This window comes from Effusibacillus consociatus (assembly GCF_042652925.1).
In the GTDB taxonomy this organism is placed as follows: domain Bacteria; phylum Bacillota; class Bacilli; order Tumebacillales; family Effusibacillaceae; genus Effusibacillus; species Effusibacillus consociatus.
In genome coordinates, this window is record NZ_JBHSHC010000052.1 from 1 (window position 1) to 102,208 (window position 102,208).

The window sequence follows — 102,208 nt, forward strand, 5'->3', positions numbered from 1 at the left end:
GGTGAAACAATAAATGGCCCTAGTCAAGAGACTAGAGCCTGTAAGGAAATTTTAATTCCGAGAGTCTTAGCTATCACAAAGGGGGTGGGATCATGAACCGGCTGTTGACCGTTTTTTCAAATCCGGTGTTAGTAAAAGAGTTTCGTCAACGATGGAGAACTCCGAAAACGCCTCTGATTATCACTTTGTATTTGCTGATTATGAGCGGTTTTATATTCTTCGTCATGTACGAAGAGTTTTATCGTGACGGATATATTCAGCTTGGACAGACCAAAAGTTTAATTATGGCCCTATCGGCTCTGCAAATGGGATTAATTGCTTTTGTGGCACCGGGATTAAGCTGGCACAGTGAGCGGGGAACGGGAAGGCAGACACTGAATATTCTGCTGACAACCCAGCTCTCTCCGACCTCCATAGTGGTCAGCAAATTGATGACTTCCGTTGCTTTTATCGTTTTGCTTATCGTTTCCACCATGCCCTTTATATGCAATGGTGCTGCTGTACGGCGGTGTATCTCCTCTCCAACTGCTGGGTGCATTTGGTTTTTTCATTCTTACTGTTTTAATCTGCGGCTCATTCGGAGTGCTATGCTCCGTTTGGTTTAAGAGAACCAGTGTGAGTACCGTTATATCCTATGGCAGTGTATTTGGCTTTCTGGCAGCTCCGCCTTTTGTTTCCCAAGTTTTTCAAAGCTATTTTTGGAACGGTTCCCGTTTTCCCAACCATCCTTTCTTGGATAACAATCCTTATATTAATAGTGTCCCTGTGATTGCCGAAGGAATGAGCCCGTTTTTAATGCTGGTGCGATTATTCGAGGATCGGGGCATTTATACAACGCACACGTCAGTAGAACTTTGGATTACCAATCCCTGGCCAATTTTCTTCACGGTGATTCCTTTACTAATCCTGCTGTTTATCGCTCTCAGTGTGTATTTGCTGCATCCGGTACGGCCCAAGCCAAAATGGTGGAAACAAATCCAACTGAAAAGAAGAAGTGTGGAGGGCTAAATAGGCCCTCTTTTTTATGGTGGGACATGTAACTGAACACTCGGTATGTTATAATGGTTTCAAAAAACGGACACAATCGAACCAAAATTCGTAACAGGCAGGAGGGGGCTCTGTGTCAGAGTTTCAGGAGAAACTGGCGGCTTGGCAAGAAAAAGTAAAGAAAGCGGTTACAAAATTTCCGGAGCGAAAAGAACGTTTTGCCACTTCAAGCGACATTGAGGTACAGCGTCTTTATACGCCAAAAGGGCAGGAACAGCAAGAATACTTGGAAAAGCTGGGATTTCCGGGCGAATATCCGTATACACGGGGCATTCAACCGACCATGTATCGCGGCCGTTACTGGACCATGCGCCAGTATGCGGGATTCGGTTCGGCAGAAGAAACAAACGAGCGGTTCCGTTATCTGCTCAAACAAGGTCAGACCGGTTTGTCCACCGCATTCGACCTGCCGACTCAGATTGGGTATGACGCGGATGATTCAATGGCTCGCGGCGAAGTCGGAAAAGTGGGGGTCTCCATCTCCTCCTTGCAGGATATGGAAACTTTGTTCAAGGGGATTCCGCTTGATAAAGTAAGTACGTCGATGACAATCAATGCACCCGCTTCCGTATTGTTGGCGATGTATATTGCAGTTGGGGAAAAGCAGGGTGTTTCTTCCGATAAACTTACAGGTACCATTCAGAACGATATTTTGAAAGAGTACGTGGCGCGAGGAACCTATATTTACCCGCCCAAGCCTTCCATGCGGCTGATTACAAACATATTCGAGTACTGCGCTGACAAAGTTCCGAACTGGAATACAATCTCGATCTCCGGGTATCACATTCGGGAAGCCGGTTCCACAGCAGTACAGGAAGTGGCTTTTACGCTGTCAAATGCAATTGCCTATGTACAGGCAGCCATAGATGCAGGGCTTCCGGTTGACAAATTTGCACCGCGACTCTCTTTTTTCTTTAACGCACATAATAATTTCTTTGAAGAGATTGCGAAATTCCGGGCGGCAAGACGGATTTGGGCGAAAATCATCCGCAACCGCTTCAAGGCGGAAGATCCGAAGTCCTGGCAGCTCCGGTTTCATACGCAAACAGGCGGTTCTACGCTAACGGCGCAACAACCTGACAATAATATTGTACGGGTAACGATCCAAGCGCTTTCGGCAGTTTTAGGAGGTACCCAAAGCTTGCATACCAACTCGCGGGATGAGGCGTTGGCACTTCCAACAGAGGATTCTGCCCGAATTGCTTTGCGAACCCAACAAATCATTGCATATGAGAGTGGCGTGGCAGATACGGCAGATCCACTTGGAGGATCTTATTATATCGAATCGTTAACCGATGAAATTGAGAAACGTGTCTGGGAATATATTGAAAAAATCGATGAAATGGGCGGCGCGGTGGCAGCAATCGAGCAGGGCTATATGCAGCGCGAAATCCAAAATTCGTCCTATCAGACTCAAATGGCAATCGAGTCAGGCAAAGAAACCGTGGTTGGCATGAATAAGTTTAAATTGGAAAATGAACCCCAGCCGGAACTTCTTCGAGTCAATCCGGAATTAGGGCGGATCCAGGCAGAGCGTTTGGCGAAGCTTCGGTCGGAACGCAACAATGAGGAAGTACAAAAACGTCTGCAGGCATTGAAGCAGGCCGCAGAAGGACAGGATAATCTGATGCCTTATATCCTGGATGCGGTGAGAGCGTATGCAACAACGGGCGAAATCTGTAATGTGATGCGATCCGTATTTGGAGAATATCGACCATCTTTATTCTAAAATTTTTCGGGGTGTTTCACCGACTGAATGCTCGTTCAGAATGCGGAGAATTTCCGCTTTGAAAAAGGGGAGAATTCAAATGGAACATAAGATTCGAGTGCTGGTGGCAAAACCGGGACTTGACGGGCACGACCGCGGCGCTTTAGTGATTGCCCAGGGGCTGCGTGATGCGGGGATGGAAGTGATTTATACCGGCTTGCGGCAGACGCCTGAACAGATTGTGGCTGCTGCCATCCAGGAAGATGTGGACTGCATCGGGTTGTCATCGCTCTCGGGTGCCCATATGGAATTGTTTCCGGAGGTTGTACGTCTGTTAAAGGCCGAGGGGATTGAGGATATTTTGGTGATCGGTGGCGGAGTGATCCCGGATGAAGATATTCCGGGACTGCTGCAGGCGGGGATCGCAGCAATCTTTACACCGGGGACTCCGATTCAGGAAACGGCCGATTTTATCCGAAAGAATGTGAAGCGGGGTTCTGCCTCATGACAGCACCTTTAAAAATTGACCATCTCGGAATCGCTGTCGACAGCATAGAACGGACACTCCCTCTATACGAGGGGCCAATCGGTCTCCGCATCGTGCATGAAGAAATTATTGAGGACCAAAAGGTGCGGGCTGTGTTTTTGCAGGTCGGCGAGAGTACGGTAGAGCTGCTGGAACCGACAGCACCGGATAGTCCAATTGCTGTTTTTCTTCAGAAAAAAGGGCTCGGCATTCATCACGTGGCTTATGCTGTAGATGATATCGAGGCAAAGCTTGCGGAAGCGAAAGCGGCCGGGATTCGATTGATTGACGAGAAACCGCGTCCGGGCGGGCATGGAAAACTAATCGCTTTTCTGCACCCGAAGGATACATTCGGTGTGTTGACTGAGTACTGCCAGCGTATTGAATAGTTGTTTATCAGAGTTTATTTGGAGGTCATGCGAGTGGAAAGCAAAATCAGAGACATGCAAGAACGGCGCCGAAAAGTTGAGCTGGGCGGCGGGGACAGGCGAATCGCTCAACAGCATGACAAAGGAAAGCTGACTGCAAGAGAACGGATTGAGATTCTTCTGGATGAAGGAACCTTTCGGGAGCTGAACCCGTTTATCGAGCATCGGGCTTCCCATTTCGGCATGGATGAAGTGGAAGCACCCGGTGAAGGTGTTGTAACCGGTTGGGGGAAGATCAATGGCCGGCTTGTTTATGTATTTGCCCAGGATTTCACCGTATTCGGCGGCGCTCTGGGCGAGATGCACGCAAAGAAAATTGCAACCATTATGGATTTGGCTGCAAAGAACGGCGCCCCCATCATTGGGCTGAATGACTCGGGCGGTGCAAGGATACAGGAAGGTGTAATCTCACTCGATGGGTACGGGCATATTTTCTATCGAAATGCGATCTATTCGGGGGTAGTTCCGCAAATTTCCGTGATCATGGGTCCTTGTGCAGGGGGCGCGGTGTATTCGCCTGCGATTACCGATTTCATCTTTATGGTGGAGAAAACTTCGCAAATGTTTATTACGGGTCCCAAGGTCATCGAAACGGTGACGGGCGAGAAAATTTCGTCGGAGGACTTGGGCGGGGCGAAAGTACAGTCCAGCGTATCAGGTGTGGCCCATTTTACCGGGGCGTCTGAAGAGGATGTTTTGAATGAAGTTCGCCGTCTGCTGTCATTCCTGCCGGAGAACAATATGGAGGATCCGCCGAGAGTGGCACCACCTGAAGATGACGGATGGATCGAAGATTTGCTGGAAGCGGTCCCGGTTGATGGAACCAAGGTGTATGATGTACGGGATGTCATTCATCTGATCGTTGATGACGGGGATTTTATGGAGGTACAAGCCACGTTCGCAAAAAATGCGGTGGTAGGATTTGCCCGGATTGACGGTCAGTCAGTTGGCATTATTGCGAACCAGCCGAAATATATGGCGGGCGGTTTAGACATTGATTCCTCCGATAAAATTGCACGTTTCATTCGTTTCTGCGATGCGTTCAATATCCCGCTGATTACATTTGAGGACGTTACCGGCTTTATTCCCGGCGTTAAGCAGGAGCATGGCGGAATTATCCGTCACGGGGCGAAGATCCTCTATGCGTATTCGGAAGCAACGGTCCCGAAGATCACGGTCATTCTTCGCAAGGCGTACGGCGGAGCTTACGTGGCAATGAACTCGAAGGCAATCGGTGCCGATCTGGTTTACGCGTGGCCTACCGGTGAAGTCGCAGTCATGGGGCCGGAAGGAGCAGCCAATATTATCTTTGCAAAAGAAATAGCCGAAAGTGAAGACCCGGTTGCCACACGAGCAGCTAAAATTGCCGAGTACAAAGAAAAATTTGCGAATCCGTACGTGGCGGCTGCAGCCGGCATGATCGATGATGTGATTGATCCTAGGGAGACGCGCTTAAAATTGAAAGAGGCGCTTGAGCTGTTACGCAACAAGAGGGATACAAGACCGCCTAAAAAGCATGGAAACATACCGCTATAGGAGGAAAAACCGTGGCACTTCGAGAAGATGAAGCAATGAATGTAGAAGAGGTCCAGGAATTGGACGAAGGTTCGATCTTTGCAGATTGGTTTTGGCGACCTTTAAAGCGCCATGAAACCAAGTTCTTGGAATCAAGAGGAGAACGGACCGGTTGGCGGGAATCGGGACGCAGATTGCAGATCGCAGCCCGTGTATCTTCCCACCTTGACAGCAAACAGGCCCGGTTGGCCTATCTGTACGATCGGGAAGGCGAGCGGGGACACTCGTATCGGGAGGCTGCGAATCAAATGAAGGGGCGGACAAAATGGTAGCTGTAAATCGGGATCGGCTGATTCAGGAATTTATCGAATTGGTGCAAATCGACAGCCATTCGCGGGATGAGCGCCGAATGGCGGATACGTTGATTGCCAAGCTTAAGCCATACGGGTTTGAAATCCACGAGGATGACACCGGAGCAAAAGTGGGCGGAAACACAGGCAACCTGATTTGCCGTCTCCAAGGGGATCAAAGGAAACCGACAATCCTGTTTACCTGTCATATGGATACCGTACAGCCGGGAAAAGGAATCAAACCTCAGGTCTTGGAAGACCGGATTACCTCAGACGGCACAACGGTTCTTGGTGCCGATGACAAAGCAGGTGTTGCCGGGCTCCTGGAAATGGTTCGGGTTTTGGACGAACAGAAACTTCCGCACGGAAATCTGATTCTACTGTTTACCATGGGAGAAGAAATAGGGTTGTTAGGATCCCGGCATTTGAACGGCGACCTGATAAAAGACGCTGATTTTGGTTTCGCGTTCGACAGTAACGGATCTGTTGGACAGATCGTGACACAAGGCCCTTCCCAAGCAAAAGTCGAAGTCGTGATTCACGGACGAACCGCACATGCGGGTGTGAACCCGGAGGCGGGCATTTCCGCAATTAAGGTTGCAAGCACTGCAATTTCTCGCATGAAGCTTGGTCGTATCGATCAGGAAACAACAGCAAATATAGGGATGTTTAACGGTGGGGTTGCCACTAATATTGTACCCGAACGGGCTGAAATTGTGGCAGAAGCGCGCAGTTTGGCGCAAAGAAAGCTGGATGCCCAATTGGAACATATGAAGTCAACTTTCGAACAGACTGCACAAGAAGCAGGGGGACGGGCGGAAGTTGAGATTACCCGGATGTATCCCGCATTTCAATTCGAGGATGAGGATGAGGTTGTCCAGATTGCAAAACGTGCCGCGAAAGCGTTGGGCTTTGAACCGTCTACCGTTTCGTCCGGTGGTGGCAGCGATGCGAACGTACTGAACGGTCTGGGTGTCCCGACAGTGAATCTTGCAATCGGGTATGAAAAGATACATACGGTTGACGAATTTATCCGATTGGATGATCTTGAGCAGGCAGCCAGATTGATGGTTGCAATTACTCAGGAAATGTAACGGGATCATCAGGAAAAATCATAAGGAAAACTAAAATGGGTTTGGCGGACTCGTACGCATCGCGATTAACCGAATCAGACACTCACGAAGTCCCGTATACCAAACCCATGTTACTACTTTATGAATGATATTTCTCAACAATACCCTTTTTTGAGCGTCAGTACACGTTTGTACCTTTCCATTCTGTTGTCTATGGCATTTGTTATTGTAGAGAACGGTATGGGGAGGTCTTTTTATGGCAAAATCGGGTGAAATTCGCCAATTTAAATCCTATTCCGAATGTATGGAGAACTGTAAACGTTTTTGCGGCGGAGGCGCAAATTGCGAGAAAAAATGTCGTCAGTTTTGCGGTCAGTTGTTTCCGCAAGAAAAAAAATCGATGAAAAAGAAAAAAAAATAAACGCATTAAGTTATCAATCTACCTCCATCACAGGAGGTTTTTTATTTGGAACCCTGAAATTCCACTGATTTCTCAGTCTATTCATCTATTCAATTTTTACAAGGAACGAATAGTATAAAGCAACAATGAGGGAAAGGAGGAAAAAAGCATGTATGATGGTTTCAGCGGCTGGTGCGGTGGTTATTCGTTTGGTGGAATGACTGGAGCAGGCCGTTTCTTGTTGACACTTAGCCCCGGTACTCGAGTAACCTTGCAGTATGATGATCAACCCCCCGCATTCGGAGTTTTCCAAGGGTTCCAGGCCGGAACTGTATTGCTCACAAACTTCAATGGGTTCCCAGGACTCGTACGCATCGCGATTAACCGAATCAACGCAGTGAGTGTATTTTAACGCAACCCGATTTGAGCCAGACCGTTTCAATTTGAGCCCATAAGGGGACAGCCATCCTCTTATGGGCTTCTTTCAATCGTACGAAAGCGGGGAGATATGATGAGAAAAGTTTTTCCCAGGTTAAGGGCAATCGCAGAACAAGAACGTTCCGTTTCCTTTTTTCGAAGAGGCGTGAAAATGAATTTGTCACATTCAGACAGAATCGGGAAGACAACGGATCAATGGCATATTCAGCAAGAGGACCTGGTTTTGACATTTAACACCCTTGACGACGCTTTGCTCTGGATTGGATTCAGTACACACAGGTCTGAAATAGAAATCCTGGAACCATATCACGACGAAACTGATGAACTTCCGGAAATATAACCTGCAAGCTGCATGTCAGATTCAATGACAGCCGATGGACAGGCTGGTACTTTTAGCCCGTACCAATCGGCCTCGATTTTGTATATACTTAAAATAAGAAAAGCTTCACCAGCTGTTTGGATGGCCGTAACGGAAGGTGGGTGAGGGCAGTTCTTCTTGATGAATCTGCTGGTTTTGGTAGATCGTAAGACCCATGCTGTTGATTTCGTGTACACCGCGATTGAGTAATTCCGGAAATAGTTCCTCACTGCATTCGGTCAAGAATTGGTCTTTGGATTGATCGCTTGTCAAATATACCGAGCCATCGACAGTTGCAGTCCCTCGATTGTAGTGAACAAACAGATTTCCGATCTGTCCCTCATCGAGGAAAATTCCGAACTCTTCGAATTGTTCGCTGCCTGACATTGGTTTTACAATTACATTACTCATAAAAAACCTCCTTTCTCGCTTATTAATCAGTATGACCCGAACCACCAATTCCATGAAAAGTAGGGATGCAACGTGAACATCCTCGCCCTGGATCCTGGACATTTGACTGGTTTAATGTACATTCGCTGGGAAGGGAGGAAAAGACCGGTTGTGGTCCTTGAACGCGGGTTTTTCCGGGAAAAGGAGCTTCGATTCGTACTTGATCGAATCTTCCGCCATAACCCGCCTGATCGAATTTTGATTGAAAGGACTCACGCGCATCCCGTAGAAGGTCGAACGATTCGCTGGATGGAAGACCGGAGAAACATTCCGTATACGATTCATCCTCATCTGATGCATGCCATTCTGTTTGGAAGGCTTCTGGGCAACCGGGATGAAGAAGGACAGCGTATACGCATGGATGTAGCGAAGGAGTATGGAATCCGTGGGGTACTTTCCTTGCATGAACTGGATGCCTTGCTATTGATTCATTTCTTTCTCTATGAGGCTGAAAAACGGCATGCTGACATTGAGGATCCCATGTGGTTTTATGACGTAATCCGCAAACAGCAGCAAAGCATATAAGATCTGAAAGAGGCTGAATCCTATACGATTCGGCCTCTGGCATTTTGTGCATACTATTCCTGATTGTGTTTATGACTAGGAGGAATATGCGGATGGCCGATGTGAACGAAAAACGGCTTGTGGATCGATTTCTGCAAATGGTGCAAATTGATTCTCCCTCGTCACACGAGCGGGAAATGGCTGACTATCTGAAGAAAGAGCTTGCATCATTGGGATTTGAGGTGGCAGAGGACGATGCAGGCCGAGACCTGCTTCAAACGCTGGGAGACATGAGAGGAGCGGAAACGATCCGTTTTGCCGGCAATTTGATTGCTCGAAAAAAGGGCACCGTCCAGGAGGCGTCCCCCGTTCTATTTGCCGCTCACATGGATACGGTGGTTTCGAATAAAGGGGTTAAGGCCAGTATTCAGGATGGAGTGATTCGTACCGATGGGAGGACGATTCTGGGGGCGGATGACAAAGCCGGAATTGCGGCGCTTCTGGAAGTCGCCCAAATCATACAGGAGAACCGATTGCCCCATGGAGATTTGGAATTTGTGTTTACAATTGCGGAGGAAACAGGGTTAAATGGTGCCCGGCTGTTGGACAAGAAGAATCTTCGGGCAAAATTCGGGTTTGTCATGGATTCCGGAGGCCCGCCGAATGTAGTGATCGGTGCCTCCCCAACTGAGATCGATTTTTCAATCAAGATTTACGGAAAAGCGGCACACTCCGGAGTGAATCCCGAAGATGGCGTCAGCGCCATTGCTGCTGCCGGGCACGGTCTGTCTAAGGTCCAAATGGGACGCATTGATGAAGAGACAACTGTTAATATCGGTGTAATAAAAGGCGGCGAGAAGACAAACATTGTTTGTGATTATGTGGAACTTTGGGGTGAGGTGCGAAGCCGCAACAAAGAAAAGCTCTCATGGGAGATTGCGAAGATCCAGACGGCGTTTGCAATGGCATGTGAAAAAGTGGGTGCCCGTTTTGAAATGGAAGAACAACAGATCTATTCGGGCTTTCAATTAACCGAGAGTGACGAGGTGGTGCAAATCGCATTTGAAGGTGCCCGCAAGGCCGGGATGAACCCTCAGCTAGCCCCGAGAGGCGGGGGAAGTGATACAAATATTTTTAATGCGGCAGGCATTCCTTGTGTGAATTTAGGGGTAGGGGCATCTAAAGACCATACCGTCGAAGAATCGGTTTCGGTAAAAGATTTGGTTCAGGCTTCCCAGTTGGTGCTGGGTATAGTGGAAACGGTTGTTGAACGTGCAGGCGCGGAGGTTCACAGATGATTCGCATTGAGCAGGGAGAAGTTCTTCGGATCATTTCGAAACGTTCCGGAATTCAGGAATTGGCAGTATTGGTGGGAGGCAACGAAGAGCGGGCGATCCAATATACGGATCTGTCCATCCCTGTTGTTCCCGGCGATTCGGTTTGGCTGAATACTACCGCTGTCCGTTTGGAATTAGGAACCGGAGGATACCATTTTGTACTGCCTTGTGAGGGTCACGAGAGCCCGGGTACCGGACATATTATGAAATTGCGCTATACGCCCGGACAAATCCGGGTACATAGCTGCGAGGAACCAAGTCATCCCGCATATGAATCAATTCGGGATAAGGATTCAGTTGAAAATATGATTGTGATTTCGGCAGAGCTTCATTCCATGCTTCCAGCAATCGCGGCAACTATTTCATTTGCTGCTGCGGGTGCTTCCCTAGGCTACCGGAAGCCACGGGTGGCTTATGTGATGACAGACGGTGGTGCATTACCGATTGCGTTTTCTCGAGCGGTGGCGGAATTGAAAGAAAAGGGATTAATCTGTGGTACGGTGACAGTCGGTCATGCGTATGGCGGAGATCTTGAAGCGGTGAATCTGTATTCCGGTCTTCTGGCCGCGAAGCATGTGCTGGAGGCAGATATTGCGATCGTGACGATGGGGCCGGGTATTGTGGGAACGGGAACTCGGTTCGGACATACAGGAATTGAACAGGGCCAGGTGGTGAACGCGGTTGCAAGCCTCGGCGGCTATTCGATTGCTTGTCCGCGCATCTCTTTTACGGACTCCCGTAGGAGGCACCAGGGGATCAGCCATCATTCACTAACCGCGTTAGGACGAGTAGCTCTGGCAAAAGCCGTTGTCCCCATTCCGGTGCTCGCCCGCGACCAAATGGAAACGATCAGGAAGCAGCTTTGGGAACATGACCTTGTCTCGAAACATACGATCAAAATCCGAGACGGTTCGATCATCAACCAGGCATCCGCCTGTTATGATTTGAAGCTATCAACAATGGGGCGAACTCTTCCAGAAGAACAGCCTTTTTTTAAGGCTGCGGCTGCCGCGGGAATCCTTGCAGCAGAATTCATTAATTCCGGTTTCGAGACTGGGGGCGACACTGCATTTCCAGATATGCTTGCAACGTAACTTTGCTGTCGGAGAATTTACGCAGGGCAGCCCGAACTTGCCACGCCTTGCCGACAATACGCAGACTGGAAGCAGTCAGATAGGTTTTCACACGGGTCACTCCTAAAGATCTCCCATCAAAGTGACGTGAAGCTCTGCTGCTTATTCCGAGTACTTTGATGGGGACCCAAGTTAAAATAACTTAAGAATTCATAGCGTTTTTTGATAGTTGTGTGTTACTACTGTATTCAGAGATTGGACAAGTATTCCCGTATGGAGAGGGGCGTTATGCATGGACGATAAGCATTTGCAAGAACCCACGGTTTCCACCAAAAAGATTTTTGAAGGCAAAATCATTTCGCTTCAAATCGATACCGTTACATTACCGAACGGAAAACAAGCGACACGCGAGATCGTCCGCCACCCGGGGGCGGTTGCCATTCTTGCAATTACAAACGAAAACCGGGTGATTCTGGTACGGCAATTTCGTAAAGCTTGTGGCCGGTCACTCGTCGAAATTCCGGCAGGCAAACTAGAGCCGGGCGAGGATCCGGCAGAGTGTGCGAAACGGGAACTGTTGGAAGAAACGGGGTATCGGGCGGAGAATTGGCGCCATTTGCACTCCATGTTCACATCGCCGGGATTTGCAGACGAACTGATTCATTTGTACGTGGCGACCGGATTAACCATGGGAGAGCAGCAGTTGGATGCGGATGAATTTCTTGATTTGATGAAGGCGGATCGGGCCGAAGTGGAACGGCTTCTCGCAACAGATGAGATTGCGGATGCGAAGACGATTACCGCCCTGTATTGGTGGATGAAAGAACTGGCCAAGGCGGGCAAAGAATGAATTCGTATTTTCTCGATTTACATATTCATATTGGCCGAACATTGGACAACCAAGCGGTAAAGATTACCGCCTCCCGGGATCTTCGTTTTTTTGAAATCGCAAAAGAAGCGGCTGAGCGGAAAGGGATCGATATTGTCGGGATTATAGACGCAGTGTCCCCGCCTGTGCTGCAGGAGATTCGGGATTTGATTGCAAGCGGCGACTTGGTATCGCTTCCAGGTGGGGGGCTTTCCTATCGGGAGAAAACCACCGTTTTGCTGGGAGCAGAGGTGGAAACCAGCGGCCCACACGGGGGGGCTGCCCATTTTGGCATATGGATGCCGGATGTGGAAACGATGCAGGAATTCTCAAACTGGTTAGCGGGAAGAGTAACCAATCCGGTTCTTTCCTCACAAAGGGCCCGCTGCACGTCGTGGGAACTGCAGGATATTGCGGCTGAGCTTGGTGGGATGTTTATTATCAACCATGCGTTTACACCTCATAAAAGTGTTTACGGGAACTGTGTGGAGAAGGCGAGCGAGATGCTAGACCTGAATAAGGTGACCGCACTTGAACTGGGCCTCTCAGCCGACTCGGATCTGGCGGATCTTTTTTCTGTACACGACGATTTAACTTACTTATCGAATTCGGATGCCCATTCGCTTGCCAAAATCGGCCGCGAGTACAATCGAATCGCAAGCCGGGGAACCAGCTTTTCGGATGTAAAAAAAGCTCTTCTGCGGCAAGAGGGGCATCGTGTACTTGCGAATTACGGGTTGGCTCCCCAATTGGGAAAATATCACCGCACGTACTGCCTGGACTGCAATGAAGTTGTCCAGGCTGATCCGCCCGCTTTCCTCTGTCCGATGTGCGGGGGAGGGCATGTTGTCCGGGGGGTCATCGATCGGATTTATGCAATTGCAGACCGTATCGAACCGAAACATCCGCCCCATCGGCCGGTCTATCAATACCAGATACCTTTAGAGTTCATCCCTGGTGTGGGGAAGAAAGTCATGGAACGGCTGCTGGCGGCTTTTCAAACGGAAATGAACATCTTGCATGAAGCGACTGTAGAGGAACTTGCAGAAGTAGTCGGAGATCGGATTGCAAAGGATATCATCAGTGCCAGAAACGGAACTTTAAAGGTGGAAGTAGGCGGGGGCGGGAGATACGGGAAAGTCGTTCAGTAAAAGTGATAGGACGGAAGACACAAAAATTTCAGTGGATGAGCCCAAAATGCATGTGCTATCATAGGAGTTATAATTTTTCTGATTTTTTATTCTGATTTTTGAGTGAAGAGAAGGGGAGAAGACCATGCTTAAGCAGGTACAACGCGCGTACAACTTTAACGCCGGCCCATCGGCGCTTCCGTTGCCAGTATTGCAGAAAGCCCAGGAAGAACTGGTCGATTTTCGCGGTTCCGGCATGTCTGTCATGGAACTCAGCCATCGCAGTGCGCTCTATGAAGAAGTTCATAACGAAGCCATTCGATTGCTGAAGGAACTGTATAAAATTCCGGAAGGGTATCATGTTCTCTTCCTGCAGGGCGGAGCCAGCCTGCAATTCAGCATGGTGCCCATGAATTTCCTGCAGGCGGGGAAATCAGCGGGATATGTCATGACTGGGGCTTGGTCGGAAAAAGCTTTTGCAGAAGCAAAGCTGATCGGTGAAGTTTTCGAAGCGGCAAGCACGAAACAAGAAAACTACAAACGGATTCCCCAGTTCGATGAACTGAACTACGACAAAGATATTTCTTACCTGCACATTACATCAAACAACACAATCTTCGGAACCCAGTGGTCGCAATTCCCGGACACGGGAGACGTTCCGTTGATCGCCGATATGTCCAGCGATATTCTTTGCAAACCGGTCGATGTTGAAAAATTTGCCTTGATCTATGCGGGAGCCCAGAAGAATCTCGGTCCTTCCGGTGTCACAGTTGTAATTCTGCGGCCTGATATGCTTGAGCGGGCTGCCAAAAATCTTCCAACCATGCTGCGCTACGACATTCATGTGAAAAACAATTCTCTCTACAATACGCCGCCCACATTCGGGATCTACATGCTGGGAGAAGTCTTGAAATGGGTGAAGGATCAGGGCGGAGTTGAAGGAATCGAGCAAAGAAATCGGGAAAAAGCCGCACTGATCTATGATGCGATTGATGCAAGCAATGACTTCTATCGCGGCCATGCGGAGAAAGACAGCCGTTCACTGATGAACATTACGTTCACATTGCAGTCTGATGAACTTGAAAAGAAGTTCTTGTCTGAGGCCAAAAAGGCCGGTTTTGTTGGCTTAAACGGTCACCGTTCGGTCGGCGGCTGCCGTGCTTCAACGTACAATGCCGTTCCGGTCGAAGCTTGTCAGGCATTGCGCGACTTCATGATTCAATTCCAAAAGGAAAACTCTTAAGGGAATAGGGGCTGTTCGGCCCCTTTTGCTATTCTTATAGATTCTGGTGATAACTTGTGCTTGTCCTGCATATAGTCGTAGGGATAGCAGGACAAGGAGGTTGCCCTTATATGGTTCGGAGTCTGAAAGTCGCTGCGGGACGTTATGTTCAAGAGCATTCCAAATTATTTGTTTATACCATTGTTCTATTCATTGTAGGAGTCTTATTTGGGGCAATTGTGGTAAATGCACTGGCGGACGGTCAAAAAGCGGATCTGTTCAACTACTTAAAAGGGTTTTTTGGATTGGTAAACGATCAGCGATTACCGGATTCAGCTTATGTAACGTGGCACTCAATCGCGACCAATCTAAAAATGCTGGGACTTATATGGATTTTGGGCCTTTCGATTATCGGCCTTCCTCTGATTGTGGTCCTGATGTTTCTTAAGGGCTTTACCATCGGTTTTACGGTCGGGTTTCTGGTCGATAACTTTGCGAGCAAAGGATTGCTATTTGCGATCTTGGCCGTTCTTCCTCAGAATTTACTGATCGTACCGTCCCTGATTATTGCAGGGGTTGCCGGGATTGCATTTTCTCTTATGCTTGTACGTTCCCGGTTTACGCAAAATATGCCGCTCTACCAGAAGTTCCTGTCGTACACGATCTTGATGTTGATCTTGGGTGTCTGTCTGGTGCTTGCGTCGTTTGTAGAAGGGTATGTCAGTCCGCTCTTAATGAAAATGATTACCCCTCATCTGTAGAAAGTGGAAATCGGCCCGCCTTCAGGCTATACTTGTCTTATTATCTGGCAGGAGACGAGTTGACATGAGCGAAACATCCAAATTCACCGTGCGAAATGAACCGTTCACTTGCATCTGGTGCGGGGTTGAGGTACAACCCCTTGCGGGAGGGTGCAGAAACCATTGTCCGGAATGTTTTTACTCCCTGCATCTGGACATCAATCCGGGCGATCGTGCTTCCGAATGTAAAGGGATTCTGGAACCGGTTGATGTGGAATCCCACAGTAAGAAAGGATATATGATCGTGCACCGCTGCAAAAAATGCGGCCAGATAACCCGCAACAAAGCAGCGCTGGAAGATCCTGTCCAACCGGACAGCCTGGACCGTTTGCTGGAACTGATGAGAAATGCCTAGGCGTTTGACACCCCTTTGTGCTTTTTCATATAATAGAGATAAGAAATTTAGCCAAGAGAAACTTCTACGCAGCAACTGTCTCAGGAGGGGTTCTTCGGATGCAAGAAAGACTTAACCAAATAAAGGAGCAGCTGCATTCGAAGTCATTTAAACTTACTCCGCAACGTGAAGCGACTTTGAAAGTCCTTCTGGAAAATGAAGAAGCCCATTTAAGTGCGGAAGAAATTTTTATGCTCGTCAAGCAAAAAGCTCCTGATATTGGCCTTGCTACCGTTTATCGAACATTGGATTTATTGAGTGACCTTAAGATTATCGAGAAATTGAACTTCGGCGACGGGATGGCCCGGTATGAATTCCGGTCGGAAGAGCATCCCCATCACCATCATCATTTGATTTGTTTGAAATGCAATCGATTCTATGAGATTGAGGATTTGCTGGACTCGTTGGAAGAAAAAGTCGAACGGGAACACAAATTCAAAGTGGTGGACCACCGCGTGAGTTTTCTCGGATACTGCGAAAACTGCCGTGAGGATTCATAAAAAATCGCCTTCGATAGTGAAATCGGGGCTTTTTTATAAATAAAAGGGAATTCCTTGATAAGTTAAGGAATTCCCTTTTATTTTTAACCGCTCCGACTACTTTTCCGCTTGAAAAGCCATCAACAGAACCGGGCTTCCGGCTTTTTGAGATAGCTCCTGTTCAAGCGCCTGCAATTCCCTCACTTGTTCTTCCGAAAGTTGGGCCGGAGGATACTTATCCATATATGTGTTCGGCTGTTCAGTCATTTTCACACCTCCTGGGAATATCATTTTTCTATCCGGTGCTTCATATGCATCTGTAGGGGGTGTTGTATGGTTATTTCATTGCGTAAACTTGCGAGATGGGTACAGATGGTGCTGCTGATCTGTCTTTTCTCGTTTGTGTTGTTTAAAATGATGGAGGTTGTGCATGTGTGGATTCAACCTACCGATAAATACCGTGAACCAAAAGGAGAATCACTAAAAGTCAACTCGGATTTCCATTTCGATCAATGGAGGGATGACTGGGCGGCTGAAGTTATCCACCGGCTAAAGGTTTTTTATTTCATCGGAGAATAATAGAAGAACGTACCAAGAACCCTCAGAAGGAAATCGCCCCTGGATGTAGAATTATACTATCGCAAGACAAGAAGGGGAGTTTAACCGATGGACAAGTTAATCGAGCGTTTTATTCACTACCTGGCCGTAGAACGGGGGCTCTCGCAAAATACACTGGAGTCTTACCAGAGGGACTTGATCGCATATACGGAATTTTTAAAGCACAGCGGTGTAGCGGATATCAACCAAACACGCCGCGCCAACATTATTGCCTATTTAGCCCAATTGCAAAAATTAGGCCGGGCCACCTCCACGATCTCCCGGAATTTGGCGAGCACCCGAGCTTTTTACAATTTTTTGCTGCGAGACGGGTTAATTGATGGTGATCCAACATCCAACCTGGAATCCCCCAAGATTGAAAAGCGTTTGCCGCAAGTTCTGTCCGTAAAGGATGTGGAGGCATTGCTTGATTCACCGGATCTGACAACAGGAACCGGCATCCGGGACAAAGCGATGCTGGAACTGCTTTACGCTTCGGGAATTCGGGTCACGGAATTAGTGTCTCTGAATGTTGAAGATATCAACCTAAACATGGGATTTTTAAAGTGTTACGGGAAAGGGGCAAAGGAGCGGATTATTCCCCTTGGGGCGATCGCGCTCAAAATGTTGAATGAGTATTTGAATCGTTCCCGAAACAAATTGGTTCGTGATCCGTCGGAGGTCTCCCTGTTTGTGAATCACCACGGACAGCGCCTGACCCGTCAGGGATTTTGGAAGATTATCAAGAAATACGCGAAGGCTGCCAATATTAAGAAAGAAATTACACCACACACTTTGCGTCATTCGTTTGCCACTCATTTATTGGAAAATGGGGCGGATCTGCGCTCCGTTCAAGAGATGCTGGGACATGCGGACATTTCGACTACCCAAATCTACACTCATATTACGAAGTCAAGGCTAAAGGAAGTGTATGCAAAAACACATCCGCGTGCTTAGCTTCCGTTCCGGTCATTTTTTTCCTCCTTGTATCGTATATTGTGAGGGACAGGGATTGGGGGAGGAGACGCGCAATGGGAGTGCTAGCTTTTTTGGCGGGGCTTGTGTTTGCTGCCACAATACTTGTTCTCCTGACAACTTTTAAACAGTTAGGGAACGAGGAGAGCCTTGGTCAAGCGCAGGAAGACGCTCGAAACGAGACGTATTCCGGGCCCATGGTATAAAGAAGCATTACCAACAAAACACACATTAAGGGGATACCTCAAGGGTACCCCTTTTTGCTTCATTTCGTGATGGAGTTCCATGAATTGGGGGAAACAACAAGTGTCGATAGAACTGACAACCAAGTCCTTAAAACAAGACAGGCAAGAGCTTGCAGATGAAAGCAGAGCAGTCTTTATTTGGAGTATCAGCGTATGGTTAACTGTGATGAACACCACGATGTTTAATGTGGCTTTGCCGAGTGTGCTGGTCGATTTCAGCCTTTCAAAGGCGGCAGCTTCCTGGATTGTATCGGGGTATTCGATTGCATTCGCGATTTCTACGATTACCTATAGCCGCTTATCTGATTTTATCCCCTTGCGGAGACTTATCAATATAGGGATCACTATTTTCGGAATTGCTTCGGTTATAGGATTTCTTGCGGGCAGCTATGAGTGGCTGCTGACTGCCCGCTTATTGCAAGCGGCTGGTGCAGGTGCGGTTCCGGCTCTTGGTATGGTGATGGCAAGCAGGTATATTCCGGTGACCAGAAGAGGCAAGGCGATGTCGATGATCGCATCCGCCGCTTCATTAGGATTCGGTTTAGGGCCGATCATTGGCGGTGTGATTACCGAGTACTTAGGATGGTCGTATTTATTCGTAGTGACCGGATTGATTTTACTGTTATTGCCTTTTTATCAAAATCTGTTTCCCGCAGAGAAAGCGCAAAAGGGAAGGTTTGATGCGGTTGGTGCAATTCTGACCGCAGTAGGTGTAACCTCACTCTTGTTGTTCTTGTCGACATTTTATTATTCCTTGCTGATTTTTGGCTTCGCGGTTCTCTGGAGCCTGCGGAAACATATCCAGCGTATGGAGAGGCCTTTTATTCAGCCTGAGCTGCTTCGAAACAGACCGTATGTAATGCTGCTGATTATCGGTTTTTCGGCATTCTTTACCCATTTTTCGTTGTTGTTTTTAATGCCCATTATGCTGCAGGAGCTATTCGGCAAGGATCCCAGCATCATTGGGATGATTATTTTTCCGGGAGCGATTCTTTCTGCTGCTGCGGCACAATGGATCGGCAGACTGATCGATCGTTTTGGCAATAAACAGATCATCCGATCGGGTCACTGTCTGTTGGGATTTTCTACGGTCGTATTTGCCGTTTTATCCGGCTTTTCACCTTACGTAACTCTCTTTGGTTATATTTTCACAAGTGTCGGTTTTTCGGCTTTAACATCCAGCCTCGCCAATGAAATTTCTCGAATTTTACCGGAAAAACAGATTGGTGCAGGTATGGGGATGGTCCAACTGATTCAATTTTTTGGCGGGGCGTTTGGAGTGGCAATTGTCGCATTCCTCATGTTGTGGCTGAAAGGGGTAAGCCCTGAAGCAGTCTATCGAAACCTGTATAGTGGGCTAACGGGTTTGCTGGTGGTGTCGTTCGTTATTTTTGCACTTTATTTGAGAAAACGAACCTAGCGACCGTTTTGAAATTTCGTTGCAAGATCGTATTCCACTCATTACAATTGTTTGGGTGCCCCTTTTTTCCCAATACGCAATTGCAGCATTTGCTGGAAGGGGAGACCGATTGGCCCGCCAATCCGGCAAATGCCTCCGCATTGCTTCTCATGCAGATGGAAGACATAAATTGGGCAGGATTTTACATATGGAAGAAAGAACAAGTTAAGCAAAATATAGATTGGGGTGAGATCTAATTGTCGAATCGTTTCAATCGAGTCATTCTGATTGTGCTGGACAGCTGCGGGATCGGGGAAATGACGGATGCCGCCGAATATGGGGATCTCGGATCCAACACGATCGCCAATATCGCAAAAGCTGTTGGCGGCTTGAATATTCCCACCCTGGCAAAAATGGGACTGGGACGCATTCATCCGATCCACGGGGTTCCTACTGAACCCGTTACCGGTGTGTACGGAAAAATGGCTGAGCAATCGGCCGGAAAAGATACAACGAACGGTCATTGGGAAATGGTCGGGGTCAGGCTGGAACATCCCCTTCCCACCTATCCTGAGGGGTTTCCGAGAGAAATAATGGAAGAGTTTGAACAAAAGATTGGCCGCAAAACGATCGGCAACAAACCTGCCTCCGGAACTGAAATCCTGAAGGAACTTGGCGATGAACACATGCGAACCGGATACCCGATTGTATATACGTCGGCAGACAGCGTGTTTCAAATTGCCGCCCATGAGGAAGTCATTCCTTTGGAAGAGCTCTACAAATATTGTGAGACAGCCCGCAAAATGCTGGTGGGACCGCACGGAGTAGGACGCGTCATCGCACGACCGTTCGTAGGGTCCAACGGTCAATACACTCGCACGGCCAACCGCCGGGATTATTCCCTCCTGTTTGGACGGACCGTCTTAAATGAGCTGCAGGATGCCGGCTACAATGTGATCGGAATCGGGAAGATTGAGGATATTTATGGAGGATCCGGGATCACGGGCGGCGAACATACGGAAGATAATATGGATGGCGTGGATAAGACACTCGCTTTCATGAAAGAGGTAAAGAGCGGGTTAATCTTTACGAACCTTGTGGATTTCGACGCAAAATACGGACACCGCAATGATCCGCAAGGATTTGCGAAAGCGATCGAGCAATTTGACGGACGGCTGCCCGAGATTCTGTCGGCCATGCGGGAGGATGACTTGTTAGTGCTCACCGCTGACCACGGGTGTGATCCGACGACTCCCGGCACCGACCACAGCCGGGAGTTTGTGCCGATTTTGTTATATTACTCCGGTTTGCAAACCGCAGTCGATATCGGAATACGTGATACATTTGCTGACTTGGGTGCGACAATCGCCGAGAATTTCGGGGTGCCGAATCCGGGGATTGGCACGAGCTTTTTTGACAGAATCAAGCGGTAGGAGGAGATTCAATGGCAGGGTTGCTGAAGAAAATCGAAGAAGCGGCTAAGGCGATTCAGGCAAAGATCAGGATCAAGCCGACAATCGGGTTGGTGCTTGGTTCAGGACTGGGCGTTTTGGCCGAAGAAGTGAAAGAAGCAGAGAAGGTTCCTTACGGAGAAATCCCCCATTTTCCAGTCTCAACTGTTGAGGGACATGCCGGTCGGTTTGTATTTGGAGAATTTGCCGGTCAAAAAGTGGCCGTCATGCAGGGGCGGTTTCATTTTTACGAAGGATATTCGCTGGAACAAGTAACTTTCCCAATTCGAGTAATGAAACAGCTTGGAATCAATACAATTCTTGTAACGAACGCAGCGGGAGGTATTAACCCGGATTGGGAAGCCGGGGATCTCATGCTGATCAAGGATCATATCAATTGTACCGGGCAGAACCCACTGATTGGACATAATGAACCGGATTTGGGCCCTCGTTTTCCCGATATGTCCAACGCGTATGACCGGGAGCTTCGGGCATTGGCAAAACAAGTGGCGGATCGTCAGGGAATTCGTCTCAGGGAAGGTGTCTATGCAGGACTGACCGGTCCAAGCTATGAAACGCCCGCTGAAATTCGGATGCTGCGAGGATTTGGCGGCGATGCGGTTGGAATGTCCACCGTGCCGGAAGTGATTGTGGCCAAACATATGGGAATGCGGGTTCTTGGGATCTCATGCATTTCCAATATGGCGGCCGGAATCCTTGATCAGCCGCTCAGCCACGATGAAGTGATGGAAACCGCGGAGAAGGTCAAAAATACTTTCAGCACCCTCGTGCGTGAGATTGTACGAGAACTTTAATGGGAGTGATCTCTTTTGTCATTTGTTCAAAAGATCCAGGAGACAGCGTCCTACATACGTTCCAGAACCGCTTTGGCCCCCCGTGTCGGATTAATACTCGGTTCAGGATTAGGCGTATTGGCAGACGAAATCCAGAATGCAACCGTAATCGATTTTGAGGAGATCCCCAATTTTCCGGTTTCCACAGTGGAAGGCCATGCGGGGAAACTTGTGATCGGGACGCTGGAAGGCTGTCCGGTGGTGGCGATGAAAGGGCGGTTTCATTTTTACGAAGGCTATTCGCAAAAAGAGATCACCTTCCCGGTGTATGTAATGAAGGAGCTTGGCTGTGACACATTGGTTGTGACCAATGCCTGCGGCGGCATGAACCGGAATTTCCAACCGGGTGACTTAATGCTGATCACAGACCACATTAATTTCACAGGCGGCAATCCGTTGATCGGTGCAAACGATCCGAGACTGGGTGCACGTTTCCCTGACATGTCCCAGGCATATAACAAAGAGCTTATTGCAACGGCCGAAAAAGTGGCTGAAAAGAACGGAATTCAGGTGCAAAAGGGTGTGTATGTAGCCATCTCAGGTCCAGCCTATTGCACCCCATCGGAATTGATTATGCTTCGAAACTTTGGGGCCGATGCGGTCGGCATGTCTACAGTACCGGAAGTGATTGCCGCCAATCATACCGGTTTGAAAGTACTTGGCATATCCTGCGTAACCGATCTGGCCATTGGAGAAGAATTGGAGCCTTTGACACACGAACAGGTGGTAGAAGTTGCAAACCGTACGCGTCCAAAATTTATTTCGCTTGTAAAAGGTTTTTTGTCCGAGGTGCGTAGCTGATGCGCATGTATGATCTAATCCGCAAAAAGCGGGACGGGGAAACGCTGACAAAAGAAGAGATCGAATTTATTATCCGGGGCTATACGGACGAATCGATTCCCGATTATCAGATGGCGGCGCTTGCGATGGCGATTTATTTTCGGGGGATGGATCCACGAGAAACGGCTGACCTCACACTGGCCATGGCTGCATCGGGGGACATGGTGAACTTGTCCGCTGTGGAAGGGGTTAAGGTTGATAAACATTCCACCGGCGGGGTGGGGGATACCACCACACTCGTGCTGGCTCCGCTTGTTGCCGCTGCGGGAGTTCCGGTTGCAAAAATGTCGGGTCGCGGTTTGGGACACACCGGTGGAACGATTGATAAACTGGAGTCAATTCCTGGATTCTCGGTCGAATTGACGGAAGAACAATTTGTAAATCATGTAAATATGATTAAAATTGCGTTGATCGGACAGACTGGGGACATCGCACCGGCTGATAAGAAACTGTACGCTTTGCGGGACGTAACCGCGACAGTCGATACCATCCCGTTAATCGCAAGCTCGATCATGAGCAAGAAATTGGCTGCCGGCGCCGATGCCATCGTGCTGGATGTGAAAACCGGAGAAGGTGCCTTCATGAAGACCCAAGAGGGCTCTTTCTCATTGGCGAAGGCGATGGTTGATATCGGAAACCAACTGGGACGCAAAACAGTCGCCGTTATTTCTGACATGAACCAACCTCTCGGATATGCGGTTGGAAACGCGTTGGAAGTCAAAGAGGCAATCGAAACGTTAAAGGGTGCGGGTCCGGCTGATTTGGAAGAACTTTGTCTGGAGCTGGGGTCTCAGATGCTGATTCTAGCAGGGAAAACGCCCACGGCCGATGAAGCGAAGAATCTGTTGAAGGAACTTATTCATGCAGGAGCGGGCTTGGAAACGTTTAAACGGTTCGTGGAAGCTCAAGGAGGAGATCCGACAGTCATCGACAATCCGGATCTGCTTCCGAAAGCGCAGATGCAGGTTTCTTTTCTTGCGGAGGAAGACGGATTCGTTTCGTATATTGACGCTGAGAAGGTCGGCACATCTGCAATGATGCTCGGAGCGGGCCGTGAACGCAAGGATTCGGTTATTGATTTGGCTGTCGGAATTGTGCTGAACAAAAAAGTCGGCGATCCGGTGAAAAAAGGAGAAGCATTGGCGGTTCTTCATGTGAATAACCAATCGAGACTTGAGGAAGTCAAGGCATTGCTTCGGGAGGCATTCGAAATCAGTCCAACCCCTGTTCCCAAGCCGCTTCTGGTGTGCGGAATCGTGACAGGGGAAAAAATCGACCGGTTTTAGTATGTAAACGGAAGTAGTAAAAGCCCTTATTGGAGTCCTTCCAAATAAGGGCTTCTTTTTTAAGCCAACACGTCACGCCGACGGAATAAAAGGTGTCCGATCCCGTACATCACAACCGACCAGGTGAACAACACCAACAAACTCTGAAACAGTGTGACCGAAATGCCAAACTGACGGGATAACTCGCCCGACCATGCGAGCGGCAGATTGAAGCAGATGGTGATCAATCCTTTCATCCATTCGTTTCCGCGACCGACATTCATCAGGACAATTCCAATGATGACCACCCCCATGGAAAGTCCGGTGCTGACAGCCGCAGAACGAACCAAAACGGAACAGAAGAATCCGAGCGTCCCCATAGCAATGGAGGCCAGAATGGTTAACAGCATGCCGCCAATTGCAAATTCCTGCATCGAGATCACAGAAACGTTTGTAACGTCAATTACAGGTGCCGTTTGCACAGTCCCGTTGAGCATCTTCTCAACATAATCGGTTTTCACCCCGACTGCGACAGGTTCCATAGAGAATTTCGAACCGAACAGCAGGAGGCATACGCCAGTCAAGACAGCAAAAAATAATGCATTCACAAAAGAGGTTGCGGTTACTGCAGTGACATATTTTCCAAACAAGATTTTTCCTCTGGAAACGGGTCTTGTCAGGAGCAGTTTGATCGTCCCGCCCGTTTGTTCCCCCGAGACGATATCCGTCACAAGCAATACGGAAAGAAGAGGCAGAAAGACTTGCGGTCCAATTTGCAGAAAATCTTTACTGGCCGACCACCCGTCGTTAGTGAAATAAGGGAGTTCCGAATCGACAAAACTTGCAAATTGATGTTGGAGTCTATATTCGGCCAATTTGATCTGCAATTCGTAATGTCCTTTGCAGCCCGCTGCTCATGATGGATGTCATGGCCGCAAATGGAGATCCTGCCGGCGGACGGTTTAGCAAGTCCGACAAGCATCCGAATGGTGGTTGTTTTGCCCGCCCCGTTGGGACCCAACAGACCAAAAATTTCTCCCTCCCGAATTTCAAAGGTGATATTGTCAACCAAGGTTTGTGCTCCAATACGTTTGCTGAGGTTTTCGACTTTCAAAACGGTATCCATTCTTCTCCTCCTGCTTTTACCAGTTTCAAACATATAGACGTCCGCAATGAAAAAAAGTCACTCCCCATCAAAACTTTTTATCGCTTCTTTGCTTTACCTATTCGACGCGAATTCGCATTAGCGCATGTTCTTGCGGGACTTTCGCAGTTTGAATACGCTTAAATTGTGAATATTTTGTTAAGAGAGAAAGGGGAAACAGCATGTCCGATTTTTTGCCGATCCGTCACTTGGAGTATGTTGAGTTTTATGTGGGGAACGCCAAGCAGACCGCTTATTTTTTCACATATGCCATGGGGTTTAAGCCGGTTGCCTACAGCGGACTGGAAACAGGAATTCGTGACCGCGTATCGTATGTAGTAGAGCAAGGGGATATTCGGATTGTCATTAGCGGGGCATTAACTGAGACGCATCCGATTGCGGAATTTGTGCGTACACACGGAGACGGGGTTAAAGATATCGCCATGCGGGTTGATTCTGTCGATGCAGCCTTCCAAACAGCCGTTTCACGCGGGGCAGTGCCGGTCATGGAGCCGACAACCGTCAGCGACGAATATGGAGAATACCGCAAAGCATCGATTCAAACTTACGGTGACACCATTCACAGTTTTATTGAGAAGGACAACTACAAAGGGTTGTTTGCACCCGGTTATGGGCCCTATACCGGTCAATTCCAAGCCACGTCCACAGGTTTGGTTGCCGTTGACCATATTGTCGGCAATGTGGAACTGGGGAAAATGGAAGAGTGGGTTGCATACTATCAGGACGTGCTGGGATTTACCCAATTTATATCGTTTGATGACAAAGATATTTCCACGGAATATTCGGCGTTGATGTCAAAAGTAATGGCCAATGGAACCGGACGTATAAAGTTTCCTATTAACGAGCCGGCCCAGGGGAAAAAGAAATCCCAGATTCAAGAGTATCTGGATTTCTATCAAGGGCCGGGCGTGCAGCATATGGCACTTCTAACCCATGATATCTTGCATACGGTGCAGGAGTTGCGGAACCGTGGAGTAGAGTTTTTGACGGTGCCCGATTCCTACTATGAAGAGCTTCGCTCGCGGGTTGGAGCAATCGATGAAGAACTGGATGAGATCAAGCGTCTCAATATTCTTGTCGACCGTGACGATGAAGGGTATCTGCTGCAGATATTCAGCAAACCGGTTGTCGATCGTCCCACTTTCTTCTTCGAGATCATTCAGCGCAAAGGGGCGAAAGGGTTCGGAAAAGGCAACTTCAAGGCTCTATTTGAAGCGATTGAGAGAGAACAGGAGAGAAGAGGGAACCTCTGATGAAACTCGTCACTTACGAAAATCCGGTTACTTCGAAACCACGTCTCGGCTGGCTGATCAACGAGCGGATCTATGATGTGGAAGCTGCCGCTGCTGCATTCGATCATCAATTGCCCTCGTCGATGCTTGAATTTCTGGAGATGGAAGAGGATGGACGGAAAGCGGCAAAAGAAGTTTATTATCGGGTGTGTGAGCAGACACCGTCCTCTTTTCTATCCTTTGATGAAAACGCTGTAAAATTGCTGGCACCAATTCCGCATCCGAGAAGTTTCCGCGATTTCTACGCATTTGAGCAGCATGTAAAAACGGCCCGCAGCAAGCGCGGGCTGGACATGATTCCGGAATGGTACGAGATCCCGGTGTTTTATTTCTCAAACCATCAAGCGATCTGCGGGCCGGACTCTGTGATTTTCAAGCCGACTAAGACAGAACGGCTCGATTTTGAACTTGAGGTGGCCTGTGTAATCGGCCGTAAGGGTACCCATATTGCCGTTGATCAGGCAGAATCGTATATTGCAGGCTTTACGATCTTAAACGACTGGAGTGCCCGTGACCTGCAACAGCAGGAAATGAAGGTGGGGCTTGGTCCGGCAAAAGGGAAGGATTTCGCAACATCGGTCGGGCCCTGGTTGGTTACGCCGGATGAGCTGGCAGATAAAAAAGCGGGAAACGGATATGATTTGACAATGGTGGCCCGAATTAACGGACAAGAAGTATCGCGCGGAAATCTGAAAGACCTGTACTGGTCGTTCAGCCAGATGATCGCCAGAGCATCAGAAGACGTCACTTTATACCCGGGGGATTTGATCGGTTCGGGGACAGTTGGGACGGGATGCATTTTGGAACTGGGGTCGGAAAATGTCCCCTGGCTGCAGCCGGGAGATATTGTGGAGTTGGAAGTTGAAAGACTGGGTGTTTTACGGAATATCATTCAGTAGGGGGAGAATTCGATGCCTTTTTACAATCGTATGGGGGAGATTCCTCATAAACGACATACCCAATTCCGGAAACCGGATGGCAGCTTGTATGCGGAGCAATTGATGGGCACAAAGGGATTCTCGGGGATCCAGTCGCTTTTGTATCATCATCGTCCGCCAACCGCGGTAAAGGAAATTCTCGGAGTGCAGCCTTTCCAACCTTGTCTTGAGGAACGAGGACCGTTACGGCATCGCCATTTTAAGACGCAAGCGGCTGTTTCTTCCGGTGATCCGATTGAATCGCGGGTACATCTCCTCGTGAACGAGGATGTTGCGATTGGGGTATCCACTCCCACGGAGCAGATGAACTATTTTTACCGAAACGGGGAAGGCGATGAACTTCTGTTTGTCCACGAAGGGAATGGACGATTGGAGAGCGTGTTCGGAACGATTGCTTACAGACCGGGGGACTATCTTTTAATTCCTATTGGAACCACATATCGGATTGTACCTGACGACAATGGATCACGATTTCTGGTCATCGAAACCCGTTCGGGGATTGTACCGCCAAAACGCTATCGAAACGAACACGGGCAATTATTGGAGCATTCTCCTTATTGCGAGCGGGATATTCGAGTTCCTGAGCAGTTGGAAACTTTTGATCAGCAAGGGGATTATGAGGTAAGGGTTCGGGCACACGGACAGATTACTTCCTATTTGTACAACTATCATCCGTTTGATGTGGTTGGGTGGGACGGCTACTTATACCCTTATGCGTTAAATATTGAGGATTTTGAGCCGATTACCGGACGAATTCATCAGCCGCCGCCGGTTCATCAAACATTTGAGGGGCATAACTTTGTTGTCTGTTCGTTTGTGCCGAGGAAATATGATTATCATCCGTTGGCGATCCCTACTCCCTATAATCACAGCAATGTGGACAGCGATGAATTGATCTATTATGTAGACGGGAACTTTATGAGTCGAAAAGGAATCGAGACAGGCTCCATTACACTGCATCCGGCCGGCATTCCCCACGGACCGCATCCCGGAACGGTGGAAGCAAGCATTGGGAAAGAAGAAACTCACGAGTTGGCGGTAATGGTGGATACGTTCCGTCCGCTCTATGCAACAAAGACGGCAGCCGGGATAGAAGATGAAAGCTATATGAACTCATGGAGGCTCTTATGAGACTGGATCCGAAAGATCTATCCGACCTTGAAGTGTATAAACTGTTGATTGGTCTGGTCACGCCAAGACCGATTGCATTTGTCACAACACTGAGTGAAACAGGAACAGTGAATGCAGCTCCTTTCAGTTTCTTTAACGTGGTGTGTGACGATCCTCCCATGCTTTCGATTGCGGTAGGTCGAAAAGATGGAGGGGAGTGCAAAGACACGTCGCGCAATATTCGAAATTCTGGGGAATTTGTGATTCATGTTACAGAAGAAAAGCTGATCGAACAGATCAACCATTGCTCGTGTCCGTATCCCCCCAACATATCGGAAGTGGAACGGGCGGGGCTGCACACAATTCCAAGCGAAAAAATAAAAGTGCCCCGGGTTGGGGAGTGCAGCGTTGCCATGGAGTGTAAACTGCACCAGATACTTGAACTGGGAAACGGACCGGCTTACGACCTCATTATCGGAGAAGTAGTCTGTTTCCATGTTGATGACCGTATGATCGAAAATGGTCGGATCAAGGTTGAGGAGTTAAGTCCGGTCGCACGATTAGCGGGAACGGAGTATACAAAGCTCGGGGATCGGTTCTCCCTTGACCGTCCGAAGTATACGGGGGATCGATCCGTGTAAAAACCAGCACCCAAAAGTGCTGGTTTTCTTGTACAATGCGCGATGTGATTTTGTATACATATATTGATCAAGGGATATTATTCAACTCAGCTTCATCTAAGGGGGGATGGTTTCAGAAGATCAATCAATTTTCAATTCGAGTCGTCACAAAGTATAGTGGGGAGATGAAACAACCGCTATGTATTCGTCTGCTAAGGAACTTCGAGAAAAAATATTAGAACTGACACGTCAATACTATCAAATGAATTGGGGGGAACGTTCATTTCACCCCGGGGAAGACTATATTCCTGTTAGTGGAAAAGTGTTTGACGCAGAGGAGATTTGTTATCTCATCGATGCTTCTCTTGATTTTTGGTTAACAACGGGCCGATATGCTTCAGAGTTTGAACACCAATTTGCCCGTTTTATGGGTACACGTTACGCTATTTTAACCAACTCCGGTTCCAGCGCCAATTTGCTTGCTGTTTCCGCATTAACCTCCCCTCAACTGGGGGAACGGCGTTTGCAGCCTGGTGATGAGGTAATTACTGTAGCGTCAGGATTTCCAACTACCGTTAATCCAATTATTCAAAATGGGTTAATTCCGGTGTTTCTCGATGTGCACATTCCAACTTACAACATTGACACAAGCTTGTTGGAAACAGCGATCAGCAAATCTACCAAAGCGATTATGATCGGACATACCCTGGGAAACCCCTTTAATTTAGATGAAATCAAGCGTGTAGCTCAAAAACATCATTTATGGTTGATTGAGGATGCTTGTGATTCGGTCGGGGCTGAATATCGGGGAAAGAAAGTAGGAAGTTTTGGGGATTTGGCGACAGTGAGTTTTTATCCGGCTCATCACATTACCACCGGTGAAGGCGGAGCGGTTCTTACCTCAAATCCGCTTTTGAAGAAAATCGTGGAATCGTTTCGCGATTGGGGACGTGATTGTTGGTGCGCTCCCGGAAAAGACAATACATGCGGCAAAAGATTTGATTGGAAGCTGGGCGATCTTCCGCGTGGATATGATCATAAATACACGTACAGCCATATCGGATATAATCTGAAACCTACTGATATGCAAGCTGCGGTAGGTCTGGCGCAACTCCAGAAACTTCCCGGATTTATCGCCAAGCGTCGGGAGAATTTTGCTTTTTTGCGGGAAACTCTGAAAGAGAAAGAAGAGGTTCTGATTTTGCCGGAGGCGACTCCGCACAGCGAGCCGAGTTGGTTTGGTTTTCCGATTACGGTTCGTGCAGAGTGTCCGGTAACACGAAATCAACTTGTACAAATGTTGGAACGACATAAGATTGGGACGCGTCTTCTTTTTGGTGGCAATTTGTTGAGACAACCTGCCTATCGCGGGATCAATCACCGAGTTGTCGGGAAACTGTCAAATACCGACCAGATTATGAACCAAACCTTCTGGATTGGCGTATACCCGGGATTGACTCGGGATATGCTTGAGTATGCGGCAACCGTTCTGGAGAAAGCGGTCGGAATGAAAGGTTAAAAGAGCCCCGGCCCTGTCAGGTGCCGGGGTCTTGTTGCCATTCGCTTATCAACATATTTTGTTTGAATTCTTCACGATCCAAAAACGGATACATGTCTTCCAGAGGCTTTGATACAATCCGGCCATCCGGCTTTCGTTCGGAGGAAAGTTTGGGACTGAACCGATAGTTGGGAGTCAGGTGGACTTCACAGACGAAAGGTCCTGGCGTGTTCAGGATCTTTTGTATTTTGTCCCGCATGTTGCGTTGGTTGTCGATTGTGTCTGCTGGTAATCCATAGGCGGCCGCTATTTTTGTAATATCAGGAAAACTGACTCCGGAGTGTTGATCGCATCCCACATATCGGCCTGCGAAGAAAGATTCTTGTGTTTGCTTAATGGACAGGTAACCGCGGTTGTTAAGAACAAATAGTTTGATCGGCAATTGGTGATGGGCAACGGTCTGAAGTTCCTGAATGTTCATCTGCAAACTGCCGTCGCCTGCCAAACAAATCACATCTTTTTTGTTATTGGCAAAGCATGCCCCTATGGCGGCCGGCAAATCGTAGCCCATTGAGGCACATCCCGAGTTCCAGAAGAATCGCTGTCCCTTTTTGACAATGCCTGCCTGGAATAATGCGACGCAAGCCGTTCCGTCACCAGCGACTGCAACCGCATGATGCGGCAATGATTCACTTAACAGTTCCATAAAGTAATAGGGATTGACCCACTGTTTTTGCTCATGATATTCGGACAAAACGACCGGATAACGAAATTTTCGTTCCGTGCACCATTCGAGCCACATTTTCCAACAGGGGAGCTGTTCCTTCTCGAGCTGGACTTTCATCTCTCGAAGAAAATCTTTTGCGTCGGCATGGATCGCAAGATCCGGGACGATTGTGGGTTTTTGCAATTCGGCGGCGTCGATGTCAACAATGATTTTTTTTGCGGCTCTTGCGAATGCCTCCCAATTGTAACTGATCTGCCGGATATTGTTTCGCGAACCGACAGCAAGCAGAAGATCGGAATTCTGAAGCGCAAAATTGCCGGCACGACTGCCGATTGTGCCAATTCTGCCGATAAATAACGGATGCTCCGTCGGAATCAAATCAAAACCGTTAAATGAAGATACGACGGGAATTTTCATTTGGTTTACAAGATCCAGAAAAAGTTCTTGGGCGCCGGCAATACGGATTCCGTGGCCGGCAAGAAACACCGGACGCTTCGCATTTTGCAACAGTTTGATCGTTTCGCTTGCCTGCAGACGGACTGTTTCTGATGTGAAATTCACAGCATCTTCTTTTGGATCATATTCAATGAGCTTCTGTTCATCCACCATCGCTCCTTGAACGTCCAGAGGAATATCGAGCCAAACCGGACCCGGACGGCCGTGGGTTGCGATATATACAGCTTTGTCCAGAAGTTTTTTTATCTCTGTTGGATTTTTGATCATGCAGCTAAATTTGGTAAAAGGCTTCACAATATCGGCAATATTCAGTTCTTGGTCGCCAAGCTGCCGCAACCTGATTTCCCTGCAACGTTCAATGGTTGTTTCTTGCTTCACCTGTCCGGATAAATAAAGCACTGGCACAGAATCCACCCATTGCCCAAAAACGCCTGTCAGTGCATTCGTGCCTCCAGGTCCGCTTGTCACAATCACAACCGCAGGTTTTCCTGCAGTGCGGGCATATCCTTCAGCTGCAATAGCGGATGCCTGTTCATGATGATTGCATACATATCGGAGATGTTTGCATTTTCCAATCGAATCATTAAGATGCATCGCCCCTCCGCCTGTAATCATAAAAACATCTTTCACACCATATTCAACCAAACGTTTGGCGATATAATCAGATACTTTGATCATAATCCCTCTCCTTGCAATTTACTTATCGACCAGCAAGAGATCTCTGTTGATGACATGCAAGTTGGATGAATACCAGTTGAAGAGTTGATGGATCGCTTCCTCAATCGGCGTGAATTTCATTGCTTCAATTTCTCGGCACAAACGGGTATTGTCACCGCTGTATTCCATTCCCAGACCGGGCTGTTGAACAAGAATCGGTAACTCCTTGCCCGATATTGCGAGTATGATTTCAGCAATTGTGCCGAGTTCAATCGATTCGTTTGGAGTGACATTATAGGCGGCGTGGCTCGGCTTGTTGTGAATAAAGTATTCAAGCACTTGCATCAGATCGTTGACATAGAGATAATCAAATCTTCGATTTTGTTTGATTGTGATTGGCAAATTAAAATGCGTCTTGCATATGGCATTGGAAATGAACCTGATCGCATAGTCCTCAAATTTTCCAAACACCCCGAACAGACGCAGTTCAACAATATCTTCCAATAATTCAATATGTTTGGCACAGACATATTTTGCAAATCCATGTTCATCCGCCGGAACGTGCCGGTCAAAACAGCTTTCACTCATTTTGGGAGTGTAATGTCTCATATCATAAACAGATCCGGAACTTAAAAAAATCATCTTACTGTAAAATTCACGGTTGCGAATCAGATTAAAAAACATTCTTGTATTGTGATAGAAAATATCATTCAAATTTTTAGCATTCCGATGGGCCGGCTTCACGGCAGAATGAATGATGATATCGATTTTGTTTGTTGCAAAAAAGTGTCTGACCTTTTTTTCGTCAATTAAATCCAACTCTTGACGGCTTGGAGCCGTAATCGTATATTTTTTCGATAAAAATTCAAGTATATTCCTCCCGATAAACCCGCTGCCCCCTGTAAGAACAATGTTCATATGTCACCCCTTTATGCCGAAGATCCGTTATATTATAATGCCTATTTTCAATCAGACGTGTCACTTTAACCCGCTTTGTTCCATATTCTTGTATCAACTGTTGCTGTCGGCACAAAATTGAAGAATTTGGAAGAAGGGGGACATCATGAATCCGTTAGAACGAAAGATGGTCCAAGTGTTAAGGGATCTCAAAGAGAATCACCATGTCACAGGGGTTAAGGCTGAATTTGAGGCGGAAGGAACGCGCCTGGAAGAAGCATTGCGTTTAAAAGAAGTTGTCACAAAAGCAGGGCTTGACTTAACGATCAAAATTGGAGGATGCGAAGCCCTGAAAGATATGTATGATGCGAGGGCGATCGGAGTGGCTCAGATTGTCGCTCCGATGATTGAGTCCCCTTATGCGTTAAAAAAGTATTTTTCGGCCATCAAATTGGCGTTTCCCAAAGATGAGAGGGATGGAGTTTCGTTTTTAATCAATATTGAAACCATTTACGGATACAACAATTTGGATGCGATGCTTGCGTGTCAGGAAATTGAGGAACTGGACGGAATAGTCTTGGGGCGGGTCGATATGACAGGTTCATTGGGATTACCCCGGGAAGATGTAAATTCGCCCAAAATGCTTGAAATTGCTGAAACCCTTTTTACAAAAGCGAAGGAGAAATCGTTAGAATGCGTGATTGGCGGCGGAGTTTCGGCCGAAACAATTGATTTTATCCATCAATTGCCGGCTGGGTTAGTCGACCGGTATGAAACGCGAAAAGTGCTTTTCAAGTGTCCGGAAGCACTGGGGAAACAGGGTCCTCAAGGCATTTTGAAAGCGGTTGGATTTGAACTGATGTGGCTGAAAAATAAACGTGATTTTTATGGAATGATTTTTGAGGAAGACAGGCTTCGCATTGAAATGCTCCAATCCCGTTACGACAGATTAATTCAGGAAGCGGGAGGAATCTATGAGTAATGGCCGCACCGCTCTTGTAACAGGCGCTTCCCGGGGCATCGGCCAGGCCATTGTAAATCTCTTCAGGCAGAAGGGTATTAGGGTCTTAGCACCCTCTAGAAGTGAATTGAACTTATTGTCAAATGATTCTATCGACCAATACCTTTCGTTGGTCAACGAACCGATCGATATTCTTGTCAATAATGCAGGCATTAACCCGCTTGCAAGTTGTCTGGATCTTCTTGATTCCGATCTCCAGGATACTTTTCAAATCAATTTGATTGGACCCATGCGGTTAGTTCGCGGGATCGTCCCGTCCATGAGGCGTCGGAATTATGGACGTATTGTGAATATCAGTTCCATTTGGAGTTCTGTATCGAAACCGGGGAGAGTGGTCTATTCAGCCAGTAAATCAGGATTAAACGGACTGACGCGAACCCTTGCGGTTGAATTGGCGAAATACAACATTTTGGTGAATGCGGTAGCTCCGGGGTTTGTCAATACAGAGCTGACGAGACAAAACAATTCGGATTCGGAAATACGATCCATTGCCGAAACCATTCCCGTCGGGCGATTGGCAGATCCTGCTGAAATAGCGGAAGTTGTGGGGTTTTTATGCTCTGACAAAAACAGCTATATTACAGGCCAAATCCTATTTGTGGATGGGGGATACACATGTCTTTAGGCGAATTGTCTTTATCCTCCAAAATTCGAGATTACAAGGTGTATTTTACGGAAACCACCGATTTTCTTTTGAAGTTACAGGATCTTCCAAACTGTGTCTATGTTGCGGACAGCCGCGTATGGGATCATCATGCGGATGGATGTTTGAGCCAATTAAAGAGCAGGGATGTAATCGTGCTTTCGATTGATGAAGAACGAAAGAATCTGGAAACGGTACAAGATTTATATGAGCAAATCATCCAGCGGTCTCCGAGAAGAAGTACGACGATTGTTTCCATTGGAGGCGGGATTACCCAGGATATTACAGGCTTTGCGGCATCTACCGTCTACCGCGGAGTCAATTGGGTGTTTGTTCCGACGACATTGCTGGCTCAGGCGGACAGCTGTATAGGCAGTAAAACATCCTTGAATTTTAAGCATTATAAAAATTGGATTGGAACCTTTTATCCACCTTCTGAGGTTTATATTTATTCACCTTTTTTGAAGACGCTGGATCCGCTGGATTTCTTCAGCGGGCTCGGAGAAGTGGCCAAGCTTCATCTTATGGGGGGAGAACAACGTACGAAAGAATTGATTGCCCAACTTCCCGCGATCCTGCAGCAAGATGATAAAGCACTGTTAGAAGCTGTTCATCAATCACTCCTGATTAAGCAAAGTTACGTTGAAGGGGACGAGTTTGATACCGGAAGGCGCAATTTGTTGAATTTTGGACATTGTTTCGGGCATGCAATCGAATCTGCAACCGATTTTGCCGTAAGCCATGGCCAAGCGGTTGTCCTTGGAATGCTGCTGGCCAATGTGGTTTCCAAAAAAAGGGGAATTCTTTCGTCGCGGCAGGAACGATTTTTGGCGGAAAATGCCCTTCTTCCGATTCTGAAGGTCAATGTGCAGGATCTCATGCTGGATCAAAACAAAATCATTGAAGCAATGAAACAGGATAAAAAGCGTAAGGGGGCCGAATTGGCTCTTGTCATGATTACAGACTCATATGAACTGCTGAAAGTCGATGATTTGATCGAGGCGGAAGTTTCCGAAGCCCTTTCCCAATTTTTTGAAACCGTTCGATAACCAGGGTCAAGGGGGGGTTCTTTATTTGCGATACAACAAATCAATGGACTATGAGGATATGATAGAACTGCATTCCAATCCTGTCGTAAGGGAAATGAAGGCGATGGTCGATCAATTCCGGGAGCTCGATTTCAGTCATCGAGCATATGGATGATCGGAAAAAAGAAGAGGCAGTGCGGGAAATGGCCCGTGTACTGAAGCCGGGCGGAATTATGGGATTAACCTTCGATTATGGAGAGGGGATTGGGGTATCGGCCAGCTATAATCCGGAGAGTCCGGATGAGCTCCATAGTCCCATTGACCGGCTCGAGCGCATTCAACGATTGCTCATTGAACCGTCAGGGTTGCGAGTATATGGCAACCAGGAACTTTATGAAAAAAGACCGTTTGAAGTGGATGAGGATGTAATTCGCGAGTATGAATTGTACAACATTCGGGCCGCCAAGGAGTTTGATATAAACCAATACTTTAAACTGCTGGATTACAAAACCTGTTTTGTGACTCCTTATGCCAATTACACGGCATTTTCTCTGTTTTTAAAGAAACCGTATGGATGATGGAGGATTCCCATGAATGGTTTAAAAGAAAAAAAGATCATGGTTACCGGCGGAGCAGGTTTTTTGGGTTCGCATGTGGTGGAACGCCTGATGAAAAGCGACTGTGCCGATATTGTGGTTCCGAGAAGCACACAGCATGATTTACGGAACCAGGCAGTTGCTTTCTCGCTCGTGCGAAACGTCAAACCGGATATCATTATTCATTTGGCCGCTTCGGTTGGAGGGATTGAAGCGAATCGCCGCAATCCGGGAAAGTTCTTTTATGAAAATTTGTCCATGGGAATCCATTTGATGGAGGCGGCACGTCTCGCCAATGTCGAAAAATTCGTGGCATGCGGCACGATTTGTTCCTATCCGAAATTTGCCCCCGTTCCGTTTAAGGAAGAAGATTTATGGCAGGGGTATCCGGAAGAAACCAACGCTCCATACGGATTGGCCAAGAAAATGCTGCTGGTGCAGTCACAGGCGTATCGCCGGCAATATGGCTTCAATTCGATTTTTCTGCTGCCTGTCAATCTCTATGGACCAAGAGATAATTTCGATCCTGAAACCTCCCATGTCATCCCGGCACTGATTAGGAAATGTCTGGAAGCGAAAGAGCAGGGAAAGGACCATATCGTGGTGTGGGGAACCGGGAAAGCCACCAGGGAATTTTTGTATGTGGAAGATGCGGCGGACGCCATTATTCTGGCAGCAGAACGATATAATGGTGAGGAGCCGGTGAATATCGGAACCGGACGAGAGATTTCAATCAAATCGCTGACAGAACTTATTGTGGAGAAAATCGGTTTTCAAGGTGAAATCAGATGGGATCCCAGCAAGCCGGACGGTCAGCCCAGACGATGTCTCAATGTTGAAAAGGCAAAACAATATTTTGGATTCAAAGCAAAAGTTGAACTGTCTGAAGGACTGCAACAAACCGTGGACTGGTATCGGGAAAACAGGAAGGGGTGAAGATTGTTGGATCTTAGTGTTGCTTATGACGAACAGCAGATTGTGACTCTGCGCAAAGTGCACGAAATCATCAAGGGGATTGATCTTACTCAATCTGTTGCGATATACGGGTCAGCCGAACATACGGACAAATTGATCCGATACACTCCTATTCTTCAAAAGAATCTCAAATATTTCATCATCAAAGATGAATGGACAGGCGACCATAACTCCAGGATCAACCTGCAGCCGGCCGTCAAAGTCCTTGAAGACCCACCCGACATGATCGTGGTTTCCGCTTTCGAAGAACAGGAACAGATCGCCCAATCCATACGAAAAGATTTGTCATATGCCGGACCTGTGATTTTCTTATATGACAAACAAACAGATTGCAAACCTTTTTATTCTGACGTATTCAGAATTCTTACCCCTCCCCCCCTTGATGAGCGTTTGCTGAAATATGTTTCCGACTTGAACGAATATTTCAGACTGGCCGGTGACCCTGACATCCCCTTCGTCTTTACTCCGATCCTGGGGGAGGATGTTCCGGAAACCCCGATTCCGGACCACCATTATTTCTATCAAGATACATGGTGCGCCCGAAAAGTTTTCGAGAATCAACCTGAGTATCATGTGGATGTTGGATCTTCTGCCTTACTGGTGGGGATTTTATCTCAATTCACGAGAGTATGCAGCATTGATATCCGCCCCTTGCCAGTGGAATTGAAGGGACTGGAATGCCGGAAAGGATCCATTTTGGAACTTCCTTTTGGGGACCGGGAAATCAAGTCGATTTCCTCGCTGTGTGTGGTTGAGCACGTTGGATTGGGGAGATATGGAGATGAGATAGACCCTTTGGGAAGCGAAAAAGCCATTTATGAATTGAAAAGGGTTCTTGCTCCAGAGGGGAATCTGTACCTGTCGGTGCCAATCGGAATTGAACGGATTGTTTTTAATGCGGAGCGGATTTTTGATTTGAAGAAATTTCTGGCCCTGTTTTCCGATTTTCGTCTGGTGGAAGCCGCATTTATTTACGGAAACAAATTGATTTCTCTGGAAGAGTGGGAACAGATGTCTTCGAAACAGGAGACTGTCGGTTTATTTCATTTTCGCAGGAATCGGCCATGAAGAAAATTCTCTTGCATAACATTTATGAACAGATGAACCGGAATAATGAGATCTTTCGGCTTGATTCTCCGAATAACAGAGATGACTGTCTGTCCCCTCTTTATCATTTAAAATCCGAACTGGGCAATCACGGGTTCCAACTGGATACAATCGACCAGGGCGATGTCATGGAATGTGATTACCTGCTGTTTTTTGACATTCCTTCATTTTTTCTGGATCTTGAGTCCAACTATTTCTTGCGTTATTTGACGAAGGAAAACTTCAAGCGGAAAATGCTTTTGTTTCTATGGGAACCCCCCACTACGCATGCAAACAATTGGATTGCAGAAAATTACCGCCACTTTGGGACGATCTTCACCTGGTACGACGACATTGTTGACCATCAGAAGTATGTAAAAATTCAACATCCGCAACCGGACCGGCGATATCTTGGAAAACCGTTTCAGGAGAAAAAATTGTGCACGATGATCTGCAGCCGCAAATCTTCCGAGCATCCGCTTGAACTCTACTCGGAACGGGAGCGGGCGATTCGCTATTTTGAACAGTATCATCCGGAGGAGTTTGATCTGTACGGGTTTGGTTGGGATTCAGGGCAGTTCCCGTCTTACCGCGGAGTGGTTGAAGAAAAAGGCAAAGTCCTGTCTCAATACAAGTTTGCGATCTGCTATGAGAATATGGGCGGGGCCAACGGATATATAACCGAAAAAATATTTGATTGTTTTCGCAGCGGGTGCGTCCCGGTGTATCTGGGGGCTGTTAACATTGGCAAATACATTCCGCCGGATACGTTTATTGATCTTCGGCAATTTCAATCTTATGAAGAGCTTTATCAGCGTCTCCAACAAGTATCGGACGAGCAGTATGCTGCTTATCTCAGAAATATTGATAAATTTCTGAGCGGTGATATGTATGCGGAACATTTTTCGATCCAGGCATTTTGTCGAACGGTAATTAATAGAATTCTTGAATTGAATGCAAATTCTTGCACATAAAAACATCCGGCCTGACGGGGCGGATGTTTTTTGCAGTTATACTTGTCCTTGGAAAAATTCGACGAAGGTAACGGTACAGCCGGCTGTTTGCGCTGCGTATTGAAGCCGCGCATATTTGGCAAAACGTGAAGGTGTGAAGCTTCTGGCATCGTTTTGCGGCACCAGGAAAGTGCCGGTGTCGTTGGTGAAGTTGACATTATCCGGGCTAATCTGCAGTTGGACAACGAGTCCGGTTGCGCAAGAGTTCGACACACCAAGTGAAAACTGGGACAATGTGAGCACGTTTCTTGTCGTGGACGGGGTCAAAGAGGTACTTGCGGTTGTAACTGCCGTGGTAGTTGCATCCTGCACAGCCCGGTCAACAAGAGTTTGGTTCGCCAGCAAGCAGGCGGCCGTAAGGTTCGTAACGGTTGAGATCATACAGGCGGCCGTAAGGTTCGTAACGGTTGAGATCAAACAGGCGGCTGTGAGGTTCGTAACAGTTGCGATCAAACAGGCGGCCGTAAGGTTCGACGTAACAGCATTCGTTACCAAACAGGCGGCTGTAAGATTCGTAACGGTTGAGATCATACAGGCGGCTGTCTGATTGGAAACTTGAGACAACAAATCTCCAGCACGTTCGGAAAACACTCTCAATTCAATATCCCCCCTTTATTCTATCAGTACTATCTAATGTCAATAGTTCTACTTTTGCAAGGGCTTCAGCATAATCAATCAAGAATATGCGTACACCTAATTTTTCTTCCCTGTGACCATTTTTGTAACAAGCCGGTTAGAGCTTTACATATAAATAAGGCAGACAAGAACGGAGGGATTCCGGGTGAACTGCCAATTATCCCTTGTGAGTCTGATCGAAAAACCGATCGATAACGACTCTCTCTCAATGTTTCTGGAACAATACCGACCTTTGGTTGATGAAGTCATCACAGTCTCTTTCACTTCCGAACTTTCGCTATCCGATGCACTGAACAGGGGATTGGAGCAAGCAAGCGGGATTTGGATTCTGCGGCTGGATCCGGATGAGGAGATTGCTGACGAAGAGAAATATAAGATTCAAATGTTGGTCAATCGAATGGATCAGGAATCATTTCATGTCCCGTGCACGAGGCATCAGGCAGATCCATATGATGTGCCTTTTGAATTGCGGCTGTTCAGAAATCGTGATCACTATCGGTATCAAGGAAGCACCGTTGTCCGATTGCCGCTTGAATTGGAAAAAATGGCAACCTTGACGGATCTGAAGCTGATTCGAAAAGAAGAGCAGGAACCGAACACACCTCCCCTAATTTTGGAAGGTTTAAAAAGAGAATCCGACTCGATGTCAACAGACCCTTTCTATTCGTTTCACCTGTCTGCCTGGTTGGCGAAAAGCGGAGCGATGGAAGAAGCGGAGTCAATCTGGCGGCAGCTGATCCTGCGCAGCCAACTGCCGAAGCGATATGACGCGCTGGTTTATAAATGGAGATCGCGACATTTGCATGAAAAGGGACAACAAGCAGAAGCCTTGGATTGTTTGGCCGAAGGACTAAAGAAACATTCCCGGTACATTGATTTACACTTTTTAAAAGCAAAGATCCTGTTTCGAAAGGCAGAATATGAAGCGGCAAGAGAAATCTTTGGGCATTGCATTCGAATGAACAGCCAGCCGGGAGAGTATGCGGAGGAACCCGGAATCGGAGATTATCAGGCTTGGTTTGCCCTGGCCAATGTCAGTGAGGAAACAGGAGACATTCAAGAGGCCATTCGCCATTATGAAAAAGCTTATGAAGCAAACAGACGGTTTACCAAACCTCTCTATCGGATCGCCCATCTGGTTCATCGTCATCGAGGGGGTCACGAAATACAAGATGTGCTGGAGAAATGGTTATCTCCAAATAACGGCGAGCATCTCCAACTGTTAGGGGACATTTTTTATGCGGAAGGATTATATCGGAAGGCGCAAGAGTATTCGGAAAAGGCTTGTCATCAATTTCCGCAAAGAGATGAAACTATTTTTTTGTTGGCCAATTGCCACTTGATGAATGGGGACCCGGAAAACGCTGTTTTTTATTTGACGAAAATTCCGGAACAAAGCTCCCTGTACCTTTCCGCACTGAGAAGGGCATGCCAGGCAAGTTGGACGCTTGAAGACTGGCTGCAGGCAGAAGAATATCTGGTTCGAATGGAAAAGCGTGACCCTTCCGAGTCGGCTGCCCTGTACCGGTCGATTCATCAAGTTTTGTCAGGCGGAAACGGAGAGTTACCCGCTTGGTCCCTGCCGAATTACCAACCGATGGAACATGCAAGCGAAATCGTAACCTGTTTTCTCTTTTTAAAGAAAGATCAGTTGGTGGACCGGTTAGTTCCTTTGCTGGAACAACACAGCCGTTTTTATTCCTCCGTCGGAAAGCTGTTTTATTTGCATAAACGTTTTGGACTAGCGGATCATTTTTTGACTCTCGCTCTCAAACATCACGGTGCCAGTGAAGAGTTGGTTGCCTTATTGGCGGAAAGCAAACGGGAACAGAAGCGGGATCATGAAGCGGCCACGTTGCTGCAGAGCTGTCTGGGAAAAACAGTTTTTTCCGCTCCGAATTACCTTCACTATTCAGCAATTCTCATCGAGTGGGCTCGTGAAGCGGCTGCGCTTGGAAAACGGCGTTATCCGGCAGATGAGAAAATGAAAGACTTTTATAACCGGGTGAAGGAGTTACCGCACTGATGGAACAGGAAGCACTCTTAAGTTTATGCATGATCGTCAAAGATGAGGAAGAAATGCTCTCTCGCTGCCTGAATAGTGTGCAAGGGGTGGTGGAAGAGATTATTGTAGTCGACACCGGTTCAACTGATCGAACGGTTGAAATCGCGAAATCAATGGGAGCCAAAGTTTACAATTACCGATGGGATCATGATTTTTCCAGGGCAAGAAATGTCTCTCTCGAAAAGGCGCGGGGGAAGTGGATTTTGTTTCTGGATGCCGATGAAGAGATTCATCCTGACGACCGGGGATTTGTCCGTACTCTTTTAACAAATACGGAGGCGTCAGGTTTCTTCATGGTCATTGAAAACAAAATGGACCATGAGACAGAGAGAGCCTTGGCACTCCGTTTGTTCCGCAGCGATCCCCAGCATTATTTTGTCGGTTCCTTTCATGAACAGATCGCTTCCTCGATCCTCAGCGCAAATCCGCATGCGCAGTTTCACCGGTCGGGCCTTCGAATCGTACATCACGGCTACACTTCGGAAGTCATGAAGAAGAAGAAAAAGGAAGAACGAAACCTTGAGATGGCTCTCGCCGAGGTAAGCCGCCGTCCCTATGACGGGTATCTCAGATATTGCGCCGCACAAGCGTACCTTGGCAGAGCAAACCCCGACAGGCAAAGCCTGGAGGAAGCGGTAAAGCACCTGTTGATCTCGAAGGAAAAAAGCCATCCGGATGCCATGTGGACCCCCCGCATCTATAAACTGTTAATGATCGGCCTCGATGGTCTGGGAAAGAAAGAGGAAGCTTATTCGATTTTGTTGGAAGGAATCACAAAATATCCGCATTATCAGGACCTGTATTACCTTCAGGGAAAATGGTTAGAGCGGGAAGGCAAGTGGGACCGTGCGATCGGAGCCTATCAGCAATGTCTGCAAATCGAAAAAGAAACCAATACGTTCGCTGTCCATCAAGAGATTGAGAACAGTCAACTGCACTTTGCACTGGCAAGAGTTTATGAGCAAAAGGGCAATCATGTCAAAGCGATAGAAGAGTATATGAATACTATTGTTGCCAATCGTCAATGGAAAGAACCCTATGTGCGGATCGGGTCATTGATGTTAAAAACTGTGGCTGTGGAGAAGGTGCAGAAGCTTTTTGAGCAGTGGATTCCTCCCGATTCAACGGAAAACCTGCTCTTTTTGAAGGACGTTTTTTCTCAATTGGGTGAAACGCAGTCGGTCCTTGCCTATCTGGATCGGATATTGGCGTTGGAGCCTGCAAGGATCGATCTGTTGTTTCTCTCGGCCGGTTACTTCATGCAGTTGAGCAATTATGAGGAAGCTGTGAATCGTCTGCAAAAGATTCCGCGGGATTCCGCGCTTTACCGGGAATCAAGATTGATGCTGGCGTCTGCTTATTGGTTTCTGGGGGAACAGGACAAAGCAAAAAAAGTCCTGCGAATCGATGGGGACGCATCGCTGTACAGGGAATTGGCGGAAGTTTTTCTGCAGGAAGCGGCTTATACCCTGGAAGAAGGAACACAAAAAAGTCATGATCAAAAATTAATCGGCCAATTGGCAAAGATCCGGGAGGTGATGAAGTTTGGCAAGGAATAAGCCTCTGTTAACCCTTTGCATGGTGGTGAAAAATGAAGAATTGTTATTGCCGCGCTGCCTTCAGAGCGTGCAGGGGCTGGTGGATGAAATCATTGTGGTGGATACCGGTTCAACAGACAGGACGAAAGAGATTGCCCGGCAGGCGGGCGCCATTGTTGTTGACGAACCGTGGCAGAACGATTTTTCAAAACCTCTCAACCGGGCTTTGCGGGAAGCGAAAGGAGAGTGGATCCTGCGGCTGGACGGAGATGAGGAATTATATCAGGAGGATAAGGCAAAACTTCGCAAGCTTTTAAAAAACCGGGATACAGAAGCCTATATCCTGCAGATTGTGAATCTTGTGAATGACAGAAATCTGGTGGAAGAAGAAATTTCCTCTTTTGTCCGTCTGTTCCGCAACCGTCCGATGTATAGGTTCGAGGGAGTCATTCATGAACAGATTGTCCCGTCCATTTTGTCCGCTCATCCGAAAGCGGTGATCCGGCATGCTCCGGTTCGGATCAAACATTACGGATACTTGAAAGAAATATCGGATCCGAAGAAGAAAGAGGAACGGAATCGGGAATTGACCCTTAAGGCGATTCGGCAGGATCCGGAAAATGGGTATCTGCGGTATTATATGGGGATTGAATACCGGCGGCAGAACAATCGGGAAGAAGCGGTTTTGCAGTTTGCGGAAGCGATGAAATATCTCGATCTCGCAATGCCCTGGGCTCCCCGGTGTGTGCAAGCTTATGCGATCACATTGATGGAAATGCGAAGATGGAACGAAGCGAAGTCGATTCTGGAGAAGGGAATCGGCTGGTATCCTGACTATACAGACCTTGTTTACCTGCGCGGGGTGGTTCACTTTGAGCAGGGGGAGAATCTTGATGCTGTTGCCGCTTTTTCGAAATGCATCCGCATGGGAGATCCGCCGGAAACGAAATATGTAGTGATGAAGGGAATGGGCGGCTACAAATCCTACTATGCCCTCGGACAGGTTTATGAGAAGATCGGAAACATTCAGCAATCGCTCGAAGCTTACGAGAAATCTTACAAAATGTTTCCCCAACATATCCAGCCCCTCTATCATATCACCGGTCATCTGCTGCAGCTTCAACCAATTCACGCCATCCAGCAATACCTGGAAGCAATCATGCCTTTTCCCAATCGGGAGAAATATCCTGTTATAGCGGATATTTTCCTCAGCTTGCGGCAGTATGAGGCAACTGAGAAATATATCAAAGAGCTGCAAGAGGATGATCCCAGCTTCCAGTTTCGCTATCTTTTGGGCGGTTGTTACCGGAAGCGCGGACAATACAGGGAAGCGATTCAGGTTTTGCAGCAAGTTCCGGTCACAAGCCCTTTCTATGTTGAGGCCCAGTTACAGTTATGCGCCGCTAATATGTATCTGAATGAACGGGATCAGGCGGCAGAGATCATGCACAACTTAAACGCGGATGAAAAGCTGTATGGACGGCTTGCCCTTTTATTTTTGGAAGACGCAAAGGATGTCATCGATCAGGGGATTCGCCTCTTTCCGAATGTTCCATTCTTGCAGAAAGAAAAGGAGAAGATTGAGGAGGCGATCCGAAATGTTGGGGGATAATGGTCAAACAATCAGTGTGGTCATGATCGCCAGAGACGAAGAACATAATATCGCCAGGGCTTTGAACAGTGTCAAGGAAGCTGTAGACGAGTTGATTGTGGTTGATACGGGGTCTGTTGATAAAACGGCGGAAATCGCCAAGTCGCTGGGAGCTAGGGTGACATTTTTCCCTTGGCGGGATGACTTCAGCGCGGCAAAAAATTTTGCGATTGAACAGGCAAGCGGAGATTGGTTGCTGTTATTGGACGCGGATGATGAAATCCACCCGGAAGACTGTCACAAGATTCGGGAACTGCTGCAAGAACCGGATGTCGATTGCTTCTATTTCGACACTCTGAGTTTTTATGGCGAAGTGAAAGGGTTGTATATTCGGATGCCGCAACCAAGGCTCATCCGAAATCGCCCGCAGTTCCGATTCTCCGGGAGAATCCATGAAACATTGAATTTACGGGGAGCCGTAACGGCTTTCAGAGAAATCCGAGTAAATCATTACGGTTATTTAAACAAGGAAATCGAGAGTAAACAGAAGATCAGACGGAATCGAATGCTCTTGGAACAAGAATTGGATGACCATCCGACTGCCCTGAATTATTTCTATCTTGCAACGGAAGATCTCCGTGCCGGTGACCATGACCAAGCGTTGAAACACTTCGAGAAATCGCAAGAATTATATGAGGCAGCCGGGTTGAAACCGCCGTCGGAAATGCTGAAGAAAAAAATCATTGCACTGCAGGAACTGGGAAGGTTCTTGCAAGTCCATACGGAAATTGAGTCGGCTCGGGAGATGTATCCGGATTATACGGACCTGATTTTTTTGAAAGGGGAATGTTTGGAACGGCAGGGCAATCTCCCGCAAGCGATTGAAACCTATCAGGGATGCATTGAACAGGGAGAAACCCCGTATGTGTACAGTTCGCTTTCCGGTGTTGGAACTTACACCGCTTATTATCGCATCGGGTACCTCCACTCGCGAATTGGAAACAACGAAGCGGCGATAAAGGCGTATCTTGAATCATTAAGGTGCAATACAGCTTATGTGCCGGCTGTTCATGCTTTGGCCGAAGTGCTGGTGAAGGATCGCTCCCGGGCGGAAGTAATCTCCTTTCTTCGTGAGCGTTTTGACATGAACGTTCCGGTGGCGAACCGGTATTTTGCGGAAGCATTCGTTAACGCAGGCGAATATCAGCTTGCTCTGCATTATGTCGACCAATTTGAAAAAACAGGTTCTCCGGCGGATGATGAAATCGTTCTTTTGCGAGCCAGTTGCTTGATGTTTTCCGGTGGTTACGAACAGGCCATACGTCTCTTTGATTCGATTCCTCCTGACAGCCCCAAATTTTTGCGGGCATCTTTTTTCAAGTGCATCCATTGCTGGTTGAAACAAAACTTTGACCGGGCTGAAACAATTCTGAAAGGGCTTTTGCGGGAAAACCGATTTCCAGCTTACGAACTCGAGGTTTGTTTGACGGTCAATGAGATCTTAGTAGCAGGAGAAGTGGAGCTGCCGAAAAAGCTCTTTTCGGAAATCGATCATCTTGGGGAAAATGCGATCATTAGTCTGCTGGAACTCTTTGTATTGCTTGATAAAATCGACTGGGTGGCCAAGATCAGGATCCATTTTCCCGACCGGTTGCAGCAAACGGGACGGCTTGTGGAATTTATCAATCTCCTGCACAAACAGCAAAAGATTTCGGAAGCGGCACTCTGGTTGGAAAAAATAGGGGAAGAGGAACGCTCCAATCTTGAGATTGCATGTCTGCACGGTGAAATTTATCTGGCATCAGGATCCTATCATGAGGCCCAACGATGGTTTCAGCAAGTGCTGGCTCAATCTTCTTGCCATTTACGGGCGATGATTGGGATGTCCCAAATCTCGTATGGCTATTATCTTGAATCTCTGAAGAGAATCAAGCAAAACCGCATCAGTCTTTGCATGATTGTAAAAAATGAGGAGAAATATCTGGCAGGGGCTTTGCAGAGTGTACAGGGGATCGTGGAGGAAATGATTGTTGTGGATACGGGGTCGGAAGATGGAACCGTCAAGATCGCACAAGAGATGGGAGCTCAAGTGCTCCATTTCGCATGGAACGGGAATTTTGCTGATGCCAGAAACTTTGCGCTTGAAAAAGCGTCCTGCGAATGGATATTGATGTTGGATGCGGATGAACGGCTGGATCCGGAGGGGAAGGGGCGATTGTCGGATTTGGTTTCGAATCCGGAAATTGACGGATATTTTTTGACGGTGAAAAGCGGGATCGACGAGTCTTATACAGTTGTTGACCGACGGCTTTCCTTTTTCAGAAACAAGCGGGAGTACCGATTTGAGGGAGCGATTCATGAACAAATTCCGCCCGGAAAGTTTTGGGTTGCCGGAAAACGGCTGGAAATCGCTGATGTGGTAATCCGTCACGAAGGGTATCTGGACAGCGTGATGCGGGAGAAACACAAGCTGCAAAGGAACCTGGCGATCATTCAAAAACAGCTTCAATCAGAACCTGAAAACCCTTTTTACCATTACTGTCTCGCGGTTGAGCTGATGCAGCAGGAGCAATACGGGAAAGCGGCTGAACATCTCGATTTTTCATTGCAGCAATGGACGGCTGCACAGCCGCAAACTCCCGATGCGATTTGCAAGATCGCCCAATGTTATTTGATGGAGAAACAGTATAAAAAATCGGAACGGTGGCTGCGAAAGGGAATTGAACTGTTTCCGGATTTTCCCGATCTGCACTATTTTCTTGGAATCTGTTTTCTTGCGCAAGGCAATTGGCTGGAATCGGCTGAGAGTTTGCAAACTTGCCTTCAGTTGGGCAGTACTCCTCCACACTACAACAGTTTTGAGGGAGTGACCTCTTTCCATGTCTATCATGGTTTGGCGATTGGCAGGTTTCAAATCGTCAAAGAAGTGCTGGAACTGGGGCTGCTCCGTTTTCCGGAATCGATATTTTTACAAGAAAAGATGAGTCAACTCAAACAAGCGGGAATGTTATGACACAAGAGCGGGAGAGTGACCGGATTGACTCGTTTAAAAATCCTTTTTGTGAATATGTTGTATGATTACGGGGATCCCCGGCGGGGCTACGGATTGGAACTGATTGCCTATGATACGCTGCATCGGATGGGACATCAGTTGGTTCCTTTTCATTATGATGTGTTAATGGCGGAATATGGCCGGGAGAAAATGAATGAAATGCTGCTTCAGACCGCAATCAAGGAAAAACCTGATTGTATGTTTGTCAGTCTTTCCGAGAATCAACTGGATCCGGAAGTCATCCATCAGATCAGCTTTAACACGGATACCATAACGTTTAACTGGTGTGCTGACGACCATTGGCGATTGGGTTATACCCTGGCGTGGGCCCCACATTTCAACTGGATGGTGACAACCAGCGCTGCGGCAGTCCCTGTTTATCATCAGGCCGGGTATTCGAACGTGATCAAATCCCAGTGGGGCTGCAATCCCGCGATTCATCAAAAGTTGAACCTGCCCAAAATCTATGATGTGACCTTTATTGGAATGCCTCACGGCAATCGTGTGGAAATGCTGCAAGCATTGGTCGATGCGGGATTCAATGTTCATGTTTGGGGAGCCGGATGGGCGACGGGACGGGTATCGATCGGTGAAATGGTCCGAATCTTTAATCAGACGAAGATCAATTTGAATTTCAGCAAGGCTTCAGTGGCAGATATTCTGCAAATCAAAGCCAGAGATTTTGAGGTTCCCGGATGTGGCGGATTGTTAATGACGGGGTATAACGATGAATTATCTGAATATTATGAGTTCGGAAAAGAAGTGGTCACGTATCGGGATCAATCGGAATTGATCGAGAAAATCCGGTATTACCTTACGCACGAAGAAGAACGGGACCGGATCGCGGAAGCCGGTTACAACAGGGCTGTTCGGGATCATTCGTACAACAGGCGGTTTGATCAGATCTTTCGGGAAATGGGGTTGTATGGGTCCGACCGGGGGGGATTGGGGTGAAACATCCTTTTCTGTCGGTTTGCATTCCCAATTACAACAGGGCAGCATCCTTAGGGGAAACTTTGAACAGTATCCTTAGCCAAACCTATCAGGATTATGAAATTGTGGTTGTCGATAATCACTCTGAAGACAATATGGAAGAGGTGATCGGAACATTTCAGGATCAACGGATCCGGTTTGTCCGTAATGAATGGAATATCGGGGCGGCGAAGAATCTTAACCGCTGCGTGTTGGAGTCGCGAGGAAACTATATCAAAATCCTTAATTCGGGAGATGTTTTTACAGGTACCGATGCTCTGGAAAAAATGGTGGAAGCCACCCGCAATTATCCTGATGCCGCCATCATTGCATGCGGATACAGGCATCCCGACGGGTCAACTCCCTTTTCGCTTCCCTTTGACTTGCTGCGGCGTAAAGGTTTCAGTACGGTAAGGGAAGTGATGAACATCCATATGTTTGGATTGCCAAGCGTTTGGATGATCAAAAAAGATACATTTCCTTATACGGGCTTGTTCATTGATTCACCGATTTGTCATGCTGATCTGGTTATGAAAATGGCCTATTATTTTGATTTGTACGCGATTTCGGAACCTTTGGTCGAACATCGGGGCGAGGCCGGAGGCGGGTCTTCCTCTATGGGTGAAACGATGAACAGATGGGAATTCATGCGGTTTCGGGTGCTCGAACAATTGCCGTTTTATTCCCGGCTGTCAAGTGAACAGAAGGCTGTGTTAAGTTCCTTTCTCCAAATCAAATTGATGAGCCGGATTCGGACTTTTATTATCGGCGAAGCTTACCATCACGCACTTCAGAGCGCGCTCGACATACTGAAGGCGGATCCTCATCTTCCATTCTTTTACGGAGAGGATCGGGAAAAAGTGCTGGAACTGCTGCTGGATCAATTGGTGCATCGCAGGAAACCCAACGAAATCATCGATTTCATGGGTACCCAACAATTCAGCAGACCCTATGCCGATTTGTTTCAGTATGGTTTCGGCCTGAATTATCAATTATATCGCCTGGACCAGAAACTGAAAGAAACTTCCAAAAAAATAGCGGTCGTCGGTACAGGATATTTGACAAAAGTCATATTGCAATGTTTTCCGGAGCTTAAAAACCGCATTGCATCTATCGTGGACACTGGCACCGATCTGCAGTTGCTGGAAGGGATACCTGTTACAAAAGATGCAACACTTAATTTTCACGATACTTTTGTGATTATCGCTTCTGACGATTATGTGCGGTTTCACAGATATGAACTGATCAGAAACGGACTGATTGAAGGAGAACATTTTCTGCCGGCGTTGGAAGATCTCTGAAGCTATCAACTTCTCTGAGGAGACGGATTGAGATGGAAAACCCAATGATTTCCGTTTGTATACCGACATATAACAGGGCAATGCATATCGGGGATACACTGAACAGCATTCTGAAACAAACCTTCGGGGACTTTGAAATCATCGTGATCGACAATCATTCGGATGACGATACGGAAGAAATCATCACTTCATTTCAGGATAACCGGATCCGGTTTCTGCGCAACGACTGGAATGTGGGAGCGGCGAGGAATGCGAATCGCTGCATGATGGAGTTCAAGGGGAAATATATCAAGTTTCTGCATTCCGATGATGTATTTATTGCCGACGATGCTTTGCAAAAGATGTACCACGCCGCTTCGAAACACCCCCAGGCAGCCTTGATTACCTGCGGATACCGGTTTGGCGAATCCCATGTGTTGACCGTACCGTTTGACCTATTGCGGCCGAAAGGTTTCAGCACTGTCCGACAGGCGATGAATATCCATTCTTTCGGATTGCCGAGCGAATGGATGATCCGCGGGGATGCCCTGTCATATACCGGATTGTCCATCGATTCCCCGATTGGCGATGTGGATTTGGTTATGAAACTGGTTTATTATTTCGATTCCTGCGCAGTCTCCGACTTATTGGTCGAACATCGCTTCTACGGAGACAATGATACGGGGGCCGCGGCCAAGATGAACGGCTGGGAATTCATGCGGTTTCGCGCTTTGCGGGAATTGCCTTTTTCAGATCAGTTGTCGGGCGGGATGAAGGCGATTTTAAGTTCATTTCTCCATATGTCACTAATGAGCAAAATAAAGGATGCCATCCTAAACGAAAACTATCATCTGGCGATCCAGGGAATCCTGGACCTGCTGAAGACCGACCCCCACCTTCACGAGTTTAAGGGGGAAGACCGGGAACGGGTGCTGCAATTGCTTCTTGATCGATTGATTTACCGGAAGACGCCTGGAGAAATCATCGATTATATGGGCAGGCAGCATTTCAGCAAACCTTATCGCGATTTCTTTGAATACGGGCTGGCTTTTAACTACCAAATCTATCAGTTGGCAGACAAGCTCAAGCTGAGCGGAAAAAAGATTTGCGTCATCGGCACGGGCAGATTAATGGAAATGTTTCTGAAAGCATTTCCGGGGCTTAAAGATAGGATTGATTCGATTGTCGAGTTCAGCCATCTGTTGACACTCGATTTCAGCAAGAACTTTTTCATTCTGGCTTCAGACTCCGCTTTGTGCACTCACAGGTATGAAATGATCAGGGCGGGATTGATCGAAGGAGAACATTTTCTGCCTATTCTTGAATTAATATAATCTCCGTCTCCAGAGGAGAAAGAATGGATTTTGAGTGTCGCCCTAAAGGAGGTGGAACAGATTGAACGATATTATTACCGTGTCAAAACATATCAATGCCCAGTGCCATTCCATTCAGGAGGCTGTTCAAAGAGCCGCTCCGGGCTCAACAATCATTGTATATCCGGGTGTGTATCATGAAATGATCAGAATCGACAAACATGTGGAGATCATTGGTGATGGTCCTGTGGATGAAATCATTCTCGCGATTTCAGATTCGAATTGCATTATGATGCAAACCGATTATGCTGTCATCCGGGGATTCACAATACGTCAGGAAAGCGGCGGAGACAAAGCGGCTGTTGCCATTCCTTGCGGACAGCTTGTGCTTGAGAATTGCGACATCAGTGCAAAGGCCGGCGCTGGCATAAGCATTTCCGGCAATGCGAATCCTCTTATTCACCGCTGCCGGATTCACGAAGGGCAAGAAGCAGGAATTTATGTGTATGACAACGGACGGGGAATTTTGGAGGAATGTCAAATATTCGGCCATGAACACCCGAATGTGGAAATTGCCGGCGGGGGAAATCCAATCTTTCGGCGCTGTCGGATCTTCCATGGAAAAAATGCCGGTATTTATGCATATGAAGACGGGCTGGGGACCTTCCAGGAATGTGAGATATTCGGGCATGTCCTTGCGGAAGCAGCCATCTCCCGGGGAGCCAACCCGGTTTTTAAGAACTGCAGAATTCACAGCGGAAACGATGCGGGGGTGTTTGTCGTTGACAACGCGCAGGGAACACTTGAAGACTGCGATATATTCGGCCATCGTGTTTGCGGTGTCGTGATCAAACAAAACGGCAGAGCGCTGTTCCGGCGCTGCCGGATTCGGGATGGTGAGGGTATCGGCGTCTGGGTGAGTGAAAATGGGTTTGGGACACTGGAGGATTGTGATATCTCCGGACACAGAGGTCTTGGCATAACGGTCAGAGACAAAGAGAGTCGATTAACGATACACAGGTGCCGGATTGAAGACAAGGTGGATATTGTTTCATCTGATTCGCCTCAGACGGAAAGCGCTTTGACTCAGAATAAAGATGAGCTCGAAACTCTCTTGAATGAACTGGAGCACTATATCGGTTTGGAGAATGTCAAACAGTCGATTCATGACCTGATCGATTATCTTCAGTATGTCCGGGATCGTAAACGTCTGGGAGTGAAAACATCTGATACGATCTCACTTCACAGTATTTTTTTAGGAAATCCGGGAACAGGGAAAACGACCATCGCCAGGTTGCTTGGAAGAATTTTTAAAGCTATGGGATTGCTTGAAATGGGGCATGTCGTGGAAGTGGATCGCCCGGCCCTGATTGCTGAATATGTTGGACAAACCGCCATCAAAACAGAAAAAATCATTCATGAGGCGATGGGCGGAGTGTTGTTTATTGATGAAGCCTACACGCTGGCAAAACACCTTACCTCCAATGATTACGGTCAAGAAGCGATTGATGTGATCCTGAAAAGAATGGAAGACTCCGGCGGTCAGTTTGTCGTTATTGCTGCAGGGTATCCTGAAGAAATGCAGGCCTTTATCGAATCAAACCCAGGTTTAAAAGACCGCTTTAAAAATTATTTTTGTTTCCAGGACTACACTCCTGATGAAATGATCAGAATTGCCCAGATGATGGCCCAAAAAGAAGAGTATACCTTCAGCCCGCAAGCGGAAGAGTTGTTAAGGGAAGAATTTATCTGTTTGTACAGAAAGAGAGACAAATTTTTCGGAAATGCCCGTTTGGTTCGTAAATATATTGAAAACATCAAGATTCACCATGCCAAACGGTGTTCGAAATTACTCAAAGAACAACGGACTCGAGAAGTTATGACAACGATTCTGGCGGAAGATGTTGAAGGGATTCTCACATCAGTTCCTTCCAAAACAGTCTCAATCCCAATTAATGAGAAACGTTTATCAGAACTGCTCGAGCAACTTAACAGGATGATCGGCCTGGAATCTGTAAAAAAGAGTGTATCAGAACTTGTTAAGCTGGTTCGGTATTATAAGGAGGAGGAGAGAGATGTTACGGGAAAGTTTTCCCCGCACCTGCTGTTCTTAGGAAATCCGGGAACAGGAAAAACAACTGTTGCACGCTTGCTCAGCGAAATTTATGCAGCTCTTGGCGTACTGCCAAAAGGCCATCTGGTTGAAACTTCACGAGAAGAATTGATTGGTGCTTGGATGGGCCATACCGAAGAAAAAATGAAAAAGGTGATTGATGAGGCAATCGGTGGAGTCCTGTTTATAGACGAAGCCTATACATTAAAACCCGCCTTCAATCATGATTATGGGCAATTAGCCATCGATATCCTCTTAAAGCGGATGGAGGATGAACGAGGAAAATTGGTAGTGATTGCTGCTGGCTATCCGGAAAAGATGGAGCAATTTATAGAAAGCAATCCCGGATTACGATCGCGTTTCAGTCGTGAAATCATATTTGAAGACTATGATCCTGATGAACTGATGAGTATTACCGAATTGATGCTAATTGAGCAGGGGTATCGACTGGCTGAAGATGTTTTGGAACAGTTGCTGAAGTATTATCAGGATGCATATCAAAACCGTGGATCAAATTTTGGCAATGGCCGTCTTGTGCGAAACATCGTGGAAGAAGCGGTTAAAAATGCTACACTGAGGTTGGCTGAACTTCCTCCGGGAGGTCGCAGGCATGAAAATGCTTATGTAATCCATAGAAGCGATATAGGGTTTCTGAAGAATGATTAACAAAACAAAACAAAGCAAAAACACCTCCGTCGGTTTTTTGGGTTCGGAGGTCAAGTTTTTTTTGACGATTGCTCTTGAGCTTGGAAAAAAATATCAATTTTCGCTGTGTTTCCTTTTTCAATCGATCGAAAAGAGACCCGTGTGAATTTGGAAAAGCGAAGCGGGACAAATACATGATTTTTGCCGGGTTCAATTGTTATGGGGAACGTATCAAGAAAGAAATCCGAATTGTTGGGACTGATTTCGATTTGTGCCTCAATCTTTGTATTCTTACTGCGATTCGCCACCATATATGTGACTGTTGTTTTCAAAGAAGTATTCTGTGACGGTATAGATTGAAATTCATCTCCGGCGATCAGTCCTTTGAATTTCAACTCCGTAAAAGTGAGACAGGGAATTCCACCCTGAATTTTCAAATTGTCTGCACGGAGCGTGTCGCTGTTAATTTTGGAAGCCTTAATTTTTCCAGTTTTTATGATCTTGGTTTTTATTTGCCACGGTATTTTAGGTGACTTTATTTTACCCAACTTTATTTTGCGGACGTTTTTTGTACGCAATCTTTTAACTTGCAGTGGATTGGATTTTTTGCTCTTTATTACCGCAGCCTGTCTGAGATTTGGAAGGGACATAAACGTTTTTGCGGGATGATAGAGCCATCGTTTTTTTTTCATTAGTATCACCACATCTTTTTGGCATCCACCTAGAGTATATGTTCTTCGGGAACAGAAAGTGCTTTTACCGTTTTAGTTTATGTGTCAACTGCACAGTTTGCGAAAGAGGATGGAAAGAATTCCGGAAGGGGGCTGGCTTTGCGAGAAAATGCACGAAATTGTACTGAATTCGATGGCAGAATGAAGTGGCCAAACCTGACATGCTCATGATATTCTTAAATGAGTATATATTCATATTTTTAAGTAAAATTACGTCGATTGAGCATGGAGGATTCCCTCACCCGATGACATTTCAGAAAGTAAACATTAGTTCAGAAGATGATGTTTATTTTGCGTTAAGCACCGTTCGTCGCCTGATGAAGCAGCTGAGGTTTTCTGATCTGGAGCAGCAAAAGGTTTTCGTCAGTGTTTCGGAGTTGACCCGAAATATTTTGGACCATGCCGGAAGGAAGGGCATTTTTTATTGCGAAATCTTCGATCATGGGTTACGTATTGAGGTACTTGATCAAGGTCCCGGGATTTCAAATATAGACGATGTTTTGGATGGGAAAAAGACACCATCTTCACGTGGATTGGGATTGGGGTTATCCGGTGTCAAGAGATTAATGGATGAATTCTATATCGAGACTTCGACGGGAGGAACTAAAGTTGTGGCGGTCAAACGGGGAAGAAAATAATGACACATCAATGGACAGTACGTTAAGCCGTTTGGCTTCAATAGGACAAATAGCGGCTGGAATAGCACACGAAGTTCGAAATCCATTGACGACGGTTAAGGGATTTCTGCAATTGATGGAAGAGGAATCACCGCATATGTATTTGGAAATTGCGAGCTCGGAATTGGATCGGGCAATTTCCACGCTGCAAAATTTGTTGCAGGTTTCCAAGCCGGATTTGCAAGATGAGCCCTATGTGCCTATTAATCTTTGCATAGAATTGGAGTCTTTACTTTACTTGTTCCAGGACCAAATCTATCGCGTACGAATTGAAAGAAACTTTCGCAATACGGACGAGATTGTCTACGGGAAGAAAAATCAGCTGAAGAAAGCATTTTTTAATCTCTTGAAAAATGCTTTCGAAGCGATTCCGGACAAAGGAACCATCACAATCGAACATTACAGAATGGGGAACTGTGTGTATATCCGCATTCGTGACACCGGGGTCGGTATACCTGCAGAGAAGCTTGAACTGTTGGGAACCCCTTTTTTTACCACCAAGGATGAAGGCACGGGCATGGGGTTAACTCAAGTGTTTTCAACGATCTACCAACATGGAGCGAAAATCGATGTAGACAGCACGGTTAGGGCAGGAACCACATTTACGATTCAATTTCCGACTGACGTTACACATCAAATGGGAGTGATTGATTTGGATCTGCAGTATGAAAACGGTCAGAGCTTTAAAGAATTTTTTGAACAGAATCGGAGTCGATTTTATGAAGTATTGTTTTCCGATACCAAAACAGTTATGGACCAAGTTGAAGATGCTGCTTACAGACAAAATATTCGCGAGGTTTGTGATAATATGGCCGACCTTATTAATGAAGACCGGTATCATGAATTGATTATGCTGGCTAGAGAACGGGGAAAAATTGGCGCAAAAAATGATGTTCCTTTAGTCGTAAAACTGGAATTGATTCAGGGCTTCCGGAAAGTGTACTGGGACTTTTTATATAACTACTATAAAAATTCAGAGCTCGATGCAGAAGGCTTTTTTCAAATTGGGATCAAAACAAATTTTATCTTTGACAATTATGTTTCTCATTATTTCTCGAGCTATATGGAATTCAAAGATGAATTGCTTCGTGCCCACCGGGAGATGGTTGATGAATTGTCTGTACCGATTATTCCATTATCATCTTCAATGGCGGTGCTGCCTATTGTTGGGACATTCGATACATACAGGGCGAAAAAAGTTCAGGAACAGACACTCACTCAGATCGCCAGCCTTAAAATACAAAGAATTATTATCGATTTATCAGGTGTTGCATTTATGGATACGGCGGTTGTCGGACATCTGTTTCGAATTGTAGAAGGGATTGGTTTGCTGGGCTGTAAAGCTATTATCACGGGTATACGTCCGGAAATTGCGAATACCATGATTGAATTGGGCATTTCATTTACTGAAAAGGTAGACACCAAAGCAACTCTGCAGCAAGCCTTGGAGGACTACCAGTTGGTTCGATAATAGGGAAAATTGGAAAAAGGGGCAAATAGCCCCTTTTTATTTTGTGCATACTACCTAAACAGGGTGCAATTATCGAAGGAGGTATTCACTGTATGTGGGGTAGGATAATGAAACGAACAGTCTTGGCGGGGCTTGCAGCATGTGTTGTGGCAGGTGCGGCTCTGCTGCCTGTAACCTCAGCAAGGGCTGCCGATATGAAACCGGATGATGGCAAAGGACAAGTTCAAATTGCCAAACAAGCCGCATCAGCGATCGTGATGGATGCCGCAACAGGTCAGGTGCTTTTTGAAAAAAACAGCCATGAGAAATTACCGCCTGCCAGCATCACCAAAATCATGACGATGTTGCTGGTTATGGAAGCGCTTGAGTCAGGCAAAGTGAAATTATCCGATAAGATCCGAACAAGTGAGCGAGCGGCTTCGATGGGAGGATCCCAGATTTTCCTTGAACCGGGTGAAGAAATGACACTTGAAGATATGATGAAAGGAATTGCTCTCGGCTCAGCTAATGATGCTTCCGTTGCAGTGGCTGAACACTTGGCAGGTTCGGAGGAAGAATTTGTCCGCCTGATGAATCAGCGTGCTCAGGAGTTGGGCTTGAAGAATACCCATTTCTCCAACTGCAATGGATTGCCGGTGGAAAACCATTATACGTCTGCGTACGATATCGCGGTCATGTCCAGAGAACTGTTGAAACACGAACCCGTGCTCAAGTGGACGGCCATGTATCAGGATTATTTGCGAAAAGACACAGAGAGGCCATTTTGGTTGGTCAATACGAACAAGCTGGTTCGTTTCTACCAGGGCGTTGACGGATTGAAGACCGGATTCACCAACGAATCAAAATACTGTCTTTCCGCAACGGCAAAGCGCGGTGAATTCCGTGTGATTGCAGTCGTAATGGGTGAGCCGACAAGCCCGCAAAGGAACGCCGACATTGCAGGAATGTTTGATTGGGCGTTCGCCAACTTCTACAGTGAACCGATCTACAAAAAAGGACAGGTGGTGCAACTGGGGCGTATTGACAAAGGATATCCTGCCGTAATTCCGATGATTGCAGGTGATACGGTCGGCATCCTGATGAAAAAGGGAGAAAAGAAAGATTCGTTTACTCAAAAAGTTGAATTCCTTCCGGTTCGGGCACCGCTGAAAAAGGGAGACGTTGTCGGCCATGTGGTGGTTTATAAAAACGGGCTGGAAATTGGAAGAACTGAAATTCTTGCAGCGCAAGATGTGGATAAGGCCGGCGTTGCTTCCATGTTTAAGCGGACTATGGCAAGCTGGTTGCGGCTGGGGTCATCATAAAGAAAACGAAGGGACTCGTGAATTGCGAGTCCCTTTTTCGAGCTAAACAACGGTTTTCTCACGCAAATTATTCTCTACTGCCTTTTGCATTCGTTGGAATGTTTCGGTGGCAGACATGTAATTTCCTTGCCGCTTGTATATATCGGACAACAAAGTGAACGCACGGGTGAGTTCGGCCACGCGATGCTGTTTTTGACACAGGTAGATCAACTGTTCGCAATTGTAGATGCCTTCGGTGTACTGTTCCCGTTTGAGACAGATGTTCGACAGAATCCGATACACTTGAATTAATGTTTCATAGTCGTTGTCGCCAAATGCCAGAGCTTTTTCGCAGTGGGCCTTTGCCAGATCATATCGGTCAAGTCGATAGAAAATTTTTGCGATCACAGAGTGGATGTGTGCGATCACTTCCATCACTTCGACATCCGCTTGTTCCAGACAATCCTCAAGCAAACGGAGCGCATCATCGGAACGGCCATTTTCATCCATGATCTGGGCAAGAGTGATCTTCATATAAGTTGTTTCTGAACGCATGTTCAAGGTCTTATAGATTGCAATTGCGTCATGCGCAAATTCTTCCGCTTTCTTGAAAAGGCCCAGATCCCGGTACACCTCGCAGAAAGTACGGGATAAAGTAGCGAGTTTGGGCATGTCGTTAGACCGTTCCAGGAAAGTTTGAACCCTGCGCAGAGTGTCCAGTGCATCCGCATTGTCGCCTAATTTGTTCTGTGATTGGGCAAGCAGAAGCATCACATCCGAAATCCGGTCAACATCAATTTGACTCTGCCGAAGTCCAATTGTGACAGCTTTATTCCAGTGAAAATTGGCCAGAACGAGATTGCCTCTCTCGTATTCAACCGTACCCATCGCACGTAATGCTGTTACTGCATACCCCGGTTCGTCTTTGCTCATCGAATCATGAACGATCTCTTCGTAAAGTTCGAGAGCTTTCTCAATTTCACCTTGCTTTTGCAGACAATAGGCGAGATCCAGTTTGATTAGGGAAGTTTCGAGATGAGGAATGGGTTCGCTAAGGAGTTCTCCAAGAAGCTGGGAAGCCGATTCAAAATTGTCCGCCTCCATTAACATGCGGGCATATTTTAATGTACCGTTTTTTGCGATTTTCGCTTGAATGTCTTCAAGAAAATATTGAATGGTGACGCCAAGGCGTTCCGCCAGCTCACCTAACAATTTATGCGAAGGACTTGCTTTATCCGCTTCAATCTGACTGATCATGCTGGGAGTAACCAAACCATCGCCCAGTTCACTTTGGGTCATCTTCTTGCTGCGACGAAGTTCTTTGATTTTTTGTCCTAATGTTTTATGCATGCGATACGATCCCCCTGTTTCCTTTACCCCATATTATTGTACTATTCATTGTTGATAAGGGGAATAGTGATTGTGAAAAAGACCCGAAAAATCATAAAGAAGATGACACCGGAGGGGGTTACTATGCAAAAGTTTGTGATTGTCGGTGGAGATGCGGCTGGGATGAGCGCAGCGATGCAAATTGTCAGGCGGCTGCCGGACGCTTCAGTGGTGGCTTTAGAGATGGGGGATACATTTTCGTATGCACAATGCGGGCTTCCTTATTATATAGGCGGCGATATTCCCGAAACAGATAATTTAATCGCAAGATCGGCAGAAACCTTTCGCAACAAATACGGAATTGATGCCCGCACCTATCACAAGGTAACGAAAATTCATCCATCGGAAAAAACAGTCGATTTCATAAATATGCAATCCGGTGAGGCAGGAACAGTCCCCTATGACCGGTTGCTGATTGCTACAGGCGCTCGTCCTGTCGTTCCCGAGTGGGAAGGAATTGATTTGCAAGGGGTATTTGTGCTGAAAACAATTCGGGATGCGGAACGGATTCGAGAATACGTAAGGAACGGTGAAGTCAACAAATGTGTGATTATCGGCGGCGGACCCATAGGCATTGAAATGGCGGAAGCGTTGTCTGCTTCGGAGAAGAAAGTAACGATCCTCGATCGGAATCCACAGTTGGCGACAGCTTGGAATTCAGAAATTGCAGAGATTGCAAAGCAGCATATGGAAGAAAATGGGGTGCTCGTGAAACCGGAACAAAACGTGAAAGGAATCGTTGGGCAGAATGGGAAAGCCGCAGCGGTTGAAACAGAATCTGAAACCCTCGAAGCAGATCTTGTCTTGCTTGCGGTCGGAGTGGCGCCAAACAGCGAACTGGCAAAAGACGCGGGAGTTCAATTGGGGGTTCGCAATGCAATTCAGGTGAATGCAAGGATGGAAACAAATTTGCCCGGAATATATGCAGCCGGTGATGTGGCGGTTCATTACCATCGGGTGAAGAAAAAGGATGATTATATTCCGTTGGGTACAACCGCGAATAAGCAAGGACGGATTGCAGGCATTAACATGTCCGGTGAACAGGCAGCGTTTGCCGGGATTGTTGGATCGGCTGTAATGAAAGTGTTTGAGCTGGGGTTGGCCCGGACGGGGTTATCCAGAAAAGAAGCGGAAGACTTGGGGATGGAGGTTGAGGTGGTAACGATCAACACGAAGGATCATGCCGGATATTATCCGAATGCGGAGGATCTGTCGATCCAACTGATCGTGGAGAAATCTGCAGGGCAGCTGGTAGGCGGGCAAGCGGCTGGCAAATCGGGGGCTGACAAGCGGGTGGATGTATTGGCGACCGCTTTGTATCATGAGCTGACAGTCCATGAACTATTGGATCTGGACCTCACATACGCCCCGCCTTTTAACGGGGTATGGGATCCCATTCAACAGGCGGCCCGCCGCTTTTGACTAATTTAATCGAATTACCACTAGTTTTGTCGACATGCAGGAAAATTTTCTCTGTGACTCGAATACCCTTGGTAGATTAGGAGTTGCAGGGGGAGTAAAACGATGAGCATACATGTTGGAACAGATCAAATTGGAACTACCCTGGTAGTCCGCCTGGCTGGTGAACTGGATCATCACACGGCTGAAGTGGTTCGAGATCGTGTCGAGTCAGAACTGGAAAAAGGAGAATACAAGAACCTGATTATTTCGATGGAACAATTGTCCTTTATGGATAGTTCAGGATTAGGCGTCATCTTGGGACGTTACAAGCGAATTTCGCAGCTGGGAGGAAAAATGTCCCTTTGCTCCGTAAATGATTCCATCCGGAAAATATTTGAACTGTCAGGAATCCCCCAAATATTGCCAATCCACGATACCGAAACCCGTGCGTTAACAGAAATGGGGGAGGCATAACCATGGCTCGCAATTATATGAAACTGGAGTTTGCCAGCTTGTCGCAAAATGAGTCATTTGCCAGGGTATCGGTGGCGGCGTTTGTCTCGCAACTCAATCCTGACATGGAAGAATTAACCGAGATTAAGACAGTCGTATCGGAAGCCGTTACAAACGCCATCATTCATGGGTACGACGGAAGAGATGGGATTGTTACCGTAACTTGCTCGCTGGAAGGCCAGCGGATTGAAATTGTGATCGAAGATGAAGGTCAAGGAATTCCCGATATTGAGCAGGCTCGCGAACCGCTTTATACTTCGAAGCCTGAATTGGAGCGTTCCGGCATGGGATTCACCATCATGGAGAACTTTATGGATGAGATTGAGGTAACTTCCGAGCTTGGCAAGGGAACACGCGTCCGGCTGGTGAAAAGTATCAAGAGTGCGCAAGTGCTCGGACATTGAGGGGCTTGTCTATGGAACGAAATCGAACCCCTTCACAAGCCAAATTAACCGATGAACAAGTGAAAGAGCTTATCAGGAACAGCCAGGCAGGAGATGACCATGCTCGGGAACAGCTCGTAATCGCCAATCAACGATTGGTGTGGTCTGTGGTTCAGCGATTTTTAAATCGCGGATATGAGCCGGAGGATCTGTTTCAAATCGGATGTATCGGCTTAATGAAAGCAATTGACAAATTCGACCTGAGTTATGATGTCCGGTTTTCTACATACGCGGTTCCGATGATTATCGGGGAGATTCAGAGGTTTCTGCGTGATGACTCGACTGTCAAAATCTCCCGATCCCTAAAGGAAACCGCCCGTCAAATTCGAAAAGTGCGCGATGAATTATCCAAAAAAATGGGACGGCAGCCGCATATTAACGAGGTGGCGGAAGCGATGGGAATGGAACCGGCGGAGGTTGTGTTCGCTCAGGAAGCTTTGCGGCAGCCTGCCTCCATCCACGAAACCGTCTTCGAAAATGACGGGGATCCGATTTATCTGATGGATCAAATTGCGGATGACTCACAAGATCGTTGGTTTGATAAACTTTCACTGCATGACGCTTTATCAAAGCTGCCTGAAAGAGAGCGATTAATTGTTTTTCTGCGCTTTTTCAGGGACAAAACACAGGCGGAAGTTGCGGACGTCTTGGGAATATCCCAAGTTCAGGTGTCTCGCCTTGAAAAGCGGATTTTACAAACGATAAAAGATCAATTGGGATAAAATTTCTTTTCCTGCCGCATACTTTTACTAATTGCACTGCATGTGGGAGGAGCGCATGAACCGGAATTTGTTCAAAGGACGTATCGTTCGTCTGTTACTGGCCGGCATTCTTATCTGTACCGGTGCCGGATGGGGATACTATCACTTCGTGATGACACCCCAATACGACTCGGTGACCAATGCAACCAGGCTCTAGAAGAATGCCTTTAGCGGAACTTTTCTGCTAAAGGCATTTTCATGTTATTGGGGGCAGTTTCCAACAGGAAACTGGCATAGGAGGCAAGCCATGGAGGGATTCTAAAGAAACACGAAGAGTCTTGCGAGGAGGTTCATCAATGATTGCAAGTGGTCCCAAAAATCAGGAAGCGTATAAGAAATTTGCCAAAGAACGCACACCTCAACGACCTTTATACAAAAATGTGGTGCGGGCGTTCCTTGCGGGGGGCACGATCTGTCTAATCGGTCAAGCAATCCAGACATTTTACACTACTTACTTCAACTTTACAGAACGATCTGCCAGCAATCCGACAGTCGCTACTTTAATATTCATTTCGGTGCTCTTAACCGGGCTCGGGGTTTACGATCGGATCGGTCAATGGGCGGGAGCCGGCTCTGCAGTTCCGGTCACGGGATTTGCGAATGCAATGGCCTCTTCGGCACTCGAGTATAAAAGTGAAGGATATGTCTTGGGAGTCGCGGGAAACATGTTTAAACTGGCCGGACCAGTGATTGTATACGGGACAGTGGCAGCGTTTGTAGTTGCGTTAATTCGGTTTGTTATTGAGAGGCTGTAAAGGGGGCTGCCAACGATGGGGAAATTGGGAAAACAATCATGGAAATTTGAGAATCAACCGCGTTTGTTGGCTTCGGCCGCAGTAGGCGGACCTAAGGAAGGGCAAGGTCCGCTGCGGAATGATTTTGACGTGATACATGACGATTCCTATGTGGGACAAAAGAACTGGGAAAAAGCAGAGGAGCAATTGCTGCAAGAATCCATTCAGTTGGCAGTGAAAAAGGGAGGAATCCAGCAGAGCCAAGTCGATCTGATTCTCGCGGGGGACCTGATTAATCAAATCACGATTTCCAGCTTTTCTGCCCGAACGATTGGAACTCCTTATCTCGGCATATTCGGTGCATGTTCGACTTCCATGGAAGGTCTGGCGCTAGCCGCTCAATTGGTGGATTCAGGGTTTGCCGACTATGCTGTAGCCGCTACTTCAAGCCATAACTCAACAGCGGAACGTCAGTTTCGTTATCCGACCGAATACGGGGGCCAGAAGCCCAGTTCAGCCCACTGCACGGTAACGGGCGCAGGAGCCGCCCTGGTCGGAAAGGGATTGCAGGGACCTCTCATTACATATGCCACGATCGGAAAAGTGGTGGACATGGGAATCAAAAATCCTTGGGAAATGGGTCCAGCTATGGCACCGGCGGCAGTTGACACGATTGTGGCTCATTTTCAGGATACCGGGAGAACTCCGGATGATTATGATCTGATCGTTACGGGAGATTTGGCCAGGGTCGGGCATCCGATTGCCCAGGAACTGCTTGAGACACAAGGGTATCGCATGAAGGACAAATTTTCGGATTGCGGAATCCTGATTTTTGATCCCGATCAGTCCGAAGTTTTCTCCGGAGGCAGCGGTTGTGCATGTTGTGCCGCTGTTACTTACGGACACCTGATGAAAAGGATGTCGAAAGGGGAGTTAAACCGAATTTTGGTGATTGCAACGGGGGCACTGTTATCCCCTTTGTCGGTGCAGCAAGGAGAGACGATTCCGTGCATAGCGCATGCGGTTGCGATTGAAGCAGGGGGTGTTGACAAATGACCTTCTTATGGGCGTTCGTGATTGGCGGCTTGATATGCGTAATTGGGCAACTGCTTATGGATTTAACAACTCTTACACCTGCACATGTGATGGTGATCCTGGTCTGTGCGGGCGCTGTGCTGGATGGTTTGGGTCTTTATGAGCCGCTGATAAAATTTGCAGGGGCGGGGGCGTCCGTACCCATAACCAGCTTCGGGAATGCATTGGTCCACGGAGCGATGCAGGAAGCGGAAATGCACGGGATTATCGGAATCATCACCGGGATCTTTGAAGTAACGAGCGCGGGGATTTCCGCGGCCATTATTTTCGGATTTCTCGCCAGCTTAGTGTTTCGGCCAAAAGGATAATCCGTAAGGAGTGATCGGTATGGCTTCCAATCAATCTGCAAGAAAGCGGAAGGTCATTCTCATTACAGACGGAGATAAAGTGGCCCGCAAGACTGTGGAAGAGGCAGCCCGGCAGGTGGGGGCACGAGTCATTTCACGATCCGCCGGCAACCCGACCCCTTTAACGGGACATGAGATAGTTGATCTCGTTCACCAGGCAAAGCATGACCCTGTTATTGTAATGTTTGACGATAATGGGAATGGGGACGAGGGTTACGGGGAGAAAGCCCTGAGGGAGTTTGTATGCGATCCGTCTATCGAAGTGATTGGAGCTATCGCGGTTGCTTCAAATACCGAATTCGTTGATGGTACACGAGTGGACTTTTCCTTTGATTTGGAAGGGAACATCGTAAGCGATGGAGTCGATAAGAACGGGGTTCCGTTAGGGCTTCGGGAACCCATCATAATGGGAGATACCGTAGATGTATTGACCGAGTGCAACGTGCCGATTGTAGTTGGAATCGGGGATATCGGCAAAATGTACGGCCACGATGCGTTTTATAAAGGAGCCCCGATTACAACCTCGGCAATACTGGAAATCCTGAAACGGAGTGGTTATGATGCCTCAAGCGCAGAAGAATACAGACATTCCTCCGAGTGAACAACATCTTCCGTTAGATAAACAAATAGAGGGCAACCTCGAGTTTTTTAAAAAGGTGCTTTTACATGTGGCCGTTGTTCCCGTTGAATATCCGAGCGTTTTTTGATATATTTATCAGGTCACCAATTCAATACATCAACAAAAGGCCGAGCATTGTCCATCCGTAGGACTCTGACCGCCAGCCGAACTGATATAAAATGGCAATCACAGTTATAGACACTTCTATATTCCCTCTGGTGAAAAAAGCATGCTATAATGTCAGTCAATGGTTCATTGACTGACTTTTTGATTTTTAGGGAGAGGAGCTCATCTCATGTATCTTCATGGAACGAGCCGCATCAATGAAAAAGGCCACCTGGAAATCGGTGGATGCGATACAGTTGAGTTGGCCAAACAATTCGGAACCCCCTTGTATGTATATGACGAGACTTTGATCCGCAATATTTGCAGAGCTTACAAACAAGCGTTTGAGGAGAGCGGTTTGCGCTATCAGGTTGGCTACGCCTCCAAGGCATTCTGCACGTTAGCCATGTGCAGATTGGCTGTGGAAGAAGGATTGTCGTTGGATGTTGTTTCGGTCGGGGAATTGCATACTGCGGTGCAGGCCGGTTTTCCGGTGGAAAGGATTCACTTCCATGGCAACAATAAAACACCGGATGAAATCAAATATGCATTGGAAGTCGGAATCGGCGAATTTGTTGTGGACAATTTTTACGAATTGGAGTTGTTGGGGGCCATGGCTTCCGAGGCGGGCAAAACTGCCACGATCCTGCTGCGGGTTACTCCCGGCATTGAAGCCCATACGCACGAGTATATCTCGACCGGTCAAGAGGACTCGAAGTTTGGCTTTGATGTGGGAAGCGGTCAGGCGCAAGAGGCGATTCTGTCCGCGCTGGAAACCAAAGGAGTTCGTTTGGCAGGTCTGCATTCGCATATCGGTTCGCAGATCTTTGAAACAGAAGGCTTTGCGGCGGCAATTGGTCGCGTCGCCGATCTTTATGAATGGACTGCACAGAAAGCCGGGGTTACTTTAACAAAAATCAATGTGGGAGGCGGGTTTGGCATCCGCTATAAGGACGAAGATACGCCATTGACACCCCAGGAATATGTACGCGCGATTGCGGATGCGGTGAAATCCGAGTTCGCGTTACGCGGTTTGGAGTTCCCGGAAGTTATTATTGAACCGGGGCGTTCGATCGTAGGGGCTGCAGGAACCACGCTCTACACAGTGGGATCGACCAAAACCATCCCGGGAGTCCGCAAATATGTAGCTGTAAACGGCGGCATGACAGACAATCCTCGTCCGGCTCTTTATCAGGCTGAGTATGAGGCCATTCTGGCGAACCGGGCTAGCGATCCGGCTGTTGAAACCGTATCAATTGCAGGAAAGTGCTGCGAAAGCGGAGACATGCTGATCTGGGATATCGAATTGCCTGAGGTGAAGGCCGGCGATATTCTGGCTGTGTCCTGTACTGGTGCGTACAACTATTCAATGGCAAGCAACTACAACCGGATCGGGCGACCCGCCGTGGTATTCGTCAAAGACGGGAAAGCGGACCTGGTCGTCAAGCGGGAATCGCTCCAGGATTTGATTCAATATGATCTGATCCCTGAACGGATGAAGGTCGGGTCACTTTAATGGGATGTTTTATTTTTTTGCCGGCGGTAGACGGATGCCGCTGGCTTTTTATATTGGGTTGCATACCCTTATAGTAACGACGCGCTAAAGGGGTGAAAAAATGGGTGCATTACTTGGAATGATGGCAACTTTGTTTCGATGGGCAGGAGCCTTTCGTGGATTATGGGCATTCGTGGTTCCGTTTTGGGGCATGGTAAGAGGGTGGATGGGCAGAAGATCAGCTGCCGCTTTATCTTAATGGGGTCCCCTTGGGGACTTTTTTTATTGAAAACGCATGCTTTGTTGTGTCAAAGCATGCGTTAACGGTTAATAATAGTTCCGGTAGTTCCGGAAATTTTGCACGCGCATTTCTTGCGCGGAGCGAACCCTCATTCTCCGATAGAAAAATCCGATTAACAGCAGCGGTACAGGAAGCAGGGTGTACCACCATTTGAAAGCGGGGTTGATCTCAAGAGCTTGCAGAATCGATGCGGGAGCAGGTATTTCCCCCGCAGTAATTAACGGTACGGATCCAACGGATTGACCGTTTGCGAAAAATTCCAGTTTCCCAACAACGGTGCCGGCTGGGATTGGAGGTTTTGCCGGAGCCTGTAATCGAACTTCGGATCGTATGTCAGGATTCTCATTGGGAGAAAAGGTGTAATACCAGTCAGAAGCAACTTTGACATCTGTTTTCAACTCGTCGCTGAACACCAGAGAACTCACAATTTGATCTTTGTCAGCATATTTTTTTGTTTCGAAATGATTGAATCCGTAATCCAGCAAAGCGGTGGAATCGAGCCGCACCGTCATTTTGGTTTCCATTTTCATCAGTGTGCCAATCAATTCGCGATCCCCGCGGATTGCCGAGACAACGATCGTTTGGCGGGCCTGATCGGTATAACCGGTTTTGACTCCATTCACGCCTTCGTAATTGTAAAGCATTGGATTGATATTATACAGCACCGATTCCCATTCTTTACCGTGCCACGGACGAGTTTCTGTTTTCACGATTTCTCGGAATTTCGGGTTTTGCATTGCATATCGGCTAATCAGGGTCATATCATATGGAGTTGTATAGTGGTTCGGATCGTGCAGTCCATTTGGGTTTACGAAATGCGAATTTTTTGCGCCCAGTTCCTTTGCCTTTTGATTCATCAACTCGGCAAACGATTCAACCGATCCGGAGATATGTTCAGCAATGGCAATCGCCGCATCGTTACCGGAATTCAACATCAGTCCGTACAGAAGATTCTCCATCGTCTGAGATTCGCCTTCCGCCAAGTACACACGGTTGCCTTCTTGTTCCCGGGCAAGTTTGGAAGTTACTACTTGTTCATCCAGTCTGGAATTCTCCAATGCAATGATTGCAGTCAGGACCTTTGTGATGGAAGCCGGATAGAATCGTTCGTGGGGATTTTTTTCATACAGGATTTGGCCTGACTTCATATCCATAAGAAGAGCCCCTTCAGCTTCAACGGATGGCTTGCTCTCGGCAAAAGCAAATAGGGGCAGCATGGTTGCGATCAGCATGATGGCAAGTATCCAGATAATCAGTTTTCGGAACATACGCATACACTCCAGGATGATTAAGTATAAAAACAATCTAGTATGAGGACATGCTTATTTTATTATGGTTTAATAGATATTGCAAATTACACTCTCATTACACTTTACAGATCTCATACCGGCCGGTATACTGAATACACACTCAATTGAATAATCCTTCAGGGCAGGGTGAGGCTTAGAGCCAATTCCCGACCGGTGGTGATGCGGAGTAACCTCCGCTAAGTCCACGAGCCGATTTAGTAAGACATTTGGTAAGACTTACTAAAGAAGCAGGAGTTTGGTGAGAATCCAACACCGACGGTACAGTCCGGATGGGAGAAGGAGCCAGCAAGGCATGGAAGATTCCACGCCTTATTTCAAGCTATGCTGAAAATCGGGATTTTATGTCCGCTTTTTGGTATTGCTTCTATTACGCTACTGGTATGCCCTGAAGAGAAGTCTCTTCAGGGCATATTTTTTGCCCATCAAAGTGACGATAAAGCTCCGATGTTTATTCCGAGTACTTTGATGGGGACCCGAAAAACATCGTGTGGAGATGACTGCGTTGACGGATCAAGAATATATGCAGCTTGCATTGGAAATTGCATCTGCTCCAAATGGGCGAACTTGGCCGAACCCGATGGTGGGGGCAGTGGTTGTGAACGAGGGCCGTATCGTAGGAATGGGAGCCCACCTGAAAGCCGGCGAACCGCACGCGGAAGTGCATGCGCTGAATATGGCCGGGGGTGCGGCAAGAGGGGGAACGATCTACGTGACTCTTGAACCCTGCAGCCATCATGGGCGTACACCTCCCTGTGCGGATCGAGTGATCGAATCGGGAGTCTCGCGTGTTGTCATCGCGATGCTCGACCCTAATCCTCTGGTTGCCGGACGGGGAGCAGATCGGATTCGGCGAGCCGGGATTAAAGTGGAAATAGGCGTGCTGGAAGAGGAATCCCGGAGAATGAATCAAGTCTGGATCACTTCGATCACCCGGCAACGCCCCTTTGTCTGGATGAAAGCGGCGATGACGCTCGACGGGAAGATTGCAACCGGGACAGGAGACAGCAAATGGATTACAAGCGAGGCGGCAAGACATGAGGTGCACCGGATGCGTGATCTGACGGATGCCATCCTCGTTGGCATTGGAACCGTACTTGCGGATGATCCGTATTTAACCACTCGACTGCCCGAAGGAGGACGCAATCCGGTGCGAGTAATTCTCGACAGCCGTTTGCGAGTACCGGAAACCGCACATGTATTGGATCAAGCGGCACCAACCATAGTTGCCTGCGGGCAGGATGCGGATCCGGATAAAATCAATCGTCTGCGAAACAGAGGTATCGAAATCGTCACGGTGCGACTGCAGGATGGCAAGGTGGATCTGAATGAACTCATGAATGAGCTTCATAAACGCCAGATTACACTATTGCTTGTCGAAGGCGGCGGAGAGGTCCACGGGGCATTCCTGGAAGCACAATTGATTGATAAGGTGACTATGTTCGTGGCACCCAAGCTGATCGGGGGAACGGGTCCTTCCCCGATTGGAGGAAGCGGATTTTCCAGAATGGGAGATGCCGTTGAGCTCCAAAATATGAGTGTGGAAATGTTCGGAAGTGATCTTTCGATCACCGGATATCCTCTTTGGAGGTGAAACGATGTTCACAGGAATCATAGAGGAAGTTGGTCGAGTGGCTTCAATTCGCCCTTCGGGGAATGCGATTCAATTATCGATCCAGGCAGCCAAAGTCGTTTCGGATGTTCAGTTGGGGGACTCGATTGCGGTAAACGGAGTCTGCTTGACGGTTACCCGGTTTACTGCAAATGGATTTGATGCAGATGTGGTTCCCGAAACCATGCGGCGAACATCGCTTCGCACTCTGCAGCCCGGGAGTCCGGTCAATTTGGAACGGGCCATGCAGATGGGAGGACGGTTTGGCGGGCATATGGTGTCAGGGCATATCGATGGAATCGGTCGTATCATTTCGTTTTCCCGTGAAGACAATGCGAAAGTGATTGGAATCGAGACCGTTCCGGAAATCATGAAATATATAGTCCCGAAAGGGTCGATTACGATTGACGGAATTTCATTGACGGTTATGGATCGGGAGGCGAACAGCTTTCGGGTTTCGATCATCCCTCATACCGAACAAATGACTAACCTTGGTTCGAAGAAGATTGGCGATCCTGTTAATCTGGAATGTGACATGATCGGAAAGTATGTGGAGCAGCTGTTGGAGATCCGTTTCGGGGCTGACAAGAAGCAAGCCGGTTTATCCTTGGAATATCTCAAGCAGCATGGTTTTGCGGACTGATTAAAGGGGAGGGGTTCCAGATGTTTCATTCAATAGAAGAGGCTTTGGAAGATCTGAAAGCAGGCAAGGTCATCATTGTCGTAGACGATGAAGATAGAGAGAATGAGGGAGACTTCGTAGCGCTCGCTGAAAAAGCTACCCCGGAAGTAATCAACTTTATGATCACACACGGGCGAGGACTGGTCTGCGTGCCGATCACGGAATCCAGGGCGCGTGAACTGGATCTGCAGCCGATGGTGAATAAAAATACGGATGCGCATGGAACGGCTTTTACAGTATCGGTAGATGCAAAAGAAGGAACAACAACGGGAATCTCCGCATTTGAGCGGGCAGTGACCGTAGCTGCATTGATCGATGAGCGGAGCACAGCAGATGACTTTAAGCGTCCGGGGCATATTTTTCCATTGGTTGCACGTGAAGGAGGGGTCTTGCGCCGAGCAGGACATACAGAAGCTGCGATTGATCTGGCCCGGCTCTGCAATTCGTATCCCGCCGGGGTTATTTGTGAAGTGTTAAAGCCGGACGGAACCATGGCGCGCGTTCCGGACCTCGTCGATATTGCCAAAGAGCATGATTTAAAGATGATCACGATTGAGGAACTGATCCGGTACCGGAAATCCAGGGAGGTACTGGTCCAACCTGCCGCATCTGCTCATTTGCCAACCGAATACGGGGATTTCTACGCGGTTGTCTATACAAACTCTGTGGATCAGAAGGAGCACGTTGCATTGGTGAAAGGCGAAATTGACTCGTCAAAGCCTGTGATGGTTCGAGTGCATTCGGAATGCATGACGGGTGACGTATTCGGATCTCACCGCTGTGATTGCGGACCTCAATTGCACGCTGCCCTGCGGCAAATCGAAGAAAACGGATCGGGTGTACTGCTTTACATGAGGCAGGAGGGTCGCGGGATCGGCCTGATCAATAAAATTCGGGCATATGAATTGCAGGAAAACGGATACGATACAGTAGAAGCGAATGAAAAGCTCGGATTTCCCGCCGATCTGCGGGACTATGGAATTGGAGCCCAGATACTGATCGATCTCGGGGTTCGAGAGATTCGATTGCTTACCAATAACCCTCGAAAAATTCGGGGATTGGAAGGTCATGGACTCAAGATTGTGGAACGCATTCCGATTCAGATGGAGCCCAATGAGTCCAATATCAAGTACTTGAATGCAAAACAGAAAAAGTTGGGTCACATGTTAAATATGTAATCACTGGAGGAGAACAACTAATGGCACAAACATTTGAAGGAAATCTGATTGGTACCGGTTTAAAAATCGGGATTGTGGCAGGCCGCTTTAACGAATTTATTTCTTCCAAATTGTTGTCGGGCGCTTTGGACGCTTTGAAACGGCATGGAGTAGACGAGAATGCAGTTTCTGTAGCCTGGGTTCCCGGAGCGTTTGAAATCCCGTTCGCGGCACAAAAACTCGCGCAGAGCGGAAAATATGATGCCGTCATTACATTGGGGGCTGTGATTCGAGGCTCTACGCCGCATTTTGACTATGTTTGTTCAGAAGCGGCGAAAGGTGTTGCGGCAATTTCCCTGAAAACAGGAGTGCCTACGATCTTCGGAGTACTGACGACCGATTCGATCGAACAAGCTATTGAGCGTGCAGGTACGAAAGCCGGGAATAAGGGTTGGGAAGCGGCCGTTACCGCAATTGAAATGGCCAACCTGACGAAGGTGATTGAGGGATAACGTGCGGACCAATCGGAAAGCGGTTGTACTGGCTGTCATGATCACCAATTTTCTGGCAGCGATGGACGTGACCATTGTCGGAACCGCGATGCCCACCATTGTTGGAAAATTGGGCGGGTTATCCTTGATCAGCTGGGTATTTTCCGCCTACCTTCTAACTTCGGCCGTCTCCACCCCGCTTTATGGGAAGCTGGCGGATCTGTTCGGGCGGAAAATCATGTTTACCATTGGAGCCGGAATCTTTCTTGTTGGCTCCGTATTCTGCGGTATGGCAGATTCGATGACCATGCTGGTGATCGGGCGGGCGGTTCAAGGACTTGGCGCAGGTGCCATTATGGCAATTGCCTCCACGATTCTGAGAGATATATTTACGGTTGAAGAGCGCGGGCGCGTACAGGGGCTTTTTTCCGGAGTTTGGGGAGTGGCAGCCATTATCGGTCCCGCACTGGGAGGTATCATTGTCGACTTCCTTTCCTGGCCGTGGGTATTCTATATCAATATTCCGTTCGGGCTATTGGGTATTCTTCTGCTCTGGTTTGGTTTAGATGAACAGATTGAAAAGAAGAAACATGCGATCGACTTTGTGGGTGCCTTCATCTTGACCGCTTCAATGACTGCACTGCTGCTTGCGATTTTGCAGGGAGGAAAATGGTCTTGGACGCATCCTGCAACTCTCTCATTGTTGGCGGTTTCTTTCGTGGGTGTGCTTGCCTTTCTCTATGTCGAGCGGCGTGCCAAGGAACCGATTGTTCCTTTGGAACTTTTCAAAATTCGTGTGATTGTGGTATCAAACGCAACCTCGTTTTTAGTGGGGGCTGTCTTATTGGGGGTCACCAGTTACATACCGCTTTATGTACAAGAGGTTTTAAAGGGTTCCCCAACGGAAGCGGGATTTACCTTAACTCCCATGTCGATCGCCTGGATGATTGGCAGCGTTTACGGCGGCCGCAATCTGGTGGCTTGGGGCTTTAGGCGGCTTGCGTATCTTGGCGTTGCTTTTATAGCGGCGGGAGCTGTCTTGTTAAGCGTGTTGGCACCGGAAAGCGGGCGAATTTTTGCAATGGTTCTGATGGCGGTGATGGGAATCGGTCTTGGAATGTCGACTCTTGCTTTTACCGTCGCGGTTCAAAGTGAAGTGGATTGGAACCGCCGGGGAATTGCTACGGCAACGAATCAATTTGTACGATCACTTGGATCGTCGATTGGAGTGGCTGTAATGGGAGCGGTTTTGAGCTGTCAAATGCTCAGAGAACACTCCCTATATGCCGGTCTGCATGCGGTATTCGTGTGGATTGGGGGCTTTGCGCTTGCCGCAGTGCTTACCATGATTCTGTTTCCGAAGCAGAACAGTCTGGAAACAAAAGAAGCGAGGTCGTAAACAGATGCGCTTTGTTCTTTCTCTATTTCAAAAGACAAAGCTGATATGGAAGAAACGAACCCCTTATCAGACGGTCTATGTCTATGAGAAAGGTCGCGTCCGTTATATGCGCTTTGCAAGTGAGAGTTGGCAAGGAGCGCTGGATATGCGGAACAAGGATCGGCTGTTGTTCCCGTATCAGCGTTTTTTTCTTGCTTATAAAGCGTGGCTGCCGGAAGTGCATTCCTTTCTTGCTCTGGGGGTGGGAACCGGAACAGCAATCCGCACCGTTCGTCGTCAGCATCCGAAAGCATATATCGCAGGTGTCGATTTGGATGCGAGTGTACTCCAAGCTGCTGTTGAGTATTTTGATTGTCCGTGTGACGACCGTACCCAACTGATTGCGATGCACGGGCGGGCGTTCCTGGATGCTGCGGAGCAGCGATTCGATCTGGTTTTTCTGGATGCATTCGATTCATTTTCAATCCCCAAATCCATGCGTACCAAAGAATGTTTCTCCGCGATTGCAAAAGTTTTGGAGGAAAATGGGCTTCTGGTCGTGAATGTAATAGGTACGTTGTGCGGGCCGTGGAGTGACTCGTTTCGAACACTCTACAAAACTTTGCGGCAGGTGTTTCCGGAGGTTTGGATACTGCCCGTTTCCAGGTGGCTTTATATGGAACAGAATATTTTACTGATCGCACGAAAACAATCAGATGCAGCTCAGTTCCCGATAGATCCGGCAGATCCGGAGGTGAGGAAGTATATCGAGCGGCTTTATACTCGATCCATTCCCACAGAGGATATTCCTGTGTACCAAGACCTGGATCAATAGTTCGTTGTTGGCATCTGGGGCCTGTGATATAATTGTGCAGACCGTGTTTGGGCGTAGTTAGGGGAGGGGAGTTACTCCATGTTTAACTTTAGTTTGGAACACATGCTCTTTCTTACGATCGCGTTTTTGATTGCAGCTCCGGTACATGAAGCAGCCCATGCATGGGTGGCTTACCGTTTGGGAGATCCAACTCCACAGCGCGATGGCCGCTTGACGCTGAATCCGCTGGTTCATATTGACCTTCTCGGGTTTATCCTGATTCTTCTGGCGGGATTTGGTTGGGCGAAGCCTGTGATGACGAATCCGGCGATGTTTCGGGGCAACCGTCGAATGGGGATGTTGAAGGTTGCGATTGCAGGTCCGATCGCCAATTTGTTAATGGCTGCACTGGTGGCTTTGATCGCCCGTTCGGAGCTCGTTCCTTACTTTAATCTCAGTTCCGGGATTGTTCGTGTAGTGATCTACATAAATGTTTTGTTGTGCGTATTTAATTTGCTGCCGATCTTCCCGCTTGACGGTGAGAAAATCCTTCGTTCCCTGGTGCCGATGCGTTATTTGGGGATTTTTTACAAAATGGAGACGTACGGTCCATTCATTCTCTTACTGCTGGTATTTATGCCCGGCGGCATCTTAGGGAGTATTATAGGACCGCCGATCGACTTCATCCTGCGTTTGCTTGTCTAAGGGAGAAGCGCATATGAGTATCGAATATCTTGTTCGATTGGAATCATTTGAAGGTCCGTTGGATTTGCTTTTGCATCTGGTTGAAAAAAACGAAATGGATATTTACAATATTCCCATTGTCGAGATAACCGAACAGTATCTGTCTTATATTCGCGCCATGCAGGAGCTGAAACTGGATATTGCGTCCGAATTTCTCGTGATGGCGGCGACTTTGTTGGCAATAAAAAGCAACATGTTGCTGCCCAAACCCGAACCGTTAGAACTGGATGATGTTTTTGACATGATGGAGGAGGGGATGGATCCCCGCCAGCTCCTGATGGAACGCCTGATTGAATACAAGAAATTCAAGCATTTGGCGGCCGAACTCCAGTCGAGAGAAACCCATCGCAGCAGCATTTATACACGACCGCCTGCTGACTTATCCGTTTTTATTCCGGATGAAGAGCCCAATCCGGTTCAGGGTGTTTCGCTTTATGACCTGTTGGACGCCTTCCGATCAGCCCTTATGAAGGCAGAAGAAGAAGAACCGGTTGCCCATGTTCAACGTGATGAAGTATCGGTAAAAGAACGAATTTCCGAAATCCTCGAATTTCTTCACTCAGCTCAAGGACAAGCCTCGTTCACATCACTTTTGTCCCGGTATCGGCGTCGGTCCGAGATTGTGGTCACTTTTCTTGCGATCCTGGAATTGATCAAAAACAACAAAATCAGATGTATTCAACAACATCTGTTTGCGGACATTCAGCTTCATCTTGTGTTGTAATTGTAAGTGAAGGTGACGGTGGAGTGGTGAATCTGTTTATGGATTATAAAGAGGTTAAAGCAATTATTGAAGGTTTATTGTTTATGGCAGGCAGTGAGGGCCTCGAGGCAAAACAAATCGCGGAAGTAATCGGAACAGACCCGGAGGAAGCGGCTGATTTGTGCCATGACCTTGCAGCAGATTACCGAAGGGAGCAGAGAGGTCTGCAAATTATTGAAGTCGCGGGTACATTCCAGATGGCAACGTTAACAGAACATGCTCCTTATTTTGAAAAATTGGCCTATCAACCCCAGCAATCTTCCCTCTCGCAATCGGCCCTTGAAACTTTGGCAATCATTGCTTACAAACAGCCGATCACGCGGGCGGACGTGGAAGAAATCCGCGGGGTAAAAAGTGAAAAAGCGATCAACAACCTGGTCGGGAAAAAGCTGATTCGGGAAGTTGGTCGGGCAGAAGGACCCGGCCGTCCCATCCTGTATGGAACAACAAAGGAGTTCCTTGAATACTTTGGCCTTCGGGATTTGTCTGAATTGCCGCCTCCTCCGGCATTTATCCCGCAAGATGCGTTGGAGGAGGAAGAGCAGATGTTGTTTGAGCAAAGATCCATTTTCCCGGACGATCAAACCAAGGACGACATACTGTCTGAGTAATCCTAAGTCGCGCTTTGCAGCGCGGCTTTTTTGTGAATGTTTTCGGCAGCATTGGGGAAACTTATCAGGCGAATATTGGAAGAGGAGGGGCATGCATGGAGTGGTGGGTGACAGCTCTTATTGTCATGGGAGTCCTCTTTTTGTTTTTCTGCCTCCTCCCGGTTCAGATCCATATCCGATACGTTCGGGATGGAGAGAAAGATGAGCTTTGGATTCAACTGCAAACGCTGTTTGGCATAATTAAATACACAATTGAGATTCCCATTGTGGATTTGGTAATGTCAAAAAATAAAGGGGTAAAGGTCAAAGCGGCTGCTGAGAGCGGACTTGGTGAAAAGGCCAAGAAACGCCAACCGCTGATAACGATCGCGATTGAACAATTTCGACGCATCTTGCGAATCGGAAGGCAATTACAGGAACACTTGCACCAATTCAACCATCATGTTCGGAAAGCGACGAAAAAGTTTCGGATTGTAAAAATGAGCTGGCAGACGGAGTTTGGAACGGGAGATGCAGCCATGACGGGTACGGCTGCAGGGCTGGTTTGGATGATTAAGGGCAGTGTGCTTGGGGTCTTGGCCAATTTTTTTTCGCTGCGGGTGAAACCGAATTTTGCCGTCTGTCCCAACTATCATAGCCTCATGCTTCGAACCAGCCTTGACTGCATAATCCGTTTTTGGGTCGGGCAGGCTATTGTGGCAGGGATTCAAATGGGCATTTATATGCTGAGGGAGGGTAAAAAGTCATGGCAGATCATCCGATCCAAGGCTTAATGGAAACTGCAATGGAAAACCTGAGAGAAATGGTTGACGTAAATACAATTATTGGCGATGCTGTGGAGACCCCGGATGGCAGCGTGATACTTCCGATTTCAAAAGTCGGTTTTGGATTTGCGGCAGGAGGGAGTGAATTTGAAGCGGACACCATGGGGAAAAATGGAAACGGAGAAAAATTGCCGTTTGGCGGCGGTGCGGGCGGCGGCGTGTCGATTACACCGATCGGCTTCCTTGTGGTTGGCAATGGGCAGGTGAAACTCCTATCTTCAGAAGCCCCCAACCAATTGTACGAGCGTTTGATTGACATGGCACCGGGTCTGATCGAGAAAATTCAGTCGATGACAGGAAAAACAGGCAACAATAGGCAGCAGCAATCAAGGATTATTACAACTCCCATACCGGAACCCACGCCAAATATGCAATAATTTCATAAGACTGCGCGGAACCACTCGTAAAAAGCGGGTGGTTTTTTTGTTGTCTGTCCTACTTGGAGACAGGCACGCATATATCTTAGATGAATTCATCCGCAGGAGGTTGTCATGAGAAAGCGTCGGTGGTTCATTCTAAGTCTCGCCCTGGCAATGCTGTTTTCCATGCCGTTTCAGGCTTTCGCAAAAGAAACCTGGAATCCGGAACAATTTGCAAAAGAAGTTTCCATTGCTGCGGAAACGGCCGCCCTCATTGATGTCCAATCCGGTCGTGTTCTCTATGGCAAAGATATGAATAAACAAATGCGCATTGCGAGCCTGACCAAGATCATCACGGCGATTGTGGCGATTGAGTCCGGAAAGTTGGAGGAAACGGTCACCACCTCGAAAAACGCTTACAGGGTTGAAGGGTCATCCATCTACCTGGCGCTTGGCGAAAAACAAAAATTGATCGATCTCGTCTACGCGATCATGCTTCGCTCCGGAAACGACGCAGCTACAGCCATTGCGGAGCATGTGGGGGGCGGTTCGGTTCAGAAGTTTGCCGACATGATGAACGCAAAGGTAAAGGAACTTGGTTTGACGGGAACCCATTTTGTCAATCCTCATGGCCTGGACGCACCGGGCCATTATTCTACCGCATATGATATGGCCGTATTGACAGCCTACGCCCTGCGAAATCCAATTTTTGCAGAAGTGGTGAAAACAAAGGTAAAGCGCATCCCGTGGGAGGGGAAGGAATGGGACCGTGTGATGCGCAACAAAAACAAAATGCTGTACCGGTATGCGGGGGCAGACGGTGTGAAAACCGGATATACGGAATCGGCGGGTCGCTGCCTCGCCTCAAGTGCTACCAAGGATGGAAGACAACTGGCGGTGATTGTGTTAAATGACCGGAATGATTGGGATGACTCGGCGAAACTTTTAAACTATGGATTTACGAAATATCAGTATGCTGAGTCTGTAAAGGCGAATGAGTTGGTAGCTGATTTGCCCGTTAAAAAAGGGACCGTGGAGAAGGTGAAAATCGTCGCCAAAGACAGCCTCGGCTACCCGGTTAGGGAGGAAGAGCGCACACTTTTGCGAAAAGAAGTGAAGCTCCCCGAGCAAATAAAAGCTCCCGTTCAGGAGGGCGAAAAGGTAGGGGAAATCACTCTCTATTTCGACCGGAAAAAAATCGGCACAGTGGATCTAATCTCGCAAGAATCGGTTGAGGGTACCGGATTTTTCTCCAACTTGCAGAGGTTTTTAAAAGGGTTATTTAAGGAGTAGGAGGTGCATTCACACTTGATCAACGTGATTTGGTTGAGCCTCCTGATCATTGGGATTGTGGTAGGTGCAGCAACGGGAAATGTAGACGGCATTACACGCGGGATTTTGAAAGGCGCAGAAAACGGGGTATCCGTCAGTCTTGGTTTGATCAGCATCCTTGTGTTCTGGTTGGGCCTTATGAAGATTGCTGAACAAGCCGGGCTGGTGCAAACATTAGCCAAAGCGCTCCGTCCGCTTGCCCGATTTTTATACCCTTCAGTACCGGAAAACCATCCGGCGATGGGCTCCATTCTCGCCAATATGAGCGCCAACATTCTGGGGCTTGGGAATGCAGCGACTCCATTGGGATTAAAAGCGATGCAAGAACTTCAGGAATTGAACCCGGATCCGACCCGGGCAAGTGATGCCATGTGTACATTGCTCGCAATCAATACGGCAAGCTTAACCATTATACCGGCTACTGTAATCGCAATACGTCTCCAGTATGGTTCCGCGAATCCAACTGAGATTGTGGGAGCCACCATTTTGGCCACCTTTTTGGGCACTGCTGTGGCAGTTCTTCTGGACCGGATGTTTCGGGCTTATGAACGGCGCAAGAGGGGGGGCTCCTGATGGAATGGGTAAACACCATCTCTCAATGGGCGCTGCCGGTAGTGATTGCCTCGATCGTTGGAATCGGACATTTTCGAAAGGTTCCTGTTTATGAAACTTTTATCGAGGGGGCAAAGGAAGGGTTTCCAACGGCCATCAAGATCATTCCGCATCTCGTGGCCATGATGGTAGCTGTATCTGTCTTCCGTGAATCCGGGGCGCTGGAACTCATGTTAGTTATGATGCGTCCTGTGTTTGATTACCTTCACATTCCGTCCGAAATTGTACCGATGGCTCTTCTCCGGCCGATTTCAGGAACCGGTTCACTAACTGTGATGACCGATATTTTTCAAACGTACGGTCCGGATTCGCTGCTTGGGAAAATTGCTTCCGTGCTGCAGGGATCAAGTGATACCACTTTGTACGTACTCACCGTATACTTTGGTTCGGTTGGGATTCGCAACGCCAGATACGCTGTTAAAGTCGGTCTGCTGTCCGACCTGGCGGCCGCTTTTTTCTCCGTGATGGTTGTGTATTGGATTTTTGCATTATAATGAGGAATATCATTTTGCAAAGTCGGTGAACGAAGTGGAACGTCTTCAGAAAGTGCTTGCACAGGCGGGAGTGGCCTCGCGGAGAAAGTGCGAGGAACTGATTGCCGCCGGTCTGGTGGCTGTAAACGGAACTGTCGTGACGGAACTCGGAACCAAGGTGGATCCCGCAACAGATCGGATTACGGTAAAAGGCAAACCGATTGAAAAGGAAACTTTGGTGTATATATTGCTGAATAAACCGGTTGGGGTGGTAACAACCGCTTCCGACCCGGAAGGACGCAGGACCGTGATCGACATCATCAATGTCAGGGAACGGGTGTTTCCTGTTGGCCGGCTCGATATGAATACCAGCGGCTTGCTTTTGCTGACTAACGACGGTGAGCTTTCGAACGGTCTCATGCATCCGCGCCACGAGGTGGATAAACTTTATCGAACAGAGGTAAAAGGCTGGATTTCAGACGAGTCTCTGTCTCGTTTGGAAAATGGGGTCATGCTTGACGACGGGATTACAGCCCCGGCGAAAGTAAGTCTGATCAAACGCGCTCCCTCCACCTCGCTGTTCGATATCACGATTCATGAAGGAAGGAACCGACAGATCCGTCGGATGTGTGAAGCAGTGGGGCATCCGGTACTGAAATTAAAAAGATTGCAGCTTGCCTTCTTGACGATGGGTGAACTGCAACCGGGTGAATGGCGGTACCTGACCAAACAGGAAGTGAGTCAACTTTATAGGATTGCGGGTGTTTCGCAAAACTGATTGGTTTGTAATGGGACCTGAATACGGCTATACTACGGGAGACGGTGACCGCCGTCTCTCTTTTTTCACAAAAAATTCACCAAGTCAGCAAGCCTGTACAAATTTACTGAGCTATAATAAAGTGAGGATACGCATAATTCGACAAATCGAGATTTTTGACTTGGGGTGTTTGCAGCATGGCAGTCAAAAACAAATTAAGCAGGGCGGTCACCGTTGGGGTCCTGCTTTTGGCGGCTCTCGGGATCATCTACGCTTTGATCAATTTTACCGGTTCTGAGACAAAAGGTGTATCCGTAGGACAGGCCGCTCCTGATTTTACGCTGACAGACTTGAACGGGAAAGCAGTTTCTCTCAGTGATTTGAAAGGCAAAGTGGTGCTTCTCAATTTTTGGGGGACCTGGTGTGAGCCTTGCCGGAAAGAGATGCCGGCGCTGCAAGCGGCTTACGAGAAATATAAAGATAAAGGCTTGGTAATTCTAGGCGTTAATATCGGCGAGAGCAAAGTGAGCGCCAAGGGATTTACCGATCGTTACGGGGTTACATTTCCCAATGTCTTGGACACGGACCGGAAAGTGACATTGGACAGCTACAAAGTGAAACCGATTCCCACGTCTTTTTTTATTGACAGACAGGGAATTGTCCGCCACTTTTACGACAAGGGCGAAATGTCTGCGGATTATATCATGAGCCAAGTCGAAACCTTGCTCGCAAAACCATAGGGGAATGATCGATATGAATTCAGTGGCAGCCAAAAGGCGCCGATCCATATTTGAACGGTTATGGGATTTTTTTGCCTCCGTCAGGGTGGCGATTGTCATAATAATTCTGATTGCTGTGTCCGCAATTCTGGGCACGATTTTTCCGCAAGAAAATTTCATCCCGTCCGGCAATCCGGCGGCTTATTACAAGCTAACTTACGGCACATTGGGGGAAATCTATTACAAATTGGGCTTTTCCCATATGTATACGTCCTGGTGGTTTGTCAGCCTTTTGCTCGCCTTGGGGGTTTCGCTGGTTATCTGTTCGTTGGAACGGGTAATTCCTCTGTATAAGTCTTTGCAGCGGCAGGAAGTCAAACCGGCATTGTCTGTGGTTCAACGCAAAAAAATCTATGTGCCCTTAAACGAAACGGATGAAACAGCCGTAGATCGCCTGGTTGATCAACTGGCAAAAAAACGCTACAAAATTCGGCGGGAAGGCAGCGCGTTCCTCGCGGAAAAGATGAGAATCTCCCGATTCGGAGCTTATATTTTGCATATCGGTTTGATCATTATCATTCTCGGAGCGCTGTCCCGATTGATCCCCGGATGGTACGTATCGGAAAACATCTGGGTGGAGGAAGGGCAAACCGTTCAAGTTCCCGGTGCCGATTTTTCCGTTCGGAACGATGAGTTCAAGGTTGAATTTTACGAAGATGGACGTCCAAGCCATTTTGAAACACAAGCGGTCATTCTCGAGAATGGCAAAGAAGTGCTCCGTAAAAGCATAGTTGTCAACCATCCACTGAAATATAAAGGCACACTTCTGTTTCAGGCCAATTTTCTGCCGCCTGCAATCAAATTGTTGGATGTGGAGTTGATAGAGAAGAATACCGGTAAAAAGTTGGGGGCTTTCCAAATTGATTTCTCCAACCTGCAAACCGAATACAAAGCAGGCGAATTCACTGTTCGCGCTTTGGATTACTTCCCTGATTTTGATATGACCGGTGAGGGACCGATCACCCGTTCCACGGAACCTAATAATCCTGTATTGTTGGTTCAGGTGGAGGGGCCGGGGATTGAAAAGCCGATCCCGCAGTTTTTCTTTGTGTTCCGGCAATTGGATATCGAACAGCATACGGGATTTGATTTGGCGCCTGTTGGCGGCAAAATGGTGGAAACAACTGGACTCCGGGTGCAAAAGGATAATGGAATTCCCATTGTGTATTCCGGATGTGCAGTTGTCTTGGCGGGGCTTGTGCTGGTGTTTTACTTCCAGCATCGCAGGGTCTGGGGCCAGATCCATGAAGGAGTTCTTCATATTGGGGCACAAACCAATAAAAATTGGTACGGCATGCGCAGAGAAATGGAACGTGTCTTCCGCCAGTTGGATTGGCAGCAGGAGATTCAGGTTCGGCAAGGAGGGAAAGAGTAATGTATCTTGAAATATCAGCATGGTGTTACTGGCTTGCGTTCTTCGGATATTTACTTGCTTCAATACTCTACGTTGTAGGGGTGACAGGAAGAAAGATCAAGATCAAAAACGGGGAAGCGGCCGCCAACATTTGGACCCGCTGGGGATATGTCGCGGCTGTTACCGCCGTCTTGGTTCAACTGGCCGGCTTCATCACAAGATGGATCGGCAGCGGTCACGCACCTACTTCCAACATGTATGAATACATGAGCTTCTGGGCGTGGTGCATTATGTTGGCGTTTGTTGGAATTAGCGCCTTTTACAAGTTTCCGATTCTGGGAGCGTTCGCAGCTCCCACTGCCCTTGCAGTATTGGGATACGCAAATGTATTTCCGGATGAAACACAGACATTGATTCCTGCATTAAAAAGTTATTGGTTATATATTCACGTAACAACGGCTGCACTTGGCGAAGGAGTATTGACGATCGCTTTTGCGGCGGGTTTGATGCATTTGTTGGTGATTACGGATGTCAATCAATGGAATCGCAAGAGCAAGGCTTTGGAATTCGTGGTGTTCTTGTTTATTGCATTGGTTGGATTTGTTCTCATCTCGTTAGTCTTCAAGTTTCAGCATTATCAAGCAGTAGAACAGGTAACCGGCAACGTGTACAAGCTCCCGCCGCTGATCGGACCAACGGGAACGGAACCCGGTTCGCTCGGAAATTTCTTAGGAATCCCGCTTCCTGCGTTTACTGTTCCAAGCTGGATGACGGGGGTTAAGGCAGCCGTAAAGCTGAATACGCTGGTTTGGTCATTGTTGTCAGCGGTTGTTTTGTATGTGCTGCTCCGTTTGCTCAACGGACGCAAACCTCTTGTTCTAAAAGTGTCCAAATGGGTGCAGGGTTTGGATGCTCCATCGCTTGATGAACTGTCCTACCGTGCGGTGGCAATCGGATATCCGATCTTTACTTTGGGAGCTCTTGTGTTCGCAATGATTTGGGCGCAGGAAGCATGGGGTTCCTACTGGCAATGGGATCCGAAGGAAACATGGGCTTTAATTACATGGCTTTACTATACGGCTTATCTGCATCTTCGTTTACAGCGCGGCTGGGAAGGGGAACGCGCTTCCTGGCTGGCGGTGGCAGGATTTGTCGTAATACTGTTCTTGTTGGTGGGCGTAAACTTCTTGATTGTCGGTCTGCACGCTTATGCCTAATGACTCTCTGGAGGGAGAACGATGGAGAACACGGTCCGTATTTTGGTTGTTGATGATGAAGAACGCATTCGAAAACTGGTTCGGATGTATCTGGAACGAAACGCATTTGAAGTGGAAGAGGCGGAAGACGGAAAAGAGGCTTTGAACAAGGCGCTTGAAAAACATTACGATTTAATCGTTTTGGACCTGATGCTGCCTGAAATGGACGGTCGGAAAGTGTGCGAAGAGATTCGCAAGCAAAGTGACGTTCCCGTAATCATGCTGACAGCTGCCGGAGATGAATCCTCCCGCATTCACGGTTTTGAACTCGGAGCGGATGATTATGTCGTCAAGCCTTTTTCTCCCAGAGAGCTTGTCATGCGTGTGAAGGCATTGCTGAAACGCTCGCAGGCGAAGACTGAAGCAGCCCCTCAAGAGGTCGGACACACGATGTCTCTGCATGGCTTGACCATCAATATGGATGCGCGGAAGGTGATTGTGCAGGATGAGGAAGTGGCTCTGACCCCGAAAGAATACGAGTTGCTTTGTTACCTGGTGCAGCGGCCCGATAAGGTATTCTCACGCGAAGAATTGCTGCGGGATGTTTGGAATTATCAATTCTTTGGGGATCAACGAACCGTAGATACCCACGTAAAGCGTTTGCGGGAAAAGCTCGGTCGTAACTCGGAAAAAGTGGCTGATATGATTGTAACCGTCTGGGGCGTGGGATATAAGTTTGAGGTGCGCGAGTGATAAGAAACAGCGTTGTCGTCAAACTGTGGCTGACGATTGTCGTTCTGGTTGTTTTTGTCTTGTCGTTATTGGCCGTATTTCTTGAGCAACTGTTTGACACATATTTTTATTCTGCTCAGGAGGATTCTCTGAGGAAGCGGGCAGCTTATATCAGCGACATACTGGTTCGCCAACCTTCCCAGCAAACGTTCACGATTGCGGAAGAACTGCTGAAAGAGTCGAACAGTCGCATGTACATGATCGGGCCACTGTTTTCGGAAACAGAGTCAAATTTTCTCAACGATTTGCCGTCCGATCTTAGAGATAAGATGCTGGCTGGCCAACAGGTGATTCGCCGGGGAACAACTCCGGGATTCGGCAACTTTCGTTCTGAAACAAACAGTGCCTGGATCCTGCATCCGATTATGCAGGATCAAGGGCCTCCCCGTGCCCTGCTGCTTATTCACCAACCTGTTACCGAGATTGAATTGGCGATTGAATATGTCCGCCGTTTGATATTCTTCGCTGCCGGGATAGGAGTGGTGCTGACCACCGGACTTTCGTTTGTGGTATCGAAGAATTTGTCCCGACCGGTGATTCAGATGACAGAAGTGGCTGAGAAAATGGCCCGGGGAGATTTTCGCGGGAAAGTGAATGTGGTAACCGGCGATGAGGTGGGCCGTCTGGGGCATACATTAAATTTCCTCGCTGAAAGTTTGGCCGAAACGATTGACCATCTTTCAAAAGAAAAAGAACAGGTGTCGGGAATCCTGCGTTCTATGACCGATGGAGTGGTATCAGCCGATCTGGAGGGAAGAATCATTTTGGCCAACCCACCTGCCGAAAAATGGCTTCGCTCCTTGTTAATCGAGGAAACCGGGAAACCGGTGGAAGATCGTCTGCCCAAGCAGATTATTGACCTGAAGAATTCAGTTATTGAAAATCCGGCCAGCCGGACAGCGGAACTGAATTGGCGAGGGCGTTATATTTCACTGACGATGACACCGCTTTATGAGCCTGATGGCGGAGCTGTCAGAGGTGTAGTAACCGTATTCCGGGACGTTACGGAAGAGCGCACTCTGGATCGAATGAGAAAAGATTTCGTAGCCAGTGTTTCTCACGAATTACGGACCCCGCTCGCTATGATGCAGGGTTACGCGGAAGCCTTGTTGGATGAGTTTGGGGATGACCCTGAGCAGCGTGAAGAATTGACCCATATTATCTTGGATGAAACGCATAGGATGAAGCGGCTTGTTAATGATCTGCTGGATTTGGCCCAATTGGAAGCGGGACAATTCGAGCTGCACGCTGCAGAGATTGACCTGGTCAACGTTGTAAAATGGGTGGGAAGAAAGTTTCAGCCGCTCGCTCATGAACGGAATCTGAAATTTCAGGTTGAAATAGAAGAACCGGAGCACTATCCTATCCTTGGCGATTCAGACCGATTGGAACAGGTATTGACGAATTTGATCGACAACTCGATGCGACATACTCCTGAAGAGGGAACCGTAACCCTGTCGATGACCAAAGAAGGGGCTTATACGCGTATTTCTGTTTCTGATACGGGAGAAGGAATCCCACAGGAAGACCTTCCGTTTATTTTCGAGCGTTTTTATAAAGTGGATAAAGCAAGAACACGCTCAAAAGGCGGGACCGGTTTAGGGCTCTCCATTGCAAAAAATATCGTCCTTAAACATAAGGGGGAGATTGTGGTGACAAGCACAGTCGGTCAAGGCACCACTTTTACTGTGCTGCTCCCTCTCTTGGAAAAAACAAACACCCTGCACTCATAAAGTGCAGGGTTTGTTGTGTTTTTTTAGGTTGGTTTAGTTTGTCCTTTTGGGTTCCGGGGTCCCCACAAAGTACCCGGTGTTGCTTCAACGCTTCACATCGCTTTGTGGGGTGCTTTTTAAGTCTCTGGGAAAAGCCGGCTCAGGATATCTGCGATTTCATCGGCGAACGAAGAGATGGGACGACCGGAGCGAACGCCGTTAGACAGTTCACGAATTCTCGTAACCGTATCCACATCCGCTGTCACTACAGCTTTGTAACCCGGCCCGGTCCTCTCCGCGGCTTCCTTGACAGAGTATTTCACCGTATCAATCTTGGAGCCGCTGATATCCGATTTCAGATCGACTCCAACCAGACATAGCCGGCCTGTCAGCAAAACATATGCCCGTTCTACCCCGGGGATTCGGATAAGAACCTGAGCAATGTGATCCGCTTGCTGGGACGCGTTTCCGTATGCTGTCGAGCGTTGTTCCTGTTGCGGAGAGCGAATGTTTTTTTGCGCATCCGGATTGCCCGGAATTTCCGGAGCTTCTTTGGTGGTTGGATTTTCTTCTCCGGGAGGCGTCCGCTCCATACCGGGTTTGTTGGGGCCTTCGGTTGTGGGACCGTATTTTGGTTGTGCAGCGGGACGGCAACCGGCCAGGGATATAAAAGTACATAGCACCATAAAAGTGGATACCCATTTTTTAGAATTCATTTGGAATCACCTCATTTTGTAGTATTTCCACCGATAGAAAATATCCGTAAGGGATCTCACGGTAATTTTGGTTGAATATGGGGTAGTATAAGGGAAGAGGTGAACTGAGATGTCCTGGGTGTATTATGGAAAACTGTTCGACAGCAAATTTCAAGCCGGCTGTCTGGCAGCCAGAATTCGTGAGGACTGGTGGATGAACGAATATCGCTCCCCACGATTTGTGGGTATTTATCAGACAAAATCGGGTCGCTACGGCGTGAAATACTTGTGGTAACTGAGTTTTTCACGTGGAACAATTCGAAAAATTCACAAAGAGTGTCGAATTTTGATTGTGCAATTTTTAAGAACTACTTGCGGTGCAATAGGGTATCGTTTGGATTATGACATCTACTTGCAAAAAGGGGAGGAATTTAAAAATGCACGTAAACCCGGATGATCAAAAAATTGCGGAACTTCTTCGGGAATCCAAGAACATTGCAGTTTTTGGGCTGTCTGATGACCCATCTAAGGCAAGCAACCAGGTCGCTCAATATCTTCAATCGCAAGGATATGAAATTGTACCCATTAACCCAAAGGCAACATCGATTCTTGGCCGAAAAGCGCATCCGACTCTTCTGGATGTCGAAGGACCTATCGACATCGTTGACGTATTTCGTCGAAGCGAACAAATTCCTGAAGTAGTGGATCAAGTTCTGCAGATGCAGCATAAACCCAAGGCTGTCTGGATTCAGTTGGGAATCGTAAACGATGAGCAATGCCGGAGAATTGAAGAAGCCGGAATCATGGCGATTCAGGATTCCTGTTTGAAAGTGGAACATTACCGGCTGCTGGGCAAGGAGAAACTTTAATTAATCGAAGTTGCAAGAGGAGGTCTGTCATGGCAGATCGTGAAAAGGAGAAACATTCAAAGCCCGATTTTTCCCCCCTTCCCAAAAGCTATGAGCACCGTGCTTCCATGAAGTGGATTACAATCGAGTCAGTACGCGTTGTTCTGGAGCGTTTGAAGGAGCAAACCGATCAGCGAATTGTGCTCTTAACACCCGTAGGATTCGTGGAGGGGGAATTAACGGACATTGCCCCTTCCTATTCTGAATCATTTAAAATGGAATTCGGGGAGGATCTGACCCCTGATATTACCTCAATGGTAGCCAATTTAAGAATTGATCTGCTCCGCATGATTGAAAAACATGAAGACAAGTTGGAAATAATCGATTCAGCTCCACTGATTGGGCTAAAGAATGTAACCGTCCGGTCTTCGGGTCAAATCTACCAACTTCCGGAGATCACGATATTTGCAGATCAGGTAGCCGGATTTGCAGTGTCTCGACAATTTTTGATCTAGCCGATTTTTGAACTGGCTATTGTCAGGAGAAAGTGTTTTTTGGTAAACTTATGCTAATGATTCCACTAGGGGTGCTGATGATAATTCGGCTGAGAGAGGACGTTCCTCAACCCTTGGAACCTGTCAGGCAGTGTGCCTGGGCTGGATAATGCCAGCGAAGGGAAGTGGCGACTGGATCATACAAGTCATCTGCCGTCTTCCTAATGGGGAGCGGTTTTTTTATTCGTTGTTGAAGGCGCGTGGTTCATATGGATAGCAGGCTGTACGTCATAACAGGTAAATCTTTCTTAAAAGGCAGACGTCTTGAAGATGTCATCAGGGAGGCTATCGATGGGGGAGCCGATTGCATACAGCTCCGGGAGAAAGACATATCTTCCCGTGAACTTCTGGAGATGGGCCGCCTGTTACGACAGATAACGAAAGAAAAGGCCATTCCTTTCATTGTAAACGACAGATTGGATATTGCACTCGCGGTAGATGCCGATGGTATTCATTTGGGTCAGGATGATATGCCGATCGAGATAGCGAGAAAGCTGTTGGGACCTGACAAAATCATTGGGATCTCCACCCACGGCGTAGAAGAAGCTGTTGCGGCAGAGCTGGCAGGGGCGGACTACATTGGGCTTGGTCCCATAAAAGCTACTCAAACCAAGCTGGATACGGAACCGGTGATCGGGATAGAAGGAATCCGGGAAGTTCGCCGTCATGTGTCGTTACCGATTGTTGCGATTGGCGGGGTCAAGCAGGAAGACGCTGCAGAAATCGTACAAGCCGGTGCGAATGGCGTTGCGGTGATCAGTGCTGTCATAGGAGCGGATGATGTTTACCAAGCCTCCAGTGCTCTGCGGGCACAAGTGGATCGTGTCAGAGAGGAAGGGGAGATAATATGGAACTGATCATTAACGGGCAGATCAAACATCTTCACGCGGCGAAGACAATCGCCGATGTAGTGAACCATTTCGGGCTTAATGAAAAAATCATTGTAATTGAACACAATTTGGAAATTGTGCCGCGTGAAAAATACGAAGAAATGAAGGTTAGTCCCAGGGATAAAATCGAAATCGTCCACTTTGTCGGTGGCGGTTGATTAGGAGGAATTCATAATGACCACTCAAACGGCCCAATCCACAGTCCAGTCGGATGTTTTGCAAATCGGAGACCATAGTTTTGCTTCCCGTTTATTTCTGGGAACAGGCAAGTTTTCCGATTTGGACATTCAGCAGCAAGCGGTTGACGCTTCGGGAACCGAGGTTCTCACGTTTGCGGTTCGCCGGCTTAATCTGGAAACTCCCGATGCTCCCAATTTTCTTGAGCGTCTCGATCTGAAAAAATACACGTTGCTCCCTAATACAGCCGGTGCGGCAACTGCAGAAGAAGCGGTTCGCATCGCCCGTTTGGCAAAAGCGTCAGGTCTCTGTGACATGATCAAGGTGGAAGTGATTGGAGATCCACGAACCCTGCTGCCGGATCCGATTGAAACTCTAAAGGCAACCCGAATCCTGGTGGAAGAGGGATTTACGGTGCTTACATATACTTCTGATGACCCGATTCTGGCTCGCCATCTGCAAGAAGCGGGGGCCCATGCGGTAATGCCGGGTGCTTCTCCAATCGGTTCCGGGCTTGGTATTGTGAATCCGCATTATCTTAAATTTATTATCGAAGAGGCGAAGGTCCCTGTTATTATTGATGCAGGTGTAGGCTCCCCGTCCGATGTCGCGCTGGCCATGGAGTTGGGGGCAGATGGTGTTCTCCTGAATACGGCTGTAGCGGGAGCGACAAATCCGGTTTTGATGGCGGAAGCAATGAAACTCGCGGTACAAGCCGGTCGCAAAGGTTTTCTTGCGGGCCGAATTCCAAAGAAACGTTATGCGAGTGCCTCCTCACCTCTTGAAGGAATGATCGAATAAGGGGGGTGAAGTCTGAAATCCTTAGCAAACACACTCAACAGGGAAAATGGCATGCTAAATAAGCCGTTCACAAGACGACTAAATGGTAAATTATGTATTACTGATAGGGGAAGGAAATCAGGTTGCAACCGTCATAATTCGGTACCCCTGAGCTTGTGCCAATAAAATCGCTTGTTCTACCGTGATTTCACGGTTTACTGGACGAACATCGGATGTTTTATACAAATCGGGGTTGTAGGGTTCTTTATTCTTCAAGATATGGTAGATGGCCGTTAACAGCATACGGGCAATCGCAATGATTGCGCGTTTGTGGCCTCTACGCCTTTTGAGTTGTAAGTAGCGGTTTCGGATTTCGGGATGTTTTTCACTTTTGACTACAGCGGTAGCACACTGTACCAAAAGGGGCTTGATGTAGCAGCCGGCTCTCGAAATCCTTACTGACTTTTTCTTGCCTGCACTTTCATTATTTGAAGGTGTGAGTCCTGCCCAGGAGCACAAATGCTTGGCTGTCGGGAACACGTCCATATTCACACCGATTTCCGAAACCACGGCAATGGCGGAAAACAGGTTTTTGAAGGACGGTACAGTCAAGATCAACTTGAGTTCTTCGGAGTAGGACTCGGCAAGAGAAAGAATAATGGCTTCCAGATCTGCTTTACGGGATTCAAGGTCTTCGTAGTGTTGTTTGATGACCTTGATTTTTCCAGCCTGTTCGGGCGAAATGAGTCCGTCAATCGCGAGTTTCAGTTCGGGAAGTTTCCCTTTCATGGAGCCGTGAATGAGCGGTTCCATGTCAAAAGACGTATCGAGCGGATCGTCCAGCAGTTTGTCAATAATCTTCATAGAGCTTTTGCCGAACGTATCGGAAACGACATTTCCAAGCTGAATGTTCGAAACCGTCAGGCTGTTTTGGAGCCGATTTTTCTCGCTCGACGAAAAGTTTGTCAGCTTAAAGCGGTAGCGCATCAGGTCGCGCAGCTGCCGGATCGGCAAGGGAGGCATAAAGCTTCCGGCGACAAGGTCGTGCTTGAACAAATCGGCAATCCATTGGGCGTCCTTTTTGTCCGTCTTCTTGCCGCGAATAGCCTTGACGTATTTCGGGTGAGCCAGCGTGATGTTGCAGGAATGCTCCAGAATATTGAACACGGGAATCCGGTATTTCCCGGTCGATTCCATACAGACATCCTTGCAGTCATTCTCACAAAGCCATTGTGACAGCTCATTCAGTCCTTTGGTAAAGGTTGAAAAGCGATGGCGTTTGTAAGTCGTGACGCCTTTGCTGTTTTGGTGGAAGCGATACAAGCAACCACGAAGGTTTTGTGAACGTCAATTCCACAACAGACGGGGTACACAATTTTTAAAGCCATAGGGTATCTCCTTTCCATGATATACAGGGATAGTCAGCATTGACTGATTGCCCAGCAATAAACGAGTTGTTTATCAAAGATAAGTCTGCGTGCTCGAAGCGACACTTATTTGTGCTCGGAAAGGCAATCTACACATATAATCATGCGGTCACCTCATAAATGGGGCGGCCCACTCACCTCCGCGTGATTTGTAGTGTACTGTGATCCCTGTAAATTAAGAATACAAAAAAATCGCCCGAGGGAAACGGATTTCATTCCGTTTTGTGCCTTGAGCGAAGCGAAAGGAATGGCAATAATCATGCATATCCAAGGGTTTGCACTTGGTGCTTTCCAAACCAATTGTTATGTAGTAACTGATGAAGGTACACGGACTGCGCTCGTGATTGATCCCGGCTACAATCCCGAGATTGTGTTGGACGCAATTGATGACTATAAGGTTACACATATTTTACTTACGCACGCTCATTTGGACCACATTGGAGGTTTGGGGAAGCTTAAAGAAGTTACGGGGGCACCCATATACATCCATGAGAATGAGAAAGATTGGCTAACCAATCCGATGCTTAACGGATCCGGCAGGTGGCCGCAATTGGGGGGGCCGATAACAGATCCCGCCGCGGATCACTTTGTGGCGGAGGGAGATAAGATTCCGTTTGCAGGCAGGGAGCTGTCGGTCGTATTTGTTCCGGGACATTCTCCTGGTTCGGTGGCATATATTTTGGAAGATCAGGTTTTTGCCGGGGATACGCTGTTCTATGGCAGTATCGGTCGCACGGATTTGCCGGGTGGAGATTTTGACACTTTAATTACCAGCATACGCACCAAGTTATACACGCTTCCTCCACAAACTGTTGTGTATCCGGGACACGGTCCGGAAACCACTGTTGAACGTGAAAAGAAGCTCAATCCGTTTGTCAGAGAAGATTATGTGTATGATGGTGAAATCGAGTGATGCAGGATGGACTGCATCGCTTTTTTTTTTAAAAGATAGTTTTTAGAATCCTTTTGCCGATTCGTGTTTTTCGCTGATCAGCTCTATATTTGTGTTTATTTGTGTTACAAAAACTATATAATTTAATTAATAAGAGTGATAATAGAGTGAGGAGGTGAGATGGATTGATCAATTTGCTGTTCTTAATGCTGGAACGTGTTGGGATTCTCGTTATTGTCGCGTTTTTGCTCTCCAGAATGAAATCGTTTCGTCAGATTATCCATAATGAGCACGCATTTTCGGAAAAAATGCTCTTAATCGCCATATTCGGAACGTTCGGAATCATCAGTAACTATACAGGGGTTGAAATCCACAACAGTTCAATTTCTACACAAGTGTGGCAGACGGATTTGGATTATGGCAGCGCCATCGCCAACACAAGGGTCATGGGAGTGGCCATTGGGGGGTTATTTGGCGGTCCCCTTGTCGGCCTTGGAGTGGGTGTGATAGCCGGATTGCACCGGTTGACACTAGGCGGCTTTACGGCCGTTGCTTGTGCCATCTCAACGATACTGGCGGGTATCGTCACGGGGCTTGTTGGAAAGCGCTTTAAAAAAGATGAAAAAAACGCGCCGTGGAGGGCAGTAGCCATCGGGATTTTTATGGAATGTATCCAGATGGGGATCATTATAGCGGTGGCCAAACCTTTTGAATCTGCACTTGAGCTTGTCAAGATTATCAGTTTTCCGATGATTGCCGTCAACGGCTTTGGTACACTGTTGTTTATGCTCATCATTCAATCCATTCTTCAGGAAGAGGAACGGACTCGTGCCTTTCAGACACATAAAGCGCTTTATATAGCCGATCTGACGCTCCCGTTTTTTCGACAGGGGTTGAATGCCCACTCCTGCAGGAAGGTTGCTGAGATTATCTTAAAATGGACGAACACCGACGCAGTTTCCATAACGGATCAACATCAAGTTTTGGCACACGTCGGAGTAGGCTCCGATCACCATATTCCGATGCGAAGCATGTGCACCCGATTGACAAAAAATGCATTGGAGCATGGGCGAATCCTGAAGGCGGAATCACGGGAAGAAATTCAATGTTTTCACAAAAACTGCGCCCTGCAGGCAGCCATTGTAATACCCCTGAAAGTTCACAGGAAAACTGTGGGGACGTTAAAGCTTTATTTTACTCAAACGAACCAGTTGGATCAGGTGGAACAGGAGCTCTCGGAAGGACTCGCTAAGCTTTTTTCCACTCAATTGGAACTGGCCGAGGCGGAACTTCAAAGTAAATTGTTAAAGGATGCCGAGATTAAGGCGTTGCAGGCTCAGGTTCATCCCCATTTCCTGTTTAACGCGATCAATACCATTTCCGCCCTCTACAGGAGCGAGCCGGAAAAAGCAAGAAAGCTCCTGCTGAAATTGGGGGCCTTTTTTCGCAGCAATCTGCAGGGGGCACGTCAAATGCTCATCCCGCTCCAAAAGGAGCTGGAGCATGTAGAGGCCTATTTGTCGTTGGAACAGGCTCGCTATCCCGGTAAATACACGGTCAGTCTAGCGATTGACCCTTCGCTTGAAGAGGTGTTAATTCCACCGTTTACGCTGCAGCCTTTAGTTGAGAATGCCATCCGTCATGCCTTTCCGAAATCCTTTGCAAAGAGAAAAGGGCACGTGACCATCCGGGCTTTCAAACAGAATGAAAAAATGATTCTGATTACTGAGGATAACGGAAAAGGGATCCCCGGCGGTTTGCTTGGGTCACTCGGGAAAGAGAACGTAACTTCAACGGAAGGCACCGGAACAGCCTTGTCTAATATCCGAAAGCGGATCGAAGAAATATACGGTCCGGATGCCGCCTTTCATATTGAAAGCGAACGGGATGTCGGAACAAAAATCGTGATAATGCTGCCTTTAAGTCAATACAAGTGGGGGGATCGGCATGTTGAAGGCTTTTATAGTGGATGATGAGATGCTGGCCAGAGACGAATTGGCTTACATTCTTTGTCAAAGCAAACGGGTGGAAGTGGTCGGGGAAGCCGACTGCATTGAAGATGCCATAGTGCAGGTTAGAAAATTGGCGCCTCATGTCGTATTTTTGGATATTCAGCTGTCCGAAGACAGCGGTTTGGATTTGGCACGACAGCTTTTAGACTTTGACCATCGGCCGGAAATTGTGTTTGCCACAGCGTATGATGATTATGCCTTAAAAGCGTTTGAGTTGAACGCCGTCGACTATATCCTCAAACCTTTTGACGAAAACCGGATCCGGCAAACCGTTGACAAGATGATCAAGTTGCGGAATATCACCCGACTGGAACGCCCCGACAAATTGGCTATTACAGTGGAAGACCGTATTTTATTAATGAATGTAGGCAGAATTCTGTACATCGGCTCCACGGAAGGGAAAACCGTGATTGTAACCGATGAACAGCATTATATAGTGAGTGAACCGCTTGTGAATCTTGAGCGAAAGCTGCAAAACACGCCGATTGTGCGTGTCCACCGCGCATTTCTCGTCAACCTGGACGGCATTATGGAAATCCAACCGTGGTTCAATTCCACTTATATTCTGATCATGAAAAATGGCTCAAAGGTTCCGGTCAGCCGAACCTACTTGAAAGACCTGAAACAGCTTTTTGGCTTTTGAGGAACCTCTGTTTGAAAACGATTGCATTCCAATCCTTGATTTTTGATTTTCATCCCCCAACTTTTGCATTCTATCCTGAAGACCCAAAAAAAGCGTATTCATTTAGTATGATAAATTTGAATAAAGACTTTACAGGGGGGACAGAAATTGAACGCAGTGACAATCGTATTACTTCCATGTGCAGTTCTGGAAACCGGATGATTTCAAATCTGGCCTGCTTACTTGTTAAACGATGGAAAAAACTATGTTCTACTAAAAAACGACAGTACAAGGATTGATTTTTTGTCCAAACCGTGAATATAATTAGGTGATTAAATCATTTTTTAATTATTAGAATATTCGACGAGGGGGAATTATTTGGTGAAAAAGGGAATACTGTCGATCTTAATTTGGACAGCCATCTCCGTTCTTGGTGCTGCAGCGTTCGCACTGTTGGCTTTGTCAAACGGAGAAACGATCTCGGCCGCTTGGTTGGTGATCGCTGCTGTCTGCTCCTATGCGGTGGCATATCGGTTTTATAGTAAATTTATAGCAAAAAAGATCTATGAAGTGAATGATAATCGGGCAACTCCTGCTGAAATCAACAACGACGGAAAAGATTATGTACCCACTCAAAAATGGGTATTGTTTGGCCACCACTTTGCTGCAATCGCAGGCGCGGGTCCGCTCGTAGGGCCGATCCTTGCCGCCCAAATGGGATATCTCCCAGGAGCACTCTGGATTATTATCGGGGTAGTTCTGGCAGGTGCGGTTCAAGACTGTGTGATCTTGATGGGATCCATGCGCCGCAACGGTAAATCTCTGGGTCAAATGGCTAAGGATGAAATCGGGCCGTTTGGCGGAATGATCGCTTCCTTTGGTATCCTTGCAATTATGATCATCCTGTTAGCAGTTCTTGGTCTGGTTGTTGTGAATGCGCTTGCAGAATCTCCTTGGGGTGTATTTACAATCGTCATGACCATTCCGATTGCGATGTTTATGGGAGTTTATATGCGTTACATTCGACCGGGGCGGGTTTTGGAAGGATCGCTCATAGGATTTGCTCTTCTGATGCTGTCCCTGTGGGCTGGACAATTCGTAGCGGCTGACCCGACTTTGGCTAAGATGTTTACATTTACTAAACCTCAATTGGCAATTGGCATAGCCATATACGGTTTTGTTGCATCGATCTTGCCGGTGTGGTTATTGCTGGCACCTCGGGATTACCTGAGTTCCTTCCTCAAAATTGGTACGGTTGTTCTGTTGGCAGTTGGGATTCTGATTGTGATGCCTGACCTTAAAATGCCTGCTATCAGTAAATTCGTTGATGGTACAGGCCCAGTATTCGCAGGACCGTTGTTCCCGTTCTTGTTTATTACCATCGCCTGTGGTGCGGTATCCGGATTCCATTCATTGGTTTCCTCCGGTACTACTCCGAAAATGCTGGAAAAGGAATCACATTCTCGTACAATCGGTTATGGCGGGATGTTGATGGAGTCTGGCGTTGCTGTTATGGCTTTGATCGCCGCGTGTGCACTTGACCCTGGCGTTTATTTCGTGATGAACACCCCAGGATTAGCACCGGCAGCAGGAGCAGATGCAGCGGCAATCGGAGCTGCAACTGTCGCGGCGGCCGCTAAGATTACTCAACTGGGCTTCACGGTTACTCCTGACCAACTTGCAACAACAGCAAAAGAAATCGGTGAAAAATATATCATCTCACGTACGGGTGGTGCACCTACCCTCGCGGTTGGGATGGCGGAAATTTTCGCAAGCTTTCTGGCAGGGGCAAAAGCGTTCTGGTATCACTTTGCAATCTTGTTTGAAGCGGTCTTTATCCTTACAACAATTGATGCCGGTACCCGTATCGGACGTTTTATGTTCCAGGATCTGGTCGGCAACTTCTATAAGCCTTTCGCTCGAACCGATGTATACGCATACAATGTGATTGCATCTGCTGTCATTACTTTTGGATGGGCGTACTTCCTGTATCAAGGAACGATTGATCCGTTTGGCGGAATCAACTCACTATGGGCTCTGTTTGGGATTTCGAACCAGATGCTGGCAGCGATTGCCCTGGCTGTTGGTACCACAATTATCATCAAAATGGGGAAAGCGCGGTATGCGTGGGTTACGCTTCTTCCGTTTGTATGGCTTTGCGTTACCACTTTAACAGCTGCTTTCATGAAACTGTTCCATCCGGATGTGAAAATCGGTTTCCTGTCGGCTGCCAAGAAATATTCGGACGCACTGGCACAAGGGCAGCTCCTTGCACCTGCTAAGACACAAAAAGTAATGGAACAGATTGTGTTCAATAATACGTTGGATGCAATTGTGACGGGTATCTTCATCTTGGTCGTTGTCCTATTGATCCTTGATTCTTTCCGTACCTGGTTTAACATTCTGGTTCGTAAACAAAAACCGGAACTGAAAGAAACTCCGTTTATTCAATCGAAGCTCCCAGGCACAACAATCGGAGGTTAATGACTTGTGAAACAAATTATGGGGTGGATCGGTCAAGCACGGTCTAACGTGAAAACGATCTTCGGTATGCCTGACTATCAAAAATATCTTGAGCACCATAAGTCCACCCATCCGGACCAGCCTCCCATGTCCGAAAAAGAATATTATATGTATGCATTAAAAAATCGGTTTGACAGCGGAACAGTAAACCGCTGCTGCTAACACATGAACCACTCGTTTCTCCACGTTGTCTTCGTGGAGAAACGAGTGGTTTTTTACATGCATGCTCTTCCTTGTCCCGAGAACAATAGCAAAGAAGGGGTGGGAATATGCGGGAAAACGAACTTTTTGATCCACAACTTCTTGTGAAATGGGAACAACAACTGTGTGCCGCGGAACATCCCGTGGCCATTACAGGCGCCGGAATTTCCGTTGCCAGCGGACTGCCCACTATATCTGGAGAATGGAAGGGAATTGAATTACGAGATTTTTTTACGTTGGAGATGTTTTTCAATTCAACCGAAGAGTTTTATCAATATTATCGTCATATGCAATCTCACTGGAAAGAAGCGAAACCGAATCCGGCCCACATTGCGCTGGCGCAAAATGGAATGCGTGTTATAACGCAAAATATTGACGGGCTTCACCAGAGGGCTGGGAGCAAGCATGTTCTGGAGATGCACGGAAACCTGCTTGAACTTGTCTGTGTCGGATGCAAATCGATTTTTTCATCCGATCTGATCGATACGGCAGCAATTCCAAAGTGTCCATCCTGTAAGGATTTGCTTAAGCCAAACATTGTTCTGGTGGGAGAGGAGGTGTTTCATTATGGAACGGCGGTTGATTGGGTGGGCAGGGCCGATTTATTATTGATTGTGGGAACTCGGCTGGAAATGTCTCCATGCCGAGAGCTTCCCGAAATTGTAAAACGGAACGGGGCCCCGATTGTTTGGATTAATCGCCGGTCGGAAGAGATACTGCCGTTTTTGCTGAATGAACAAATACAAAAAAACCTTTGACCACTTGCAAAGGTCAAAGGTGTTTGTGGCTCCGCTATGTACGTGCTACCAACGGGATTCCGGGCCGGAAGTAATGAATGCAATTGCCAAAAATGCACCCGCGATCCCGACAAATATGGTTGCAAGAGCTGCAGCGCTTTCCGCATGAGCAAGTAGTAGGGAGAATAGAGCGAAGACGGCACACATGATGCTGATACCCAAATAATAACGAAACACGGAATCTCCTCCTGTTCGGAACAATTCTACATTACATAGTACCACTATTTTTCTAGAGTATGCAACAATTGTCACAAATCTGCCAAGAAAAAAGAGGTAAATGTTATGATCGACTTAGCACTGGGATTTTTGGGAAGTTTGGGAATTGCCGGGTTGGCATATAGAAAGCGATCGTTGTCAGGATCAGGCATGCTTGCGGCTATATTGGTAGGAACCGTACTTTACTACTGCGGGAACCTCGCCTGGTTTGGAACGTTAATCTCTTTCTTTATTTCATCATCATTACTGACCAAATGGAAGCAAAAAACAAAAGAAAAAGTCGAAGAAAGTTATGAAAAGACGGGAAGAAGAGATGCAGGCCAGGTGCTTGCAAACGGCGGCATAGGAGTGCTGTTATGTGTCGGAAATTATCTGTGGCCACATCCCCTCTGGTGGAGCGCCTATATTGGCGTAATGGCTGCTGTTAACGCGGATACCTGGGCAACCGAAATCGGCGGCCTCAGCCGTAAACCTCCGCGGTCTATCCTTACGGGGAAAAAAGTTCCCGCCGGAACATCAGGGGGCATTTCTTCATTGGGATTGAGCGCCTCTATGCTGGGAGGATTGTTTATCGGAACGCCTGGATTCTACTATCGTTCGCTCCTCCTGAGGCAGATAATAGAGTGTCGGTTCATTCAATCCTGGATTGGAGGCTGTTGCTGATTGCCACAGTGGCCGGAACTGCAGGTTCCTTATTTGATTCACTGCTTGGCGCACGCTGGCAGGTGATGTACCGCTGCTCTATCTGCGGGAAAGAAGCGGAACGACGTATTCACTGTGACCTCCCCACGAGAAAGTCACGCGGGTTTCGGATTCTTACAAACGATGTAGTGAATCTGGTCAGTTCGGTTGCGGGTGGTATGGTTGCATTGGGGATAGGCGTTTGGCTTCGGTAATGTTCTCAACAAGTCAAATTTTATGTTAAGATTTTTTGAAGAATGAATTGAAATTACTCCTGATCAACTGATAATGGAAGCCGCGCAAGCAGGAAAACATATCTTCTGCGAGAAGCCGATCAGTTTCGATATTGATAATACGAAGCAAGCTTTGGAAGTTGTAAAAGAAACAGGAGTCAAGCTGCAAGTTGGATTCAATCGTCGGTTTGACCATAACTTTTGAGAGTTCGGCGAGATGATCGATGCCGGCCAAATCGGAGATCCGCACATTATAGAGATCACCTCCAGAGATCCCAATCCTCCGGCGAAAGAATATGTCAAAGTGTCCGGCGGGATTTTTATCGATATGTCCATACATGATTTTGATATGGCAAGGTATTTATCCGGAAGCGATGTAGAAGAAGTGTACGTGCAGGGTGCTGTTTTGGTCGATCCGGTGTTCGGGGAATTAGGGGATATTGATACGGCGATTACCACATAGAAATTTAAAAATGGCGCAATCGGGGTTATTGATAATAGCAGACAAGCGGTTTATGGATATGATCAGAGAGTTGAAGTATTCGGTTCAAAGGGCTGTGTTACGGTAAATAACGATCATCCCAATTCAGCGCAATTATCTACTGCAGAAGGAGTATATCAAGATAAACCAAAATATTTCTTCCTTGAAAGGTATCAAGAGGCATATATAGAGGAAATTAAGGACCTGAAATATTCATAGGTGCTTAGAACGATTGGGTGAAATGGAAGATTTTGTGATATTCTACCGTATTTGTGAAACGATCAGTCTGCTCGGTATCAGAGAGTAGCCACCTACTCTCTTTGAGTATGGATATTAATTCAATATTTAGATAAATATGGATATTGAATGACATACGTATCCGTTGGATCAATGAGCATTTTTTTTAAATGTC

At 47.5% G+C, this 102,208-nt stretch carries 110 protein-coding genes, 2 pseudogenes and 2 riboswitches; of the genes and pseudogenes, 99 read left to right on the forward strand and 13 right to left on the reverse strand.

The annotated features are described in order from the left end of the window. The first annotated feature begins 92 nt into the window (after window positions 1–92). The 10 genes from ACFO8Q_RS07510 (at window position 93) to ACFO8Q_RS07555 (ending at window position 7,459) form a co-directional block, all read left to right on the forward strand. Entirely contained in the window at window positions 93–605 is a 513-nt protein-coding gene (locus ACFO8Q_RS07510) for an ABC transporter permease (protein ID WP_380025145.1), read from the forward strand. A 10-nt stretch (window positions 606–615) separates the two neighbouring features. After that, window positions 616–1,008, forward strand: a complete 393-nt coding sequence (locus ACFO8Q_RS07515) for a hypothetical protein (RefSeq protein ID WP_380025146.1) — start codon at window positions 616–618, stop codon at window positions 1,006–1,008. A gap of 112 nt (window positions 1,009–1,120) precedes the next feature. Further along, on the forward strand, window positions 1,121–2,776 hold the full coding sequence (locus ACFO8Q_RS07520) for an acyl-CoA mutase large subunit family protein (RefSeq protein WP_380025147.1): 1,656 nt from the start codon (window positions 1,121–1,123) through the stop codon (window positions 2,774–2,776). A 79-nt stretch (window positions 2,777–2,855) separates the two neighbouring features. Next, window positions 2,856–3,263 (forward strand): cobalamin B12-binding domain-containing protein, encoded by a 408-nt coding sequence (locus ACFO8Q_RS07525; protein WP_380025148.1) that lies wholly within the window; start codon window positions 2,856–2,858, stop codon window positions 3,261–3,263. Then, a complete protein-coding gene (mce, locus tag ACFO8Q_RS07530; protein ID WP_380025150.1) occupies window positions 3,260–3,670 on the forward strand; it encodes a methylmalonyl-CoA epimerase in 411 nt (136 codons plus the stop codon). Before ACFO8Q_RS07525 ends, mce begins: the two co-directional genes overlap by 4 nt. Before the next feature lie 27 nt (window positions 3,671–3,697). After that, a complete protein-coding gene (locus tag ACFO8Q_RS07535) occupies window positions 3,698–5,245 on the forward strand; it encodes an acyl-CoA carboxylase subunit beta (protein WP_380025152.1) in 1,548 nt (515 codons plus the stop codon). Window positions 5,246–5,256: 11 nt separating this feature from the next. Further along, on the forward strand, window positions 5,257–5,556 hold the full coding sequence (locus ACFO8Q_RS07540) for a hypothetical protein (protein WP_380025154.1): 300 nt from the start codon (window positions 5,257–5,259) through the stop codon (window positions 5,554–5,556). Then, window positions 5,550–6,668, forward strand: a complete 1,119-nt coding sequence (locus ACFO8Q_RS07545) for a M20/M25/M40 family metallo-hydrolase (RefSeq protein WP_380025155.1) — start codon at window positions 5,550–5,552, stop codon at window positions 6,666–6,668. The genes ACFO8Q_RS07540 and ACFO8Q_RS07545 overlap by 7 nt, the downstream gene beginning before the upstream one ends. A gap of 235 nt (window positions 6,669–6,903) precedes the next feature. After that, on the forward strand, window positions 6,904–7,068 hold the full coding sequence (locus ACFO8Q_RS07550) for a hypothetical protein (RefSeq protein WP_380025156.1): 165 nt from the start codon (window positions 6,904–6,906) through the stop codon (window positions 7,066–7,068). A 148-nt stretch (window positions 7,069–7,216) separates the two neighbouring features. After that, a complete protein-coding gene (locus ACFO8Q_RS07555) occupies window positions 7,217–7,459 on the forward strand; it encodes a hypothetical protein (protein WP_380025158.1) in 243 nt (80 codons plus the stop codon). Window positions 7,460–7,930: 471 nt separating this feature from the next. On the opposite strand, the gene ACFO8Q_RS07560 is transcribed toward ACFO8Q_RS07555, so the two are convergent. Then, entirely contained in the window at window positions 7,931–8,254 is a 324-nt protein-coding gene (locus ACFO8Q_RS07560) for a hypothetical protein (protein ID WP_380025160.1), read from the reverse strand. Window positions 8,255–8,326: 72 nt separating this feature from the next. Between ACFO8Q_RS07560 and ACFO8Q_RS07565 the strand changes: the two genes are divergently transcribed. The 9 genes from ACFO8Q_RS07565 (at window position 8,327) to fur (ending at window position 16,121) form a co-directional block, all read left to right on the forward strand. Next, a complete protein-coding gene (locus tag ACFO8Q_RS07565; protein WP_380025161.1) occupies window positions 8,327–8,818 on the forward strand; it encodes a hypothetical protein in 492 nt (163 codons plus the stop codon). A gap of 92 nt (window positions 8,819–8,910) precedes the next feature. After that, entirely contained in the window at window positions 8,911–10,095 is a 1,185-nt protein-coding gene (locus ACFO8Q_RS07570) for a M20/M25/M40 family metallo-hydrolase (RefSeq protein WP_380025162.1), read from the forward strand. Then, window positions 10,092–11,228, forward strand: a complete 1,137-nt coding sequence (locus ACFO8Q_RS07575) for a DUF3866 family protein (protein ID WP_380025163.1) — start codon at window positions 10,092–10,094, stop codon at window positions 11,226–11,228. Before ACFO8Q_RS07570 ends, ACFO8Q_RS07575 begins: the two co-directional genes overlap by 4 nt. A gap of 271 nt (window positions 11,229–11,499) precedes the next feature. Continuing rightward, window positions 11,500–12,057, forward strand: a complete 558-nt coding sequence (locus ACFO8Q_RS07580; protein ID WP_380025164.1) for an NUDIX domain-containing protein — start codon at window positions 11,500–11,502, stop codon at window positions 12,055–12,057. Next, window positions 12,054–13,226, forward strand: coding sequence for an endonuclease Q family protein (locus ACFO8Q_RS07585; RefSeq protein WP_380025165.1), 1,173 nt, complete (start codon window positions 12,054–12,056; stop codon window positions 13,224–13,226). The genes ACFO8Q_RS07580 and ACFO8Q_RS07585 overlap by 4 nt, the downstream gene beginning before the upstream one ends. 124 nt (window positions 13,227–13,350) lie before the next feature. After that, window positions 13,351–14,448 carry a 3-phosphoserine/phosphohydroxythreonine transaminase gene (gene serC, locus ACFO8Q_RS07590; RefSeq protein WP_380025166.1) on the forward strand — a complete coding sequence of 366 codons (1,098 nt, stop codon included), beginning with the start codon at window positions 13,351–13,353 and terminating at the stop codon, window positions 14,446–14,448. Between the two features lie 110 nt (window positions 14,449–14,558). Next, window positions 14,559–15,188: a stage II sporulation protein M gene (gene spoIIM / locus ACFO8Q_RS07595; protein ID WP_380025167.1), complete on the forward strand. Its 630-nt coding sequence runs from the start codon at window positions 14,559–14,561 to the stop codon at window positions 15,186–15,188. A gap of 64 nt (window positions 15,189–15,252) precedes the next feature. Beyond that, window positions 15,253–15,582: an RNHCP domain-containing protein gene (locus ACFO8Q_RS07600; RefSeq protein WP_380025168.1), complete on the forward strand. Its 330-nt coding sequence runs from the start codon at window positions 15,253–15,255 to the stop codon at window positions 15,580–15,582. A 98-nt stretch (window positions 15,583–15,680) separates the two neighbouring features. Beyond that, window positions 15,681–16,121, forward strand: a complete 441-nt coding sequence (gene fur, locus ACFO8Q_RS07605; protein WP_380025169.1) for a ferric iron uptake transcriptional regulator — start codon at window positions 15,681–15,683, stop codon at window positions 16,119–16,121. Between the two features lie 96 nt (window positions 16,122–16,217). Here fur and ACFO8Q_RS07610 read toward each other — a convergent pair whose 3' ends face one another. Next, a complete protein-coding gene (locus ACFO8Q_RS07610) occupies window positions 16,218–16,367 on the reverse strand; it encodes a hypothetical protein (protein WP_380025170.1) in 150 nt (49 codons plus the stop codon). Window positions 16,368–16,433: 66 nt separating this feature from the next. Here ACFO8Q_RS07610 and ACFO8Q_RS07615 point away from each other — a divergent pair, with 66 nt between their 5' ends. The 8 genes from ACFO8Q_RS07615 (at window position 16,434) to ACFO8Q_RS07650 (ending at window position 23,747) form a co-directional block, all read left to right on the forward strand. Then, a complete protein-coding gene (locus ACFO8Q_RS07615) occupies window positions 16,434–16,679 on the forward strand; it encodes a DUF4227 family protein (RefSeq protein WP_380025171.1) in 246 nt (81 codons plus the stop codon). An 87-nt stretch (window positions 16,680–16,766) separates the two neighbouring features. Beyond that, window positions 16,767–17,654: a site-specific tyrosine recombinase XerD gene (gene xerD, locus ACFO8Q_RS07620; RefSeq protein ID WP_380025172.1), complete on the forward strand. Its 888-nt coding sequence runs from the start codon at window positions 16,767–16,769 to the stop codon at window positions 17,652–17,654. A gap of 74 nt (window positions 17,655–17,728) precedes the next feature. Further along, a complete protein-coding gene (locus tag ACFO8Q_RS07625; RefSeq protein WP_380025173.1) occupies window positions 17,729–17,878 on the forward strand; it encodes a hypothetical protein in 150 nt (49 codons plus the stop codon). 100 nt (window positions 17,879–17,978) lie between these two features. Next, a complete protein-coding gene (locus ACFO8Q_RS07630; RefSeq protein WP_380025174.1) occupies window positions 17,979–19,337 on the forward strand; it encodes an MFS transporter in 1,359 nt (452 codons plus the stop codon). A 236-nt stretch (window positions 19,338–19,573) separates the two neighbouring features. Continuing rightward, window positions 19,574–20,749 carry a phosphopentomutase gene (locus ACFO8Q_RS07635; RefSeq protein WP_380025175.1) on the forward strand — a complete coding sequence of 392 codons (1,176 nt, stop codon included), beginning with the start codon at window positions 19,574–19,576 and terminating at the stop codon, window positions 20,747–20,749. A gap of 11 nt (window positions 20,750–20,760) precedes the next feature. Next, window positions 20,761–21,582 carry a purine-nucleoside phosphorylase gene (locus tag ACFO8Q_RS07640; RefSeq protein ID WP_380025176.1) on the forward strand — a complete coding sequence of 274 codons (822 nt, stop codon included), beginning with the start codon at window positions 20,761–20,763 and terminating at the stop codon, window positions 21,580–21,582. A gap of 15 nt (window positions 21,583–21,597) precedes the next feature. Then, a complete protein-coding gene (locus tag ACFO8Q_RS07645) occupies window positions 21,598–22,422 on the forward strand; it encodes a purine-nucleoside phosphorylase (RefSeq protein ID WP_380025177.1) in 825 nt (274 codons plus the stop codon). Further along, window positions 22,422–23,747, forward strand: a complete 1,326-nt coding sequence (locus tag ACFO8Q_RS07650) for a pyrimidine-nucleoside phosphorylase (protein WP_380025178.1) — start codon at window positions 22,422–22,424, stop codon at window positions 23,745–23,747. Before ACFO8Q_RS07645 ends, ACFO8Q_RS07650 begins: the two co-directional genes overlap by 1 nt. Before the next feature lie 59 nt (window positions 23,748–23,806). Here the strand turns inward: ACFO8Q_RS07650 and ACFO8Q_RS07655 are convergent, their stop codons facing one another. After that, window positions 23,807–24,505, reverse strand: a complete 699-nt coding sequence (locus tag ACFO8Q_RS07655) for an ABC transporter permease (RefSeq protein WP_380025250.1) — start codon at window positions 24,503–24,505, stop codon at window positions 23,807–23,809. Further along, window positions 24,454–24,747, reverse strand: coding sequence for an ATP-binding cassette domain-containing protein (locus ACFO8Q_RS07660; protein ID WP_380025251.1), 294 nt, complete (start codon window positions 24,745–24,747; stop codon window positions 24,454–24,456). Before ACFO8Q_RS07660 ends, ACFO8Q_RS07655 begins: the two co-directional genes overlap by 52 nt. Between ACFO8Q_RS07660 and ACFO8Q_RS07665 the strand changes: the two genes are divergently transcribed. The 6 genes from ACFO8Q_RS07665 to rfbH all read left to right on the forward strand — a co-directional run bounded on the left by ACFO8Q_RS07665 (window position 24,643) and on the right by rfbH (window position 30,370). After that, a complete protein-coding gene (locus ACFO8Q_RS07665) occupies window positions 24,643–25,014 on the forward strand; it encodes a hypothetical protein (protein ID WP_380025259.1) in 372 nt (123 codons plus the stop codon). The two genes, ACFO8Q_RS07660 and ACFO8Q_RS07665, sit on opposite strands and share 105 nt — an antisense overlap. 38 nt (window positions 25,015–25,052) lie before the next feature. After that, a complete protein-coding gene (hppD, locus tag ACFO8Q_RS07670; RefSeq protein ID WP_380025179.1) occupies window positions 25,053–26,144 on the forward strand; it encodes a 4-hydroxyphenylpyruvate dioxygenase in 1,092 nt (363 codons plus the stop codon). After that, window positions 26,144–27,082, forward strand: coding sequence for a fumarylacetoacetate hydrolase family protein (locus ACFO8Q_RS07675; RefSeq protein ID WP_380025180.1), 939 nt, complete (start codon window positions 26,144–26,146; stop codon window positions 27,080–27,082). Before hppD ends, ACFO8Q_RS07675 begins: the two co-directional genes overlap by 1 nt. A 12-nt stretch (window positions 27,083–27,094) precedes the next feature. Next, window positions 27,095–28,252, forward strand: a complete 1,158-nt coding sequence (locus tag ACFO8Q_RS07680; protein ID WP_380025181.1) for a homogentisate 1,2-dioxygenase — start codon at window positions 27,095–27,097, stop codon at window positions 28,250–28,252. Further along, window positions 28,249–28,872 carry a flavin reductase family protein gene (locus ACFO8Q_RS07685; protein WP_380025182.1) on the forward strand — a complete coding sequence of 208 codons (624 nt, stop codon included), beginning with the start codon at window positions 28,249–28,251 and terminating at the stop codon, window positions 28,870–28,872. Before ACFO8Q_RS07680 ends, ACFO8Q_RS07685 begins: the two co-directional genes overlap by 4 nt. Before the next feature lie 178 nt (window positions 28,873–29,050). Continuing rightward, on the forward strand, window positions 29,051–30,370 hold the full coding sequence (gene rfbH, locus ACFO8Q_RS07690) for a lipopolysaccharide biosynthesis protein RfbH (RefSeq protein ID WP_380025183.1): 1,320 nt from the start codon (window positions 29,051–29,053) through the stop codon (window positions 30,368–30,370). Window positions 30,371–30,386: 16 nt separating this feature from the next. Here rfbH and ACFO8Q_RS07695 read toward each other — a convergent pair whose 3' ends face one another. Beyond that, entirely contained in the window at window positions 30,387–32,210 is a 1,824-nt protein-coding gene (locus ACFO8Q_RS07695) for a thiamine pyrophosphate-binding protein (RefSeq protein ID WP_380025184.1), read from the reverse strand. 18 nt (window positions 32,211–32,228) lie between these two features. Beyond that, window positions 32,229–33,107, reverse strand: a complete 879-nt coding sequence (locus tag ACFO8Q_RS07700) for an NAD-dependent epimerase/dehydratase family protein (protein WP_380025185.1) — start codon at window positions 33,105–33,107, stop codon at window positions 32,229–32,231. A gap of 145 nt (window positions 33,108–33,252) precedes the next feature. Between ACFO8Q_RS07700 and ACFO8Q_RS07705 the strand changes: the two genes are divergently transcribed. Genes ACFO8Q_RS07705 through ACFO8Q_RS07740 form a run of 8 tightly spaced genes read left to right on the forward strand, consistent with a single transcriptional unit; the run spans window position 33,253 to window position 39,409 of the window. Beyond that, on the forward strand, window positions 33,253–34,068 hold the full coding sequence (locus tag ACFO8Q_RS07705; protein WP_380025186.1) for an aldolase/citrate lyase family protein: 816 nt from the start codon (window positions 33,253–33,255) through the stop codon (window positions 34,066–34,068). Then, window positions 34,061–34,732, forward strand: a complete 672-nt coding sequence (locus ACFO8Q_RS07710) for an SDR family NAD(P)-dependent oxidoreductase (RefSeq protein WP_380025187.1) — start codon at window positions 34,061–34,063, stop codon at window positions 34,730–34,732. Before ACFO8Q_RS07705 ends, ACFO8Q_RS07710 begins: the two co-directional genes overlap by 8 nt. Beyond that, on the forward strand, window positions 34,723–35,799 hold the full coding sequence (locus ACFO8Q_RS07715) for an AroB-related putative sugar phosphate phospholyase (cyclizing) (protein ID WP_380025188.1): 1,077 nt from the start codon (window positions 34,723–34,725) through the stop codon (window positions 35,797–35,799). Before ACFO8Q_RS07710 ends, ACFO8Q_RS07715 begins: the two co-directional genes overlap by 10 nt. A gap of 25 nt (window positions 35,800–35,824) precedes the next feature. After that, a complete protein-coding gene (locus ACFO8Q_RS07720; RefSeq protein WP_380025189.1) occupies window positions 35,825–35,953 on the forward strand; it encodes a hypothetical protein in 129 nt (42 codons plus the stop codon). Window positions 35,954–35,981: 28 nt separating this feature from the next. Next, entirely contained in the window at window positions 35,982–36,356 is a 375-nt protein-coding gene (locus ACFO8Q_RS07725) for a hypothetical protein (RefSeq protein WP_380025260.1), read from the forward strand. 12 nt (window positions 36,357–36,368) lie between these two features. Continuing rightward, window positions 36,369–37,310 carry a GDP-L-fucose synthase family protein gene (locus tag ACFO8Q_RS07730; RefSeq protein WP_380025190.1) on the forward strand — a complete coding sequence of 314 codons (942 nt, stop codon included), beginning with the start codon at window positions 36,369–36,371 and terminating at the stop codon, window positions 37,308–37,310. Window positions 37,311–37,316: 6 nt separating this feature from the next. Then, window positions 37,317–38,417, forward strand: coding sequence for a DUF268 domain-containing protein (locus tag ACFO8Q_RS07735; protein WP_380025191.1), 1,101 nt, complete (start codon window positions 37,317–37,319; stop codon window positions 38,415–38,417). Then, window positions 38,414–39,409 carry a glycosyltransferase family 10 domain-containing protein gene (locus ACFO8Q_RS07740; protein ID WP_380025192.1) on the forward strand — a complete coding sequence of 332 codons (996 nt, stop codon included), beginning with the start codon at window positions 38,414–38,416 and terminating at the stop codon, window positions 39,407–39,409. Before ACFO8Q_RS07735 ends, ACFO8Q_RS07740 begins: the two co-directional genes overlap by 4 nt. Before the next feature lie 36 nt (window positions 39,410–39,445). Here ACFO8Q_RS07740 and ACFO8Q_RS07745 read toward each other — a convergent pair whose 3' ends face one another. Beyond that, complete coding sequence (locus tag ACFO8Q_RS07745; RefSeq protein WP_380025252.1) at window positions 39,446–39,979, reverse strand: DUF6385 domain-containing protein; 534 nt, start codon at window positions 39,977–39,979, stop codon at window positions 39,446–39,448. A gap of 250 nt (window positions 39,980–40,229) precedes the next feature. On the opposite strand from ACFO8Q_RS07745, the gene ACFO8Q_RS07750 reads away from it, so the two are divergent. The 8 genes from ACFO8Q_RS07750 to ACFO8Q_RS07785 all read left to right on the forward strand — a co-directional run bounded on the left by ACFO8Q_RS07750 (window position 40,230) and on the right by ACFO8Q_RS07785 (window position 54,674). Beyond that, window positions 40,230–42,110: a tetratricopeptide repeat-containing glycosyltransferase gene (locus ACFO8Q_RS07750; protein WP_380025193.1), complete on the forward strand. Its 1,881-nt coding sequence runs from the start codon at window positions 40,230–40,232 to the stop codon at window positions 42,108–42,110. Beyond that, on the forward strand, window positions 42,110–43,708 hold the full coding sequence (locus tag ACFO8Q_RS07755; RefSeq protein WP_380025194.1) for a glycosyltransferase: 1,599 nt from the start codon (window positions 42,110–42,112) through the stop codon (window positions 43,706–43,708). The genes ACFO8Q_RS07750 and ACFO8Q_RS07755 overlap by 1 nt, the downstream gene beginning before the upstream one ends. Further along, window positions 43,695–45,299 carry a glycosyltransferase gene (locus ACFO8Q_RS07760; RefSeq protein ID WP_380025195.1) on the forward strand — a complete coding sequence of 535 codons (1,605 nt, stop codon included), beginning with the start codon at window positions 43,695–43,697 and terminating at the stop codon, window positions 45,297–45,299. The genes ACFO8Q_RS07755 and ACFO8Q_RS07760 overlap by 14 nt, the downstream gene beginning before the upstream one ends. Then, complete coding sequence (locus ACFO8Q_RS07765; RefSeq protein ID WP_380025196.1) at window positions 45,286–48,291, forward strand: glycosyltransferase; 3,006 nt, start codon at window positions 45,286–45,288, stop codon at window positions 48,289–48,291. The genes ACFO8Q_RS07760 and ACFO8Q_RS07765 overlap by 14 nt, the downstream gene beginning before the upstream one ends. A gap of 24 nt (window positions 48,292–48,315) precedes the next feature. Continuing rightward, complete coding sequence (locus tag ACFO8Q_RS07770) at window positions 48,316–49,284, forward strand: CgeB family protein (protein ID WP_380025197.1); 969 nt, start codon at window positions 48,316–48,318, stop codon at window positions 49,282–49,284. Beyond that, the gene (locus tag ACFO8Q_RS07775) at window positions 49,281–50,603 is read left to right on the forward strand and encodes a glycosyltransferase family 2 protein (protein ID WP_380025198.1); all 1,323 of its coding nucleotides are present in this window, start codon (window positions 49,281–49,283) and stop codon (window positions 50,601–50,603) included. The genes ACFO8Q_RS07770 and ACFO8Q_RS07775 overlap by 4 nt, the downstream gene beginning before the upstream one ends. A gap of 32 nt (window positions 50,604–50,635) precedes the next feature. After that, a complete protein-coding gene (locus tag ACFO8Q_RS07780) occupies window positions 50,636–51,916 on the forward strand; it encodes a glycosyltransferase family 2 protein (RefSeq protein ID WP_380025199.1) in 1,281 nt (426 codons plus the stop codon). Window positions 51,917–51,977: 61 nt separating this feature from the next. Further along, complete coding sequence (locus tag ACFO8Q_RS07785; RefSeq protein ID WP_380025200.1) at window positions 51,978–54,674, forward strand: right-handed parallel beta-helix repeat-containing protein; 2,697 nt, start codon at window positions 51,978–51,980, stop codon at window positions 54,672–54,674. Between the two features lie 50 nt (window positions 54,675–54,724). Here the strand turns inward: ACFO8Q_RS07785 and ACFO8Q_RS07790 are convergent, their stop codons facing one another. Beyond that, entirely contained in the window at window positions 54,725–55,345 is a 621-nt protein-coding gene (locus tag ACFO8Q_RS07790) for a DUF6385 domain-containing protein (protein WP_380025201.1), read from the reverse strand. A gap of 284 nt (window positions 55,346–55,629) precedes the next feature. Between ACFO8Q_RS07790 and ACFO8Q_RS07795 the strand changes: the two genes are divergently transcribed. From ACFO8Q_RS07795 to ACFO8Q_RS07805, 3 genes are all read left to right on the forward strand, one after another. Then, a complete protein-coding gene (locus tag ACFO8Q_RS07795; protein WP_380025202.1) occupies window positions 55,630–56,022 on the forward strand; it encodes an ATP-binding protein in 393 nt (130 codons plus the stop codon). Further along, window positions 55,994–57,532, forward strand: a complete 1,539-nt coding sequence (locus ACFO8Q_RS07800; protein WP_380025203.1) for an ATP-binding protein — start codon at window positions 55,994–55,996, stop codon at window positions 57,530–57,532. Before ACFO8Q_RS07795 ends, ACFO8Q_RS07800 begins: the two co-directional genes overlap by 29 nt. Before the next feature lie 107 nt (window positions 57,533–57,639). Then, entirely contained in the window at window positions 57,640–58,836 is a 1,197-nt protein-coding gene (locus ACFO8Q_RS07805) for a D-alanyl-D-alanine carboxypeptidase family protein (RefSeq protein WP_380025204.1), read from the forward strand. Window positions 58,837–58,878: 42 nt separating this feature from the next. Here ACFO8Q_RS07805 and ACFO8Q_RS07810 read toward each other — a convergent pair whose 3' ends face one another. Next, window positions 58,879–60,165, reverse strand: coding sequence for a helix-turn-helix domain-containing protein (locus ACFO8Q_RS07810; RefSeq protein ID WP_380025205.1), 1,287 nt, complete (start codon window positions 60,163–60,165; stop codon window positions 58,879–58,881). 123 nt (window positions 60,166–60,288) lie between these two features. Here ACFO8Q_RS07810 and ACFO8Q_RS07815 point away from each other — a divergent pair, with 123 nt between their 5' ends. The 11 genes from ACFO8Q_RS07815 to ACFO8Q_RS07865 all read left to right on the forward strand — a co-directional run bounded on the left by ACFO8Q_RS07815 (window position 60,289) and on the right by ACFO8Q_RS07865 (window position 67,976). Next, a complete protein-coding gene (locus ACFO8Q_RS07815; protein WP_380025206.1) occupies window positions 60,289–61,626 on the forward strand; it encodes an FAD-dependent oxidoreductase in 1,338 nt (445 codons plus the stop codon). 102 nt (window positions 61,627–61,728) lie between these two features. Continuing rightward, window positions 61,729–62,079 (forward strand): anti-sigma F factor antagonist, encoded by a 351-nt coding sequence (gene spoIIAA, locus ACFO8Q_RS07820; RefSeq protein WP_380025207.1) that lies wholly within the window; start codon window positions 61,729–61,731, stop codon window positions 62,077–62,079. Window positions 62,080–62,081: 2 nt separating this feature from the next. Next, window positions 62,082–62,522, forward strand: a complete 441-nt coding sequence (spoIIAB, locus tag ACFO8Q_RS07825; protein WP_380025208.1) for an anti-sigma F factor — start codon at window positions 62,082–62,084, stop codon at window positions 62,520–62,522. 11 nt (window positions 62,523–62,533) lie between these two features. After that, complete coding sequence (gene sigF, locus ACFO8Q_RS07830) at window positions 62,534–63,283, forward strand: RNA polymerase sporulation sigma factor SigF (RefSeq protein WP_380025209.1); 750 nt, start codon at window positions 62,534–62,536, stop codon at window positions 63,281–63,283. A gap of 55 nt (window positions 63,284–63,338) precedes the next feature. Then, window positions 63,339–63,479 carry a hypothetical protein gene (locus ACFO8Q_RS07835; RefSeq protein ID WP_380025210.1) on the forward strand — a complete coding sequence of 47 codons (141 nt, stop codon included), beginning with the start codon at window positions 63,339–63,341 and terminating at the stop codon, window positions 63,477–63,479. Window positions 63,480–63,621: 142 nt separating this feature from the next. Beyond that, complete coding sequence (spoVAC, locus tag ACFO8Q_RS07840; RefSeq protein WP_380025253.1) at window positions 63,622–64,077, forward strand: stage V sporulation protein AC; 456 nt, start codon at window positions 63,622–63,624, stop codon at window positions 64,075–64,077. Window positions 64,078–64,092: 15 nt separating this feature from the next. Then, window positions 64,093–65,112, forward strand: coding sequence for a stage V sporulation protein AD (spoVAD, locus tag ACFO8Q_RS07845; protein WP_380025211.1), 1,020 nt, complete (start codon window positions 64,093–64,095; stop codon window positions 65,110–65,112). Then, a complete protein-coding gene (spoVAE, locus tag ACFO8Q_RS07850; RefSeq protein WP_380025212.1) occupies window positions 65,109–65,459 on the forward strand; it encodes a stage V sporulation protein AE in 351 nt (116 codons plus the stop codon). Before spoVAD ends, spoVAE begins: the two co-directional genes overlap by 4 nt. 19 nt (window positions 65,460–65,478) lie before the next feature. After that, window positions 65,479–66,099, forward strand: coding sequence for a stage V sporulation protein SpoVABEA (gene spoVAEA, locus ACFO8Q_RS07855; protein ID WP_380025213.1), 621 nt, complete (start codon window positions 65,479–65,481; stop codon window positions 66,097–66,099). Between the two features lie 313 nt (window positions 66,100–66,412). After that, on the forward strand, window positions 66,413–67,738 hold the full coding sequence (gene lysA, locus ACFO8Q_RS07860) for a diaminopimelate decarboxylase (protein ID WP_380025214.1): 1,326 nt from the start codon (window positions 66,413–66,415) through the stop codon (window positions 67,736–67,738). 100 nt (window positions 67,739–67,838) lie between these two features. After that, window positions 67,839–67,976, forward strand: a complete 138-nt coding sequence (locus tag ACFO8Q_RS07865; protein WP_380025215.1) for a hypothetical protein — start codon at window positions 67,839–67,841, stop codon at window positions 67,974–67,976. 68 nt (window positions 67,977–68,044) lie between these two features. On the opposite strand, the gene ACFO8Q_RS07870 is transcribed toward ACFO8Q_RS07865, so the two are convergent. Continuing rightward, on the reverse strand, window positions 68,045–69,286 hold the full coding sequence (locus ACFO8Q_RS07870; protein ID WP_380025216.1) for a D-alanyl-D-alanine carboxypeptidase family protein: 1,242 nt from the start codon (window positions 69,284–69,286) through the stop codon (window positions 68,045–68,047). Window positions 69,287–69,436: 150 nt separating this feature from the next. After that, a riboswitch (FMN riboswitch) is annotated at window positions 69,437–69,613 on the forward strand. A 208-nt stretch (window positions 69,614–69,821) separates the two neighbouring features. Between ACFO8Q_RS07870 and ribD the strand changes: the two genes are divergently transcribed. The 20 genes from ribD to ACFO8Q_RS07970 all read left to right on the forward strand — a co-directional run bounded on the left by ribD (window position 69,822) and on the right by ACFO8Q_RS07970 (window position 87,788). After that, on the forward strand, window positions 69,822–70,919 hold the full coding sequence (gene ribD, locus ACFO8Q_RS07875) for a bifunctional diaminohydroxyphosphoribosylaminopyrimidine deaminase/5-amino-6-(5-phosphoribosylamino)uracil reductase RibD (RefSeq protein ID WP_380025217.1): 1,098 nt from the start codon (window positions 69,822–69,824) through the stop codon (window positions 70,917–70,919). A gap of 4 nt (window positions 70,920–70,923) precedes the next feature. Continuing rightward, window positions 70,924–71,580 carry a riboflavin synthase gene (locus tag ACFO8Q_RS07880; RefSeq protein WP_380025218.1) on the forward strand — a complete coding sequence of 219 codons (657 nt, stop codon included), beginning with the start codon at window positions 70,924–70,926 and terminating at the stop codon, window positions 71,578–71,580. Window positions 71,581–71,600: 20 nt separating this feature from the next. Continuing rightward, window positions 71,601–72,797, forward strand: coding sequence for a bifunctional 3,4-dihydroxy-2-butanone-4-phosphate synthase/GTP cyclohydrolase II (locus tag ACFO8Q_RS07885; RefSeq protein WP_380025219.1), 1,197 nt, complete (start codon window positions 71,601–71,603; stop codon window positions 72,795–72,797). A 20-nt stretch (window positions 72,798–72,817) separates the two neighbouring features. Continuing rightward, window positions 72,818–73,288 (forward strand): 6,7-dimethyl-8-ribityllumazine synthase, encoded by a 471-nt coding sequence (gene ribH / locus ACFO8Q_RS07890; protein WP_380025220.1) that lies wholly within the window; start codon window positions 72,818–72,820, stop codon window positions 73,286–73,288. Window position 73,289: 1 nt separating this feature from the next. Further along, the gene (locus ACFO8Q_RS07895; RefSeq protein ID WP_380025221.1) at window positions 73,290–74,666 is read left to right on the forward strand and encodes an MDR family MFS transporter; all 1,377 of its coding nucleotides are present in this window, start codon (window positions 73,290–73,292) and stop codon (window positions 74,664–74,666) included. A gap of 4 nt (window positions 74,667–74,670) precedes the next feature. After that, window positions 74,671–75,480: a spermidine synthase gene (locus tag ACFO8Q_RS07900; RefSeq protein ID WP_380025222.1), complete on the forward strand. Its 810-nt coding sequence runs from the start codon at window positions 74,671–74,673 to the stop codon at window positions 75,478–75,480. Window positions 75,481–75,558: 78 nt separating this feature from the next. Then, a complete protein-coding gene (locus ACFO8Q_RS07905; RefSeq protein WP_380025223.1) occupies window positions 75,559–76,164 on the forward strand; it encodes a site-2 protease family protein in 606 nt (201 codons plus the stop codon). A gap of 13 nt (window positions 76,165–76,177) precedes the next feature. Continuing rightward, window positions 76,178–76,927 (forward strand): segregation and condensation protein A, encoded by a 750-nt coding sequence (locus ACFO8Q_RS07910; protein ID WP_380025224.1) that lies wholly within the window; start codon window positions 76,178–76,180, stop codon window positions 76,925–76,927. A gap of 38 nt (window positions 76,928–76,965) precedes the next feature. Beyond that, window positions 76,966–77,577, forward strand: coding sequence for an SMC-Scp complex subunit ScpB (gene scpB, locus ACFO8Q_RS07915; RefSeq protein WP_380025254.1), 612 nt, complete (start codon window positions 76,966–76,968; stop codon window positions 77,575–77,577). A gap of 95 nt (window positions 77,578–77,672) precedes the next feature. After that, window positions 77,673–78,350, forward strand: coding sequence for a DUF2953 domain-containing protein (locus ACFO8Q_RS07920; protein WP_380025225.1), 678 nt, complete (start codon window positions 77,673–77,675; stop codon window positions 78,348–78,350). After that, on the forward strand, window positions 78,323–78,778 hold the full coding sequence (gene ytfJ / locus ACFO8Q_RS07925; protein WP_380025226.1) for a GerW family sporulation protein: 456 nt from the start codon (window positions 78,323–78,325) through the stop codon (window positions 78,776–78,778). Before ACFO8Q_RS07920 ends, ytfJ begins: the two co-directional genes overlap by 28 nt. A gap of 114 nt (window positions 78,779–78,892) precedes the next feature. Continuing rightward, window positions 78,893–80,053 (forward strand): D-alanyl-D-alanine carboxypeptidase family protein, encoded by a 1,161-nt coding sequence (locus tag ACFO8Q_RS07930; RefSeq protein WP_380025227.1) that lies wholly within the window; start codon window positions 78,893–78,895, stop codon window positions 80,051–80,053. Between the two features lie 15 nt (window positions 80,054–80,068). Then, window positions 80,069–80,665: a nucleoside recognition domain-containing protein gene (locus ACFO8Q_RS07935; RefSeq protein WP_380025228.1), complete on the forward strand. Its 597-nt coding sequence runs from the start codon at window positions 80,069–80,071 to the stop codon at window positions 80,663–80,665. Continuing rightward, on the forward strand, window positions 80,662–81,198 hold the full coding sequence (locus ACFO8Q_RS07940) for a spore maturation protein (RefSeq protein ID WP_380025255.1): 537 nt from the start codon (window positions 80,662–80,664) through the stop codon (window positions 81,196–81,198). Before ACFO8Q_RS07935 ends, ACFO8Q_RS07940 begins: the two co-directional genes overlap by 4 nt. 34 nt (window positions 81,199–81,232) lie before the next feature. Further along, window positions 81,233–81,955: a pseudouridine synthase gene (locus ACFO8Q_RS07945; protein WP_380025256.1), complete on the forward strand. Its 723-nt coding sequence runs from the start codon at window positions 81,233–81,235 to the stop codon at window positions 81,953–81,955. Between the two features lie 176 nt (window positions 81,956–82,131). After that, window positions 82,132–82,674: a thiol-disulfide oxidoreductase ResA gene (resA, locus tag ACFO8Q_RS07950; protein ID WP_380025229.1), complete on the forward strand. Its 543-nt coding sequence runs from the start codon at window positions 82,132–82,134 to the stop codon at window positions 82,672–82,674. A 13-nt stretch (window positions 82,675–82,687) separates the two neighbouring features. Then, complete coding sequence (resB, locus tag ACFO8Q_RS07955) at window positions 82,688–84,088, forward strand: cytochrome c biogenesis protein ResB (protein ID WP_380025230.1); 1,401 nt, start codon at window positions 82,688–82,690, stop codon at window positions 84,086–84,088. Then, window positions 84,088–85,284 (forward strand): c-type cytochrome biogenesis protein CcsB, encoded by a 1,197-nt coding sequence (ccsB, locus tag ACFO8Q_RS07960; protein ID WP_380025231.1) that lies wholly within the window; start codon window positions 84,088–84,090, stop codon window positions 85,282–85,284. The genes resB and ccsB overlap by 1 nt, the downstream gene beginning before the upstream one ends. 21 nt (window positions 85,285–85,305) lie before the next feature. Next, entirely contained in the window at window positions 85,306–86,016 is a 711-nt protein-coding gene (locus ACFO8Q_RS07965) for a response regulator transcription factor (protein WP_380025232.1), read from the forward strand. Further along, a complete protein-coding gene (locus ACFO8Q_RS07970) occupies window positions 86,013–87,788 on the forward strand; it encodes an ATP-binding protein (protein WP_380025233.1) in 1,776 nt (591 codons plus the stop codon). Before ACFO8Q_RS07965 ends, ACFO8Q_RS07970 begins: the two co-directional genes overlap by 4 nt. Window positions 87,789–87,904: 116 nt before the next feature. Here the strand turns inward: ACFO8Q_RS07970 and ACFO8Q_RS07975 are convergent, their stop codons facing one another. Further along, complete coding sequence (locus tag ACFO8Q_RS07975; RefSeq protein WP_380025234.1) at window positions 87,905–88,483, reverse strand: YhcN/YlaJ family sporulation lipoprotein; 579 nt, start codon at window positions 88,481–88,483, stop codon at window positions 87,905–87,907. Window positions 88,484–88,592: 109 nt separating this feature from the next. Between ACFO8Q_RS07975 and ACFO8Q_RS07980 the strand changes: the two genes are divergently transcribed. The 6 genes from ACFO8Q_RS07980 (at window position 88,593) to ACFO8Q_RS08005 (ending at window position 91,732) form a co-directional block, all read left to right on the forward strand. Beyond that, the gene (locus ACFO8Q_RS07980; RefSeq protein WP_380025235.1) at window positions 88,593–88,757 is read left to right on the forward strand and encodes a hypothetical protein; all 165 of its coding nucleotides are present in this window, start codon (window positions 88,593–88,595) and stop codon (window positions 88,755–88,757) included. A gap of 142 nt (window positions 88,758–88,899) precedes the next feature. Continuing rightward, window positions 88,900–89,331: a CoA-binding protein gene (locus ACFO8Q_RS07985; protein WP_380025236.1), complete on the forward strand. Its 432-nt coding sequence runs from the start codon at window positions 88,900–88,902 to the stop codon at window positions 89,329–89,331. Between the two features lie 29 nt (window positions 89,332–89,360). Then, window positions 89,361–89,825, forward strand: a complete 465-nt coding sequence (locus ACFO8Q_RS07990; protein WP_380025237.1) for a hypothetical protein — start codon at window positions 89,361–89,363, stop codon at window positions 89,823–89,825. Between the two features lie 57 nt (window positions 89,826–89,882). Next, window positions 89,883–90,005: riboswitch (TPP riboswitch) on the forward strand. Window positions 90,006–90,073: 68 nt separating this feature from the next. Beyond that, entirely contained in the window at window positions 90,074–90,721 is a 648-nt protein-coding gene (thiE, locus tag ACFO8Q_RS07995) for a thiamine phosphate synthase (RefSeq protein ID WP_380025238.1), read from the forward strand. Further along, window positions 90,712–90,912, forward strand: a complete 201-nt coding sequence (thiS, locus tag ACFO8Q_RS08000; protein WP_380025239.1) for a sulfur carrier protein ThiS — start codon at window positions 90,712–90,714, stop codon at window positions 90,910–90,912. The genes thiE and thiS overlap by 10 nt, the downstream gene beginning before the upstream one ends. A gap of 16 nt (window positions 90,913–90,928) precedes the next feature. Continuing rightward, window positions 90,929–91,732 (forward strand): thiazole synthase, encoded by an 804-nt coding sequence (locus ACFO8Q_RS08005; RefSeq protein ID WP_380025240.1) that lies wholly within the window; start codon window positions 90,929–90,931, stop codon window positions 91,730–91,732. Window positions 91,733–91,849: 117 nt separating this feature from the next. Here the strand turns inward: ACFO8Q_RS08005 and ACFO8Q_RS08010 are convergent. After that, a pseudogene (locus ACFO8Q_RS08010) lies at window positions 91,850–93,099 on the reverse strand (IS110 family RNA-guided transposase). A gap of 286 nt (window positions 93,100–93,385) precedes the next feature. Between ACFO8Q_RS08010 and ACFO8Q_RS08020 the strand changes: the two are divergent. From ACFO8Q_RS08020 to ACFO8Q_RS08050, 7 genes are all read left to right on the forward strand, one after another. Then, window positions 93,386–94,051 carry an MBL fold metallo-hydrolase gene (locus tag ACFO8Q_RS08020; RefSeq protein WP_380025241.1) on the forward strand — a complete coding sequence of 222 codons (666 nt, stop codon included), beginning with the start codon at window positions 93,386–93,388 and terminating at the stop codon, window positions 94,049–94,051. A gap of 164 nt (window positions 94,052–94,215) precedes the next feature. Beyond that, on the forward strand, window positions 94,216–96,003 hold the full coding sequence (locus tag ACFO8Q_RS08025; RefSeq protein ID WP_380025242.1) for a LytS/YhcK type 5TM receptor domain-containing protein: 1,788 nt from the start codon (window positions 94,216–94,218) through the stop codon (window positions 96,001–96,003). Next, window positions 95,978–96,685, forward strand: coding sequence for a LytR/AlgR family response regulator transcription factor (locus ACFO8Q_RS08030; protein ID WP_380025243.1), 708 nt, complete (start codon window positions 95,978–95,980; stop codon window positions 96,683–96,685). Before ACFO8Q_RS08025 ends, ACFO8Q_RS08030 begins: the two co-directional genes overlap by 26 nt. A gap of 11 nt (window positions 96,686–96,696) precedes the next feature. After that, entirely contained in the window at window positions 96,697–96,963 is a 267-nt protein-coding gene (locus ACFO8Q_RS08035) for a hypothetical protein (protein WP_380025244.1), read from the forward strand. Between the two features lie 82 nt (window positions 96,964–97,045). Further along, on the forward strand, window positions 97,046–99,148 hold the full coding sequence (locus ACFO8Q_RS08040; protein WP_380025245.1) for a carbon starvation CstA family protein: 2,103 nt from the start codon (window positions 97,046–97,048) through the stop codon (window positions 99,146–99,148). An 18-nt stretch (window positions 99,149–99,166) separates the two neighbouring features. Next, a complete protein-coding gene (locus ACFO8Q_RS08045; RefSeq protein WP_380025258.1) occupies window positions 99,167–99,349 on the forward strand; it encodes a YbdD/YjiX family protein in 183 nt (60 codons plus the stop codon). A gap of 107 nt (window positions 99,350–99,456) precedes the next feature. Next, window positions 99,457–100,146 carry an SIR2 family NAD-dependent protein deacylase gene (locus ACFO8Q_RS08050; protein WP_380025246.1) on the forward strand — a complete coding sequence of 230 codons (690 nt, stop codon included), beginning with the start codon at window positions 99,457–99,459 and terminating at the stop codon, window positions 100,144–100,146. Between the two features lie 45 nt (window positions 100,147–100,191). On the opposite strand, the gene ACFO8Q_RS08055 is transcribed toward ACFO8Q_RS08050, so the two are convergent. After that, a complete protein-coding gene (locus ACFO8Q_RS08055; RefSeq protein ID WP_380025247.1) occupies window positions 100,192–100,362 on the reverse strand; it encodes a hypothetical protein in 171 nt (56 codons plus the stop codon). Window positions 100,363–100,467: 105 nt separating this feature from the next. Here ACFO8Q_RS08055 and ACFO8Q_RS08060 point away from each other — a divergent pair, with 105 nt between their 5' ends. From ACFO8Q_RS08060 to ACFO8Q_RS08070, 3 genes and pseudogenes are all read left to right on the forward strand, one after another. Continuing rightward, window positions 100,468–101,064 (forward strand): DUF92 domain-containing protein, encoded by a 597-nt coding sequence (locus ACFO8Q_RS08060; RefSeq protein ID WP_380025248.1) that lies wholly within the window; start codon window positions 100,468–100,470, stop codon window positions 101,062–101,064. Beyond that, a complete protein-coding gene (locus tag ACFO8Q_RS08065; protein ID WP_380025249.1) occupies window positions 101,058–101,297 on the forward strand; it encodes a DUF92 domain-containing protein in 240 nt (79 codons plus the stop codon). Before ACFO8Q_RS08060 ends, ACFO8Q_RS08065 begins: the two co-directional genes overlap by 7 nt. Window positions 101,298–101,364: 67 nt before the next feature. Further along, window positions 101,365–101,997 (forward strand): annotated as a pseudogene (locus ACFO8Q_RS08070) (Gfo/Idh/MocA family protein); the annotation flags it as partial. Between the last annotated feature and the right edge of the window lie 211 nt (window positions 101,998–102,208).

Bases quoted from the DNA above. Each gene is read 5' to 3' on its own strand.
- ACFO8Q_RS07510 (WP_380025145.1), top strand. From the start codon at position 93: ATGAACCGGCTGTTGACCGTTTTTTCAAATCCGGTGTTAGTAAAAGAG.
- ACFO8Q_RS07525 (WP_380025148.1), top strand. From the start codon at position 2,856: ATGGAACATAAGATTCGAGTGCTGGTGGCAAAACCGGGACTTGACGGG.
- mce (WP_380025150.1), top strand. From the start codon at position 3,260: ATGACAGCACCTTTAAAAATTGACCATCTCGGAATCGCTGTCGACAGC.
- ACFO8Q_RS07535 (WP_380025152.1), top strand. From the start codon at position 3,698: ATGCGAGTGGAAAGCAAAATCAGAGACATGCAAGAACGGCGCCGAAAA.
- ACFO8Q_RS07545 (WP_380025155.1), top strand. From the start codon at position 5,550: ATGGTAGCTGTAAATCGGGATCGGCTGATTCAGGAATTTATCGAATTG.
- ACFO8Q_RS07550 (WP_380025156.1), top strand. From the start codon at position 6,904: ATGGCAAAATCGGGTGAAATTCGCCAATTTAAATCCTATTCCGAATGT.
- ACFO8Q_RS07555 (WP_380025158.1), top strand. From the start codon at position 7,217: ATGTATGATGGTTTCAGCGGCTGGTGCGGTGGTTATTCGTTTGGTGGA.
- ACFO8Q_RS07560 (WP_380025160.1), bottom strand. From the start codon at position 8,254: ATGAGTAATGTAATTGTAAAACCAATGTCAGGCAGCGAACAATTCGAA.
- ACFO8Q_RS07570 (WP_380025162.1), top strand. From the start codon at position 8,911: ATGGCCGATGTGAACGAAAAACGGCTTGTGGATCGATTTCTGCAAATG.
- ACFO8Q_RS07575 (WP_380025163.1), top strand. From the start codon at position 10,092: ATGATTCGCATTGAGCAGGGAGAAGTTCTTCGGATCATTTCGAAACGT.
- ACFO8Q_RS07580 (WP_380025164.1), top strand. From the start codon at position 11,500: ATGGACGATAAGCATTTGCAAGAACCCACGGTTTCCACCAAAAAGATT.
- ACFO8Q_RS07585 (WP_380025165.1), top strand. From the start codon at position 12,054: ATGAATTCGTATTTTCTCGATTTACATATTCATATTGGCCGAACATTG.
- serC (WP_380025166.1), top strand. From the start codon at position 13,351: ATGCTTAAGCAGGTACAACGCGCGTACAACTTTAACGCCGGCCCATCG.
- spoIIM (WP_380025167.1), top strand. From the start codon at position 14,559: ATGGTTCGGAGTCTGAAAGTCGCTGCGGGACGTTATGTTCAAGAGCAT.
- ACFO8Q_RS07600 (WP_380025168.1), top strand. From the start codon at position 15,253: ATGAGCGAAACATCCAAATTCACCGTGCGAAATGAACCGTTCACTTGC.
- fur (WP_380025169.1), top strand. From the start codon at position 15,681: ATGCAAGAAAGACTTAACCAAATAAAGGAGCAGCTGCATTCGAAGTCA.
- ACFO8Q_RS07610 (WP_380025170.1), bottom strand. From the start codon at position 16,367: ATGACTGAACAGCCGAACACATATATGGATAAGTATCCTCCGGCCCAA.
- ACFO8Q_RS07615 (WP_380025171.1), top strand. From the start codon at position 16,434: ATGGTTATTTCATTGCGTAAACTTGCGAGATGGGTACAGATGGTGCTG.
- xerD (WP_380025172.1), top strand. From the start codon at position 16,767: ATGGACAAGTTAATCGAGCGTTTTATTCACTACCTGGCCGTAGAACGG.
- ACFO8Q_RS07625 (WP_380025173.1), top strand. From the start codon at position 17,729: ATGGGAGTGCTAGCTTTTTTGGCGGGGCTTGTGTTTGCTGCCACAATA.
- ACFO8Q_RS07640 (WP_380025176.1), top strand. From the start codon at position 20,761: ATGGCAGGGTTGCTGAAGAAAATCGAAGAAGCGGCTAAGGCGATTCAG.
- ACFO8Q_RS07650 (WP_380025178.1), top strand. From the start codon at position 22,422: ATGCGCATGTATGATCTAATCCGCAAAAAGCGGGACGGGGAAACGCTG.
- ACFO8Q_RS07665 (WP_380025259.1), top strand. From the start codon at position 24,643: ATGATGGATGTCATGGCCGCAAATGGAGATCCTGCCGGCGGACGGTTT.
- hppD (WP_380025179.1), top strand. From the start codon at position 25,053: ATGTCCGATTTTTTGCCGATCCGTCACTTGGAGTATGTTGAGTTTTAT.
- ACFO8Q_RS07675 (WP_380025180.1), top strand. From the start codon at position 26,144: ATGAAACTCGTCACTTACGAAAATCCGGTTACTTCGAAACCACGTCTC.
- ACFO8Q_RS07680 (WP_380025181.1), top strand. From the start codon at position 27,095: ATGCCTTTTTACAATCGTATGGGGGAGATTCCTCATAAACGACATACC.
- ACFO8Q_RS07685 (WP_380025182.1), top strand. From the start codon at position 28,249: ATGAGACTGGATCCGAAAGATCTATCCGACCTTGAAGTGTATAAACTG.
- rfbH (WP_380025183.1), top strand. From the start codon at position 29,051: ATGTATTCGTCTGCTAAGGAACTTCGAGAAAAAATATTAGAACTGACA.
- ACFO8Q_RS07695 (WP_380025184.1), bottom strand. From the start codon at position 32,210: ATGATCAAAGTATCTGATTATATCGCCAAACGTTTGGTTGAATATGGT.
- ACFO8Q_RS07700 (WP_380025185.1), bottom strand. From the start codon at position 33,107: ATGAACATTGTTCTTACAGGGGGCAGCGGGTTTATCGGGAGGAATATA.
- ACFO8Q_RS07705 (WP_380025186.1), top strand. From the start codon at position 33,253: ATGAATCCGTTAGAACGAAAGATGGTCCAAGTGTTAAGGGATCTCAAA.
- ACFO8Q_RS07710 (WP_380025187.1), top strand. From the start codon at position 34,061: ATGAGTAATGGCCGCACCGCTCTTGTAACAGGCGCTTCCCGGGGCATC.
- ACFO8Q_RS07715 (WP_380025188.1), top strand. From the start codon at position 34,723: ATGTCTTTAGGCGAATTGTCTTTATCCTCCAAAATTCGAGATTACAAG.
- ACFO8Q_RS07725 (WP_380025260.1), top strand. From the start codon at position 35,982: ATGGCCCGTGTACTGAAGCCGGGCGGAATTATGGGATTAACCTTCGAT.
- ACFO8Q_RS07730 (WP_380025190.1), top strand. From the start codon at position 36,369: ATGAATGGTTTAAAAGAAAAAAAGATCATGGTTACCGGCGGAGCAGGT.
- ACFO8Q_RS07740 (WP_380025192.1), top strand. From the start codon at position 38,414: ATGAAGAAAATTCTCTTGCATAACATTTATGAACAGATGAACCGGAAT.
- ACFO8Q_RS07745 (WP_380025252.1), bottom strand. From the start codon at position 39,979: ATGATCTCAACCGTTACGAATCTTACAGCCGCCTGTTTGGTAACGAAT.
- ACFO8Q_RS07755 (WP_380025194.1), top strand. From the start codon at position 42,110: ATGGAACAGGAAGCACTCTTAAGTTTATGCATGATCGTCAAAGATGAG.
- ACFO8Q_RS07765 (WP_380025196.1), top strand. From the start codon at position 45,286: ATGTTGGGGGATAATGGTCAAACAATCAGTGTGGTCATGATCGCCAGA.
- ACFO8Q_RS07780 (WP_380025199.1), top strand. From the start codon at position 50,636: ATGGAAAACCCAATGATTTCCGTTTGTATACCGACATATAACAGGGCA.
- ACFO8Q_RS07790 (WP_380025201.1), bottom strand. From the start codon at position 55,345: ATGAAAAAAAAACGATGGCTCTATCATCCCGCAAAAACGTTTATGTCC.
- ACFO8Q_RS07795 (WP_380025202.1), top strand. From the start codon at position 55,630: ATGACATTTCAGAAAGTAAACATTAGTTCAGAAGATGATGTTTATTTT.
- ACFO8Q_RS07805 (WP_380025204.1), top strand. From the start codon at position 57,640: ATGAAACGAACAGTCTTGGCGGGGCTTGCAGCATGTGTTGTGGCAGGT.
- ACFO8Q_RS07810 (WP_380025205.1), bottom strand. From the start codon at position 60,165: ATGCATAAAACATTAGGACAAAAAATCAAAGAACTTCGTCGCAGCAAG.
- ACFO8Q_RS07815 (WP_380025206.1), top strand. From the start codon at position 60,289: ATGCAAAAGTTTGTGATTGTCGGTGGAGATGCGGCTGGGATGAGCGCA.
- spoIIAA (WP_380025207.1), top strand. From the start codon at position 61,729: ATGAGCATACATGTTGGAACAGATCAAATTGGAACTACCCTGGTAGTC.
- spoIIAB (WP_380025208.1), top strand. From the start codon at position 62,082: ATGGCTCGCAATTATATGAAACTGGAGTTTGCCAGCTTGTCGCAAAAT.
- sigF (WP_380025209.1), top strand. From the start codon at position 62,534: ATGGAACGAAATCGAACCCCTTCACAAGCCAAATTAACCGATGAACAA.
- ACFO8Q_RS07835 (WP_380025210.1), top strand. From the start codon at position 63,339: ATGAACCGGAATTTGTTCAAAGGACGTATCGTTCGTCTGTTACTGGCC.
- spoVAD (WP_380025211.1), top strand. From the start codon at position 64,093: ATGGGGAAATTGGGAAAACAATCATGGAAATTTGAGAATCAACCGCGT.
- spoVAE (WP_380025212.1), top strand. From the start codon at position 65,109: ATGACCTTCTTATGGGCGTTCGTGATTGGCGGCTTGATATGCGTAATT.
- spoVAEA (WP_380025213.1), top strand. From the start codon at position 65,479: ATGGCTTCCAATCAATCTGCAAGAAAGCGGAAGGTCATTCTCATTACA.
- lysA (WP_380025214.1), top strand. From the start codon at position 66,413: ATGTATCTTCATGGAACGAGCCGCATCAATGAAAAAGGCCACCTGGAA.
- ACFO8Q_RS07865 (WP_380025215.1), top strand. From the start codon at position 67,839: ATGGGTGCATTACTTGGAATGATGGCAACTTTGTTTCGATGGGCAGGA.
- ACFO8Q_RS07870 (WP_380025216.1), bottom strand. From the start codon at position 69,286: ATGTTCCGAAAACTGATTATCTGGATACTTGCCATCATGCTGATCGCA.
- ribD (WP_380025217.1), top strand. From the start codon at position 69,822: ATGACTGCGTTGACGGATCAAGAATATATGCAGCTTGCATTGGAAATT.
- ACFO8Q_RS07880 (WP_380025218.1), top strand. From the start codon at position 70,924: ATGTTCACAGGAATCATAGAGGAAGTTGGTCGAGTGGCTTCAATTCGC.
- ACFO8Q_RS07885 (WP_380025219.1), top strand. From the start codon at position 71,601: ATGTTTCATTCAATAGAAGAGGCTTTGGAAGATCTGAAAGCAGGCAAG.
- ribH (WP_380025220.1), top strand. From the start codon at position 72,818: ATGGCACAAACATTTGAAGGAAATCTGATTGGTACCGGTTTAAAAATC.
- ACFO8Q_RS07900 (WP_380025222.1), top strand. From the start codon at position 74,671: ATGCGCTTTGTTCTTTCTCTATTTCAAAAGACAAAGCTGATATGGAAG.
- ACFO8Q_RS07905 (WP_380025223.1), top strand. From the start codon at position 75,559: ATGTTTAACTTTAGTTTGGAACACATGCTCTTTCTTACGATCGCGTTT.
- ACFO8Q_RS07910 (WP_380025224.1), top strand. From the start codon at position 76,178: ATGAGTATCGAATATCTTGTTCGATTGGAATCATTTGAAGGTCCGTTG.
- scpB (WP_380025254.1), top strand. From the start codon at position 76,966: ATGGATTATAAAGAGGTTAAAGCAATTATTGAAGGTTTATTGTTTATG.
- ACFO8Q_RS07920 (WP_380025225.1), top strand. From the start codon at position 77,673: ATGGAGTGGTGGGTGACAGCTCTTATTGTCATGGGAGTCCTCTTTTTG.
- ytfJ (WP_380025226.1), top strand. From the start codon at position 78,323: ATGGCAGATCATCCGATCCAAGGCTTAATGGAAACTGCAATGGAAAAC.
- ACFO8Q_RS07930 (WP_380025227.1), top strand. From the start codon at position 78,893: ATGAGAAAGCGTCGGTGGTTCATTCTAAGTCTCGCCCTGGCAATGCTG.
- resA (WP_380025229.1), top strand. From the start codon at position 82,132: ATGGCAGTCAAAAACAAATTAAGCAGGGCGGTCACCGTTGGGGTCCTG.
- resB (WP_380025230.1), top strand. From the start codon at position 82,688: ATGAATTCAGTGGCAGCCAAAAGGCGCCGATCCATATTTGAACGGTTA.
- ccsB (WP_380025231.1), top strand. From the start codon at position 84,088: ATGTATCTTGAAATATCAGCATGGTGTTACTGGCTTGCGTTCTTCGGA.
- ACFO8Q_RS07965 (WP_380025232.1), top strand. From the start codon at position 85,306: ATGGAGAACACGGTCCGTATTTTGGTTGTTGATGATGAAGAACGCATT.
- ACFO8Q_RS07975 (WP_380025234.1), bottom strand. From the start codon at position 88,483: ATGAATTCTAAAAAATGGGTATCCACTTTTATGGTGCTATGTACTTTT.
- ACFO8Q_RS07980 (WP_380025235.1), top strand. From the start codon at position 88,593: ATGTCCTGGGTGTATTATGGAAAACTGTTCGACAGCAAATTTCAAGCC.
- ACFO8Q_RS07985 (WP_380025236.1), top strand. From the start codon at position 88,900: ATGCACGTAAACCCGGATGATCAAAAAATTGCGGAACTTCTTCGGGAA.
- ACFO8Q_RS07990 (WP_380025237.1), top strand. From the start codon at position 89,361: ATGGCAGATCGTGAAAAGGAGAAACATTCAAAGCCCGATTTTTCCCCC.
- thiE (WP_380025238.1), top strand. From the start codon at position 90,074: ATGGATAGCAGGCTGTACGTCATAACAGGTAAATCTTTCTTAAAAGGC.
- thiS (WP_380025239.1), top strand. From the start codon at position 90,712: ATGGAACTGATCATTAACGGGCAGATCAAACATCTTCACGCGGCGAAG.
- ACFO8Q_RS08005 (WP_380025240.1), top strand. From the start codon at position 90,929: ATGACCACTCAAACGGCCCAATCCACAGTCCAGTCGGATGTTTTGCAA.
- ACFO8Q_RS08020 (WP_380025241.1), top strand. From the start codon at position 93,386: ATGGCAATAATCATGCATATCCAAGGGTTTGCACTTGGTGCTTTCCAA.
- ACFO8Q_RS08030 (WP_380025243.1), top strand. From the start codon at position 95,978: ATGTTGAAGGCTTTTATAGTGGATGATGAGATGCTGGCCAGAGACGAA.
- ACFO8Q_RS08045 (WP_380025258.1), top strand. From the start codon at position 99,167: ATGGGGTGGATCGGTCAAGCACGGTCTAACGTGAAAACGATCTTCGGT.
- ACFO8Q_RS08050 (WP_380025246.1), top strand. From the start codon at position 99,457: ATGCGGGAAAACGAACTTTTTGATCCACAACTTCTTGTGAAATGGGAA.
- ACFO8Q_RS08060 (WP_380025248.1), top strand. From the start codon at position 100,468: ATGATCGACTTAGCACTGGGATTTTTGGGAAGTTTGGGAATTGCCGGG.